Here is a 105,845-nt window from a genome sequence, read left to right on the forward strand (position 1 = left end):
GATCCACCATTCCAGAGTATTCCAGATCACCGGAAACTCATATCGCATGAAAGACTACAAGCTGGAACGCGAGCAGCGTTCCAAGAAAAAAACACCGGACGATCCTCCGTGATCGACCGGTGAAAAAAGACAGTCCCCCGTTGTTTTTCGGCAGAAGCCGGTGAAAAACAACATCGTCTTACCGCTGAAAAACGACATTTTTTAAACCGGTGAAAAACAACATTTTTGAACCGGTGTTGACACCAATTTTATTTTCAATAGCCATGACTACTTTATTATTCTCTGATACTAAAAAAATATCTATGTTTTTATGTTCTCTATAAATCATCAAATCATTGTAGTCATTCAGCACTAAATCAAAATAATCAAACGAATCATTCTGTCTATCATTTTCTTCGATTACTGTTTTAAGTAGAGATTTGAAAAACTTATCCTGCCATTTATGACTTTCATTAGGGGATAGCAAGTATGCTAAAAAACTGCTGTGTCTGATTTCCGATCTTGATAATTTAAGTATTTGAAATATGTTCGTTTCATCTAGCCATTCAGATAGCTTATCTTCAATCTCTTCCATATCATTTAGTAAATTTAGAAGCTTTTTTTCTTTAGAAAGTTCTTCCAATATAGATCCTCCTTATATTTATGATATAAAACTAAAATTTAAATGTACCACCTCTGCAATAAGTTTTACCAGACTCGTTAAAGAAATGTATCACTAAATGCGAAGTAGCTTACCGCAAATACCACTTGTATAATTATAGTAATTCTTATAAATTTATTTCCACATGATTTTTAATTATAAACTTCATTAAAATACTTGTGAGCTCAATGATAACCTCAGCTTCTATTTCATTAGTCACTACTTCCCTAGTATGTTTGATATATTGATTTTGGAACTTAGTGTAGTAATCAATCAACGTCGTAATAGTATTTCTGAGTTCAGGAGTAATTCCGCTACTTTTTAGCAATCTCCCTAACTCATTAAGTTGGTTCTCCAGGCTCTTATTATTGCCTAATACTTCTTTTAACAAGGTTTCAAAGGCTAATCTCATTTCATCTAATGAGTTTCTATATTCAAAACCATTTTCATACTTTAGTAATGCTGCATTATAGAAATTTAGTGAGGTTGGATAGTCTTCTAGCCAATGTCTGGTATTTATGATTAGCTCTGAGTCTTCCAGCTTACTAGTAGAAAGATATCCATACCTTTCTACCAATTTCATTTTCAACTCATGGGCATTTTCATTTTCTCTGAATGTGGGTAAGGAAGCTAGATCAATTATTATTTTGTATTGCTGTTCTTCAGAGAAGCATAAAAGGTTACTTTTAAAAGCTTGTCTTTTTGAAACCATTTTACTGGAATGGAAGGGATAATTGTCGTAAGTTAATGACTTATTAAAATCGACTGCATATCCAGTAAAATAAGAAATAATCTTAGAGCCTGTTAAACCACTATCTGTTTCAGCCAGAATGTCACTTGCATATGTTAAAAATGAAATATCCATTGTACTTATTATCCTTTCTTATTCTTATAATTGCTGACAAGCTCTTTTTTTGATTCGATAAACTATACCTCTTGTCATTCCTTTGGCATTTGCAACCTTCTTGATTGGCTCATCTTGCTGCAATTTATTCATGATTATATTGTAAATCATAGGGATTCAATTTACCGATCCTGATTTGGATACGGGATTTACATGTGCGCATACCCGATTTTCATCTACCTTTACTCATTTTGTCACAGTATTTATTATACACTTATAATCGGTACGATTAATGCAATAAAATCAATGTTTGGCATGTGTCTAATTTGGGTACACCTTAAATAGACATTAGAATATAAAGTATTCTCTCTCTAATAAATTACTGAGGTGTTACTTTTTTCATTTATCTAGATTCATAAAACGGAAAATTTGATATTTCAGGCAAATTATCGGAGAATCACACCACTCTGTTCGCGAACTTCTGACACCCTACTTGATTGTCTGAGAAAGTAGGGCATTCGATCGCATCCTACTTATTTCTGCGGTTGGAGACAAAATGCTTGTCGGTCCAGCAACTACGATCAATGACGCGTTGTCTCAAATCATTAAGGGCTTGGCGATCGTGAACTGAGGAACATAAGTCGGAATATTGATTGAACGCACAGAAAAGCTCAAAAGGCGCTCAATCAAGAGCGCCTTTTGGGCTTTTTCAGCATATATTCTTATCCTTTAACCGATCCGGAAGTCACACCTTCCACATAGAAGCGTTGCATGAAGATGAACAGAATCGTGATCGGGATGGCAATCAGCACACAGCCTGCGGTGAAGGCCATGAACAGCGAGTTCGCGGTTGTGCGGGTCATCATCGTGAACAGCCCAATCGCGATCGTGTAGTTCGGGATGTTGTCGCCCATGATGATTTTTGCGAAGATAAAATCCATCCATGGTCCCATGAAAGCCAGCAAGGACGTGTACACGATGATCGGTTTGGACAACGGCAGTGTGATTTTTGTGAAGATCTCCCACTTGTTGGCACCGTCGATCATGGCCGATTCATCCAATGCCATCGGGATCGTATCGAAGAATCCTTTGGCGATGTAGAAGCCTAGCGCCGAGCCGGCGGAATAGACCAGAATCAAAGCAAGCAGGCTTTCCGTCAGATTCAGGGCTTTCAGGATGTAGTACACGGCGATCATGCTCATGAATCCGGGGAACATGTTCAGGACCAACGCGACTTTCAGGAACGGTTTCCGCATCTTGAAGCGCAGGCGCGACAGTGCGTACGCCATTGCGATTGTGATGAAAGTCGACAGAATGCAACTGATGACGGAAACAAACAACGTGTTCAGGAACCAGCGCACAAACGGATAATTTCCGGTTGTGTTCTGCAAAAGAATTCTGTAGTTATCCAACGTGAATGATTTTGGAATAATGTACGGAACGAACGCGCCGCCTTCTGCTCGGAAGCTGGTCAAAACGATCCATACGATAGGGAATAGCCAAATGACCGACAGAACAGCCAGGATGGCATAGACTGTAGCCAGCGAAGACCGCCGTTGCGCTTTGTATCCTGTTGTTTTCTTTGCTTTTGCCATTTTTTTAGCCCTCCTTGAATGAATTCGTTCTTGTGTAAGCCAGCAGACTGAACACTGCGGACAGGATGAAGATCAGGATACCGATGACGGATGCCAAATTGTAGTCCATCGTATTGACCGTCAAGTTGTACAGCCACGTAACCAACAAGTCCGTCGAACCCGCGCCGTAAAAGTCGGAGTTCGAAGGTCCGCCTCCGGTCAACAGGAAAATGACGTTGAAGTTGTTGATGTTGCCGATGAACTGTTGGATCAACGCAGGCATCATCACGAACAGAATTTGCGGGAAAGTGATGTTCCTGAAAATCTGCAGTTTGTTAGCGCCATCGATCCGGGCCGCTTCGATCTGATCCGTCGGCAGGTTTTGGATGATCCCCGTCGAAACCAGCATCGTTGCCGGAATCCCGATCCACATGTTGACGACAATGACGGTAATTTTTGCCCAAATCGGATCTGTCAAAAATGGAATGGCTGAATCGATCAGGCCCAAGTTCAACAATGTCGCGTTGATGGGACCCGCGCCATTCAAGAGATTACGCATCACCAACAGTGAAATAAACTGCGGAACGGCCATCGTGGTGACGAAAATTGTGCGCCAAACGCCTTTGAATTTCAGGCCTTTAGTATTGATCAAAAGTGCCAGCAGGATGCCGAAGAAAAAGCAAGTGACTGTTGCCAACGTCGCCCAAATCAGCGTCCAGCCCAAGACCGGGAAGAAGGTGTCTGCCATATTTCCGGAAATGACGTTACCGAAGTTTACAAAGCCGACCCAGGTAAAAAGGTTTTTCGGCGGCAGATGCGTGTGGTCATAGTTCGTGAAGGCGATCGAAATCATGTAGAGCAGCGGCAGGACCGTGAACAAAAGTACGCCCAACAACGGAATCGTCATCAAGGTGGCATGGAATCGTTCATTCAACAAACTCGCCAAATCATCCATCGTGCTCGGGATTTTTTTTCCTGCTTTCTTCAGTTCATGGATATTCCTTGCGCTTTTCAGATTGATGACGTACAAACCAACAAGGAGCAAACAAATCACAATGGCAGCAATCCCGAATAATAGCAGTAACATCGAGTTGTCGCCCTCTTGCAGCACTTCAATCCCTAAGCGTTCGTCAAAAACGAGCCCTTGCCCCTGAGTACCCAACGTCGCCAACATAGATAGCGCCCGCAGTCCATTGCGGATCAGCCAATAGAAGAAGGCAATCTGCGAAAACAGGAAAATCAAACCCTTTAAATATTGTTTATTGGCAAGATTGGCAGCTCCCATGACAACAAAGGAAAGTTTTGTTGCGACGTCCCCTTCTTTGAACAATTCCCGAAAGGTCATCTGCTGGCCGTAACTTTTTTTCTTGAACATGGCTTCCCCACTCACTTTCATGATTTAAATAAGAGGGACGAAAGATGCGTGATCTTTCGCCCTCTCTGCGTGATATATATTGTTGGCTAGCTTCACGGGTTAGCCCTTCGGAAATTAGATAAATCGTACCTATTGCGCTCTTCGATGCTCAGTCGGCACGATTTCCTAAATTTCTTTCAGGGCTGAACGAACCCGTTCCGCTTTTCTTGCTTTATTCTTTTTCTTCTTCAGGTTCTGTTACTTTGGAAGTGTCGCTGACCAATTTGTCCAGTTTTTCCATGTACTCGGATTCTGTGATGTTGCCTTTGTATGCATCATTGATGATGGCATCCATTGCTGGCCAGAATGAAACGATTTCCGGAACTTTAGGCATTACGACTGAATGAGTGGATTGGGACATTTCCATGACCGCTTTCGCCACAACATCTTCTTGCACTTCCGCTGTTTCTTGAACGACTTTGTTAGATGGGATGACGCCCATTTCCTGGAATTCAGTCAATTGGGAAGTTTCATTGGAAAGGTAGTTAGCCAAAGCCATGGATGCCAAAGGCGCATCTGTCTGTTGGTTTACGGCAAACAATTTGACGCCCAAGAAAGCTTTCATCTGAACTTCGCCGCTGCCGAAATCGACTGTCGGGTAAGCCGCAACGCCCATGTTCTCGCCCAAGGCTTTGATGACATCATTTTTCGACCAAGGACCGGAAAGGAATGCGTCCGAAACGCCTGCTTCCAAGTTAGCCAAAGCTTCAGCACCAGATTGGATCACGCCTGGATTGTTCTTTTGAGCTGCAATCCAGGCAAGTACTTCAGCACCTTTTTCGCTATTGAAATTGGTTCCGCTTGGATCTTCACCGTTTTCACCGTACAAGTAAAGACCGTTACTCATGAACAGCGGCCCAAAGATATAGTTGGCTCCGGCTTCAGCAAAGTTTGTGCCGATTTTGCCTTTTTCAGACAATGTCGTCCAGCTCTTCACATCGTCTTCAGTAAGTTTCGCTTTGTTATAGTAGAGAACTTGCGATTCAACGCCGTATGGGTAGCCGTAAAGCTCATCGTTCCACGTTACGCCTTCAACAGCCGATTCCACGTTGTTTGCTTTTACTTCATCTGCGTATTTTGTGTTCGGGTACAACAGACCCGCTTCAGCCATTTGACCGACCTGGTCATGCGGCATCATGAAAACATCGGCAGCTGCTTTTGGATCTTTCGAGACATCTTTTTTCGCATCCGCTGAGCTTCCTGCTGCCACTTCAACCGTAACTTCTGGGAATTCTTTTTCGAAGTCTGCTACGATTCCTTTGAAGACTTCCACGTGATCCGTGTCCACCCACAATTTAACATCGCCTTCTACGACGACTTCCCCGGATGTGTTCTCAGCCGAACCTGTGTCGCTTGTATCAGCTGTGCCGCCGCATGCGCCCAAGATTAAAGCAGATGCCCCCAATATTAAACCGCTTCCAAAATATTTTTTCCAATTCGTCTTCACTTACTTGTCCCCCTTGAAATGAATTTCCTTTACAAGTCTGATTATGCAACCGATTGCTTAAATAGTCAAGCGTTATTTCTCATAAAAAGAAAACGGTTTATTTTTTTGATGAGTCAGATCGATTGTGAAAAGTTTAATTACATATGTATACCAAGGTTTTTTAATAGTCCGCGAGCCAATGCACATAATTCTCAACCAAAAAAATAAAATGCAACCGATTGCTAAAAGTTCTTGCAACCGATTATGCAATGTGCCACAATGTGGGAAAACAAAGAGTGAAAAGGAGCCGATACTACTATGAACACTTCAGCACTTTACCATCGTCCCGAAAGCGAGTTTGCCTATCTATATGACCCAGAAACGATGCATGTCCGTTTGCGTACCGCTCGCGGAGACGTTAGAGAGATGGGGTTGCTTTACGGGGACCCTTATTTTTTGGACAAAGAGGAGTGGTTCCGCAAACCGCTTCAGATGATCAAAACACTTTCCACCGATCTTTACGATTACTGGTTTGTGCAAGTGAACGCACCTTTAAAACGCTTATCCTATGCGTTCGCCTTAACCGGCCATGACGGAATCTCCGTCTTCTATGGCGATCACGGTGTTTACCCATTAGAAGAGGAGTATTTGCGGATGCCGAATAATTACTTCCGGATGCCCTTCTTCCATGAAGTCGATCGCTACAAAACACCTGAATGGGTCAAAGAAACCATTTGGTATCAGATTTTCCCGGAGCGTTTCGCCAACGGGGATCCTAACAACGATCCGGAAGGCACGCTGGCTTGGGGCTCGGAAGACCCGAACAGACAGAACTTCTTCGGCGGCGACCTGCAGGGGGTCATCGACAAGCTTGATTATTTGGAGGACCTGGGAATCAACGGGATATATTTCTGCCCGATTTTTGAAGCTTCTTCCAACCACAAGTACGACACGATCGATTACCTGAAAATCGATCCGGCCTTCGGCGATGCCGAAACGTTCAAAAAACTCGTGGACGAATGCCACAGGCGCGGCATAAAAGTCATGTTGGATGCCGTCTTTAACCATATCGGCGATTCTTCTCCGCAATGGCAGGACGTGCTTAAAAATGGGGAAGATTCGAAATATGTCGATTGGTTCCACATCAATGAGTTCCCGGCTTCGTACAAACGAGGCGAAAACTTTGAGGATGCTTATGACATCACCTACGATGTCTTTGCCGCTAACCCGCATATGCCGAAATTGAATACGGCCAACCCGGAAGTGCAGGACTATCTGCTGAACATCGCTCGCTATTGGATCGAGGCTTTCGATATCGACGCCTGGCGTTTGGATGTCGCGAACGAAGTCGACCACGCTTTCTGGAAAAAATTCCGGATCATCTGCGATGAAGCCAAAAAAGATTTCTACATTCTCGGCGAGATTTGGCACTCTTCCCAAAACTGGCTGCAGGGCGACGAATTCCATGCCGTCATGAACTACGCCTTCACCGACGCAATCATGGGCTATTTCGTGAAGAATGAACTATCATTAAGTAAAATGGTGTCGGAAATGAACAACCAACTGATGCTCTACCGTGATCAGACGAACCAGATGCAGTTCAATATTCTGGATTCCCATGACACGCCGCGCCTGTTGACGGAAGCCAACGAGGACAAAGACATCATGAAGCAAGCGATGGCCTTTACTTATATCCAGCCCGGCGTGCCTTGCATCTACTATGGAGATGAAATCGGCTTGACCGGCGGAATGGACCCGGATTGCCGCAAGTGCATGGTCTGGGAAGAGGAAAAGCAGGACCGCAATCTGCATCGATTCGTGAAACAACTGAATGGCATCCGCAAAGAGCAGCAAAGGATCCTTTCGGAAGGCACCGTTTATTGGCGCCAAGTGTCCGAAGAATCGGGCGTGATCATTTTGGAGCGCATGCTGGGCGGCGAGGTCATCCGCGGTGCCTTCAATACCGGCGAACATACAGCACGGGTCGAGCTGATCGGGGAGGCTTTGTTCTCGAACCTTGCGGATGTGTCGGATGGATCGGTCGAATTGGAACGCAAAGGTTTTGTGTTGATGAAAGAATAATCCCTGCCCGTTGCGGCGGATAGATGCGAAAATAAATTTTCTGAAATGAATAAGGGATGAGGTTGCAGCATGGAAAAACATTGGTGGCAAGAGGTTGTCGTTTATCAAATCTATCCGCGGAGCTTCAAAGACAGCAACGGCGATGGTATCGGCGATATCGCTGGTATGACCGAAAAATTGGACTACCTGGAAAAATTGGGGATCGGGGCGATTTGGCTTTCGCCTGTCTACCAGTCGCCGAACGACGACAACGGGTACGACATTTCCGATTACGAAGCCATTCTTGATGAATTCGGCACGATGGCAGAGATGGAGCATTTTATCGCGGAAGCCGACAAGCGCAACATCAAAGTGGTGATGGATCTGGTGGTCAATCATACTTCGGACGAACACGCTTGGTTTGTCGAAGCCAAAAAAGGCAAAGATAATCCGTACCGCGACTATTATGTCTGGGCAGATCCTGCCGCAGATGGCGGCGTGCCGAATGGATTGGGCTCAGCCTTCTCCGGCCCGGCCTGGGAATGGGATGCGGCGAGCGGTCAATATTACTTGCATCTTTTCAGCAAAAAACAGCCGGACCTGAACTGGCAGAACCAAAAGATGCGCCAGGAAATCTACGCGATGATGAACAGCTGGATCGACAAAGGCATCGGCGGCTTCCGCATGGATGTCATCGACCTGATCGGGAAAATCCCCGAAAAGGGAATCACCGGAAACGGCCCACAGCTGCATGAATTCCTGCAGGAAATGCAGCAAGCGACTTTCGGCAACCACGATCTGCTGACCGTCGGCGAAACTTGGGGAGCGACCCCCGAAATCGCCAAATTGTATTCCGCTCCTGAACGCAAGGAGCTGTCCATGGTTTTCCAATTCGAACACATCGGCTTGGACCAAAAACCGGACGGCGAAAAATGGGATCTGCAGCCTATGCGGGTGGCCGAACTGAAACGGATTCTGACGAAATGGCAAACGGAACTCGGGCACGACGGCTGGAACTCCTTGTTCTGGAACAACCATGATTTGCCACGGATGCTTTCGCGCTGGGGCAATGACCAGACGTACCGTTCGGAATGCGCCAAAATGCTGGCGATCCTGCTGCACATGATGAAAGGCACGCCCTACATCTATCAAGGCGAAGAAATCGGCATGACCAACACGCCGATCACATCCATTACGGAAGCAAGGGACATCGAAACGATCAATATGTACCGCGAGCGCTTGGCGAAAGGCTATTCCGAGGCGGAGATCCTGGCTTCGATCAACGCGAAAGGCCGCGACAATGCCCGCCGCCCGATGCAATGGGACGCTTCCTCGAACGGCGGCTTCACGGCAGGCACGCCTTGGATCGGCGTGAATGAGAATTATCCGGTCATCAATGCGGAAGCTGTATTGGCGGACCCGGATTCGATCTTTTATACCTACCAAAAACTGATCCGCTTGCGCAAAGAGCAGCCGATCATCGTTTGGGGCGATTTCGAGCTGGTTGATACGGTCGACGAAGTCATCAGCTATTACCGGGAATATGAGGGGGAACGTTGGCTGATCGTGACCAATTTCTCCGATGCCGCGCAACCGTTCTCGGTTGAGGACGAGATAGTCGAAGTCATCATCCAGAATGACGGGGATGAGATTACCGGTTTGAAGGAGCTGCAACTGAAACCTTGGCAAGCTTTTGTTGTGAAGGTGAAGACATGAACAGATGGTGGAAAAATGCGGTAGGCTATCAGATCTACCCCCGGAGTTTCCGGGATGCCAACCACGACGGCATCGGCGACCTGCAGGGGATCATCGAAAAACTGCCCTATCTGAAGTCATTGGGCGTGGATTTCATTTGGCTGAATCCAGTCTACGCTTCGCCGAATGTCGATAACGGCTATGACATTTCCGATTACCAGGACATCCATCCCGATTTCGGGACGATGGCTGACTTCGAGGAATTATTGGTCACGGCCCATGCGGCAGGCATCAAAATCATCATGGATCTGGTCGTGAACCATACAAGCGATCAGCATCCTTGGTTCTTGGAAGCGAAAAAAGGCAAAAGCAACCCGTACCGCGATTATTATCTGTGGGCGGATGCCACGGAAAATAAAATGCCGAACGCTTGGAAAAGTTTCTTCGGTGGATCGACCTGGACTTACGACGGTTCGGGCCAGGCCTACTTCCATGTCTTCGCACCCGAACAGCCCGACCTGAATTGGAGAAACCAGCAAGTGCGGGAAGAAATCTACCGGATGATCCGTTGGTGGCTGGATTTGGGCATCGACGGCTTCCGTCTGGATGCGATCAGCCATATCCAGAAAGAACCGTGGGATTTCAAAATCACCGACAATCCCTGGGCACCCTTCATGAATGTCTCGGGGATCGAAGTCTATATGCAGGAACTGAAGGAGATTTTTGATGCCTACCCCATCATGACGGTCGGCGAAGCAAGCGGCGTCTCCAGCAAAAAAGCGGTAAATTGGACCAAAGAGGACGGCTATTTGAACATGATCTTCGAGTTGGAGCATAACGTGCGCGAAGGCCAGCCGGGTGCGGAACGGCTCAATCTGTTGGGGTTCAAAAAGGTGCTTTCCCGTTGGCAAAAGGACTTGGGGTCGAATGGATGGAACGCCCTGTACGTGGAGAATCATGATAATCCGAGGATCGCTTCGATTCTGGGGGATGAATCGCCCAAATCAGCCAAAGCGATTGCGACGATGTATATGTTGCTGAAAGGGACGCCCTTCATCTATCAAGGCCAGGAAATCGGCATGACCAACTTCGCTTTCGAGTCGATGGAACAAGTCGACGCCCAGGATTCGCACAATCTTTACCGCATTCTCTTGGATAGCGGCTCGTCCCCGGAAGAAGCGCTAAGGAACGTCACCCATTGGACGCGGGACCATTCGCGCACGCCCCTGCAATGGGAAGGCGGGATGTTCGGCGGATTTTCCGAGTTGCTGCCCTGGATGGCAGTGAACAGTAACGCTGAACATTTGAATATCGCCGAGCAGGAAAAAGATGAACAATCCGTTTTGAGCCATTACAAGCAATTGATCCGATTGAGAAAGAATCAGTCCGTATTTTCCGATAGTACCTTCGAACTGATTCTGAAAAATCATCCGCAGGTCTTCGCTTATTTGCGAAAATCGGATACAAAACAGGTCCTCGTTCTCACGAACCTTAGCCGGAACCCTTGCCAAATCGACCTTCCGACACGGGTGTCCCACAAACAATGGCAGCTGCTGTCGACGAATACAGTGGATGTGCCTGCGGTTGCAAAGCGGCTGCGGATGCAGCCTTACGATGCTTGGGTGTTTGAAGAAGTAGTTGGGGGCTCCCGCTGGAGTGAGGCGGGAACAGATCGGATAAATCCGCTGAGTGGAGACATCATCGGACCTACGCACAATATTCCGAATCGAAGCTGAATCATTTGAATCGAATTTCCGCCCCCCTCATACAACAAACTGATCACGTATAAGGCATTTTATTTTATATCACAATATGTGTGCATCTTTACTCTTGAAAAAAAGCTTCTTGACATAGGCATCGGTTGGTTCAATTTCCCCTTGGAGTCTAAATCATAAATTTTCAAAAGAGACAGGTTCAGTCCATTTACAAAATGAATTTTCCCCTTTATACTCTCATCTTTGACAGTAAAAACCACAATAATACCTATAAAACGGGCAAAATTGTGGTTTTTTGCATCCGAAAATGAGTACTATTTCTTCTTTTTGGTTTGTTGTAAAATATTTTTCATCTTATTTTGCGTGACTATTTCGGTATCCGTACGGAACCCAAATTCCTCGTGTAAGTGGGAATGTAGCCTTCGGCTGGCACTTGTAATACTGTCATACTGCTTATTGTCTCAATGATTTCACAGCACGTATGGCTTTCGTCAATTTTTTCCAAAATGCGAACTCGTCTCGTGTACTTACAGAAGGACGAAAGAATCCAGAATGCTCTTATCAGCGCGCAATGCCGTCCGTTGGACAAAGGTTATTGAGAGGTCTTCGATAACGATGATTTCTTGAGAATCAATTATCTGCTTGGAAAAAAATGGCCCCATCAATTTGTGCCGCTAGAGACCCTTCGGAAGTACGGGAAGTAGCGTGTGTGTACAACAATTTTAAAAAGCGAAAAAGCAGCTAAAAACCTTAATATAACGGTTTTTAGCTGCTTTTTCTTTTATAAACTGTCAAATTCGGGAATTACATATTAGCTGCAGAACTCTCAAATTCAGTGGTATTGAGTCCTTTTTCTTCTTCAATAGCTTCTTTTTCTGCAATCTTAAACCATGGATACCATAAAAATATCGGTAAAATCTGAGTTACAATTTGTAAAATTAAAATTCTCACCCCACCTTGCAAAAACGCACCAAACCCAATAGGCAATCCAAACACATGCGCCGATCCATTAAAATGCGGAACTAAACCAATTTTTATAACAAAATACGATAAACTCAACATTAGTAAGCTATTGGTTAAGAATGGGAAAAGAAATTTAAAATTTAAAACCAATGGTAGCCCGAAATTCATTGGTTCTCCAATACCAAATATTGATGGACCTAATGTTAATTTCCCAACCTCTCTGAATCTTTTACTCCGCGATCTCATTAGTAAGAAAATCAACGCCAATTGATAACCACCAAAGTTGACTAAACTGTAAAAAGCAAATCCTGCAATATTCGGAGGTGTATGCCCCGCCGCTAGAGCTTCTAGGTTTTGAATATCAAGAGCCATCCATAAGGGTTGAACAAATGGCATAATAACATTTTGTCCATGTATTCCAAAAAACCATAAGATATTGGCTAATAGGGACACAATTAACACTGCGCCTAGACTACCACCCAGCTGTTGCATTGGAGCTTGTAGTAAAGAATACACAGCTTGATGTAAGCTACCAAATGAAGTTAAAGAAAATACATATCCAACTAACATAAAGAGTACACCTATAGTTAAAGTAGGGATAATACCTGCAAATACATTTGCTACCATAGGAGGAACGCCTTCAGGCATTTTTATTGTGAATCCTCTTTGCTTAAATTCAATAAATATTTTGGAAGAAATCATTGCAACAATTAACGCAGAGAATGCTCCAGAAGCGCCTAACCATTGAACTGGGACAGCTCCTCCACCATTTTTTTCTAAGATACCACCGGGTGTTAAAATTAAAAACCCGAACAATGCTGCCACTGCAGCTGCAACTCCATCATCATCTCTTAATGTTAAATGTACAATGTTTTTTGTTATGAATATTACCATGTACACTGCTAATAGACCCAAAGTATAAGTGGTTGTATTACTTAATATAGGGAGCATACCAGAATTACTTACAAAATCAGTTAATGGTTTGAACGGGATAACATAGGCTAATAATGAAAAGGATCCTAAAACGGTTAGTGGTAAAGTTGCCATCATTCCAGAAGACAGCCCTTGAACCCATGTATGATTTGATATTTTCTCTAGCGTAGGTGATAGTTTTTCGAAAAATTTAATAAATAGTTCTTCCATGATTACTTCCTCCTATTATGTTTCAATTCACATTAACTATGTGCAAAAAGAATTTCATTTATTTATATAAGTTGAACCGAATTATTTCACCTCCTACTACCTTGTAGAGGAAGAACAGTATGATGCCGCTGCTTTTCTGCATTTTTTGGTTCATTTTGGGCAACTTAATCATCCACCACCATAATGCGTTTCACTTTGACCGCGCTAGTCCATTGTGTCACGACGATTCCGTGAACGAGTCGTTCACCAATTCGAGCTAATACTAATCTCATTTTTTATTTCTTCTTTTCAATTTTCGAATATTTCTGCTATATCGTGTTCGAGGGGTACACCTTCTTTGCAAAATACCGGAATGGTGTCTAATATGACGACAATATTGTACGTCCGGCCGCCAGTGTAAACTTCTTTCGTGAAAACATGGATCCAGTTACAGCCTTTCGGCAAGTAAACCGGCATGTGGGTTATGCCCTCCGTCACCACCGGGGCAACCAATAAATCGCTGCCAAATAAATAATGAGTGGTTTCTTCCCAAGCTTTGGGATCGTCCGGGAATTCAATGAACAGACTGCGCATGATAGGTAAGCCCGTTTTGGCGCTCTCATCATATACCTCCGCCATGTAATTCTTGAGTCGTGTCCTGATGTGCGTGAAACACGTCAAGATACCTTCTACTTCTTCGCCAAAAGACCAGATTTCATTGGGTCCGCCACTTGTCCGAACTCCGCCTCCCGAAGTCCCGATTTTTTGGGTGTGGGGTTGGCGATCGCCGTGCATGCGCAGAATCGGACTGAAAACAGCGAACTGGAACCAGCGGATCATCAGCTCCTTGAATCGCGGGGACTGACTGTTCCCGCTATGGAAACCGCCGATGTCACTCGTCCACCAGGCGATGCCACTGATGCCCATGCTAAGACCGATTTGGATTTGCCTTCTTAATGAAGCGAATGAACTTTCGATATCCCCCGACCAAGCTAACGCCCCATATTTCTGGGAGTTAAACCATGCAGAGCGGATCAAGGTTGGTGCCGTATTCGCTCTTTCTGGATCTGCTTGGATTGCCTGCAAGTAATGAAAAGGGTATTTATTGGCATATTTTTCCAAACTTCCGTCGTACACTAGGTATTCCTTGTGTTGGTACGTATCTATTTCCGGCTCGGCTTGGTCAGCCCAGAACAAGGAAACTCCCTTGCGCCGGTAATTTTCGTCTAAGACCTGACGCAGGTGCTCTTTTGTCTCTGGATGGAAGAAATCTAACAAGGCTTTGCCAGAAAAGGGGATATCTTTCTTCGTGACCGATCGAATCAAGAGTTGATTGTTCCGGTAGCCCAGATAGTACCGGCTTTGCTCAGTTACCGTCGGCCATAGCGACACCATCAGTTGGGTGCCGGTGGCTTTAATTTCTTCCGCAAATGCCTCGATGCCGTCCCAATAGTGGGAATCAAAAGAGAAATCGCCATCTGTCGTCCAATGATAATAGTCGATGACTAATACGGAAGGTGCAATGCCCCGTTTAATATAGCCTTGATAAACTGCTCTTAATTCATCCAAGGTCTGGTAACGCAGCTTGCTCTGCCATAACCCTAACAGTTCAGACGATGCCTGAGGAGTGCGGCCAGTCATTTGCGTATAGTTTTCGATGACCTGCTTCGGATTTTCACCGACAGTCACTAGGTAATCGATAACGGTCGTGTTGTTACTCTTCCAAATTTTCTGGTTGCGTCCAAACGTAACTTCTCCGATTGCCGCATTATTCCAGATGAATCCGTATTGCTTATCAGAAAGATAGAACGGAATTGTCGTCTGGGAGTTCCGTTGTAACAATTCATAGGTGTCACCATTTTTATCCAGGTTCTCTTCTTGGTATCCACCCATCCCGTACAGTTTCTCATCCAGGTCTCCTTCAAATCGTAGCGTCGCCTGGTAGGTATGTTCACCTAGGTGGGTAAATTCCCGCGGTGAAATATTCAACGATGAAGTCGGCTCATCCGGAATCGGAATATGATCGTCAATGCCTACCGTACGTCGGAATTGGCTTTGCTGCCGGGTGTATTCCTCCAGGATTTTTATCCCGTTGTTGTAAAATGTCAACTTTTCCCCATCGTATACACCGGTCAATCGGTTGTTGGTAATGGTCAATCGGTCCGATGTCGCCGTGATAGATGCTGTCGTCGGGCCGTTCTTTTCCAATTCTTCCATTCCGTGCAATGGGTCGAAACCCTTGTGATCGGGATAACAGGTGACGCGCACGGTATCTCGCCCCCATTCCTCGACTTTCAGACATTGATCGCGATCTTTCACAATGAAGGCCTGTTCGGAAACTGTCACTTCTTTTGATTTAAAGAGCATGGCTTCTTTCCTCCAATCGGTTTGCCCCTTATTCCCCGTTCTTTTTGGCATATTCGCCCAACGCTTCAAAACGTTTAGAGGCGGATGCTTTGATAAAGACTGGAATTTGTTCAAGCGGTGCTGTGACAGAATAAGTCGCTCCGCCGGCGTACTCTTCACCTGTGAAGAGGTGTCTCCAGTTTTCGCCTCCTGGCAAGTAAACATCCCGACCTCTTTCTTTGTAGTTCATGATCGGTGCAACTAGGATGTCGGAACCGAGCATATAGGTATTGTCGACTTCCCAGGCTTTTTCGTCCTCTGGGAATTCGTAGAACAAGGTCCGCATAATCGGATAGCCGTGTTCATGTGCTTCCGTCATCGTTTCCGCCAAGTAGTCTTTCAATCCTTCCCTTATTTCAACGTAATCTGTCATGATGGTTTCGACTTCACTGCCGTAGGACCAAATTTCATTCGGTGCGCCTGTCGGCATCGAGCCACCGCCGGAATTGGAGAGCGGTTTGCTGTGCGGCAGACGGTCTCCATGCATGCGCAATATCGGAGAGAACGTGCTATATTGGAACCAGCGGACCATCAATTCGCGGAATTCCGGGTCTTCCGGATTACCGCCATGGAAGCCGCCGATGTCAGTCGTCCACCACGGGATGCCGGCCATCCCCATGTTCAAGCCGGAGTTGACTTGATTATGGAAGGCTTCGAAGCTGGAATCAATATCCCCAGACCAAGCCAAAGCACCGTATTTCTGAGCGCCTGCCCAGGCACCGCGGACCAAAGTCACAACTGCTTCATTTGAGTCTTTATTGCCGTCGTAGACCATCTTCAGGTAGCCGTTTGGATACAGGTTACCACTTTCCACGGCCGTTCCGGCATGGTAGCGGTAATTTTCGAAATCATAAACAGCGTAGCCCGGTTCAGCCACGTCCACCCAGTAGTAATCGATCCCAATGTCTTTGTAGTTTTTCTTGATCAGGTTCCAGACATAGTCACGGGCATCTGGATTGGTCGTATCCATGAAGACGGTGTTTCCTTGAATCTGCATCGTCATGCGTACACCGCGGTTCACTTTGATCAAATACCCACCTTGGAGATACTGCTCATAGTTGTAGGCATCGGATTGGACGGTTGGCCAAATCGAGATCAACGGTTCGACATGGTACTCTTCCTTGAGCGTTTTGACCAATTTTTCCGGTTCCGGCCAAAACTCGGGATCAAAACGGTACTCCCCTTGCTTCGGCCAGTGAAAATAGTCAATAGCAATGCTAGAAAGCTTAATACCACGTTGTTTGTAGCCTTCCACCACTTCCAAAACCTCTCCCGGAGTGCGGTAGCGCAATTTACTTTGCCATAAGCCGAGCAGGTTTTTTGGCATTTTCGGAACACGCCCCGTTACGCTCGTGTATTGCTCCATGATGGCTTTGGGCGAATTACCGGCTGTGATCCAATAATCGATATAATCAGTGCCGTACATTTCCCATTCGGTCATATTCTTGGCAAAGGTCACTTTCCCTATACCAGGATGATTCCACAAGAAACCATAATTCCGGCTCGAAACGTAGAATGGAACTGACATTTGTGAATTACGTTGCGCCAATTCAAGCATAGTATTCTTGAGATCTAGGTAATTTTGTTGGTATTGACCCATCCCATAGATTTTTTCCTGTACATTTGGTTCAAAGCGGACTTTCGTCCGGAAGTTCGCCCCGTCGTTGTTGGCCCGGTATTCACGAGATTTCAATTTCAAAGTTGAGTTGAAGTCCTTGGTGAATTCGACCGTCCCAACATCCTCGCTGCCATCGTCATGCTTAACGGCTCTCAAACGGATGAATTCTTTTAAGAGGACTTCACCCTTTTCATTGTAAAACGTCAAACGATCCCGGTGATCAAGGACAGCTTTTATTTTACCGTTCACGATGGTAGCTTGGTTGTCTTTGTAATACGTCTTAACCAGCTGCTCGTCGTAGTCATGCGGTTCGGTCAAGGCATTTTCCCGACCAACAAAGTGTTGATCCAAAAACGAACGCACCCGAAGTGCATTTTGGCCCCATGGTTCGATAATCAATAATTCATCATCGTATTTTTTGACGATTCGATTTGCTTCAATTGTAATCATGTTTTCCTCCTGTTAGAATGTATCACAAAGTACTTAGTGCATGGGACAAATCTTTTGTCGCTCCATACACCTGTGTGTATAAGTCGTAAACGGTTGTGTATTTTTCCACGTTTTCCGGAATAGGCCGGACGACATCTTTGTAGGCAACAAACACATCTGCGCAAGCAGTCACTGTCGGGAACCAGCCAAGTCCGACCGCTGCCAGCATTGCAGCACCCAAACCAGGTCCCTGTTCGACTTCCAGACAGGTGATTTCGGCATCAAACACATCTGCTTGGATCTGCAGCCAATCCGGATTTTTGGCTCCTCCGCCAACGGAAACGATCCGTTTGAAGGCTTTGCCTGCGACTTGCTCCATCAATACTTGCGAATCCTTCAAGGAGAAGGTGATGCCTTCCAGAACCGCTCGTCCAAAATGTTTGATCGTGTGATTCGTGTCCATCCCGATGAAGCTGCCGCGGATTCGGCTATCGACATGCGGTGTGCGTTCGCCAACGATATACGGTGTGAACAACAAGCCATCCGAACCCGGTTTGATGGCATCCATGCCTTCAAGCAGTTCTTCGAACGTACTGTCCGGCGCGAACGTATCCTTGAACCAGTTGAGGCTGTGCCCTGCCGCCAAAGTGACACCCATCGAGTAGTATCCATCCTCAATCGTGTGGTTAAACAGGTGCAGTTTACCTTGGTAATCCTGCTCAGCCGAATCCTCGAATGCGAGGAACACACCGGATGTTCCGATGCTGGCCATGCCTGTCTCAGCATTCACGATACCGGCGCCGATCGCAGCGCAGGCGTTGTCCGCCCCACCCGCAAAGATTTTTACTTCCTTCTCAAAGCCGAAGCGGTTCGCCAGTTCCGGCCGCAGGTTTCCGGTCGTGCCCGAAGATCCGATCAATTCAGGAAGATATGCAGCAGGAATTCGGAATTTTTCAAGAATCGGTTTGGACCATTCTTTCTTTTCCGCATCCAGAAGCAGCGTGCCGGCTGCATCCGAGTAATCCATATGCATGGTGCCGGTCATCCAATATCCCAGATAATCCTTTGGCAACAGCATATGCCGCACCTTGTCCCAGATTTCCGGCTCATTTTCCTGGATCCATAGAATTTTCGGTAAAGTGAATCCTTCCAACGCGATGTTTTTCGTGATCGCAAGCAGTTCTTCTCCGAAGGTATCCATGATTTCTGCACACTGTTTGGTTGTCCTGACATCGTTCCAAAGGATCGCATTGCGGAGGACATTATTCCCTTCATCCAGCACAACCAAACTATGCATCTGTCCGGAGAAGCTGATTCCCTCCAAATTTTCGGTGAAGTCCGCTACTTCATCCTTCAACCTGTCCAGCACGTACTCGCAGGCCAGGATCCATTGTCCCGGATCCTGCTCGCTGTAGCCGGATTTCGGATGGATCAGCGGATACTCTTTTTGGGCGGAAGCTACTGCCTTGCCTTGCTCATCCAACAGCAACCCCTTCAATGAACTTGTTCCCAAGTCTATTCCTAACACATACGCCATAATTTCTGCTCCTCTTCTGTTGCATCCATCAGCCGAACGACTTCTGTATGGATTATACTAAGTAGTCATTCAAACGTGATTTGACGAATTCAAGATGGCTAGATTCCAGTTTGATGTCTCCGTTTTGCAGGGAATACTCTGTCAATGATTCCAAAGTTTCTTCATCAGACAAGATTCTTGCGCCGACACCTTCGTTGTAGCTGGCATAGCGTTTGTCTTTCAGATCATCGAAGAAACGTTCCTCTTTCAACTTGGCAGCAGCTTTCAATCCGCGGGCAAAAGTGTCCATCCCGGCAATGTGTGCCAATAACAGATCTTCCATCTCGAATGAAGAGCGGCGTACTTTGGAATCGAAGTTGATTCCGCCCGGTGCAATCCCACCGTTTTCAAGGATTTCATACATAGCCAATGTCGTATCGTAGATGTTAGTCGGGAATTCGTCTGTATCCCAGCCCAACAGCATGTCGCCTTGGTTGGCATCGATCGATCCAAGCGCATCGTAGCAACGGGCCACATTCATTTCATGTTCAAATGTATGTCCAGCCAATGTCGCATGGTTCGCTTCCAGGTTAAGTTTGAAGTCGCCTTCCAAACCATATTTTTGGATAAAGGCCATTGTTGTTGCCGCATCGAAGTCATATTGGTGTTTCGACGGCTCCATCGGTTTTGGTTCAATCAGGAACTGTGGTTTGTGGCCGATCTTCTCGCCGTAAGCAACTGCCATTTTGAACAAGCGGGCAATGTTGTCCTGCTCGAATTTCATATCCGTATTCAACAAGGACTCATAGCCTTCACGGCCGCCCCAGAAGACGTAGTTTGCGCCGCCCAATTTCTTGCTGATGTCCAAGCCTTTTTTGACTTGTGCTGCCGCATAGGCAAAAACTTCAGCGCTATTGGAGGAAGCTGCCCCGTTCACATAACGTGGGTGGGAGAACATGTTTGCTGTGTTCCACAACAGTTTGATGCCGGTTTGATCCATCTTCTCTTTGATCAGGTCCGTGATTTCATCGATGTTATTGAAGAATTCTTCCAGTGAATTTCCTTCCGGTGCGATATCGACATCGTGGAAGCAGAAGAATTCAACATCCAGTTTTTCCAAAATTTCAAAGAAAGCTTCCACGCGGTTCTTTGCGGTTTCAATTGGAGTGGAACCTTCCCATGTGCGGATGTTCGTAGGACTTCCGAAAGGATCGGAGCCGTCTTGCGTCATTGTGTGCCAGTATGCGACACCGAAACGCAAATGTTCCTTCATCGTTTTGCCCATCACCACTTCTGACGGATTGTAATGGCGGAACGCCATTGGATTTTCTGTGGTAACGCCTTCATATTTGATTTTATCTACTGTTGAAAAATAACTCATTTCTTTTCCTCCTAAAAAATGTTATCTTGTCTTTGGGTTAGTTCGCTCAACTAACTCATGAACATAATATAAACGATTATTTTTTTGTTGTCAAGCGCTTTCAGAAGATATATGATAGATAACGAAGGAAGAAGGAGTGGTTTTATTGATTCATAGCAAATATACGATCCGTGAAAACAATGAGGCAATTATTTTGAATGCCATCATCAGCCAGAAAGAAATTTCCCGCGCTGAATTGTCCGTCCTTGCCGGTTTGAATAAGGCTTCCGTGTCCGCAATCACCAAAAAACTGTTGGAAGACGAGTTAATTCATGAAGACCGTATCGGCGATGCAGCCAGAATCGGCGGTCGGAAGCCCATCATGCTCACTTTTAATGGAAAAGCTGCACTGACCCTTTCCTTGGATGTCGCCCCCAACTACATCGAAGGGCTCATCGCCTATATCGATGGAAGGGTCCTTTATGAATCCGAAATCAGAGGCATCAAAGTTTCTTCAAACAATGTCCTCGCCTATATCACGGAAATGGTTGAAAAATTGAGTGAACATGCTGTGGAAACCCCGCATGGCATCACCGGAGTCTGCGTTGCAATCCATGGACTCGTCAATCAGGATGAGGTCATCTTTACGCCCAACTATGCTTTGCAAAGCGATCTGAAGGCTCAATTAGAAGAAATTTTCCCCTTTTATGTATATTTGGAAAATGAAGCGAATCTGGCGGCACTCGGTGAATATACTTTTGGATCCATTTCGGACAGCGTCGTCAGCCTTAGCATCCATACGGGCATCGGAGCCGGAATTGTTGAAAATGGGAAACTGAGGACCGGAAAAAAAGGCAAAGCCGGTGAAATCGGCCACAGTATCCTCTACCCCGATGGCAGAAAATGCCCTTGCGGCAATGAAGGTTGCCTCGAACAATATGCTTCCCACCAGGCCATCTACAGCGAATTGGAACAGATGCTTGCGTTGCCGGACCTCAATTCGTCCGTAGTGATTGAACGCTACAAAAATGGTGATCCTGTTGTCCAAAAAGCACTCCGGACCAATGCGCATTATTTGAGCATCGCCGTCAATAATCTGGCGGTGATCTACGAACCAGATCTGGTTGTGATCAACAGTTCCATTTATTCGCAAATCCCTGAGTTGATCCAGATCCTCAAGAACGATCTCAAAGGGAAATTTTCGCACGAGACTCCTGTCGTCAACAGTTCGCTCAAGCGGAAAGCAACCTTATTCGGGGGTGTGGCCAAGTCCACACAGAATTTCCTGAACATTCAGAACCTAAAAATGAATACAGACAACTAAAATCAAAACCACCCGTATATTGCTAACGGGTGGTTTTGTCTAGCTCATTTAATTCAGATTCAGCTTCACTTTGTGTCTTTGTAACACTGTACCATTTTACCATCCTAACATTTTACCACTTTAACATTATGGGGGAGGCGCTCGGGTGGATATGCTTGTTCTATAGCATTTTGGGGGAGAAATGTTTGTACATTGAGATATCATTTCGGTATGATAGTGATGAAAAATATAGAGAGGATGATGGGATTTATGAGCGGATTTTTAAATAAAATGCCACGAAACTATTTAGATGATACGCTTGTGCGTCTTGCCCATCACTCAGCGGGGATAGAAGGAAATAGGATTTCGTTGTCAGCGACAGTCTCGATTATTTTAAATGGCATCCTACCAATCAGCAGCGGAGTGACCGTGCGCGAATTTTATGAAATTGAAAACCATAAACAAGCCTTTTCTAACATGCTGGATCATTTGGAGAGTAACGATACGCTCTCAGTATCCATAATCAAAGAGGTTCATGCCGATTTAACCGATCGGCTTCAATACGATAAAGGCCAGTTCAAAAAGAACGAAAACTTGATTATAGGGGCAGAATTCCAGACGGCTTCACCATCAGAAACGCCATTTCTGGTCCAACAGTTAGTGGACAACTTGGAATACCGGTTGGAGAACGCAGCTACTGATGAAGAAAAATTAGAGAGCATTTTAGATGCACACATCCAATTTGAACGGATCCACCCTTTTCCCGATGGTAACGGACGCACAGGGCGTGTCATTATGAATTACTCATTGCTTCAAGAGGGATTCCCACCGCTGATTATCGAAAAAGAAACAAAGGCAACTTATATCGAATTGCTAGCTAAGCAAGATTTAGATGGTTTTATGTCTTTTGCCAAGGAAATATTAGTAAAAGAGAGGAAGCGAATGGGAGCATTCCAAAACATGGATCAAGAGCAGATCAAACATATTGAGTGACACAACAAAAGAGAAGAAGGACGCCCGATTGAATCAGGCATCCTTCTTCTCTTTTTTCTGATCAGAACGTCCTCCTCCGGCGAACGGAGGCTACGCCAGAGGACGGCTCACATATCAAATCTGTGCTCCGATGAGGACAGACTCGCAGGAGGAGAGCGCGGGAAAAACCGACGTTCTCCGGTGACGGAATCCTTGTCGGAGTTGAGCACCCGATCCGGCTGCTCAGCTCCGGTCAGCGGCGTACGTTTTAAACAAGTACTTCCTCTTTTTTGACTGCATTCATAACGCTGGCGGCTACGATGTCCGCTACGCCCGGAGTGAAGACATCCGGCATGATGTAGTCGACGTTCAGTTCTTCATCGCTGACGATGCTAGCGATGCCGCGCGCTGCAGCAAGCTGCATTTCGATCGTGATGTCTTTGGCACGGGCATCCAAGGCTCCGCGGAAGATTCCCGGGAATGCGAGCACATTGTTGATCTGGTTCGGGAAGTCGCTGCGGCCTGTGCCGACGATATAGGCGCCGCCTGCTTTTGCTTCATCCGGGAAGATTTCCGGTGTCGGGTTCGCCATCGCGAAGATGACCGGTTTTTCGTTCATGGTTGCGATCCATTCCTTCTTCAGGACACCTGGCGCGGATACGCCGACGAATACGTCCATTCCGACAACTGCATCCTCCAAAGTTCCGGTTCTGAAACTGCGGTTCGTAACTTTTGAGATTTCCACATGGCGTTCGGCCAATTCAGGATCGGTTTCGGAAATGATGCCGGTGCGGTCCACGACCATCAGGTTCTTGATGCCAGCGGAAAGGAACATTTGGCTGATGGCGATCCCTGCGGCACCGCCGCCATTGACGACCACTTGAATCTCATCGATTTTTTTGCCTGTCAGGCGCAATGCATTGTAAAGGGCAGCCAGCACGATGATCGCGGTCCCGTGTTGGTCATCATGGAAGACCGGGATGTCCAGCATCTCTTTCAAGCGGCGTTCGATTTCGAAGCAACGAGGCGCGCTGATGTCTTCCAGGTTGATACCGCCGAAGGAAGGTGCGATGGCAGCGACATGCGAGATGATCTCTTCAACATCCTGCGTATTCAAGGAAATCGGCACAGCATCCACATTCCCGAAGCGTTTGAACAGAGCCGCTTTGCCTTCCATAACCGGAATGGCTGCTTCCGGTCCGATGTTTCCCAATCCCAGGACAGCCGATCCGTCGGTTATGACGGCAACCAAGTTTTTCTTGGTTGTATAAGTATAGACGGATTCTTTGTTGTTCGCGATTTCCATGCAGACGGCTGCGACGCCCGGTGTATAGGCGATGCTCAGATCTTCCATTGTTTCGATCGGCACTTTTGAGATGATCTCCAATTTACCGCCGAATTTTTTGCTGATAGCCAATGCTTTTTCATTTACATTTGTCATAGTGAACACACTCTCTTTCTTTTCGTTTTAGTTTTTGGTTTTTATGTCGTTAGAACAGGAAACGCAATAAGGATGTCATGGAAATGACGGTGATGGCTCCACCCAAACGTGTCGCTACTTGGGCAAATGGCATCAGATTCATACGGTTGGAAGCAGATAGGATGGCGACATCCCCGGTTCCGCCCATGCCGCTTTGGCAAGCCGTTACGATTGCTGCTTCGATCGGATTCATGTTCATTTTCCCACCTACGAAGAATCCGGTCAGTACAACGGTCAACACGACTGAGATCACGACCACGAAATACTGCCAAGAAAGCATGCCGACGACGTCTTTAAGTGGGATGTACAACAAGCCCAAGCCGACCATCAACGGGAATGTGAAGTTGCCGGAAACGAATTTGTAAAGCTGTTTCGAACCTTTTTCAACATCTTTAGGCAACAGGCTCAAATATTTGATGGTTGCCGCGATCAGGATCATCAGGACCGGTCCCGGGAAACCCGTAAGTCTTTCCAAAAGTCCGCCTGCGATGAAGAGTGTGCAGGCCGTCAACACGCCGGCGCCCATCAATTTGATGTCCAGCGGGCTCTTGTCTTCCTGCATGGCGTCAGCCATATCGTCGTCGCCGCCGAATTTGATCAATTGGCCCTTGCCGCTTTTCTCAGGATATTTTTCGCCTAGGCGATTCAAAATACCGGAACAGATGATCGCGAAGAAGTTACCGATGATGGTCGCTGGAATCAATTGTCCAACCAATTCTCCACTCGGGATGCCGGTGATGGCGCTGTAGCCTAGCGATAATGGCAAGATGCCTTCGCCGATTCCACCGGCGATGATCGGTGTCACGATGTAGAAGAGCGTATGCTCAAAACCCAGTCCCAACAAAGTTCCGATTGAAGTTCCGACAATCAAAGCAGCGATCATCGCCACAGCCATCGGGATGATCATCCGGATCAAGCCTTGCACCAGAATCTTGCGGTGCATCCCCAGAATACTACCGCAGACAAGACAAGCGATGTAGAAATACAGGAAGTTCGCTTCCCTCATCAGCATGTTCGCTGCATCCAACGTGTTTTGGTTGAATACATTCATGAATACCATAATCGATGGCACCATCAGCGACAGGATGGCCGATCCTCCGAAATTCTTCAATCCCGGAATGCTTGCGCCGATCCCTCCCAAAAGCCAACCCAAACTCAAGATGACTGCGAAACCGCCCAGCATGTTGACGGGCAATTCGCCCAGATACGCAGAAGCTATTATAATGGCTGACATCACGAGATAAGTCGGCAACGGAATCGCGCCTACCTTCGCGTTTTTGAATCTGTCGAAAACCGTCAACTCGGAAATGCCCGGGAGCTGTTCAAGCTCCAATTCTTTTGTCGTGTCTCTCACTTTCCTTCTCCTCCTTTTGATTAACCGCAATCTTGAAGCGCTTTCTTTAACCTGGTTTCATTATGCTACCGCTTACAGATTTAAAATAGATTATTTAATTAATTTAAGTGTTATTCAATTAATTAAATTGAGAACGCCTACTTTTCATTTGGTATAATGGCTGTGTAATAGGAAGGGAACATGGATGAATGATCAAACTGAAGCAAAAATGGAAAAACCAGCGCTTATGGGTGAAGCTCACCCTGATGGTATTGGTCACGGTGGCTCTGACGGTCAGCGTCCTGTACTTGTTGCTGACGAACCGCATCTATGAAGCGACACAGATGCAGGAAGAGGACCAGCTCCTTTCCATCGCCGAAATCGTGGCTGCGCAGCCGTTGGTGATCCAAACGCTGAGCGATGGAGCCACCAACCCAGAAGTGCAAGACTACGCTAATCAAATAACCGAAACCTACCAGTTGGACTTCGTCGTGGTCATGACGATGGACCGCATCCGCCTGACCCATCCCGATCAGGAAAAGATCAACGCCCCTTTCCAAGGCGGCGATGAAGAAGCCGCACTTTCGGGACAGGAGACGACTTCAATCGCGCAAGGCACGCTGGGCCAATCACTGCGCGCCTTCGTCCCTGTCTTCAATGATGACAACGTGGAAATCGGCGTCGTCGCGATCGGCATCAAGACGACCACGCTCGCTTCGATCGCCAAGAAAACGATGCAGCCCTTCTCCGTCAGTTTCGCGGTCAGCCTGCTGTTCGGCGCTGCCGCCGCGATTTTCACGGCTTTCCAGCTCAAAAACCAAATGTACAATCTGGAACCCATCGAAATAGCCAGACTGTTGGAAGAACGCAATGCGATGCTGGAGAACACAAAGGACGCCATCATCGTCACCGACAAGGACAATCGGGTCGTCCTTTCCAATCTGGAGGCGAAAAAATTGTTTCAACGGGACGAGTTGGATGAGGCCATCATCGGCCTGCCGATCCAATCGCTGTTGCCTGTTGCGCAGGATCTGCAGCTGTTGGCCGGACAAAACAAAACGACTGACCGGATCTATCATCAGGACGGCGTGGACTACTTGCTTTCGACAGCCCCGATCACCGTCGCCAAGAAAGTCATCGGCCAGATCATCCTGATGCGCGATGCCACGGAGCTCTATCTGCTGACCGATCAGCTGTTCAACGCGGCCACCTACACCACCACCCTGCAGACGCAATCGCATGACTTCCTGAACAAGCTGCATGTCATCTACGGCTTGGCGGACTTGGAGGAATACGAGGAATTGAACGACTATTTAGGCAAAATACTCGAACCGGAGCAGGAATTTTCACACCGCATGATTTTCCTGGTCAAAAACCCGGTCATCGCAGGCTTTCTGATCGGCGAGCGCAGCAAATTCACGGAGCAGAACTATCCGTTCATGATCGAAGTCTATCCGGATGTGCCGCCGACCACTGATCACACGGCTGTCCAGTGCTGGATCAACATCATCCGGTTCCTGGACCAATTCATTTTGGAAAACCGGTTGGCCGATGACCTGCAGATCCATTTCGGCTTCTGGAACGACCGGTTGGAGACTGTTTACGAATTGCAGCTGGAGCCTGCCATGAAAGAGCGGCTGACGGAAGAACTACATACGCCGGTCATTTCCCAACTGCTGAAAAGAGTGGACGGGCAACTGGAGATCGAAAGCAATGAGCGCCGGATCAAGATTTCTTTGAAGACGGCGTACCGAAAGGATGGTAACTGATGGTCTATCACGTATTGATTGTGGAGGACGATCCGATGGTATTGTCCATCAATCGTCGTTATCTGGAAAAAATACCCGGCTTTATCGTATCCGGGACTTGCGGCAGCTTTGACGAGGCCATCCGTTTGACCAGCAAGCATACTTACGATTTGCTTCTGGTCGATGTCAACATCCAGGGCAAGAGCGGTTTGGATCTGATCCGGGCGCTGCGGAAACGGGATTACCCGGCCGATTTGATCATGATCACGGCAGCCGGCGAACAGGAAGCAATCCGGATCGGCCTGCAATGCGGCATCGTCGACTATATCCTCAAGCCGTTCCAGTTCAAACGCTTCGAGAAGAGCATCGAAGCCTTCGTGCAGCGCCAAGAACTGCTCAATTCCCGTAAGCCAATCACGCAAAAACAGCTGGACCAGTTCCGATCGCTGGATAAACAGCCGGAGGAGAAGGATGACGACGCCATCGACAAGGGGCTGACCCCTTCGACGTTGAACATGATCATGTCCTGCATCGACCAACAGAAAGGCGATTTTACCGTGAACGATATCACCAGTCTGGCGAATCTTTCCCACGTTTCGGTCCGGAAGTATCTGCGCTATCTGGAGGACAGACAGGTCATCGAAATGCGTCTGGAATACGGGACGGTCGGGAGGCCGACCGCTTTTTACCGGAAAAAATAAACGGAACAGCCTCATCGGAGCTAAATGGTCGGTTTCAGTCGTCAACTCCGGGGAGCGGATTCTCGCAGGATATGGTGATCAGATTCCGTCCGGCTCCTCCGGTGAACAGGCCCTGGCCGGAGAAGCCAACCCCAACAGTGGGCACACCACAAAAAAGAGCAACAGCGAGGCATTTTTGCCTCACTGTTGCTCTTTTTTTCTTTATACTATTTCCGCTTGCGTCAGCAAGCGAACTAATTGTCCCTTAGACGGACAAGTCTTCCCCGTTGCTGGCGATGACTTGTTTGTACCAGTCGAAAGATTTTTTCTTCGTGCGTTTCAGCGTGCCGTTGCCTTCGTTGTCGCGGTCGACGTAGATGAAACCGTAACGTTTCTTCATTTCGCCTGTTCCTGCGCTGACAAGGTCGATACAGCCCCAGCTAGTGTAACCCAGCAGATCGATACCATCCAAGTTTACGGCATCTTTCATAGCTTCGATATGCGCCGCCATGTAGGCGATGCGGTAATCGTCTTCGACATATCCGTTTTCGTCCGGCACATCGACAGCTCCCAAACCATTTTCAACGATGAACAATGGTTTTTGGTAGCGATCGTACATCGCATTCATCGTGATGCGCAGTCCCAATGGATCGATCTGCCAGCCCCATTCGCTCGCATCCAAATAAGGATTTTTGACGGATTCAAAAATGTTGCCGCCTGTTTTTGCGTTCACTTCAGGATCAGCTGAAGCTACGCGTGAAGAATAGTAAGAGAAGGAAATGAAATCAACTGTGTTTGCTTTCAGGATTTCTTTGTCGCCTTCCTCCATTTCGATTTTGATGCCCTCGCGCTCCAATTTTTTCAGTGCGTAAGCAGGGTATTCGCCGCGTGATTGCACATCGATGAAGAAGTAGTTTTCGCGGTCTTCTTGTTGCGCTTTGAAGACGTCTTTAGGATCGCAAGTATATGGATAGTAGTTACCAGCCGCCAACATGCAGCCCACTTGGTTTTCAGGATCCACTTCATGCGCGATGCGGGTAGCGATTGCGCTAGCCATCAACTCATGATGCGCAGATTGGAATTTGACTTGTTCTTCGTTTTCGCCTTCTTCGAAGTATAGACCGGCACCCATGAATGGTGCGTGCAAAATCATGTTGATTTCATTGAAAGTCAACCAATATTTAACCAGACCTTTGTAGCGGTTGAAAATGGCATGACACAGATTTTCATAGAATCCGACCATTTTGCGGTTGCGCCAGCCGCCGTACTCTGTGATCAAGTGCATTGGGCAATCGAAATGCGTAATTGTCACTAATGGCTCGATTCCGTATTTATGGCACTCTTTGAATAAGTCTTCGTAGAATTTCAGACCTTCTTCATTCGGCTCTTGCTCGTCGCCTTTAGGGAAGATGCGTGTCCACGCGATTGATAAACGGTATGTTTTGAAGCCCATTTCGCCAAATAATGCGATGTCTTCTTTATAGCGGTGATACATGTCGATAGCTTCCAATGCAGGATAGAAATGCTCATCGTCAAAATCGAACATTTTCATTTTGCCTGTGATGACGGCCCCTCTGTCCTTGCCGACGGGAACAACGTCAACGTTCGCTAAACCACGTCCACCTGCGTTGTATCCACCTTCACATTGATTGGCAGCAGTAGCGCCGCCCCATAAAAAGTCTTCTCTTAAAGCCATTTGCCATCCTCCTCGATCTTTTATACTAAAATGTTACATACAGTTTCATTGCTTTCGTTTATGCAAAAGCTTTCAGCAACCGCTGCCATTCATTTGAACGTTCCCGGCATCGGTTACATTAATAATACTAACACTTTTGGATGGACAATGTAAATATTGTTAGACAAGGAATCAAATTATTGTGGACTCATAGTCAAAATAGATGCGAGGTCGTCTGTATCAGGAAAACATAGAGTGGTTTCCTCCGGTGAGCGCTCCTTCAGCCGGAGGAGGAGTTCCAAAAAGATCATCACCTCCGACCACGGCGGCTTCGCCGGAGGACAGACCCCCGCAACACATCCAACTCCGGCCAGCATCCGCTCACCGGAGTTGAGCTAGCGGAGTAAGGCGATATTCACTCTTATCCGAAGCGCAACCACATCCCCAAACAAAAAGACGCCCCTGTTAAGAGCACCTTACCCGTCTTATCAGTCCGGCGGGCCGATAAGATTGGCAATCATAAACCCCACGATGGCGATAAAAAAGAACAGGCCGGGCAGTATCAACAGGAACACCAAAAGCGAGCGCTCATGATCCTTCTTTACGGCCAGGAATCCGATTATCGAAGCAAGTATCGCAGCCGTAAAAGCAAGATAGATCACGCTCCCCAACAAGGGGCTGTTGATCGGATTGGGATATTCGATAGTATTTACTGTCGCGTTGGAGATCCGGTTCCCTGCAATCCCCAGCACCAGGAAGGCAGCAAACAAACCCACTGCCCATTTGCCTTTGGACGTTTGCGGAAGAAATCGATTCTTCATACTGTTTTCCCTCTTTTCTGTACCACAACAGACGCACTTTACAATTGTGTTATCAGATAGTTTCCTCAACTCGATTATACGCCCATCCGAGCGGCTGTACAATTTTTCCAAACGTACAAAAACCATATCGGATGGCATGTCGCGCCACCCGATATGGTTTTCCTGATTATTTTGTTGCGGTCTGCAATTCAGTGTACAGGCTGGCGCCGTTCGTTTCGATGACATCCTTGTACCAATGGAAGGATTTCTTTTTGAAGCGGTCGTAAGTGCCGTTGCCGAGATCGTCGGCATCCACATAGATGAAACCGTAGCGTTTTGTCATCTGGGAAGTCGAGGCGCTGACGATATCGATGCAGCCCCATGAAGTGTAGCCCATCAGCTCGACGCCGTCCTTGATGGCCAAGTTCATCTGTTCGAAATGATCGCGGAAATAAGCGATCCGGTAATCATCAATTACCGTACCGTCTTCGGTCAGCACATCGGTCGAGCCGATGCCGTTTTCGACGATGAACAGTGGGATGCGGTACGTGTCATAAAGATCTATCAGGGAAATGCGCAGCCCGACCGGATCGACTTGCCAGCCCCACTCGGAGGTGTTCAGATAAGGGTTCTTCACGCCGGTCATCAGGTTGCCGCCAACTTTTTCACGTTGGGACGCATTTTTCGACACGACCATCGACATGTAGTAGCTGAAGGAAAGGAAATTAACCGTATAATCTTTCAATAACTGTAGGTCTTCTTCTGTCCTATCGATCTTGAAGCCGTTCTCTTCGAAATAGTTCAATACATGCTTCGGATATTCCCCGAAAATCTGCACATCCGCATAGAAATGGTTGTCGCGGTTGGCTTTTTGCGCCATCAGCACCTCATCAGGATCGCAAGTTTCGGCATAGGTCATCGTCTTCGTCAACATCGCGCCCATCTGCGCACCCGGGATGATTTCGCGCAATAGCTTGGTCGCTTCCGCACTGGCCACGAACTGGTGGTGCAGCGCTTGGTAGATGGCTTCTTCGGAGGCTTTTTTGTCGGCGTATTTTTCCTCGACCACACCGACAGTCGTGAACGGGTGGCGGAAGACGCTGTCTATTTCGTTGAAGGTGAGCCAGTATGTCACCAAGTCCTTGTACTCGCGGAAGACCGTTTCGCTGAATTTGGTGAAGAAACCGACGACATCACGCGAAACCCAGCCATCGTAGTTTTCCACCAGATATAACGGCATTTCATAGTGCGACAGCGTCACCAATGGCTCGATGTTGTGCGCGCGCAGCGTCTCCAGCAGATCGCGGTAATAGTCCAAGCCCTTTTGGTTCGGCTCCGCTTCGTTTCCGTTCGGGAAAATCCGGGTCCAGGCGATCGAAACGCGCAGCACCTTGAAGCCCATTTCGCCGAACAAAGCAATATCTTCTTTGTAGCGGTGGAAGAAGTCGATGCCTCTTCTTTTCGGATAATAAACGACATCATCGGTCTCCTTCGCGGTGGCGATGTCCTCCAATGAAACGTGCCATTGCGATTTGTAGTCTTCGACCGAGATGCTCGGTTTGAAACGGGCGACATCGGCTACCGACATGCCCTTCCCGTCCACGTTCCAGGCACCTTCCGCCTGGTTGGCGGCGATGGCGCCGCCCCAGAGAAAATCTTTCGGATAGTAACTTTTCATTATTCTGTCCCCTTTTCTGTTTTGGTTATGCTGTGCTTAGATTTTTTCTGTGGCAATTTGGCTTGCAGTTTCCGATTCGGTTTCCTCGATTGCAACCGTCGCTTTATTTGCAGCCAAGACGAACGGCATATACATAACAACCCCCAAGGCCATGATCAGCATCTGTACGATGACGCCGTTGATGCCGTAGCCCAGGAAGGCGCCTACGCCAAGTGGAAGGCCGAATGGCACATCCACTGTATTCGGCTGCAGGAAGCCGATCTGGTTAAAGAATAGCGCAATCGCCGTGCCAATACTGGAGGCGAAGACGAAAGGAATAGCAAACACCGGGTTCAATACTAACGGCAGACCGAAAACGACAGGTTCGCTGATCCCGAACAAACCAGGCATGAAGGACACTTTAGCGACAGCCTTATGGTCATCACGCTTGGAAGCGATCAGGATGGCGATCAACAGCGACAACGTCAACCCGGCTCCCCCAGGAACGATGAATGACATCCAGAATCCCATTGTGACGGGATTCGTTGCGGGCTCACCGGCTTGGACAGCTGCGATGTTGTTGGCCAAAGCTGCGATCAATAACGGATTGCGGATCGGTGAAATGATCAAGCCGCCGTGGATGCCCACCAACCAGAAGATTTGGCTGACGATGACCAAAAGCATGATGCCGCCTGGGCTTTGGACCAAGCTTTCCAGCGGTGCTTGCACGATTTTGTAGATGAATTCATTCATGTACATGCCCGTGAAGTTCAGGAACAATTGAGCTGTAAGAGCCACGATGATAAGAGTCACAAATATCGGCAGCAGCACATTAAAGGATGCGACGATTCCGCCCGGTACACTCGGCGGCATTTTGATGCGCAACACGTTTACATTGGATAATTTTGTGAACAGTTCGACGACCAGGATCGTCAAAATCATGCCGATGAACAAGCCAGAAGCGTTTGTGCTGGTAGCCGGCAACCCTTTGACAACCTGTTGCACGCCATCGACTGTCGTAGTGAAGAATTGCGGAACCACAATGACGTAAGCGATCAATGCGACCGCGCTTGTGATCAACGGATTCGTATTATTGCTTTTTGCAAGATTTGTAGCTAAAAATAAAGGAATGAGCAGGGACATGATGTCCATCGTTGCGAAATTGATCGTGCTGAATGCCGGGGCCAACGCGGTCAGGAAGCTGAACGGCGCAAACTGGGCAAGTCCGGTAGTCGGGCTGGTCAGCAGCACGTTGAACAGTAATGCGAACGAGCCGATAATGATGAAAGGCATATAGGCGGTGAATGCATCCTTGATGGCGCGGAGATATTTGTTCCCCTCGACCTTTTCGGCAACGACATCGATCCCTGAGCTAAGTTTGTCCATGAAACCCATTTAAAATTCCTCCTTCAACTGTTTCAAACTGTCTTGCTTATGATCAACCTGTCCTATTCGAACAGGCTTTCTCCGTTTGTTGCGATGACTTCCTGGTACCAATAGAAACTATCCTTCTTGAGGCGCTTCAGCGACCCGTTGCCTTCGTTGTCCTTGTCGACGTAAACGAAGCCATAGCGTTTCTTCATTTCACCGGTGCCTGCGCTGACGATGTCGATCGGCCCCCAGTAGGTGTAGCCCATGACCGGAACCCCGTCCTTCAATGCCTCGGCCATTTCGACCAGATGTTTCTTGGTGTAATCGATGCGGTAGTCGTCATGGATCTTGTTGTCTTCCGTCACCTCGTCGTTGCTGCCCATGCCGTTTTCCACGATGAACAGCGGTTTTTGATAACGGTCGTACAACTCATTGCAGACGTAACGCAAGCCAAGTGGATCGATCTGCCAGCCCCAAGGCGTTTCATCCAGGTACGGATTCTTCTCGCCGATGATGCCGCCTGTGTTGCCCAGGATTTTCATGCCATCCTTGTAGGTCGTGCTGCGGTAATAACTGAATCCAAGGTACTCGCTCGGATAAGCGGCGATTTCCGCCAGATCATTTTCGCCCATCTCAAGCTGGATGCCGTACTCCTCGAAAATGCGGTCTGCATAAGATGGGTATTTCCCTCTCAGCATCACATCGCCGAAGAATAAGGATCGTCTTCGCAATGACATCGCTCCGAAGATATCTTCAGGCTTGCAAGTGTTCGGATAGACTGCGCTCAAGGAAAGCATGCAGCCGATTTGCGCTTCCGGCATGATTTCGTGGCAGAGCTTGTTGACTCGGGCGCTGGCGACGAACATGTTGTGGGAAGCCTGATAGATGACGCGCAGTTTCTCGTTCTCATCCGCCTCATCCAAAATCACGGCGCCTGCCGCAAACGGAATCGTGTGCATATTGTTTATTTCGTTGAAGGTCATCCAATAGCTGACTTTGTCCTTGTAGCGTTCGAACACGGTGCTGCAATATTTCTCGAACAGCCCGATCAGCTCGCGGCTTTCCCAGCCGTTGTATTTCTGCACCAAGGCATAAGGTGTTTCATAATGCGACAAAGTGACGACCGGCTCCATGCCGCGCTTGAGCATTTCCGCAAACAGGTCATCATAGAACTGCAGGCCTTTTTCGTTTGGCTCCTCTTCTTCGCCTGTCGGAAAGATGCGCGCCCAGGAAATCGATGTCCGGAAAGCCTTGAAGCCCATTTCTTCCATATATTGAAGGTCTTCTCCGTATCGGTGGTAAAAATCGATCGCTTCATGGCTCGGATAGAATTTATCCGGATCTATCGCTTTATCCGGCTCGGTCAGGAACCCGTTCGTCAACACATCGGAGATGGCCAAGCCTTTGCCGTCATCCAGATAGGCGCCTTCCGCTTGATTCGCGGCGATTGCCCCGCCCCATAAAAATCCTTTTGGAAATCTACTCATTTTTTTCCTCCTCTAAAGCCGTTATTAGTGCTATCATAACCATTAAGAGGACCCGCGTATATACTTCCAAAAGCATTAGGAAAGCGGTTACATAATTTGTTTTTATCGAGCCGTTTACTTGTAACGGCATTACAAGAGTAAAAATTTCGAATGAGGTGATCAGAAGGATGGACTTGCAGACGAAGCTTGCTTCGGAGTCCTTTTCCGGAACGGAGAAGGCAGTAGTGGAATATTTCATCAATCATTTTGACAGGGTCGTCGATATGACGACTTTACAAGTGGCCAAGCACACCTTCACGTCCAACGCCACCGTCGTCCGTGTCTGCCAAAAGCTCGGTTACAAAGGCTTCAATGATTTCAAACTGAAGTACTTGACGGAACAGAAGCCGGACTTCCAAATGGCCGAAAAATTGGATGCCAACTTCCCGATCCAAAGCGGCGACAAAGTGCAGACTATCGCAACCCATATCGCAGCCCTGAAGGAAGCCGCTATCGAAGAAACCAAAAGCCTGTTGGATTACACCAAGTTGCAGGAGGCCATCGCGCTCCTGGAGGCGGCCGAAACGATCAATGTCTACTGCTCCCATTCGACGATAGCACATGCCAAGGAATTCCAATACCACTGCATGCGCATCGGCAAACGCGTGATCGTCGCAAGCGGTCCGGGCGAACAGGACTACTACGCCAGCCGTTCCTCTGAGGAAAATGTGGCGATTTTGCTCTCATATACCGGCGAAACCCATGAAACGATCGGCGACGCCAAACTGTGCCGCTACGGCGGAACGAAGACGATCTCCATCACGTCATTCGGCCAGAACAGCCTCAGCGAAGCTTGCGATTACAATTTCTTCATCCCGCCCTGGGAAAAGTATTATTCGAAAATCGGCCAATTCGCTTCTTCCGCTGGCTTCAGCTATATCCTTGACCTTTTTTACAGCGGCATCTTCGAAAAGGACTACTTGGCCAACTACGAATACTTGTTGGAACATACCGGCCGGTTGCGCATGGTTCAGATCAACAAGAAGATGAACGACATTTAGACGAAGCTTGGTGGTTATCGTTTTGCTTAATTTTTGGTGTGTTATATACTGATGGCAGAAGGAAATGTTGGTACTGCACACATTCAGATAGGTTTTTGGTCAACACTCGTTTGTTTTGATGTCCGATGGCAGCGTTCGCGTTGCCGCATGAAAAAGGAGGTACCAAAAATGGGAAAATTTTCTAGTTTCGTCAGAGGGCTTGTGATCGGCGGAGGAATCGCCCTGCTATTGTCACCTAAGCCCGGAAAAGAAATTCGCAAAGATTTGGCCGACAAAGCCGATGAGACGTTGGACAAAGTGATGGACTACACCGATAAAGCCAAGGAAACTGCAAAAGATGCCGTCGATCAAGCCAAAGAAATGGCCCAAGAAACGACAGACACGGTGAAGCAACAATTCGCCTCGAAGGCTGCTGAAGTTGAGGAAAAATTCGATGCCGAAACGGAAGCGCCCGTGACCGAAGTGGACGAACTTGATCCGATCGAAGAGGCATTGAAGACCTTGTGAGTGTAAACAAATAGAGTGGAAAAAGCATCCTTTCCGGATGGCTTTTCCACTCTATTTTTCAGCTTATTTCCGCTCTATTAAACCTGTTCTGCCACTGCAGTTTGCACTAAGCGCTCTTGCCATTGCGACTGTCTGCCGTTCAGTACGTCATCGATTCCGACGGCTGCGTGGTAGCCCATCAGATCCAGCGCTTCATGCGTGATGATGGCGTTGTGCGGTGTCATGATCAGGTTATCCAATTCGAAGAAAGGATGATCCTGCGCAATCGGCTCCTCCTGAAAGACATCCAGGGCAGCACCGTTGATGACGCCGCTCTTCAAGGCTTCATGAAGCGCCTCCTCATTGATGAGTTCTCCGCGGGCGCAATTGATCAAGTAGGCGTTCGGTTTCATCAAGCGCAGTGTTTCCTGATCGATCATTCCTATTGTTTCCGCTGTGACAGGGACATGCAAGGAAACGAAATCGGATTTTGCCAAAACTTCCTCCATCGAACTAGCGCAAGTCACGAAGCCTGCGTATTCATTTTTCACAAGAAATTCATCATAAGCAATCACCTTCATATCGAATCCGTTTGTCGCTTTGCGGGCAACCAGCGAGCCTATGCGTCCAAGGCCAATCAGACCGAGTGTCTTGCCTTTCAGCTCCGTCCCTTTGTGTTCGTAGCGCGCACCCCAATTGTCATGGCGCACTTGTTGGTCCATGAAAGGGATCTGATGCGCGAGGCTCATGATGAACCCCAACGTCCGTTCTGCGACCGCATTGCAAGTCGCTGCAGGCGTCGTTATGATCGGGATTCTCCGTTTGACGCAATAATCGCTATCGATATTGCCGTAATCTACGCCATGGACACCGATGACCTTAAGTTTTTTCGCAGCTGACAGGACTTCTTCCGGGTATGGCGCATTTGGCCTGACCAGAATGGCGTCAGCATCGACTACCAATTCCTTCAGATAATCGACGCTGATGTTTCCGTTTCCGACGACGATTTCGTACCCTTTGTCTTGCAGAAAGTCTTTTCCTAATGCACTGATATCTTCTGGGATGACAACTTTGTAGGCCATGATGATTCCTTCTTTCTCATTATGATGGACCAGCAAAGAACATGCTTAGCTGTTGGCTGCCAGGTCGTTCCAAACGCTCCGGAATGTGACAGTGCCACAGTTGCCGGTTGCGAATTGATGTCATTAGTATAGGCCAACCAAATCCGCAAAGCTATGTTCCGGAAAATAAGAATACACCGCTTACACAGACCTTTTGTTGTTCCGCAAAACAAAAATCCTATCGAGGAAGATTCGCATTTGCTTCAATCGTTTCATAATACCTAGAATATGGTTGCTTCTATATATTATGAATTCTCATATTTTTCAAATTATCGTCAATCAGACATAGGCCTGCATATCACAAAGCCCTAACAATTGGGACAATGGGCAATACTGAAATGGCTGCCGCAGGTTATTTTCTCATCATTTTTTAATTTTTGTTTGACTAAAGCCGCTCTTCTTACTCAGATTGTTCATCGTGACTACCTATATAAAATTAATCAATTTATTTGCTTATACTTTTTTACTCCATTCTCTGAAAACAACTGTTCCGAACATTCATATTTGTTGGGATTTCAGCTTTAATTCATGAGAACAAACGTTATTCTCCAGCAGAAACATGTGTTTTTAATCACAAAAATTTAATCCTATCTTCGCCTGGGGACTTTATTTCTAATGAACGTTTCATAATTACATTGACACAGCCGTGTGATATCGTTAGAATATCAAAGATACATAATAAAATGGTGTGAATTCACTTATTGGAGGATTTGGTATTATATGGATGTTATATATAATTTTTTGGCCGACTATGTGAATGTTCTCTTATGGGACTACTTTTTGACATATGGCCTACTGTTCGCCGGATTGTACTTCTCGATCCGCTTCGGTTTCCCGCAAATCACGCGCATGTGGGAAGCTTTCAAACAAGTTTTCGGTAAATTGTTCAAAAAAGACGCTTCCCAGGAAGGTTCGATGTCTTCCTTCCAAGCCCTTGCGACGGCCATAGCCGCCCAAGTCGGGACTGGAAACGTGGCGGGTGTGGCGACAGCCATCCTCGGCGGCGGACCGGGAGCCATTTTCTGGATGTGGGTATCCGCTTTCCTCGGTATGGGCACAATCTTCAATGAAGCGATCCTGGCGCAAGTCTACCGGATGCGCGACCGCAACAAAGGAGACCTCGTCGGTGGGCCGGCGTTCTACCTTTCCAAAGGTGTTGGTTCCAATGCATTGGCTAAATTCTTCTCCGTCTCCCTTATCGTAGCGTTGGGATTCATCGGTAACATGGTGCAATCAAACTCGATCGCTTCGGCTGTGACTACCGCCTTTGCCATTCCGGAATGGGTGACCGGGCTCTTGGTTGCTTTGGCAGCCATCCTGATCTTCGCAGGCGGAATGAAACGCATCGCTACCTTCGCGGAATTCGTCGTCCCGATCATGGCACTTGTTTACATCGTTTCCAGTGTCGTTATTCTCTTCCTCTTCCGCGATAATGTTGTCCCTGCCCTCAAAATGATTTTTGTCGGAGCCTTTTCACCTCAAGCCGCAATCGGCGGTATCGCCGGAGCATCCGTAAGAGCGGCAGTCCAAAAAGGCGTGGCCCGTGGTTTGTTCTCGAACGAAGCCGGAATGGGTTCTACGCCGCACGCGCATGCCGTCGCGCACGTGGATCACCCGGTACAGCAAGGAATGGCAGCAATGGTCGGCGTCTTCATCGATACCGTCGTCGTCTGTTCCGCTACTGCACTAATCATTTTGGTGACCGAATCCTATATGGATCCTGCGTTGAAGGGTGCGCAAGTGACCCAGGCCGCGTTCTCGATTGCCTTCGGTGGCGGCGGATCCGTCCTGTTGGCCATCTGCCTAACCTTCTTCGCCTTTACGACGATCGTCGGCTGGTACTACTTCGGCGAATCGAACATCAAATATCTGTTCGGAACGAAAGGTGTCCTTCCTTATCAGATTCTGGTCGCGATTTTCATCTTCCTGGGCGCCTTGCAGGAAGTCGATATCGTCTGGATGCTTGCCGATACGTTCAATGCCTTGATGGTCATCCCCAACTTGTTCGGTCTCTTCTACCTGTCCAATCAAGTCAAGGGCATTCTGGAGGATTACGACCGTTGCAAATTGGAAGGCCGCATCTTCTACGATTACGACGTAAAATGATTTCGAATACTTGATGCTGGTCAAGTTCTTTCCGGCGTACTCCACTTATACTATAGTCATACCAGACAAATAGGAGGAATGAATCATGAGCCAAGCCGTTATCCAATTAGGGCCCGTCACTTGCCCATCCTGCGTCAAGAAAATCGAATCCGCCGTCAGCAAAATCGAGGGTGTCGAAACCGTCAAAGTGTTGTTCAACTCAAGCAAAGTCAAAGCTGAGTTCGATGATAACAAAACTTCAGGGAATGACATCAGCGAAACGATCCAAAAACTGGGCTACGAAGTCCAATCGGTCAAAGAATCCTAAATCATTTCAGGGGTCGCCTCAATTTCGAGGCAACTCCTGTTTTTTGTTTTCGATAGTTTCCTGAAACATGGATTCCGCAGAGTTATTCATCTTTTCCGCGCCCATCACTCCCGCAAATTCAATTATTCCTGAACCGAGGGATATCAGTTGCTTTCGAAAAATAAGCGTGCTATCATGAAAATACAAATGAAAATAAGTTGTGCGATGAAGAGAAGAAGTAACTTTCAGGGTCATCAAAGAGAGCCTCAGTCGGTGAGAAGAGGCATGGTCAGGAAAGCGAAAATGCGTCTCGGAGCAAGATGATGCGTTAGTGTCATTTCGGTTTGTACCCGATAGCGTACAGAAGTATGGCTGATTTTGCGTACTTCATAAGGCACAATCCGCGAGGGTCGTGCGAAAAAGGGTGGATCACGAAGAGCTTTCGTCCCTGTATTCCAAGCATTTGGAGTATAGGGACGAGGGCTTTTTTACGTTCTCGGGATAGATAAATTAAAGGAGGAATTCAAATGGACATCATTTCCATTGTCATTATTTTAGCCGTATTTGTGGCACTGCTTTTCGCACTTTATCGTTTAGGCACCAAACATGTCAAGTTCTCTAAACGCGTTTTCATCGCGCTGGCTTTAGGGGTTATCTTCGGGGCCGCCATCCAGTTGCTTTTTGCACCGGACAGCACAATCACACTGACTTCCATCGATTGGATCAACATCGTCGGTAACGGTTATGTCCGCTTCCTGCAGATGCTGATCATGCCGTTGATTTTTGTGTCGATCGTGGGCGCTTTTACCCGCATCGAAGAAACCAAGAATCTGGGCAAAATCAGCGGATCCGTACTCGGCACTTTACTTGGCACAACCGCCATCGCTGCCCTTATCGGATGGGCATCGGTCATTCTCTTCAATCTTGATGGCGCACAATTCACGCAAGGTTCCGCTGAAACCGCAAGGATAGAAGCCTTGACTACCCAACAGTCGCAAGTCGCTGATTTGACGATCCCTGGCCAAGTGCTCAGCTTCATCCCGACCAACATCTTCCAGGATCTGGCCGGTCTGCGCAGCACAAGTACGATTGCCGTCGTAGTCTTTTCCGCTTTTGTCGGGATTGCGTATATGGGCATCAAGAAAAAACAACCCGAAAATGCCGCCCTGTTCAATAAAGGACTGCAAGTCATCCAATCTATCGTTATGCGTATCGTTACCTTGGTTCTGCGCCTGACTCCTTACGGAATCTTGGCCTTGATGACCAAAATGATGGCAACATCCAGCTACCAAGCCATCGTCAACTTGGGGCTGTTCGTGGTTGCTTCTTATGCCGCTCTGCTTGTTGTCTTGCTGGTGCACAGCTTGATTCTGGCAGCAGTCGGCGTCAATCCGATCACCTATTTCAAGAAAGCTTTCCCTGTTTTGAGCTTCGCCTTCACTGCCCGTTCCAGCGCCGGCGCACTGCCTTTGAACGTTGAGACGCAAACGAAAGCATTGGGTGTCGATGATGCCTCCGCCAACTTCGCTGCCAGTTTCGGCCTTTCCATCGGTCAGAACGGTTGCGCGGGCGTCTACCCTGCCATGTTGGCGACCATCGTCGCTCCAACTTTGGGTATCGACGTCACCAGCATCGGCTTTGTCTTGACGCTCATACTGGTTGTGACGATCAGTTCCTTCGGGGTTGCCGGTGTCGGCGGCGGCGCGACTTTCGCCGCTTTGATCGTTCTCGGCGCGCTGAACTTGCCTGTCACAATCGCCGGACTGGTCATCTCAGTTGAACCGGTCATCGACATGATGCGTACTTTGACCAACGTCAATGACAGCATGCTGGCCGGCGTCGTTTCTTCCCGAAATATCGGGGAATTCGACTCTTCCATCCTGAACGACGACGCTGCTGTTGTTGATGGGGATGCCATCTAGTCTTCTATATATATCTGTCCTGCCCAAGGGCTCGGCTGTCTGCAATTTGCAGGCAGCTTTTTTGTGTTCGGATACCATTGAGCGGTGGCGTGCATCCGGGCAAGCGCTGCGTTCCTCCGGCGAGGCTCCCCACCCCGGAGTACAGCGGTAATTTGCGGGCTCTTCTCCTGCGAGCAGGTTCTCGTCGGAGCACAAGTCTTAAATGTGGGCTGTACTCCGGCATAGCCTCCGTTCGCCGGAGGAGAACGATTGCGTGCCGCTCATCGGAGTTGAGCGGCGAAGTCGGTGCGTTCCTCCGGTGAGGCTTCCCACCCCGGAGTACAGCGGTAATGTGCGGGCCCTTCTCCTGCGAGCAGCTTCTCGTAGGAGCACAAGGCTTAAATGTGGGCTGTACTCCGGCGTAGCCTCCGTTCGCCGGAGGAAAACGGCTGAGGTTCTGCTGATCGTATTTCCGCATCCAAAGCTTGACCATGATCAAGTCGCTTTCCTGCCTGATGTCGTATGATTAGGCTATAGGAAATACAAGAGGAGGTCATTCAAATGATCAAATGGATCAATAAATACAAAAACCGCATCACCGCTCTGTCAGGTCTCCTGATTGCGCTTGGCTTCATCCTGAATACCCTCGGAAATGCTGCGGCTGCTGACTACGCGCTTATCCTCGCGACGCTCATCGCGGTGGTGCCGATCATGTACAAAGCCTACTTGGCGTTGCGGATGAAGGCTTTCAGCATCGAGTTGCTGGTGACGATCGCGGTCATCGGCGCGCTGTTCATCCGCGAATATACGGAGTCTTCCGTTGTGACTTTTCTGTTTCTGTTCGGCGATTTCTTGGAGGCGCGCACCTTGGAAAAAACCCGTTCTTCTCTACGCGCCTTGATCGACATGGCGCCTCAGGAAGCCATAGTAATGCATGGTACTGACCAAGTCGTCGTGCCGGTCGAGGAAGTCGCTGTCGGGGATCGGCTGTTCATCAAGCCCGGCGGCAAAATTCCGGTTGACGGCATCATCGTGAAGGGGCAGGCAGCCATCAACGAAGCCGCTGTGACTGGGGAAGCGATCCCGGCCAATAAATCCTTGGATGACAAAGTCTTTTCGGGGACATTGGTGGACGACGGCTTCATCGAAATGATCGCGGAAAAGGTCGGAGATGACACAACTTTCGCCAAAATCATCGAATTGGTCGAAGAGGCCCAGGAATCCAAATCCAAGGCCGAACGTTTCCTCGATGCCTTCGCCAACTTCTACACGCCTGCCATCGTGGCGCTCTCCGTCATCGTTTACGTTTGGACACGCGACCTGCATCTTGCCATCACTTTCCTTGTGATTGCCTGCCCGGGTGCGCTCGTGATCGGCGCTCCGGTATCGAACGTCGCCGGCATCGGCAACGGCGCCAAATACGGTGTGCTGGTGAAAGGCGGCGAAGTCATGGATCGCTTCTCCAAAGTCGATACGCTTGTTTTCGACAAGACCGGCACGTTGACGAAAGGCAAACCGGAAGTTACCGACATCCATATCGTTGGCAACATCGACCGCAGGGAATTGCTGCAGCTGACGGCTTCGGCGGAGCGCATTTCCGAACACCATCTCGGACAAACAATTGTGAAATACGCACATCAACAAGGCCTGGAAATGGCCGCTGCGCCGAAAGATGCGGAAGTCATCAAAGGAAACGGATTGAAAGCGACAGTTGACAACCGCCATCTCGTCGCCGGCAACCGCAAACTGATGGAACAGGCCGGAATCCTTATAAATGAAGCGGCGGAAAACTACGCGATTGCCCGCGAAAAAACCGGCAATACTGTCGTTTTCGCAGCCGTTGACGGCACGCTCGCCGGGCTCTTATCCATTGCCGATCAGATCCGCGAGGACGCACCGCAGGCTTTGGCCGAAATGCGCCGAAACGGCATCAAACAGATCATCATGCTCACGGGAGACAACCGCCATACCGCCCAAGCGGTCGCGGAACAATTGAAATTGGACGCCTTCCATGCCGAGCTGTTGCCGGAGGATAAAGTGCGTTTCGTCAAACAACTGCAGGCAGATGGAGCCGTTGTGGCAATGGCCGGGGATGGCATCAACGATGCGCCTGCCATCGCGACCGCCGACATCGGCTTGGCCATGGGTGAAGGCGGGACCGACATCTCGATGGAGACGGCCGATGTTGTGCTGATGGCCGACAAGCTGATGCAGTTTTCTCATGCTTATTCGCTCTCAAAGGCGACCATGCGCAACATGAAACAGAACATCGCCATCGCGGTAGGGGTCGTCCTCTTCCTTTTGGCGGGCGTGCTGATGGGATCCGTCCATCTCGCCAGTGGCATGTTTATCCATGAAGCCAGCATCCTGGCCGTCATCCTGAACGCCATGCGCCTGATCGGTTTCGGCCGGAAATCGAACGCTGAACCAAGATAAAATTCGCATGCAGCCGGTGGATTGCGGTACAATTTAAGCAACCAAGGCCCCATGTCCCATTCCGAAAAGGAGGATTAGCTCAATGAACGAAACCCACAAACCGGCGCACAATTGCAGCGCAGGGTGCACCTGTAACGCGCAAAGTTCCTGCATCTCGCTTGTGCCGATCTTCAATCACCTGGAGCCGGATCAGATGGACGAAATCATGTCCGTCACCCATCCGGCGACCTACAAAAAAGGCGAACTGCTCTACCGCCCCGGCGATGCGTCGGATACGCTCTACATCCTCCATTCCGGCCTGATTCGCATCTACCGGTTAGCCGAATCCGGGAAGGAACAGCTCGTGCGCTTCCTCTACCCGGGCGATTTCACCGGCGAGTTGGCCCTCTTCAGCGAATCGAAGCACGAAGCCTATGCCGAAGCCGTGAAAGAGACCCAAGTCTGCCGGATGCAAAGGAGCGATTTGCAGCACTTTTTGTTGAAATACCCGGCCATCTCCCTGAAGTTGCTGCAGGAATTCTCCAACCGTCTGGAAAAGTCGGAACGGCAGACGACCTACGTGGCGACCGAAAAAGTCGAATCCCGCTTGGCCCTTTACCTTGCCGAACTGGCCACGAAGGACGGCGACACAATCACCCTTCCGATGTCGAAGAAGGATCTGGCTTCCTACCTCGGAACGACACCGGAAACGATCAGCCGGAAGATGGGTTCCTTGGAGGACCAACATCTCATCAAACAACTGAACCACCGGGAAATCGTCATCCTTGATCTCGATGGTTTGTTGTTTCTCTAAAACCGCTACCGACCGTCTTGTCATGAGACGGTTTTTTGATTTGCAAGCGCACGAATCGTCAGATGTCGGCTGTTTGTGATACGAATCAAGCAGTTCAACCGACAAATAGAGGCTCTCTCGACTGTTTGCGTTACCACACGAACAGTTCAACCGACAAACCGGGCAGCTCTCGGCTGTTTGCGTTGCGACATGAACAGTTCAACCGACAAATAGGCGTTCTGATCTTTTTTGTCGGATCACAACCATATTCCGCAAGAGCGCTTTGTGGTAGAATAGGCTTACGAAAAAGGGGGAAATTTTGATGACAGAAAAAATGAAGCAAAGGCTTTTGTTGACCTTTGCAACGGTTGTCGGCTTCGTGGTCGGCTACCTGAATCCGGCGACTTCCCAAGCACTCTTATCAGCCATCGGTTGGATTGCGGGGATCGGCATGTTCTTCCTCTTCCGACGTTCCAATAAAAACCCGTCACGGGACTATACAGCAAGCTGGGCCTACCAGTTGATCCGCATGCTGCTGTTCTTCATCATCGGCGCGGCTTTGGGCAGCATGATCCCTTACTATCAACAGATCATGGCCTTGCAGCAGCAATAGGCCATCTATTCATTTTTCACTAAATAACCAAAAGGAGTATGTATGCACATGGATTACGTCGCCATTGACTTTGAAACTGCAAACAGCCGTGGTGACAGCGTCTGTTCCATCGGCTTGAGCCGCTTTTCCAACGGGAAGGAAATCGACCGCTACTACGCGCTCATCAATCCGCGCCAATATTTCAGCCGCGGGAATATCCAAATCCACGGCATCACCGAGGCCATGGTCGCCCGCGAACCTTCCTTCGACGAACTTTATCCGGACATCCGTTCCTTCATCGGGGAAGATCCGCTGGTCGCCCACTTTGCCCAATTCGACATGAGCTGCCTGCAGCAGACGATTGAAACCTACAAACTGCCTAAGATGCAGAACGAATTTTTCTGTTCCTGCAAGATGGCCCAACGCATGCTGGATTTGCACAATAACCGCTTGCCGACAGTCCTGGACTACTTCGGCATGACGATCGATAACCACCATAATGCCGTGGAGGATGCGGTCGCCTGCGGGCTGATCACCAGCAAAATGCTGGCGCAATACGACTACGACATCCAAGGCTTTCTGGACGAATACCAATACCGGATGGGGAAATTGTTCTCGCATGCTTTCGGAGTGGCGAAAGGCGGCAAAAGTACCCCTTCCAAACGGGCAAAAACTGCCGCACCGCTGAAGCCGAAGAGCCTGCTGTTCGATATGGAACACGTCTTTTACGACAAGCACGTCTGCTTTACCGGCCGTTTCCAGAAATTGAAGCGCAATGATTTGGCGCAGCTCGTCGTCGATGTCGGTGGCCATTTCGACGCCAATCTGAGCTACGAGACGCTCTACCTGGTCGTAGCCGACAATGATTGGCGCAAAATCGGCACACCGAGCGAGAGCCGCAAAATCCAATCCGTCCGCGAACTGCAAGGCAGCGGCCACAATCTGACCCTGCTTTCCGAATCGGATTTCCTGCGCATTTTTTTGAAGAAATAACCAAGAGCCAGTTTATTTCAAAATAGGTATCCAACAAAAGAACGGCCATCTTGATCCAATAGGGAATCCGGATGACCGTTCTTATAATCTAACACACGATGAAAATGTAAGCTGTTCCAAAAACAGGAACTAGGCTATAATAGCAATGAGGTGACGACAGATGAATATCTTCAGCAAAATGGACAATTTAGTGAGCCTGACCGAGAATGAGAAAATTTTGGTTTCATACATAAAAGCAAATCCCGAAGCATTCGTGAAGATGACCTCCTCGGAAATCAGCGAAGCCAGCTTCATTTCGAACGCAACGATTTACCGGTTGTGCAAAAAATTGGATCTAGCCGGCCTTTCCGAACTGAAAATACTGGTCTCGTCTTCTGTCGGCGACTATCTTAAGGAACGGACGACCCTGGATTTCAACTATCCGATCCACTCCAACGAAACCCAGTACCAGATCACGCGGACGATGCAGGAACTCTATGAGCAGACCGTGGTGTCCTCGCTCAACAACTTGGATCTGGAACAGCTGCGGCAAGCGGCTTCCTTGATGAAAAAGGTGCCGGCCATCGACCTTTATACCTCCGCCGGAAATCTGTTTTTCGCCGAGAACTTCAAGTTCCAGATGCAGGAAATCGGCAGATTCGTCAATGTCCCGATTGAGGAGTATCATCAACGTCTGACGGCGGCCGCCAGCGATTCTTCGCATCTTTCCATCGTTGTTTCCTACGGAGGACGGGGCACGGTCATTCCCGAAATCGTGAATATCCTGAAGAATAACCGATCGCCCATCCTGTTGATCACATCCACTGATGAGATCCCTTTCGCGGATGCGGCTACGCACCATCTCTACATGAGCTCGAACGAAAGTCATTATAATAAGATTTCTTCGTTTTCGACCAGGCTTTCTTTGCTGTTCTTGCTGGACTGCCTCTATACCAGCTATTTCAAGCTCGACTATGAGCACAATGTCGCACTTAAGATGGATTACTACAAAAAAATCAGCCGAATTATCTGGTGATGATCATCGGAACAGCTGCTCCGTCTGAAAAGATTCTCTCACTGTTCAAAGCGTAAGGACACAAGTTGTGAGGGATTTCTTTCATTCGGGGCTCGGCATCTTTTCTCGCAAATAGTTATGGCGTATACTGAGTGCATCCATAAAAGAGGAACCTTCATTTCTTAATGAAATCCTCCCGGCGTGAGATCGCTCAGTCAGTAAGCGTCGGAAAAATGACTCCATTCTTGAGAAGAAATTGTCTTACCCGCGTACTGCCATACGCAACGAGGCATTCTGCTCTACGAAAACCGGACAAATCTGTCCGGTTTTTTGTGTTTTTTACGACAAAAAGCGGAAACGAGGCTGCCTCATTTCTGCTTTTTCTACTCTTTGCTGGTCGCTATTTGTTTCTCTCTGTTGCCCAGAAATTCGTTCAGGAAGGCCGCAGCCAGTATCAGCACGCCTCCCGCCAATTGCACGGGTGACAAGTCCTCTTTCAGGAATACAGCCGAAACCACAATCGCCGTCACCGGATCGACATAGCTAAGCACAGCGAATGTCTGGCTCTCGACAGCTTGGGCGCCTGCAAACATCAGCACATAGGCTATCCCCGTGTGGATGATCCCCAAAACCAGCAGACTGGTGATGGAGCCTCCAGTCAATTGTCCCAATCCGAACCCGGAAGTCAGTGCAACATAGGGGGTCAGGATTCCGGTTGCGATGACGAGCGTCAAAGCAGTCAATGGAATCCCGCCAAGACCCGCGATTTTTTTGTTGGACATGATGGCCACCGCATAGAAAAACGCTGCAGCCAATCCGAGCCCGATCCCGACCGGATGATTATAAGTACCCGAGTTGGGGCTCACGCCGATGATCAGGAACATCCCCAGCATCGCCAACAGGACGCAAGCAATCTTCTTCGCGGTCAAGGATTCCTTGAAGACGAACGGCGCCAACAGCGTCATGAAAATCGGCTGGAAATAATAGCTCAACGTCGCATTCGATACCGTTGTGTAGCGGAAAGCTTCAAACAGCAGAATCCAGTTCATGCCGACCGCAAAACCCGAAAGCAACAGGAACTTGGCATTTTTCCTCACCAATGCCAAAGGGATTTTTTCCTTGCGCACCACCAATGTTCCCCAGAGGAACAGACTCCCTAAAGCGCCCCTGAAGAAGGCAACCTGATTGGAGGCCAAATCGATATTTTTGACGAAGATGCTGATCGTCCCGAATATCAGCATCGACAGCATCACTTTCCCTTTTCCTTTCGACACAACCCCACACCTTCCCTTGATTGATGAAAATAGTACACCCATCATATCACAGAGTTTACCGGCCGGGACAGGTCTGGTGCAAAAAAAATACGGAACGCATAACCAACTGCGGTCCGTCATATATTCCTACTTTTTATCATAAATGCTGTACAACGCTTCCCCAAGACGGTTGAGTGTGTCTTCAATCACTTTGGTCGGCGCGGCCAAATTGATGCGCTCATAACCTTCACCCTCTTCGCCGAAGATATACCCTTCATCGGTAAAAAACTGCGCTTCCTCACGCATGAACCGTTCCAGTTCTTCCGGCGAAAATCCCAGCGCCTTGAAATTCACCCATTGCAGATAAGTCCCTTCAACCAAAGGCGCGGTTATTTTAGGGAAATTTGAGGCGAAGAAATCGCGCACCAGATGCTGGTTCCTGTCGATGACCGGAATTAGATGATCGAGCCACTGTTCCGCTTCATTGTATGCGACCCGACACCCTTCCAACCCCAGCGTCCCGACCATGCCGCAGGCGACACTTGCGAGCGCATCGGACATTTTCTTCCGCAAAGCCTCATTTTGAATGATGATGTTGGAAGTGCACAGCCCAGCCAGATTGAATGTTTTGGAGGGTGCAGTGCAGGTAATCGTCCTTGCCGCCACCGCGTGGGAAAGTGTCTGGAAAACTTTATGTTCGTAACCGGGCATGATCAGATCGTGATGGATTTCATCCGCAACAATGATCATGTCATAGCGAAGCACGATATCCGCTAAGCGCGCCAGCTCTTCTTCCGTCCACACTCTTCCGACCGGATTATGCGGGCTGCAGAAAATGATCAGCTTGTTCTCTTTCTTGCGGCAGAGATGCTCCAGCCCTTTGAAGTCGATCGTATAGTCGTCAGCGCGATTCAAGAGCGGATTCCTGGCGACTTTCCGACCCGCGTTTTCGATGGCCCCAAAGAAAGGATAATAGACCGGCGTCATGACGATGACACCCTCACCGGGCTGCGTATAAGCCCTGACCGCCGCATAGAAGGCGGAGACGACGCCAGGACTGGTCAAGATCCATTCCTTCTCCACTTCAAAATTGTGCCGGCGCCGTTGCCAATCGATGACTGCTTGATAGTAGCCTTCGGTTGGCACACTGTAGCCCAATATGTTGTCCTCCAAATATTCCTGTAGGCCTTTGGTGATTTCCGGTGCGGTCCTGAATTCCATGTCCGCCACCGTCAGCGGCACCACATCAGCGGCTACATCCGGCATCCATTGGTACATCTGTTGCCATTTCACGGAGCCTTTGTCTTTTCTGCTGAGGACCGACTCGAAATCATATATTTTTTTGTTTCCTTCAATCTCCATCCCGTACACCATACTATCTCTCCCTTCCTCCTCGTGTAAGCTTTAATCACACAAAGGTCGGTTCAGCCCCTTATTTTTGGGTGCAATTCAATCATAAAACTAACTATAAGGGGATTTCGGGCTCATGTCGAATTTTTCATAACAAATTTGGTCACAAAACCTCACATAGCGTTAAACCCCGCCCTCGATTCCCTATCCAACCGCTGTTTCCCCGCGTCACTATTCCTCACATGCCCGTTGATGAAAAAAAGCACAAAAGAAGCCCCGGACACGCTACATTCGCGCATCCGAGGCTATGAAAGTACGCTGACTGGCCTCTTGTTTATTTGAATTCAATAAAGAGGTAGAGATCTCCACCTATGAAATTCGGTGTGCGTTCCAAGGAATTGACCAAAATATTCATTCTGATGCGGTCATTTTCGGTGATAATCGTCGCATCCTCGATTGTCAGATTCCCTTTATCGAAGCCTGACGTTACAGACTGCTCGAAAATGGTATCGTACACTTCGCGGGTATTATAGGCAATCAGTTCCTGTCCTGCCGCATCCTTCAAAGTCAGAATATAGTACTCGTCATCCAATCTTTTTTCCAATTTATATTGTTGGCCATTCGCTTCAAAATCGGTAGTTTCAACTGGGCTTGTTTCGACTTCGGAGTAGTAAAGATACTGGTGAAGCATAATATCAAAGCCTGCGATTCCGACGACGGGATCGGCATCCCAATTCAGGTAGACGAACTCGCCTTCGCCTTGCGGGTAATCCGTTTCGGAATAGGTCATGTCAAATCCGTAGGTATCGCTGAAATCACTGTAGACATTGAAATCGCTCGGCAAGTAGGATACCTCTTTATTGTAGCCCATGTTGTCGATGTAGGAAGCGACCTTGGTGATGACGATCTTATCGCCGATGGAAACGTCACTTTTTGGAACGATTGCATTATCCACCAGCATATCATTTTCAATCAGTTTCCGTTCCAAAAAGCCAATCTGGTTATTCTTGCTGACAGTAAAGGCATCGATCGGCGGAATGATGGAAATGGCCGACAACACAAGCAAGGCGATGGCAATCAAACCGTTATGCTTCGGTTTCATGAAACTGAAGATCACCCCGGCTATCGTCGCGAAGATTCCGAATAGGATAACATAGTAACGGCCGTGCGTGACGCCCATCTCCCTGATTTTCAGAAACGAAGCGATGGTTTGGAAGACGACGATCGGAATCAAGACCTTTGGAAAAATCTTGCGGAAAAGGTCAGCAAATTTATTCTGGAGATTGCAAGCAAGGATATAGACGATGATGACGATGATCGCATAGGAAACAAGCAGTGGCTCCAGAAGATTGGTTGTCCAGAACTCCCCTCCGATGTTCATGACAACATAGATCACGAGAATCAACGTATAGATGGCCGTCAACGGGATGATGATGTAGGAAATCAGGATTTCCAGGAAACGCGGCACCATAAATTGACGATCGAGCGTTTCCCCGCGTTTCGCCCACGCCTCATCCGGAATCATTTCTTCGCGTTTGCCCGGATAGAGCGGCGTCATCGACAAGAAATAGATCGGCGCAAACAAGGAAGCGACGATATTCATAAGATGCGAGAGAATCTTGAAATCGATGTTGAAGAGCAGGTAATCAGTGGCATAGAAAATGGCGCTGATTCCGCCTGTCAACACTGCTGAAAAAAGTACGGTAGTAAAGAAAGCTTTCATAGCCGACAAAAAACTCCGGTGGAAAGGCACCTTCACACTTTTGATCGATGGTATCCAAATAAAAGCAATCATGAGAGCGAACAGTGCCACACCCGTTTTTACACTTATGGCGATATTGTACTGCGTCTGCGGTCCGACCGCGAAGTAATAGCCGGTCGTAAGTAATACAGCCCCGCCCATCAGCAGATAGCGGGCATTCAGTTGCGTAAAGAAACGTTCATAAACCATTTGGCCGACGATGCTCAGCATGGCTCCCACCAAAAAAGTGAACAGATAGCGGGCATAATCCTCGCGCGGATTTTCGATCATGAAGCTGTTCAACACTGCGACCGCGATCAAAAATAGCACGGTCAGTGGATAACGACTGATGGAACGCCCCATTCCTTTGTAGGCTTTCCAAAACGCGTCTTTGAATTTCATTTTTGCCACTCCTTTCAGGCATTCGGATGATCGGATAGCATTCTTTTTTTTGAAACCATCCCCCTTTCTGCACCTATCCTTTGCACCCGTGTTACTTCTATTTGTTCCCGATGAAATCGTACAGTTTGCTTATCTTAATTATGGATATTCAAGCGCACCTTTGTCAAATTTTGCGATGCCTTTATGGTCGTCGCTCCAAAAAATATGCCATCAAAAAAAGAGCATAGCTTTCGACTATGCCCTCCTTCTTAACTTTTGAACGGACCTGTTTTCGCATCCTTCATCGCCAATTGGATATAGTCGATGGAAGCATTTAATTTGGTGGTTTCCCACTCATCCAAAGCGACCCCGAATTGTTTTTCTACGCCGTTGCGGCCGATCAGGCAAGGCATGCTCAAAGCCACATCGCCGTCATGTCCGTACTGTCCGCGCAGAATCGTGCAGACGGGGTGGACGCTCTTTTCATCCAACAGGACCGCTTGCGCCAGGGTGATGGCGGATTGCGCAACCCCGGCATTCGTCCAACCTTTCCCGTTCAGCACATCATAGGCCGACTTCACGACCGCTGCCCCGATCGCTTCAGGATCCAATGTCTCCACTTCCGGGAAATAAGTTCCGAACTCATCATAGCGGATGCCGTTTATGGCCAAACGGCTCACCACCGGGAAGGCGGTAAATCCGTGCTCGCCCATCATATAGCCGGTCACGCTCTTGGGATCGACACCATACTGTTGCGCAATCACTTTCCTCAGCCGGGCCGAGTCCAGCATCGTGCCTGTCCCGAAGATCCGTCCTTCCGGATAATCGAATTCGCTGGCTGCGATATAGGTTACCGTGTCCAATGGATTCGTGATCAGGATGACGATGGCTTCTTTTGTATATTTTACGATTTCGGCCATGACTTCCCGGATGACCGCCGCATTTTTCCCAGTCAAGGAGGCGCGATCCGGGATGGCATTCGGATTCTTATCATCCTTCAGGACACTCGGTCCGGCCGCGATGATGATGACGTCCGCATCCGCGCAATCGACGTAATCCCCGGCATGTACATCCACATTGGACATATAGGTCAACGCGGTCGCATGCGCCTGATCCAAGGCTTCCCCATGGGCAACATCCTTCAGAATATCGATCGTCGCGATTTCCGCAAATAACCGCAATTTCATCGCGTCGGCCAACACATAGGAACCTACGTGACCCACACCCACCACAACAAGTTTATTTTTGTGCATCTTTTCCCCTCCAGTTCTCATCATACTTTCATCTTAGCACCTTTTCGGCGATTTATCACATGTATTTCGCGAAAGTGGACAAGCCTTGATGCCGGCTTGCAATAATCCGCCGGTCCGAGTACTATGGAAGCAACATCACCAAGAGGAGCATACGTTAAATGGAAAAGTTTGTGGAAGCTTTAAAACAAAAAATTCGCAGTAAAGAGGGCTTGTCCCCCAAGATGCAGGATATTCTGGATGCTTGCGTCGTGCTGTTCTCGACGAAAGGATTCTCCAACACCAGCACAAAGGACATCGCAAAAGCAGCCAATGTTGCTGAAGGGACCATCTACAAGCACTTCGGGACGAAGGAAAATTTACTTTACGCTACGATTTTCCCGATTCTGCGCGATATCATTTCAACGGAAGCGCTCACCCAAGTGCAGCAGTTCCGCAACTCTGCAGAGAATGCGCCATTTGAGCGGTTCGTGGAATTCATCGTGCGCAAGGATGTTATGATGCCCGAAGAGCATTTCCAGTCAGGAAAGATTTTTCTCACTGAAATGATGTACGATAAACAGCGTTGCCAAGAGTTCATCACCATGATCCCCAAGGACTTGATAGAAGGCATTTATGCGATCCTCGACGGCTACAAAGAGAAAAATGAAATCGTCGATTGGCCGAACCCCGTCATTTGGCAATTCATCATGAGCATCCTGTTCGGTAATCACCTGACCCATTACGTCCTTTTCACGGATACAAAGCGCGACAAAGAAGCCGAAATCGCTTATTTGACCCAACAGATCGTCAAAGGCCTCAGACCCGATGAGCAATAGCATTGACAGCCCTTTGCCGAATCGCTATACTTGACTAATCGCATAGTGAGTAAATGCTCACTCATCGTCGTTTCTTTTAAAATAACAAGGAGGCATCCGATAACTATGGCTTTTGTCGAACTAAAAAATCTGAATAAATATTACCCGATCAGCGGCTCGGAAGATTTCCAGGCACTGAAGGACGTCAACCTTTCCTTGGACAAGGGCGAATTGGTCTCAATCGTCGGGGAGTCCGGCAGCGGGAAGTCGACCTTGATGAACCTATTGGGCGGTCTGGACAGCCAGTTCACAGGCGAAATAACCATTGACGGCCAAAACATGAGCACGTTCAAGGAAAAAGATTTCGTGAATTACCACAAAGAAAAAATCGGCTTCGTTTTCCAGAGTTTCAACCTTGTTTCCCACCTGAGTGTGCTGGATAACGTCACATTGGCGATGACGCTTTCGAACGTCGACAAAAAAACGCGGGTCGCAAGGGCAAGAGAAGTCCTGAAGCAACTTGGCCTTGACGACCAATACAAAAAGAAACCTAGCCAGTTATCCGGCGGGCAAAAGCAGCGTGTGGCCATCGCCCGTGCGTTAGTCAATGATCCTGATATCATCATTGCGGATGAACCTACCGGAGCCTTGGACTCACAGACGACGGATCAGGTGCTGGACATCATCCAGGACATCGCCAAAACCGGCAAGTTGGTCATCATGGTCACCCACTCGGAGAAAGTAGCGGCCCGTTCCACGCGCGTCGTCACGATCGATGACGGAAAAATCATCGGCGATATCCGTCAAGGCGAAATCGCCTTGCACGACAACGCGTTTGAACTGCAGCAGAAAAGTAAGAGCAAAAATCTCACTTTTTTTGCAGCAATCCGCTTAGCCCTTCTTAATATGAAGGAAAAATTGGCCCGGAACATCCTGATAGCTCTCGGCGGCAGCATCGGTATCATGAGCATTATCGTAATGCTGTCCCTTGGCGAAGGGGTCAATGACTACCTGACCGAAACGATGAACGCCAACGTCAATCCGCTCGTCAGCGAAGTGCGGATGCCCATCGTGATGGAAACCAACAACAGCGAGAACACTGATTCATCCATGATGATCATGACCCCGGCCGGTGCGGAGATACCTGCCGGTTCTGCGCCATCGGGTCCTCCAGCCGGCGTGACACAATCCGATCCGTTCGGAGAAGAGAACCTGGAGGAATTGCGGAACATCCCGCATGTCGCCGAAGTCAATCAGGCCTACACTTCGCTTACGATCGGCAGCGACAACGTCATCTTTGAAGAGAATAAATATTCCTTCATGACTTTCGGGACGACCTCTGGCATGACCGATTCCAATATCCTGTACGGCGCGTTCCCTGAAGAAGGCGAAATCCTGATCACAGAAGGCATCGCCAACCAGATGGGCGCTACTGCGGAAGCAGCCATCGGAAAAGAAGTGACCCTCGACGTAACCATAGACGGTGATTCCTTGGAAAAAAATTACATCATCAGCGGTATTTACACGGCCGGCCAAGCCATCGGCGCATTCGAGTCTGTATACATGTCGGCTGATTCCTTTGAAACATTGACCGCAGAGAACAATATGGAAGTGAAGCCCAATGTTGTCTACTTGGTATCCGACGATCCTGACAATACCCAAGCCATCAAAGATGAAGTAGCTGCCCTAGGTTACCGCGGTTCTTCAGCGGATGCCCTGGCTTCCACTTTCACCCAGATGCTGGATATCTTCACCTATATCCTTTCCGGGGTTGCCGGCATCTCCTTGTTCGTGTCCGCCATCATGATTTTGACGGTGCTCTACATCAGCGTTGTGGAACGCACACAAGAAATCGGCGTCATCAAAGCAATCGGCGGCCGGAAGAAAGATATCCGCCGCATCTTCGTTTCCGAGTCCTTCCTGATCGGTCTGTTCAGCGGAATTCTGGGCGTAGGCATCGCCTACCTCATCACCGTTGTCGGAAACATTGTTGTGGAGAATCTGTTTGACACGGCCATCCTGAATATGACACCGGCCTTTGCGGTATTCGGAATCGTCACCAGCGTGATCATCAGCATGGTAGCCGGCCTGATGCCTGCCCAAAAAGCAGCCCGCCTCGACCCAGTAGAAGCCCTCCGCCACGATTAAGATCAGAACTCAACTATAAGGATACGATGAATCGCGGAACCCTCTGCAATTCAGAGTTCAACTACGAGAACCCAAAAGAAGCAGCCGGACATTTTGTCGCAATGTCATTAACTTAAGGGTATTGACAAATTAGAGACAGGTGGAAATGGGAGAGAAATTCTCTCATTTCCACCTGTCTCTTTCGTTTCTGACAATCGAAGGCACAACGAAGCAAGGCAGCTCCATGAAAAAAGTTGCCCTAATACCTTCATTCCCGGATAATTATGACATGGTACTGTAAAAGCCCATACCTATGGTCTTTTTATCAACCAGGTAATAATTTTATCGGGAATCCAGGCTAATATGTGTAACGATAAGAACGTTTGGATTTGTTCACAGGGGTCTTCCTTTTGACCGACCTGTGTGGGCGGACGGGGACAAGGTGTTTGGTAAGCAGTTCGCTCATTTGTTCGAAACTTTCTCTCCGTTGTTCGCGTGTTTCGCCCATGAACGATCGGATAAAATAGGTTTTCACGATTCCGATAGCGATGCTGAGATTTTGCTTCATTTCATATTTATAACGTTCTTGGGGTATTGCTCTTGTTTCGCTCACTTCGATCAGGTGAAGCATCGTCAGGTTGTACAACCAGACACTACAATAAATGTCCTGAAGGATCAGTCGTTCCCGGTTGCCACTAAACTCCTCTAACTTCATCCGGTTTTTCAGGACGTTGTAGGCAGTTTCGATTCCCCACCTCAAACGGTACACTTCATTCAAGTCGTCAAATGGAAATTCCTCGGGTGTTAAATTCGTCAAAAGGACTTCGTCCTCTATCTTCTCGCTATCTTGCTTGCGAAGCGGGATTTTTACAAACCGCAAGGGATAAACCGTACTCATCAAGGTCGCCCGGAAAGTCCTGTCATTCCGGTAGTCGTTTGTCTGGGAACGATTAAAGGTGACTTCAAAGGTTTGGTCTTGCCCGACAGAAAGCTGGCTGGAATAGCGCTTTAAGTTCTGGTGATCCATCCGCATCACAAATTTCTGCCCGTCCTGGATCAGTTGGTTGACCAAGCGCATCGAAAAATAGCCGCGATCAAACACGGTGAGGGTAGGCTGCCGGAGCGTTTCTTTCAATATGTAGAGGTGTTGCGAAGCAGAGGCACGCTCGCTGCTCTTGTACGGACCGACAAACGTGTCAATCGCCAATTTGTTGATACAATCATAAAGCAGTGAGACGGATGCCATCACCGGATTGGCGGATACCTTGGGGTTACGAGCCACACCGTATTTTCTGGCGTTTTCCTCTGTGGAGGGCAGGATGATGTCAGAGCCGTCTATCGCGGTCACGATGTAGCCGTTCAGCTTGACCAACTGGTCATCGTTCTCTTCATAAACCATGGACATGTAGTCAGTCATCATCAACCGGATGGCTTTGGGGTTGTAGTTCATTCGGGCCTTATAAAAAGCGACGGTCGAAATATCCAGGGGTTTCCCCTGGTCCTCGTAAAAATTTAAGAGTTCGCAAAATTGTGAGTTCCCCTTTTGCGCAAACATTTGAAGCATCAAGGCGATGGGAGTTGTTTTCCTTTTTCGGGTAAAGGCTTGTGGGTTCCCTTCACGGATATCTTCCAGATAAATAGTTTGGGCTTCCTCAATATATTCCTGAAATGCCATCAGTTGGACCGTCATTTTGAACACTCCTTTTAAATTACAGACTATTCTCCCTACATTAAGTATAACGGGAAATCTGGAGAGGAGGGAAAAATTCCTCCTCTCATCAATAAAAAAAGGCGAGAATGCATAATGAATGCATCCTCGCCTTTTTTTCAGTTGTCAAGCTGCTTAAGTTAATGACATTGCATTTTGTCGGCTGCTTCTTTTTATTTACTCCGCAAGTCGGATCTGCGCATAGAAGGCGTTCATCTGGTCGGCCAATTCATCCTCCTGCATTTCATGGAAGATGTTCATCACATTATACAAGTATCGCAACAACCAATCAAACGCATCCTTCTTCAGGGTAACCCCTACCTTCATTTCTTCCTCAATCTCTTTATGCAACGCATCGACCCAATGGTCCCCCAGAACAATACGCACCCGTTGAAACTGCTCCCGGAAAAGCTGCTCAGTGGAAACTTCGCCCTCCCCCGACATCCATTTGTTGCGATTTGCACTGCGGTAATAACGAGGGATGAATTGCTTGAAATAAGGATCGGATTGTTGCAGCAGGAAAAAGGCTGCTTCATATTTCCGGTCGGTTATGTAACTATCCAACAAATAGGAAACCAAAATATCCCGAAAATCGATCGACAGTTTACGGACAACCAAATCCTTGTAAGTATCATTTATGGGCACAATGTCCAACTTAGTGTACAGCGGTTGCCTACTTGCCCCCACCACCAATTCTTCGCGTTCCAACAGCTTGTGCGCCTCTTCTTTCGCTTTGGTATGCATACCCCGGGATCGAAAAACGACGAAACGGACCCATTTCAGCAACGCGCCTTCTTCAGCCGTCAGCTGAATGTCCGGATTACCATCCAAAACCGCGGCAAAATTTTCCAATTTCCGGACGGTATCTGCATAATCATGATGCTCCCACTGGATATAGCTCGTCTCATCCTTTTCGTAACGGAAGCTGATGAAAATCATCTGAAGCCACAGTTTTTTTATGTCAGAATAACTGACGCGGTAATGTAACTGTTGCAGCAACACTTCTTCCATCTGCGCCTTGATTCTGTTGCGCTCCCAACCTGATCCGATTGCTTCAGCTTCAAAAAGCTGAACGAGTTCAATCGACTTCCTAACATTATATTTGTTTTCTGTCATTAATTTGTTTACAATAGGCCTGAGAATGAGGTGTGATAACTTCGCTTGATTCTTGAAATAAGGGAAAATAAAATAATCTTCATTCATCCTTTTACGCAAAATCCCCGTATGCAAGGGCTGGTGCCCAAGAGGACCGATTATCGGCGAAAAGTCCTTTAACTCATATTCTCCTTCCATGAATTCCAAGTTCGCATGATTGAAAGGATATCCCGCAGGAAAGTTTTGTTTGTAGTAGAAAAGATACCACTCATGCGCTTCCTGTTCGTTCAGCAGCAGTCGATCCACAGCGATTTCCTCATCAGCAAATCGCTTCGCAAAACGTTGCACTTCATGGGACAATCGATAATATTGTTGCGTATGCAGGAAATCATGCAACGTGTGCTCTGTCACCGCGACTTTGTCAGCCAGTACATAGTCATGAATCGCGTAATAATACTCAAAAAACAGGTCGTAATCGCCTTTCATCTCTTGCACCTCCGGACCGTAATCCCTTACAATTCTAAGTCCATTTTACCATATTGCTCACAAAACAAAGCAAGAAAGCCTACGCACCTGATAAAATCGGCTGCCAAATACTGAAAATTGTGCAATTAACTGAAAGCTGAAACAAACATCCTACATAGAATTCATTGAAATTTATACAAATTCCAATCAGTTGATATAAAAATGTTCAGTTATTAGATGACGTTTTCACGCGATGGTGCTATACTATACATGAAATGACGTTTGTTGCATTCGCGTACAAATATGGCACAGCGCCTGAGGAATCCCAACCTATAAGGATTTCCCGAAAAGCATCCCTTCCTATTCTCTCCTGTCCCTCACTTTTTGATGAGCAGAAATACTAGCATCCAAAAAAACAAATATTTTTACATCAGGTATGTTGCATTTTTCGAACAACTTCCCAAACTGAAAACGCCCATTAACAAGCCTTTAATCGCAAACGACTATAGCTATTTTGTTTTTCATAAGACTTTTAATAAACAAAAACAGAGTTTCTGTCTATTATGATCCGAAAGTCTTTTCGCTATCTTGGGACCGATAATCCATGTTAAAGGGGCTGTTAAATTGCACGCTTAAAATAGATAGCGATCACTTCAGCCTGAAACTTTTATTGCAATCGGCCGCGATTGGGAGGAGCGGCACCGATTCCTCAAAGCACGTACATTAATGGAAAAATATTTGTCCCCTCTGCCGCATCAATAAATTGGTTTCGTTAACGGCAACATACTTTCCGCAATAAGTTTATTATTTCTAACTTCTCTCTTGTACATGTCAGATTTAATTACAGACATATTACAAACAAGCCTTTTTATGACAAGGATTAAATTTTGATATTTTTATAAAATATACTAGACAAACCAAAAAAATAGTATATTATTATTGTTATTGGCTCGTTCGGATGATATGGAATTTGAGTCAATTAATTTTCAAATTGTCGAACCGTTGCTATCAGATAGATTACGTTAGGAGGATAAATATGTATACCATGTCCAACATAAAAAACCTCTCCTTGAAGATTGTACTCGCTGAAAAGAATACAATCACAGCCGCCCAACCTACTAACTACCAAAAATTCCCTTATGTTAAACTTTTCTACGTTACATCTGGGGATGTTTCTTTAATAATGAAAGAAACGACGGAAAAGCTTTCAAAAGATCAGTTGATCTTATTGAATCCAAATGTAGAGTACTATTGGGACCTGACAGGAGATAAAGCAGCAGAGATCATCGAAGTCGGTATCCACGGACTTGAGTTTTCAAAAATCGGGGATGCAGAAAGCGATTTCTCTTATTACCGCCACAACGATGGTGAAAAAGAAACCGCAACTTTCCTGAATTTATTGCTGGATGAAATGAGTACACGCAACCAAGGCTACGAAGAGGTCAGCAAACGCTTCGTCGAGATCATCCTGATCCACTTGTTGCGTCTGGAAGAATTCTCGATCCGGAACTCGCTGAACAAAAAGAACCACAAAGAAATCCAAACTGTTAAGAATTACATGAAAGTGAACTACCACAAGAACATCACTTTGGATGACTTGGTGGATCTGGTCCACATCAACAAATTCTATTTGATCCGTATCTTCAAGCAGGAAGTCGGCATGTCCCCGATCGACTACTTGATTCATATCCGTATCGATGAAGCGCAAAAAATGTTGCGCAACACCAATATCGCAATCGCCGATATTGCACACTTGGTCGGCTTCCAGTCACCGTCCCACTTCTCGAAAACATTCCGGGAATTGTCGAACTGCACGCCTTCACAGTACCGTCGTCAAGGAAACCAATAATACAACAAAAAGAAGAAGCCGCCGTTTTAAGCGACTTCTTCTTTTTGTTCCTCCAACGCCCGCAAATAGTCTGCCGCCTCGCGCGGTCTGCGGAAATGATGGATCGCTATGCCTGAAGGCGCCTGATCCAGTAAAGCAATCAAGCCCGGCCGGTTGTTTTTGTTGAAGTTCCAGATGAATTTCATGAATTCCCAATCGAAGCGTTCCGGGCAGCCTTCCCCCATATCGGGACGGGTGCGCTTGCGGTTCAAAACAATCCGCTTCAACGCGCGATAGAGACACAAACTCCTTGGAAAGTCGAAAAAGAAAACCGTATCCGCACGCCCCAGCCTGATCGGCAGGCTCCGTTGGTAATTGCCGTCGATTATCCAGCTGTCCTCTTTGATCCGTTCTTTTTGGACCCGGTCCTGTTCCACATCAGAGCGCAATTCCCAATCAGGCAGCCAATATAGTTTATCGAGATGATGCAGCGGATTGCCCGTCAATTGCTGCAGCTTGCGCGAAAAGGTGGACTTCCCCGATCCGCTGCACCCGATGACGACGATCCGCTTCATTGCCTTCCCACTCCCGCTGGCCTTCATCTTTGCCAAACCGATCCCTCCATTCGAACGAGAAATTTTCTTCTATCAACCAGTTTACCACAGCGCAAAAGCTACGGATAGTAACTGATACACCCCCGCAACTAATGGTATACTGGAATTAAAAACAACGGAAGGAACGATGCATGATGATACGAAAAGCCCGAAAAGAGGATTGCCCGGAACTCTACGATCTGATCCACGAAATCTTTGTGGATATGGAATTACCGCTGCTCGATCTGTTGGATCCGGATGTCCTGAAAGCCGCGATGGTTCGAGCCATGCACGAGGACGTCTACCGATTCAGTTACCGGAATGGTCTTGTCTATGAAGAAAACGGTGAAATCCTTGGCTGTTGTTTCGGCTATCCGGGAGCATCCGAACCCATCATCGATGCCGCACTCCGGAAAGCTTTTAAGGAAATGCACGTCACAGCGCCCAACCTTTTCCCCGACAGCGAAACGTTTGCCGGAGAATGGTATCTGGATTCCATCGTGACGAAGCAGTCAGCGCGTGGAAAAGGTGTCGCCCACCAATTGCTGCAGGCCTTGCCGACACTCGCCTCAGTTGCGGGTGAAACCGTCATCGGCCTGAATTGCGAAAAAGACAATCTGCAGGCAAAAAAACTCTATGAAAAGGTAGGTTTCCGGACCGTTTCCGAACGGACCTTGAGCGGTCATGTCTATGACCATATGCAGTGGAAAATCCAGAAGACAGCCCCTGACGAATGAAAAATATGTTGATGCCTGTAAAATTAGCATTTCCATAGGGCATTGAGTCAGCTCGTTCTTACTTTTATGTAATGCTTTTATTTAAAAAAGTGTTTTTTCTTTGTAATATTGTGTAGAAAGTTCCTGCAAAACACAGAGATTCAAATTTAAGCCCTATTTTATTACCACATATCTTTGTAAAAAGTCGTAGTTCTAACGAGTTTGGTTCTGTTAGAATCTGAATAATAATAAGTAACGTATTTATATCTAGAATATCCATCAATATAGTAGTGATCCGTTTTTGTATACATTACTGTTTTTCCTAGACTTCTAAATGCTTCAACGACACCTGCAATAGTACCAATCCACCCTACATAAGGAACAAAAGAAAATATTCCCAAAGCAATGCTTTGTAAATTTGCATCTATACTGCTGTTAGAGTAAGTCGTTTGAAAATAATGATATTGACCACTGTTTAATGCTGTAGCATTCGAAATGTTCAAGTCAGCAATTTTTGAAGTGGAAATAGAGTTTACTATTTCATTGTCTACATAAATATTTCCGGTATTGTCTCTCGTTAATGTTGAAGCTGTTCCGTTATCATCAGTAACTATCGCCTTATTATCATTTAACAGCTCCATAGTGATGGTCTCATTAGTCTCTTTATCACGTATAAAAATTTCGTCTTTTTTTGTTCAATATAATAATATTTACCATCAAACACTTTGTTTCCTTCATTAATAGTACTTGCGCTAACAATACTTGGAATTAAAACGCTGCTTAAATTTAAATTATAAAAGTAGACACTATTTTTCTCATTTTTACCCCACCTTTACTTTTTTTTGGCTATCCTAACAAACATATACCAATTAAATGCTATTCCCAACATTAATAATATTCCTCCAAAAATATAAGTATTCTTACTTACGTTCTCAGTGTAACCTGAGAAAAAAATAAAAACTAAAGAAATGAACACTATTCCAAATATCAAATTAACAACTGTATAAAGTGACTTTTTCATACGCCATACCTCCAAATATTCATATAGGTTAAACTCATATTATACTCCTCATTACAAAATCAAGAACGTGTTTATCGTACTTATTTCATATTTTTGTATAATTTTTTAATAAACTCGATAACATGTAAATCCATATTCACCTCCGTCATATGTTGTATTGCGTTCAGCTTATTAATACTTATGACTCAAATACTCGACTATTGTACGACTGAAATGTAAAATAATTATAAGATTAGGAAAATTAAAAATCCCCACATAGCAATGCCTCCTAAATAATATTGTTATAAGGAGTATATTTTTATGTGGGTGATTAACGGAAAAATGACACGAACAAGAAACTTTTGTTGCAAAGATGAGACGTTTTACAGTGCTGATAAAAGGAGTTCTTATGGAAATTTATGAAGCAGTCGCAACTCTTAGAAAAGATAAGAATATAAAAATTGAAGAAGCGATTGGCAACAGTATGTCCAGAGCCAGCTTTAATCGTTATATTAACGGGAAAACTGATCTGTATACCTCGCATTTTTTGGAACTATTGGAAAAATTACATGTAAGCTTGGAAGAAATTGAATTTATGTGTAATGGGTATACGGATAACGTTGAAAAACAATTAATGAAAGAATTGAAGCATGCGTTTGAAGATCAGAATATTCATGAACTTACTTTTATACTGCAGCATTGCCGGAACGAGTATGCCATCGACAAAAATGTATTACATAATCATTTGGCTTCACTGACAGAAGTCCTGCTGGCAAGAGTTGAACACAAAAATGTAGATCTTAAAGAGAATGAATTATATAAATACCTAGTCAAAACGGAAACATGGACACGTTACGAACTTGTCATGTTCAATAATTCTATGTTCTATTTTGATGCCGAAGCTTTAAAACAAATATTGCCAAAAGCAATCAACAAACTAGCTTACTATAAAGAAATAAACCCTTATGCAAACGAAGGGTTCAGACTACTGATAAACGCCATCATTGCATTCATCAGGCGCTAATATATATTCGTATATTGGAAAAATATCCATTGAACGAAGATCAAGCTTATGAAGCTCTCTTACAAAAATTTTTGATTGGAGTCAAACTCATTTTGATTGATGACTCTAAGGGTGATGAAGTAGTTAAGGATTGTATTCAGGCCATGCAATTCTTAAATATGGAAAAGATGGCAACTATGTCTACTGGACTCATAGAACATATATTAGAAAACAAACAAAAAATCAGCCGCAGTGATTAAACGCTGGAGCTGATTTTTTTATTGGTTCAGATCAAAAAGGAAGGTGGAGCCAACGCCCGATGCGCTTTCGACCGACAAAACGATGCCGTGGCGATCGGCTATCTGCTTGGCGACGGCCAAACCCAGACCGGTGCCTTTCTTGTTGCTTTCTTCGTTTGATTTGAAGAACTTTTCAAAGATGTACGGTTGATCCTTTTCGGGGATTCCCGGCCCGTTGTCGGTGACAGCCAATCGGCAGCCTTCACCCAAGGAAGTCAACGTGACCCGGATTTCGCTCTTTTCGGCTGAAAATTTGACGGCATTTTCCATCACGGCAAGCAGCATCTGCCGCAGTCGGGTATAGTCCCCCATCAGCATGAACGAAAGCGGCTCTTTCGAGAAAGTCAGCGTAATCCCCTTTTCCCTTGCGATATAGCGCACGGAACGGATGGCATTCTCCACGACATCCACAAAATTCAAGGAACTCATTTCCATTTGATAGTCCGGGTTCTGCAGCCGTGACAGTTCCAGCAGATCATTGATCATCCGCTCCAGATGGATGCTTTCGGTCAACATTTGTTGGTGGTATTCATCGATTTTGGCGGGATCCTCGATCACATGATCGTTCAAGGCCTCCAATGAACCACGGATGACCGTGACCGGCGTGCGCAATTCATGGGAAATGCTCGTGATGAAATCCTTCCGCATCTTGTCCAGTTTGGCGCTTTCTTGTGCGGCTTCCGCCAACTTGTCCGCCAGAATATCGATGTTGGCAGCAAGTGAACCCATTTCATCATTTTGGATGATCCCCGTGTGGGCTTCGTAATGGTTATCCGCCAACTGCTGGGTCGTTTCTTCCATCCTTTTCAGCGGCTGGATGAACCGTTTCGCCAACAGGACCGCTATCCCGACGGCCGCGATCAAAGCCAAAGCCAAGCTGATCCCCAAAGTCGAAAATCCCGACCGCACGGCAGCCCGCATGTTTGCGATATAGTCGTGCAAAAGGACCGCAGCAATGACCTCCCCTTCTGAGGAGAGCACCGGTGCCCCGACCGTGATGGAGGTATCCTCCAATAACGGGCTGAAGCCTTCGCTGAAGGCGACTTTCCCTTCAAATACCTCATCGACAAGCGCCAGCGCGGCGCTTGGTAGTTCGGCATAGGTGATTTCTTTTTTTCCGGTCCCGACACTGATCGTCTCTGCGGATTGGTCGACGATCCACACCTCGCCCATCGCGATATCCTGAATGGCTGTGATATAGGCGTTGTATCCGTTCACATTGTTGCGCCCGGTCGTACCCGTGGCACCACCTTGCGCGAACAGAGCATTATTTCCTGTTTGCTTTCCGATGGCATTGCCGTTCATAGTGCCATTCGCAGTGAGCGCAACCTCATCTAAAGCGGGACTCCCGTCTTCCAGATAATCGGCTACGCCGGCCGCGATCGCCTCAGCCCGTTCCTGCATATCCGCCCGATAAATCTCTTCGGTATGCCGGGTGAACAGCAACAGGAAGGCCCCTCCGACAACCAAGGAAAACAGCAGGATGACGGATGTGAAATAGAGGACTAGTTTGCGGGTGATCTTATACTTCATCCGGATTCACCTCAAACTTGTAGCCGATGCCCCAAACGGTTTTGATATCCCACGACGGATGGGGAATTTGATCGACTTTTGCCCGCAGCCGTTTGATGTGCGAGTCTACCGTCCGATTATCGCCGAAATAATCGTAGCCCCAAACGCTGTCCAATAAATTGTCGCGGCTGAACACCTTATTCTTGTTCGTTGCCAAAATCCAAAGCAACTCGATCTCTTTTTTCGTGAGATGGACCTGATGCCCAGCGACCTTCACGATGAACTCATCCAGGCGGATTTCCAGGTTTTCATGGACGTAGAGTTTATGGTGATCCTTATTGTCCGGTGTCTGATCCAACCGCCGTAGGATTGCCCGAATGCGCGCCATCACTTCACCCGGCGAAAAAGGCTTGACGATGTAGTCGTCCGCTCCGATATCCAAGCCCATGATCCGTTCAAAATCTTCCCCTCTGGCGGTCACCATGATGATGGGGACCGAGGAAACTTTCCGGATTTCCCTACACACTTCGAAGCCATCCTTTTTCGGCATCATCACATCCAACAGAATCAAATCGAATTTGCCTTTCCCGAATTCCTGCAGCGCCTGTTCGCCATCATAGGCGACGACCGCCTCGTAGCCATCCTTTTCTGAATACTCCTTTAGGATGGCTGTTATTTGTTTGTTGTCATCCGCAATCAATAGCTTTACCATCGGAATCCCTCCTCGGGGAAATCATACTTTAAAAATATGGCAAGATTATGTTGTCACCCCGATAATACCATACAAATGTGCCGTAAAAAACACGCTTCTGCCATACTTTTTGATTATTCTTAGGTCAGTAAGAAATAACAAAAAAACATTCCAGGGGGAAACAAAAATGAACAAGACAAGAATCATGACTATCCTATCCGTTGCAGGCTTATTTGTTGGAGGTGCCGCACCGGTACTGGCAGCGAGCGATACGGCAGCTCAGAACGGCACTATGACCCAAGAGCAAATCAAGTCAGGCGAATGCACAAATGAAGGCGCAAAAAAACAAGGCAATGAAGAGGCAACCATGAAACGTGCCCGCGAGAAAAGCGGAACGTGCGACGGAACTGGTACGCAAGCCCATCAGGATGGTAACCAAAATGGCACTGGCGGAACAGACAGCAACGGTAACCAATACGCCACGGGCGAGACAGACGGTGACGGCAACCAATACGGTACGGATAAAACAGACAACGACGGCAAAAACGGCGTCCGCGATCAATCTTGCCAAACTGAATAACAGTCAACCAGCCAAGTAAATCGCATTGCACTTCGATATGAAGGCACCGCAACAAAAAGGGACGGTCTCGTAATGAGACTGCCCCTTTTTTGTGCATATTCCACTTTTGCAGCTGAAAGCCTACAGATCGAGAGTACAAAGCTGCAAAAACATACCCACCAGCTCCGGCGAGGGTCTCGTTCGCCGGAGGAGCCGGTAAATAACTGGGCTCTTCTCCGATGTAGCTTCAGCTGGTCGGAAGACGGCATCTGAATGTGGGGTCAACCCCGGCGAAGCCTCCTTAGCCGGAGCTGGGCACCCCCACTATTTCTCCATGCAAAACTCCTCAACCTATCCAATGCTTCGCCCCATAACTCATGCCCGCAAGCAGCGCCATGTACGCGAGGAAAACGAAATCGTTGCCGGAAAATCCGATCTCATAGTAATAGGTTCGCTTCACATTGCCGGAAAACCTTTTCGCTTCCATCGCCACGGCGATGCGGTGTGCACGCCGGATGCTGCCTGACAGCAACGGGATGGTGTAGACTTTCATCTTGAAAAGGATCCCCTGTATGCCTTTCACCTTTTCGCTTCCGCGCACCTTGCGGGCATTGCGGATCGTTTCAAACTCCTCCGTCATGATCGGGATCAACCGCAGCGCAGCCATGAAGCTGTAGGCATATTTAGGATCCAGCCGAAGCTGCTGCATCAACGAATAAAATAAATTTACCGGTCGCGTCGTCAATGCGAAGGTCAAGCCCAAAACAGCGAAGACCAATGCACGCAGGCCGATCAGCATCCCCCGCAAAAAGCTCTCCTCGGTGATGCGGATCAGCCCCCATTCGAACCAAAGCGTGTCGCCTTTTCCGAACATGATCATGGCGGAAGCAGTGGACACGAAAATGGCGCAGAAAGGGATCAACAGCAACAAGATCCGCTTCAACGGCTGCCCCGTAAACAGCAGGAACAGGACAAAAAGCCCGATGCCAATCGCCGCCATGCCCTCGAGGTTGCGGACAAACATAGCCGCTATACAGAGCAACAGCGACATGCCCAGTTTCAGGCTTGGATTGACACGGTGAAGCCAGGTTTCTTTGACTAATTCCCGTTCCTTCATCCGCACAGTCCCCCTTCCAAGCGCAAATCAGCGGAGAATGCAGTCCGCATGTCCGTAGCCGATGACGTGGTATCCTTGATTTCGCCATCAGCAACAGTCCAAAACGTTGTCCCGTAGTTCCGGGAGAGTGTTTCATCGTGGGTCACCATCAGGATGACGGCGCCCTTTTTCCGGTAGCTCTCCAAAAATTCCAGCAAAGCAAAAGTGTTTTTGGAATCCAAACCGAAAGTCGGTTCATCCAAAAGGATCAGCCGCTGTCCTTGGATGATCGTTGCCGCTACACTCAGGCGGCGCTTTTGCCCCATCGAAAGTTGGAAAGGATTTTTCTCCCGCTGCCCGCTCAATTGGAAAAGCTCCAGATATTCCTCCACAAGCTTCTCGATTTCCGAATTCCCCTTGCCGTCCATCCGGAGCGAATAGGCCATCTCTTCATGGACCGTGTTCGCCACGAACTGGTACTCCGGATTCTGGAAAACGAAAGCCACCCGGTCAGCCAGCTTTTTCACTCTTTTGATAGGCTTCCCCTCCAGCTCGTAGTCCCCGCTCGTTTTGATGAACTGCATGATGGCGTGGAGGAAGGTGCTCTTTCCGGCTCCGTTCTGGCCGCGGATGATGATCCATTCACCCGGATAGGCCGCCAGCCTTTCTCCGCGGATTTTTGCAGCTCCGTTGCGCAAGCCTTTAAAATCGCGCAATTCCAGCAGCGGACTTTTCAATCTAAAGGACTTCTGCTCCCGTTTCAGCGGTGATTCCGCCAGATGCTGTTCCCATACCCCCGGAAACCAGATGCCCTGCTCCTTCATCTCATCCTTGTATTCCGAGAAGATTTCTTCGTTCGGCCCATCGGCGATGATGCGGCCGGATGCATCGAACAATACAAGCCGTTCGGCGAATGCCAGGACATGATCGATTTTATGTTCCACAATGATGACCGTTTTGTCCTTGCAGACTTTCTTCAGGACCTCCCAGATCGTTTCCGTCCCTTCCGGATCAAGCATCGCAGAAGGCTCGTCCAAAAAGAGCACCTCCGGATCCAACGCCAATACCGAGGCGATCGCTAGCCGCTGCTTCATCCCGCCGGAAAGGCTTGCGATGGGGATATGGCTGTCCGCCAATTCCAAGCCCACTTGCCGAAGCGCAAAGTCTATTTTGGCAGCCATCTCCTCACGCGGAACCGACAGATTTTCGAGCACAAAAGCGAGTTCTTCATCGACGTACGGCATGCAGAACTGACTGTCCGGATCCTGGAAAACATAGCCCCAGGAAGCCGGTGTCACGAGCTTGTCGGCTTTCATCGGCACTTCGATCGATTGCGGAATCAGCCCGCTCAGCACCTGCAGTAGCGTGGATTTGCCGCAGCCTGACGGGCCCAAAAGCAGCACTTTTTCACCGGCTGCGACCGAAAAGCACAGGTCCCTGAACAACAAATCGGCGTCGCCGGGAAATTTCAACTTCAGCTTTTCCACATAAGCTCGCTGCTCCATCTCCGACATCCTCCTTAATCCATATCTGTAAAATCTTCACTCGTCAGCGGGCGGACAAGGTTCGTCACGCCAGTATCCTCCAGGACTTCCGCCAAGTAATAGGCCAGCACGCCGGCAAAGAAAATCGAGCCCGCGAATCGGGCAAGCAAGTAAAGCGCCAAGTTCCAAGGAGCCAGCTCAGCGATCTGCCCGTTCAAAGCATCCACCAAAAGCGAACCCACACAAGATGCCGAAGCTGCCAAAGCGGCAACCTTTAGGTCAAAACGTTTGTAGCGGAAAGCCATGAACACCAATTCCGCAAACAACCCTTGCACCACGCCGGAAAGCAAGACGGTCAGACCCCAAGGCGAACCCAAAAGGAATTCGCCTGAAGCTGCAGCGATTTCCGCCAATAGCGCCACACCCGGCTTGCGGATGATGAAATAGGCGACTGTGCCGGCGATGAACCACATGCCGTACAACAGCTGATCAAGATGCAGACCCAACGGCTGCACCGCGTAATAGACCGTTCCCCACAGGATGTAGACAATCCCGAAAGCGATGGCGATGACGATTGTCACCAAAATATCTGTAAGCTTCAATTCTTTTTTCATTTCGTTCTATCTCCTCTTTGTCTTTTATTTTGTGTTTGATGCTGTCTCTTATTGCTCCAACGGTACCGGCCACGTTTCCATGCGATAGGCCATTTCCCAAAATGCGTATTCGTACTGGCTGCTGATGATGAAATGCTCTTTCATCCTTTCGCGGTCGGCTTCGCTCACGGCTGCGGCAATCTTATCCAAATGCGCAATCTGTTCATCCACCCGGTCCTGAAAATCCTTCCCGCCATAAGTAGCGATCCATTCCTGATAGATCGGTTCTTCAGGTGCCGCACCAAGGAAGGCGTCCCCGATCTCGGCATAGAGCCAATAGCAAGGCAGAACAGCGGCGATGACATCGCCCAGATGACCGGCATGGCCGGCGCGGTAAAGATGGGAAGTGTAGGCATAGGTAGTGGGCGCGGGCTTGAAAAGCTCTTTTTCCTCCGCGGTGATGCCCAGCCTTTTCGAAAACTGTTCATGCAGGCCGATTTCGGCGCTGTACGTATGCTTCGCGAAATCGGCGAACTGGTTGGTCGTTTCGATGTCCGGTGCTTTGGCCGCGCCGAGAGCCAAAATTTTGGCGAAACGCGTCAGGTAATAGGAATCCTGCTGGATGTAAAAACGGAAATTCTCCAACGGCAAGCTGCCGTCCCCGATCCCTTTCACAAACGGATGCTCCATGCTGGCCGCCCAGATCGGTTCGACCGCTTGGCGGATTTGTGTTGAAAATGTCATTGCTTTCCCTCCATATGCTGTGAGCGCTCCGCCAGGATCCCGACTCGTCCGGACGGCCGCTCTTGATTTTTGCAAACAAAAAAACCACTCTCTTCCCAACGGAAAAAAGTGGTTGTATGTTCCTTATGCAATAGGGACTTACTTAGCCAAAAGAGGCTGCCACTTCCCTACGCTGGTACAAACCAGATCAGGTTCTAAGGGTCTCGAAGTCCTACTTCGATCTCAGCTTTTTGGCGGACAGTCATCCGCCGGTAAAGCACCCCTAGTGGTAAAAAGAATATTCAGTTCATTTGTTGTTGTTCCTATCGTATCATAATTTCCTCTGAAGTCAACTCGCCCTTAGACCAAATCGCCTTTTCTGTTTGGTTTGGTTTGGCGGGCAATCTTGTGTCGCCCTTGAACATTTCCCCCCGCCAAATAGGTTTTGGCGGGGAATCTCTGAGCATAAATTCGATTCCCATACAAAAGAGGCTGCATCAAATCCAGAAAATCCTTTTTCTGGTTCTGATACAGCCCCTTTTCTGTAAGTGAAATCCACACGATCAAGTTCGGTGGGTTACGCTCCGTATTTTCCGAACAGCGCTTGCCCATCCGCTTCAAAAACCTGCAGTGCCTGCAATGCCAAATCTTTGTTCAGCATACTATTCAGGACATCCGGAGGGATTGTGGCAGTGTGGGCGCCCGACTCCAAAGAATCGATGACTTGTTGGGAATTTTTGAAGCTCGCTGCCATAATTTTGGTTTTGTAGCCTCTGGCATCGATGAACGTCCGCATGGAACGGATCGCTTTGAATGGATCGATTGCATTGTTCAGCATCCTGTTCACATACGGTGCCAGATAATCGCATCCGGCTGCGGCGGCCAGGATCCCCTGGTCCGCAGAGTAGATCAGCGTACCGAGGATTGCTCTCTCCGGATCGTCCTCTTTCACTTTCTTGATTGTTTCCAATCCTGCTTGTGTAACGGGAATCTTTATCGAAAGTCGGTGATTTGCATCAAATGTCTTTATTGCTTCATAATCGGCAAACATTTCTTCAGAAGTCGTACCCAGCAATTGTACAAAAAGTTCCGTCGGCTCCAAAGCCAATAAATCTTGTAATTGTTTGAAGCGACTGCCGGAACCGCTCGACAAAATCGTCGGGTTGGTGGTGACTCCTTTCAGAAATCCGCTTTTCAAAAAACTTCCGATTGCTTTGATGTCGTTCGAATCTATGTACATAAGCGACTACCCCACAGTTTCAGTGATTTTGATGATGGTGCCTTCCGCGATTTCGTTCACTGTTTTGTTTTCAACATACAGCGAGCCTGCCAATTCAGCGACTGTTTCTCCGCTGAAGTTGATGGTGATGTGCCCCAAATCTCTGAGGTTTTTGTTGACCACATTACCTACGGCTGTGACGCGATAACTATCATCGCCGATAACCAACGCGTGTCCTAGTTGAATATCTTGCTCCAGTGCATTTTGTTCGATCAGGAAGCAATAAGGTCGCAATGCTTCCGGAGCATCGTCTCCGAACAATACCATCATATCCTCAGCTAAAAACTCCTTAGCGTTAGGTCCGATTTCTGTGACTACCGTTGAATAAATTGACATTTTTCTTCACCTTTTCCGATTTTTAGTTTTTTTAATACAATCCGAAGCTTGCTAACCAAGCAACGAATACGCGGGGCACACCGTTCAGGAATCGAGAATAAAGAACGGATGGTACGCCGACTTCTACTGTTTTAGCTTCTGCTTCCTGCAAGCCTAACCCGACTGGAATGAAATCGCAAGCATTTTGTGTGTTGATGGCGAATAAAGCCGGTAAAGCTAAGCTTGGTTCGATATTGCCTTTACCGATTTCAACACCGATCAATGTTCCGATAACTTGCGCGATTACAGCGCCAGGTCCCAATAGCGGAGAAAGGATTGGCAAGGAGCAGATGAAGCCGATGACCATCAATCCCCAGACATTGCCTGCCAATGGAATCATCAGTTTCGCAAACATATTGCCGATTCCGCTGCCTTGGATGATACCGATGAGCATCGCTACAAAGGCCATGAACGGGATGATTGTCTGCAAGACTGTCTGCACCGCTTCACGGGCTGATTGCAGCATGATAGCGATCCCTTTACCTGCAGCCAAACCGATTTTTGCTACTATGCTGCCTTTTTCTGCGTTTTGTTGCGTCAGTTTTTTGTCTGTAGTGTAAGCGACTTTCTCTTCTACTACTGGTTCTGCAACTGCTGCGCTTATTGTCTCAACAGTTGCTGTCTCGCCAGTGACTTGGATCTGATTCAAGCCAACATTTGAAACGTAAATGTCTTCGTTGATGTATTTAGCCAAAGGACCTGATTTGCCGGTGGCAACGACGTTGATTGTCGGGATGCCTTTTTGAGGATAAATGCCGCATCTCAATGTTCCGCCGCAGTCGATGATAGCCAATGCTGTTTCATCATCCGGAATGGATGTTTTGAATCCATTTACGGCTTCCATCCCTGTAAGTTCAGCGATTCTGTCGACGATGGCAGGTTTTTCTCCGCCGCCTACGATGTAGATGAATTTATGTTTTTGCTCTGTTGGTGTGATGATCAGTGGTCCGCCCCAGCCGCCGGAACCTTTTTCGACTTTGATGCTGTTATATTTTGTCATAATGAATACCCCTCTCGTTCATACGCATTCTATTTGTTTTATGCAACATCTTCTTGATCGTTATTATTGAACTTTCGCTGTTTTGCTCAATTGAATGCCCGTCTTTTTGCAGACATAAGCAGTTGTGAAGTCGGTTACATATGCGCCTACAGCATTCATCACAAGCCCGACAAGCAGATAACGGATAGCCAGCGGTGTGGTGCTCAAGCCTAACGTTTCAACACCTGAAGCGATTCCCAGGAATACGAACAATTCACCTGCATTGATATGCGGGAAAAGGCCGTTACTCGTGTGGTTGTATTGTGCAAGTGCCGCATAGAAACTTGGCTTGTAGAATTCTGGCAAAAATCTTCCTAAGGTGAATGATGCGGGATTCCCCAACATGAAGGCTGCCAAGAAAGGTAAGATACAGTTTCTGACCAAGGAATATTTAGAGAAGCGTTGTGCGAGGCCATTGATTTTTTCCTCACCGATCAGCTTGATTACTACGTTCATGAATACCATCAGCATCAATACGATTGGGACGATGCCGGTCATCCAGCTCATAAATGTATTTGCACCTAATTGAAATAATCCGATAAAGCTTTCTGCACCTTTAACTAGAAAGTCCATATTTAACACTCCTTATTTTATGTATTATTTCTGACACGATTTACCCGAACTTAATGTTTGTAATTTTTTTGGTCAATTCCTTAAATGGGGATTCCTTCTCCGGAATGATTTCTCCGTTTATGAACATCCGGTAATTAGTGACCGCATTCATGATGGTTTTGCGGGTGATCTTGATTTCAGCCAGCACATCCGGATCTTCTGCCTTGATGGCTTCGATCAGTCTGCCGTTGAAATTGTTGTATGGTTTGAACCTGGCCAAGATTGTGGTCCCCTGAAGCTTTTTGCCTCTGACGATGACGCCTTCCTCATCCAGTTGGAACATGATGATCGTTCCGGAAGTCAGCTTCCCTGCCCGTTTGCCTATCGCAACTCTGCCGTCCGCCTTCAATTCGTTGTATTCATTGCCGAAATGTCTGATCTGAAAAAACCCCAGTGCGCTTTGGATCAAAAAAGCGCCGACAACCAGAATACCCAATGCAAGCATATTATTCATCTATTTCGTACCTCTTTTCTCCAGCATCTCAATAAGTCCTTGTGCATCATCCACTTTTTTCAGATCATTGATCAGAGTGGGATCATTGATGACCTTAAAGACAAAATCATATACCTGCATCAAAATTCTTTCTTGCTGCTCAGAAATTTTCTCGGGTGTCACTAGAAATAACATCAAGGAAAACGCATCGTTGCGGTTGGCCATCGTGATGTTCCCCAGGACAAACACCAACTTGTTGATGTTAGGGTCGGTCAAATGGGGGAAAGCTACCTTGTTTTCATAAATCATTGTGTGTCTTTCTTCTTTTTCCACGAACCGGTCCAGAATATCCTCGGACAAGCGATATCTTCTGGAAAGGTAGGACATGATCTCTTCCACGTAATCAAAGTAACCCATTTGACCTTTTAGATTGACGAGGTGATAACTGATGTCCTCGTTTGTCAGGTATTTGATGTTGTATTGATCTTTTTCCACGGCATAGATCTTTTGGGCCAAATCGTCCGGGCTGACCAATCTGTCGATCTTGATGACAGGGACTTCGGTGTCCACGGAAATCTCTTCGGTTGTGAAAAGCAGCCGGAACCGCTTCAATTTTTCTTTCGGCAGGCTGTCGGTATTGATGTGGACGATATTCATCTCACTTCCGACGATCTCTTTGATCTGCCTGCAGATCAGCTCAAAACTCCCTCTTCCAAGGTTGGTGATGATGCCGACATCCCTTGTGCTTTTGCCTTTGGAATCGTTCGCTTGCCTTTCATCCAGCATCAGTGCGTAATAGACAGCCAGATAGCTGATATCGTCCGCGCTGGCGCTCAATTGGTACAAGCGGTTCAGTTCCGACAGCGAAATCTTCGCCAGCTCGAAGGCCAAAGGATATTTGAGTTTGATCTGTTCCAGATACAGGTCCGTATTCGGAATCCGGAAGACGAGCCTGTTTATCAAGAAAAGCAGATGGTATTTGACTTTGTCGAAGAAGGCTTCTTCATCGATCTCGATCATGACCTGATCGCGTACCGTCTTCAGCATGCTGGAAACGACTTGTCTCAATACCTCTTCGTTTTCGGCGTTTTCTGTTCCTTTTACGTAGGCCGAATTCCTCGTGTTGATCGGGAAGGCTAGAAAAGCAATTTCATGGTCATTCAACACAACCGCAAATTTCTTCTGCAGCAGTTGGGTATAGGCGATGATGTTCGCTGAATCCGCCTCGAAGTTTTTGTACATCGGAATTTCGGAATCTATCGTATGCTCATGCGACACCCGGTGAACGCTTACAGCCAGCGCCTTATAAAGCAGTTCTTTCGCCTGCTCATCCAGCTTGTAGGCTTGGCTGAGTCCGTCAAGCGCAGCCTGGATTTCTTGGTCCGGCAGAAAGGTCATCTGCAGCAACTCGAAGACTTCATAGATCAGGACCAAGCGGGTGCCGAATTCACTGCACTGGAAGGTGATGCCTTTGTTCGGGATTCCGACGACTTTCGCGTTGTATTTCTCCAAAAGCTGCTTCAGCTTTTTGAGGTCGTTGTTCACCGTGCTCCTGCTTACGCTCATTTCTTCGGAGAGGTCTCCGATATTCAGGTACTCCTCTGTGCATATCAAGCGGTACAACAGATACGCGATCCTGCATTCTACCTTATTGAAGTCCTGATGGATATTGTAATGAAGTGTGTTGAATATGTTCGCCCCCTCCTTTCTGACGATGGCTAATTGCGATTCATCCGTGTGCCGGATTGTTAAGAACCCCTTGTAGACATCGTTCAATTCCGAAATGATCGTTTTGATCTGGTATTTGTTTTTTCCCGACGCTTCCTCGAGACTTTGAAGATCCGTTTCTTTATTTGAAAGTAAACTTCTCAGCAAAACTTCTCTATCACTTGCCGTTGACATGTTAATGCCCCCATACTATCCTCTAGATTTCCCGCCTGTAATGTTGATTGTTGTACCAGTGATATAAGCGGATTTATTGGAAGATAAGAATGCCACCAAGTAGCCGATTTCATCCAATTTTCCGACGCGTCCCAATGGAATGCTCTTTTCATACCCTGTATCCAACTGATCAACCGGTATGTTTCTTGTGTAAGCCAAAGCTTCATTGTAGGCAGGAGTTGTCAATCCTGTTTTTTCGTTGATCCCCGGTGCGACACCGACGACTTTGATGCCAAATTTACCCAGTTCTTTTGCCCATGAACGCGTATAAGAATTCGTAGCGCCTTTTGTTGCTGAATAGATGCTTTGACCGACCGAACCTTCCATGCCGGACTCGGAAGAGATGTTGATGATCGTGCCTTCCACTTTGTTCTTCAGCATGTTTCTGACGACGGCTTGTGTAGTGAATACCATTCCTTTTTGATTGACTGCTGTCATTTTGTCGAATGAGGCTTCATCGATTTCGTAGTTTCTTTCATCACTGTAGACATCCACCAATAGACGCGGCAAGTTCATACCTGCATTATTGACCAAAACATCGATTTTGCCAAATTTCTCAACAGCTTTTTCGACCATTGCCTCGATGCTCTCGATGGAAGTCACATCTGTCTTCACATTCAGTTTACCATAAACATTTGTTCCCGTTTCAACACTCAAATCCGCCACAACGACGTTTGCGCCTTGTTGTTTCAAGTGATCCGCGATGTGTAAGCCGATGCCTGAATTGCCTCCTGTAACGATAACCGTTTTTCCGTCTAATTCCAACCAGTTGTTTGCCATAATGTTTTGTATCCCCTTTCAATCTCTATAGTCCAGAGTATAGACCAAATAAAAAATAAATTAATACAGACCTCGGACCGGAAAAGGTGTCCAATTTTTGAACTAATTCAATTGCTGGAATTTAGAGGGATGGGATAAAAATCATATTTGATGGTCTGATTCCTGGAAAAGCGCGCCACGAATGGGAAAAACTGATTTTTTACGCCTGCAGTTTCCAGAGCAGCAAAACTTTTTCAAGTGAAAAAAGCGAATTAGTGCAATCATTGCTTCACTGCAGTGCTATTATCTTTGAACTAATCGGACCTATTCAAACGCAAAAAAACATCCTTTCACTTATTAAATAATAAGCGAAAGGATGTTATAAGTATGCATTTAATTAAAATTACTCAACCGTAACGGATTTAGCCAAGTTTCTTGGCTTGTCGACGTCATAGCCACGGTGAAGCGTTGCGTAGTAAGCCATCAATTGTGTCGGAACGACTGTCATCAGTGGCGCTAGCGCTGGGTGAACAGCCGGCAAGATGATTTGGTCGTTTTCGTTGGCCAAACCTTTCATTGCAAATACACAAGTGTTTGCGCCGCGTGAACGCACCTCTTCAATGTTTCCGCGGGTATGGCTTGCCATGTCTGCTTGGGTAATGATAGCCAATACCGGTGTTCCTTCTTCGATCAAGGCGATTGTGCCGTGCTTCAATTCTCCGGCAGCAAAACCTTCTGTTTGGATATAAGAAATTTCTTTCAGTTTCAATGCAGCTTCCATCGATACGAAGTAATCCAAACCGCGGCCGATGTAGAAAGCATTGCGGGTGTTCGGCAAGTAGATGTCAGCCAACTCAGCGATGCGCTCTTTGTCATCGATGATTGATTCCATCGCATTTGCGACGATCCCTAATTCATGGACCATGTCGATTCCCATATCATGACCCGTTCTCGCGCCTAACGCATCCGACAAGACAGCCAAGACAGCGATTTGCGCCGTGTAAGCTTTCGTTGAAGCGACTGCGATTTCAGGACCTGCATGCAACAGCAACGTGTAGTCCGCTTCACGCGACAAGGTCGAACCAGCCACGTTTGTGATCGTCAAAGCTGGGTATCCCCATTCTTTTACTTTCACCAATACTTGGCGGCTATCCGCAGTCTCCCCACTTTGGGTAAGGAAGATAAAGAACGGATTGCCTTTCAATAGTGGTGGGTTGTAGGAAAATTCGCTGGCGACATGCACTTCTGTCGGTATCTGTGCAATTTTTTCCAGATAATGTTTTCCTACCCAACCGGAATGGTAGCTCGTTCCGCAAGCCACGATATGGATGCGGTCAGCTTCCAACATAGCAGTAGTCAATTCTTCAGGAACAGTCAGGCGACCTTCTGCATTTTGGTATTTTTGGATGATGTTACGCATAACAGCAGGTTGCTCATCGATTTCTTTCAACATGTAGTAAGGGTATGTCCCTTTTTCCAGGTCGCTGGCATCGATTTCGGCCGTATAGGGATTACGTGTTACGGTTTTTCCGTCCAATTTTTCGATTGTGACGCCATCAGCCGTCAATGTGATCATTTCGCCGTCGTGGATTTCCACATATTGGTTCGTGATCTGAACAGTAGCCATCGCATCGCTGGCAACGACGTTGAAGTCATCACCCAAACCGATCAACATTGGGCTTTTGTTTTTGGCTGCGTAAAAGACATCCGGTGCTTGTGCATCCACTAAAGCGAAAGCGTAAGAGCCTCTTACGATCGACAAAGCGCGGCGCAAAGCCTCTTTTCCGTTCAGGTTTTCTTCGGCAGCGATTTTCCCGATTAGCTGCACAACGATTTCTGTGTCTGTTTGGCTGACGAAAGTGACATCCTGCAAATACTCATCTTTGATTTCTTTGAAGTTTTCAATGACCCCATTATGGACCAATGTGAAACGTCCATCCGCAGATTGGTGCGGGTGTGCATTCTCTGCGCTCGGCACGCCATGCGTTGCCCATCTTGTGTGTCCGATGCCTACATGCGCCTCGACCTGTCTGTCGACGATTGCACGCAAATCCGCGATGCGGCCTTTTTCCTTGAATACATGACCTTGGTTTTCAGCGTCTACGACAAAAATACCGGCTGAATCATAACCACGGTATTCCAATTTTTCTAATCCATGCAACAATACCTCTTGTACATTGCCTTTTCCTACATATCCAACTATTCCACACATAAGCGTAAAAATCCCCTTTATTATCTCGATTTTTTCTGGGTGTGGGGATTGATCTCTGTAAGACCGTTTCGGGCTCTGCAGCCGCATAAGGGTCTTTTTTGCCTCAATCCTGTAGACTACACTTGCCTTGGGTCATCCGCCGAATCCTTCGATAAACCCAATCCTCGTCACTTCAGGGCCAATGTTCCTGTGCTCCCTGAAGTCTGGCGCTATCCATTTGCTTCTTCCTCTATCCTCCTAGCTTTATATTTTCCAGAATATATGCATTTTATCCTACAAACAGTGACCTTGTCAAAGCGTTTTTGGTCCGGTTTCACTTGTAACGCTGGTTTGGAGAGCTATTTAAGAAAAACTTATACTCGTTGTGCCGTTTGATTTCATCAAGATGCATCAAATGGTCACTTGACCGGCACAACGGGCATAGTTGAAAGTTGCTGATAGAACTGCGGTGATCAAGCCACCTTATACGCGTACTTCTCGACGTTCTGTTTGATGCTGCCCAAGATTTTTTGATTGTCTATCCCGGTTACTTCCGAAATGATTTTATCCAAGCCTTTTTGCAGGATCATTTCCTTCAGTTCTTGGCATTGTTCATCTTCCGGGTCGAAATAATTGAAGACCATGCCGATCGTTTCCAGCAAGTGGAAAGGCATCTCATCGATTTGGGTCAATTCAACCATCGGACGGATGAAGCGCTCATGATTGCCCAATTTTCTTAAAGGCGTACGCGCCACACGGGAGATAGCATCGGAAATATATTTGTTTTGGAAGCGACCGATGATTTTCTCAATATATTTCTCGTGTTCCGCCGCATCGAATCCCCATTTAGCGATCAGCAATTTGCCGGTTTCATGCAAGACGGAGCGCAATTGGATGACGACCAGATGATCTTGCATCGCTTCATCGATGGTTTCATAGCCCTGCAGAGCGCCTGTATAGGCTACCGTAGCGTGCCCTGTATTGACGCTGAACAGTTTGCGTTCGATATAAGGCTCCAGATCGTTCACATAGGTAACGCCTTCCAGACGGATCGAGCTTTTGCAGGCAGTCCCTTGTACGACCCACTCGCTGAATGGCTCCACTTGTACAAAGAGCGGATCCGCATGTTGCTGCATCGGCACGATCCGGTCCACCGCCGCATCGGGAAATCCTACGTATTGGTCAAGGTATGCCGTATCCGTGCAATGTTTCTTGACTTCCTCAGCCAGGAAAGTCGAGCCGCCAATCATGTTTTCGCAGGCGATGATGTCGATGGGCTGCTGGATGTTCCGGGCTGCACGCGCCTCGATCCCTTCTGCGATCAATTGCGCGATTCTAGGCAAAATATTCGGACCGATGGCAGTCGTGAGGAGATCCGCTTCTACGATCGCTTCAACGACTTTGTCTGCTTCCTTGGCATTGTTCAGGCCTGTGACGTTCTGGATTTGGATCTGTTCGCGTGACTCGTCCGCCAATTCGATCGTATAGTTGCCTCGCGATTTCAAGGCTTCGATGATTGTATCGTTCACATCCACAAAAGTGATTGCGTACCCGTTGTGATTCAAAATTTCCCCGATAAAGCCGCGGCCGATATTTCCGGCACCAAAATGTACTGCTTTCATTTTCATCTCTCCCTATGCAATGGCTAAGCTGCCAGTGATTTCATCTTTTGTCAAAGCGTCTGCCAAAGTCACGACGTTATCCACGTCGCTGCAATACAGCGCAATTTTTTGGATCAACTGCAGGTGGTCGTCGCCGACCCCTGCGATGCCGAACAGCACGGTCGCCAATTTTTCTTCCTGCTCGTCGCCGAAATCAACGCCGTCAGGCACTTGTACAACGCAGATGCCTGATTTTTTCACGTGGTCCTTGGCAGCATCGGTGCCATGGGGAATCGCGATGAAATTCCCCATATACACTGACAACATCCGATCCCGTTGCACCATGGCCTCCACATAATCCGTATCCACACAGCCTGCTTCCACTAATTTTTGGCCGCAAAAACGGATGGCTTCTTCTTTTGAAGCAAAAGCTTTATTCAAAACGATCATTTCTGTATCTAAATTATTCATTTTAATCTTCCTCTCCTTAAGCGATTTGCTTCAAGTTGGCTACGACGCTCTCATATTTAGGCGTAGTGATCAGACTGTCGACTGACAGATGGACGGCTGCAGGAACTTTTTGCTTTGCCGCTTGCGTCAGACTGTTTTTGCTGATGACCAACGTTTGCGGTGTTGCTTCAAGCTCGTTGATATGCACTTTTCTTAAAGGTATATCCAGCGCTTCCCTCTCCAAAATCCGTTCCACTACTTTTTGTCCCATCGTGGCGGAGCCTTTGCGGTCATCATGGACCAAGACGATTTCGTTGATGTTCGCCAAGTCAAAGTCCAGGACCGGCGCTGGTTTTGCAACGACTGTTTCTTTCAGGTCGGTGCCGGACAATGTGGCCACGATTTCATCGTATTTTGGCGAATTCAGGAAATTCTCAATCGCCACAAAAGTTGCATTCGGTGCTTTCTGTTGGGCCCGATTCTTCAGTTCTTCCTGGGTTACGATCAACGTGTTGGCTGCATCCGTCAGATTATTGATGGCGCGGTTGGTGACGTCTTGCGTTAACCCGGCTGCATTGATTTTTTTGCGTAGGATGGAAGCACCCATTGCGCTCGATCCCATCCCTGCGTCGCAAGCAAAAATGATGTGTTGGATCCCAGTCAGGCTTGTTTGTCCTGCTAAGCCTTTTGCGCTTAATTTTGCCACTTGGGTCGCTTTGACGCTTTCTTCAAACGTGTCGACTGCTTCTTTGGAGTCTGCCTTCAAAATGACTGCTGCTACCGCAAAAGATGCTGCTGCACCGGCGACAACCCCCAAAATGACTGGCAAGTAAGAGCCCATCGGCGTCATAGCCAAAATCGCGATGATCGAACCTGGTGAAGCAGGAGCCCGCAAACCAGCGCCTAAAAGTTGGAAAACAAAGCTTCCGGAAACACCGCCCGAGATGACTGCCAGGAATAATAACGGTTTCATCATGACGTAAGGGAAATAGATTTCATGGATACCACCCAAGAAGTGGATGATCATCGCGCCCGGCGCTGTCGATTTCGCTGAGCCTTTTCCGAATAGGGTGAAAGCCAACAGCACGCCCAAACCAGGACCAGGATTTGCTTCAAGCAAGAAGAGGATCGAACGGCCAGTCTCGCTGACTTGTTCCGTTCCTAACGGTGTCAAAATCCCGTGATTGATTGCATTGTTCAGGAAAAGAATTTTTGCTGGTTCGATGAAGATATTCGTTAAAGGAATCAATTGTGCGTTCAGGATCGTTTCAACCCCAGCTGCCATTGCTTGTGTCAAACGGTCAACCACTGGGCCGATTGCCTGAAACCCTACAAGTGCCAAAGCGAACCCGATCAAGCCTGCCGAGAAATTGTTGACGAGCATTTCAAAACCTGTCTTGATTTTGCTCTGGAAAATCGCATCAAATTTCTTGATCGTGAAACCGCCCAACGGTCCCATGATCATGGCGCCCATGATCATCGGAATTTCTGTCCCTACGATCACACCCATTGTGGCGATGGCGCCGACTACCGCACCGCGTTCGCCTGCGATCACTTTACCTCCTGTATAACCGACCAACAGAGGGATTAAATACGTTAGCATCGGGCCGACCATCGAAGCGAAGGATTCATTCGGCAAATACCCATCCGGGATAAATAATGCCGTTAAAACTCCCCAGGCGATCAGCGCCCCTATATTCGGCATCACCATGCTTGAGAGCGTACTGCCTAACTTTTGAACCTTTGCCTTCAGCGAGGCTTGTTGTGTCTGTTCCATCTTTTGTTTCTCCCTTCAAACTGTTTCTTTTGATGTCTTTATTGTATGCGCTTCCCTTTCTGGTTTATAGTCGTGCTTTGGCACGTTTATTTGTGCCAGGTCTTGATTCGCGTATTGGGAGCGCCGGCACCGAAATCTGTTTCACTCTTCTCCGGGGAACGGAGGCTTCGCCGGAGTTCGGCCCACATTCTGCTTGTGATCTCCGATAAGCATAGCTTCATCGAAGTTAAGTAGGGTTATTACCGGCAATCTCCGGTTAACGTACTCTTTACCGGAGCTGTGCCCTCATTCCTTCGCGCTCCTCCGGTTAGCAGGCGCAAAAAAAGCAAGCAACATTCCACCGGGTGGGATGCTGCTTGCTTTTTGCACTTATTTTGACTTGTACCTGCTAGCTGTTTTGGAGAATGGTTTGGACCGCCCGCAGATCTTTGGCATCGCTCAACGCCATCACGTTTTCGATATCCGAGCAGAAAAAAGCGATGTCCTGCAAAGCTTCCAATTGTTTTTCCTTGAGGGCCACCACAAAAAGAATGGTTGCGATTTGCGGTTCCTTGTCACTGCCGAAGTTGACGCCGTCAGGCACCTGAATCAAGCAGATGCCTTCTTCTTCAATATAGGGCTTTGCCTCGCTGTCCCCGTGAGGCAAAGCGACAAAATTACCGACATAGACACTCACTTTACGGTGGCGCGCCAGCATCGATTGGATGTATGGCTGGGACACCAAACCTTGCACCACCAGAAATTCCCCGGCGGCGATGATCGCCGCTTCGGCTGTGCTGTAGGTTTTATCCAACAGAATATGCTCATCTTTGATCGTAATCATACGGACTCCTCACTTCTTTTTTACTTTTTGACTTCCTCGATCAGGAGCGCCGACAAAAGTTGGTAGATGATCGCTTCGTTGCCGGAATTGAAAATCTCCATCCCCAGATCGTTCATGATGATCGCTCCACTGATTTTCCCAAGCATCTTAGCGACATTCTCTTCGATCGGGTCAGGGGCCAGCATGACCAGCATCCGCGTCAAGGTCATCGTCTCTTTGTCCATACCGACTATTTCCAAGGGCGTCTGCAGATCAAAGACACAAAAACAAGGCTGCAGGACAGCGGCGTGGGAGGCATGGAACAAAGCAAAATGGGTATTTGGGATCCCAATCGGCGCTTGCTGATAGCGGTTCATCAATTTATCCCGGACTTTTGCCGGGTCCGCAACGATTTCCGAGGAAATGTGTTTCACGGCCAAAGCGACGGTTTCGGAAATGCTGGCGCTGTTTTCCAACGTCTTGACGAAGAAGTGCTTCAGCAACTGGTTGATTTCATCGATGAACGTCATGACTTCCTGATAGTCATCATTTTCGGGCAGGCTCGGTTTCGCCGCGGGTTGAACATGCCGCTTCGTATGATCGATTGCACGGAACGCTTCTTTGAGTTGCTTGATTTCGTCCTCCAAAAGCAACGGGGAAATCAGTAAGTATTTCCCGCTGTACCCCGGCAACAATGAAGTGGAGATGGTCAAATCAAACTTCTCTTCCAGATTCAGTTTTCCGAGGTCGGCTATGCGGAAAAAGACGATCTCATTGATGAACGGAAAATGTTTCCGCAAGCGCATTTCCAGCATCCGCGTCGAGGCCAAGCCGCTCGGGGAAATGCCGGCGATATCCACCGCGATGACTTTCGGGCTGCGTTCGAGGGAATTGGCAAAATGCAGCACCATATAGGCGATCTCCTCTTCGGAGAATTCCTGCTGCGGGAACACCTTCGGCAAGGCCTTGCTGATCGCACCCGCAACTTCCGAATATTGGCCCATGATCCGCTCCAGAATGGGATTGTTGAGGTTCCCTTGATTCAGGATGGCGCGGCTCAACGCCGCGGAAAGGTGCGTCAAGAGCATTTTGTAGAGATTGCTGTCCTCAAAGAAATTGACTTCGGCATCCTGGCTGACGTTTTCAATCAATTGCTTCACTTGATAAGCCAAGCGCGTATCGAAGCTTTCGTTAAAAAAATCGTTGTCCAAGTCACTGAAGAAATCGCCCAACAGGTTAGCGAAGAAAACGACTTCGCTGACCGCGTACAATTGCTTCGTGTGTGCTGCGATTTTGGCAAAAATTTGCTTCGCCAAATCCAAAAGCTCCTTATTGATTTGTCCCGCATAGGAATCTTCCACCAGTTGGCGGCCTCGCGGAACGCGATCCATGGAAATCGTCAGCATCAAAATCAAAAACTCCAGTTTCCGATCACTCAAGTCGGAAAAGCGGGGCTCGACGATTTCCCGCACCAATTTTTGAGCAAAAAGCAGCTGCTCCTGGTTGACAAACTGCATAAAGAAACTTTCTTTATCCTCCAATTCCGAAAAGTGGAAGAAGTGGTACTCGTTGATTTCGATTCCCAGAATATTGGCCAGCAGGAGCCGGCGATACTTTTCGCTGCCGGCAAGTTCATAGCCGCGGTTTCTCGTGATCGTCAAGGGCAGCCGCGCCAAGCGCAGCTCCAGCTGTTTGATGTCGGCAAAAAATGTTGTGTTGCTGATCAAGTATTCATCCAGGAATGTCTGCATGCTGATCGGCTCGTCGCTGTTCAACAGCTGCAGCAAAATGGCATGTTGGCGTTCCGTGGCGGATAATTCGGAAGGCTCATCCTCAGACACAATGGATAGGATTTTTACTTTTGCGGCATCCTCCGCAATCAAGCGGAAACGGCCCCGGCTCTCTTTCTCCAGCTTTGCGCCGATGGATTCCAAAGAAAGCTCGAGATTTGCCAACTCGCGGTAAACCGTACGCTTGCTGACTTTCAGCAGGCTCATCAAGCGTTCCACGGTAACCGGCGAGGCGGAATGCAGCAATTCTTTTAAAATGATGGTCTCTCTAGGAGTTAGAAACATCTGACAAATCTCCCCTTAATAGTTTCTCGTATTTGTTCGTTGCGATAAGATGCCCGACGACCAGCAGCGGACACTCCGGCAGGACATTCTCAGCTGCAAAAGCTTCAGTGACGATATACAGATTCCTTTGATCCGCAATCAGCTGTTCCAATGGCTGCTTTTCGATGTCGACCCTGATATTATGCTTTTCCGCTAAGTTCCGGAACGCTTGCACCGCCATCGTCTGCGAACCCCGCACACCATCCGCATACAAAAAGACGACTTTTTGATAAGGAAGTGTCTCTCCTAGTGCTTCCGGGATCCCTTTTATTTCTTGTTCATCGGTCAGCAGGGCCACAACTCTCGCATACTCTTCCTGGTCCAAAAAATTTCCGATTGTGACAAGTTGTGCGTGAGGGGCTTGGATTTCGGCCAAATGCTTCAACTCATTCTGGGTGATAAGCAAAAGGTGGGGATCATCGTTCACGTGGTAAATGGAAGTGTAGTCCACCGGTATCGAAATTCCGCTCTCCTTCAATTGCTGCCGCATCAGGCTGGCTCCCATGGCACTTGAACCCATACCCGCATCGCATGCGAATAAAATTTTCCGAATTTCCGTCACTTTCGTCACCTTTTCTGAAATTTCTTTTTTTGTCTGGTCTTTCCTGATCACGAAGGCAGCGATCAAAAAACTTACCAGTGTGCTTCCTGCAATGCCGCCAACAACTCCCAGCAGCATCTCTTGCGGCGTATTCGCCAAAATCATCACGATCGATCCAGGGGAAGCCGGAACTTTCAGCCCCACTTGAAACATTTCGAAAATCAAAGTGCCGCTCATACCGCCCAAAATGACGGCTGCAAACAACAGCGGATTCAATAAAACAAATGGAAAATAGATCTCATGGATTCCGCCAAACAGATGGATCATAAAAGCACCACTTGCTGTGGCCCTCAAATCCTTTCGGCTGAACAAGATGAAGGCCAACAGAACCCCCAACCCCGGCCCGGGGTTGGTTTCGATCAAAAACAAAATTGATGTTCCCGCATCCCCCGCCTGTTCAATCCCCAGCGGCGTCAAGATACCGTGGTTGAGTGTATTATTCAAGAACAAAACCTTCAACGGCTCTATAAAAAGGTTGGTGAACAACAGCAGATTCCGCTGGATCAGCCATCCGACAAACAGACCCACTTGCTGCGTGACGCTCGCAATGAAAGGACCGATGAGAACAAGACTCAAATAGCCGAACAGCATACCGATGATTCCCGCCGAAAAATTACGGACCAACATCTCGTAACCCGCTTTGACTTTAGGCAAAAGATATTTATCGAACAGAAAAACGGTCCAGCCAATCAACGGTCCGATTACCATGGCACCCAGAATTTGCGGGTCTTCTGAGTCCACGAGCATACCGATCACCGCAATGGCCGCCACTACCCCGGCACGTTTCTCAATCAATCGTCCCCCGGTATAAGCGATCAGCACTGGGAGGAGAAATTGAATCATAAGGTGATCCATTTCAAGAAAAGAATCTTGGAGCGGCCCCTGAAGATATTGAATAAGCGTCGTAATGATCCCCCATGTGATGAAGACACCCACGTTCGGCATGATCATTCCGCTAAGGTAATGGCCAATTCTCCTTATTTTAGGCAATTCCAAAAGATCTTCCTGTGCATAGGATCGTTTTGATTTTATCATGATCGCACCTCCCTATCATTAACCTGCCAACCTCGCATCACATTGGTTTCGCTTACATTATAACCATAAACTTAAGATTGTGTATATTTGCAATTATTGTTCTAAATGACCGCTCCAAACGACTCATTGAGTCTACTGTCCATCGCCAACCGCTAAATAAAAAAACGCCGTGGAACACTACCCTAGCAGTGTTCCACGACCTAAAATGTTTTACAGTCTCTCTATCTTAGATGCCGATTTCGGCTTTTACGACATTTACGATGCGCATAACGTAGTCATGGCATTTTTCATCCGTTTCAGCTTCAGCCATCACGCGCAACAAAGGTTCTGTTCCGCTTGGGCGCACCAAAATGCGGCCTTTGCCTGCCATTTCAGCTTCCACTTCTTCGATGATTGCTTTCACAGCCGGAATCTCCATTACGCCTTCTTTTTCGGAAACGCGCACGTTCACCAATTCTTGCGGGTAAAGCGTCACTTCATCGGCCAGTTCGGAAAGTTTTTTGCCGGTCTGTTTCATGACATTCAGCAATTGGATACCCGTCAAAAGGCCATCCCCGGTCGTGTTCATTTCCAGGAAGACAACGTGTCCGGATTGCTCGCCGCCCAAATTGTAGCCATTTTTGCGCATTTCTTCAACAACATAACGGTCGCCGACTTGCGTCTTCAAGGCAGTCATTCCTTCAGCTTCCACCGCTAAATGGAAACCCAGGTTGCTCATGACAGTGGAGACGATCGTATTGTGGTTCAGTTTGTTGCGGTCCTTCAGGTATTTTCCACAGATGAACATGATCCGGTCGCCATCGATAATGCGTCCATTTTCATCCACAGCGATACAGCGGTCGCCGTCGCCATCGAATGCCAAGCCGACATCGGCTTTTTTCTCAACGACAAATTTACCTAGGACATCCGGATGCGTAGAACCGACGCCTTTGTTTATGTTGATGCCGTCAGGATTTGCGCCCATCGTAAAGAAATCCGTTTCCAAATCCGCAAAAAGGCGATTGATGATCGGAGAAGTTGCCCCGTTTGCCGCATCCAGGCAGACTGTGATGCCGGAAAGATCATCCGGGATGGTCGTCTGCAAATATTGTGCATATTTCAGGACGCCTTCAGGATATTCATCCACCGTACCCAAGCCGTCTGCGGAAGGTCTCGGCAAATCGTCCCCTTCTTGATCCAAATAGGCCTCGATTTCGTATTCCTGTTCGTCCGACAGTTTAAAACCGTCAGCTCCGAAGAATTTGATGCCGTTGTCGCCTGCGGGATTGTGCGATGCAGAGATCATGACCCCAGCAACGGCACCTTGGATGCGTGTCAGATAAGCGACGCCGGGTGTCGGGATGACTCCCAATTGCAATACTTCGATACCGACCGACAATAAGCCGGAAACCAATGCGTATTCCAACAATTGACCGGAGATCCTCGTATCACGCGCAACCAAAACAAGCGGATGTGCGATATCTTTAGCATGCTGTCTTAGGACATATCCTCCAAAACGGCCTAATTTGAAAGCTAATTCCGGCGTCAATTCGCTGTTCGCAACGCCTCTGACACCGTCTGTTCCAAAATATTTACCCATTACCTGTAATCTCCTTTAGATCTTTCATTTATTTTCTTTGCATGGATTTGTTTGATTTTTGATTTTATGAGCTGCTCTCCGATTGACTCGCTTCGCTGTCCTGATTGTCTGAAGCCGAAGATGCGATGGCGCTGCTTTCGTCGGCGGAAGAGGAGGATTCCCCTTCATCAGTGGTGGCCTCCGAATCGGCTGCGGCCTCGGCAGCATCCGACACGCGGATGTTTACCTTGATTGTGGTCGGCGTAGCCGTCAAAGTGTCATTCGGGACCGGAATCGTGAGTGTTTGGGTGGTGTTGCTCTCCACACCCGTGACACTGACCGGCAGAATCACTTCATCGATATCGGCAAGCACAGACTTATCGCCTGTCAAGGTCACACTGGATTCCCCATCCACTTCAATCGTATAGATTTTGCCTTCAAGCGGCACCCCGATCTGTTGGATGACCAACGGCACTTCTTTCCCGTATAGGGAGATCGGAATCCGGACGGAAATTTCTTGCGGATCGACGGAAACATTCAACTTATTCCCGCTTGCGTCCACTACTTGTATTACAGTATTCATATTCACAGTATTTGTCAAGCCATTTTCAGCCGCAACCGTCACGTAAACACTATCCACACGGCTTATGGTCGAGGCTGGTCCGGTTAACGTCACGGTATCCGCACTCAGTTCCGGAACGCCCGCCAGATACAGCGGATTGACCAATGATTCATCGAAGCGGACTTCCACTGTGCTCTCGATGGCAACCCGCTCTTCAATGACGACATTTACACGCGATGGCGTGATCGCATAGTCGATTTCATTCGAGAGATTTTCGGCGGTCAATTGGATCGTATGGTTGCCTGGCCCCAGTTCATCCAGGTCTTCTGTGACGATGCGGTAATCCGCAGCGGAAATCGTCTGCACGAGTACGCTCTCCGGACCGGTCAGGGCCAACACCACCGTTTCCGGCAATCCTGAAATGAAATACTCGTCCGTGTCGATGTTCACTTGGATTGGGACATTCGAAATGGTCTCACGCTTGCTTGTGCTGATGGAACTGTTGCTGGTGCTCGTGGACCAGCCATAGTTTTCTGAGTAGACATAGGCGAACAACAATAAGGAAATCACGAAAGAGAGGCCTCTGACGACCCACTTGTTTTCCAAAAACTTATCGTCTTGCTGCTTTCTCATTCAGAACCACCCCACTTCGTATTGTCAAAGAAATCCTGAATGAAATTGGTAGTCTTTTCTTCCTCTTCCTCCACGACCAATTGATCCGTCAGGTAGGCGACAAAATCATCGCGGTTCATTTCGCGCAACAGACTCGTCTTATGGGCAATGCTGACGCCCCCGGTCTCTTCCGAAACGATGATCGTGATGGCATCGCTGACTTCACCCAGTCCGATTGCGGCACGGTGCCGCGTTCCCAGCTCCTTCGGGATGAAGGAACTTTCTGATAGCGGCAGATAACTGGCTGCGGTCGCGATTTTGTAATCCTGGATGATGACCGCTCCGTCATGCAAAGGCGTGTTGGGGATGAAAATGTTGATCAGCAGCTGGTTGGTTACCTCTCCGCCGATTCTTATCCCCGTTGCAGCGTACTCATCCAGCAAACCTTGCTGCTCGATGGATATCAACGCTCCGATTTTCCGCTTTGCCATATATTGGACAGCCTTGTCCAACTCCGTCACCAAGCGTTCGCTCATATTGACCGAGCGTTTGGCTTTCTTTCTGAATCCTGTTTTGCCCAGATGCTCCAAACCTCTTCTGATTTCCGGCTGGAACACGATAATGACCGCCACGACACCCCATTGGATGACGCGGTTCATGATCCAATCTATGGTCTGCAACTGAAGCGTGACAGCAGCCAGTTTGATCAGCACGATGATCCCGATACCTTTCAGCAATTGAATGGAACGCGTACCTTTTAAAATCATGATCAACTTGTAGACCAGATACCATACCAATAGGATATCCACTATATCAAAGGCATTGCTCCAGGTGATCACTTCTCCCCAATCGATTGACACATGCGCACCTCCACGTTCAAAGTTATATCGTCAATTATATCACAAATAATCCGACCGAATGGAAGTGATTCCTTGAGAAAGCGCTTCAGGAGCGTTACAATGGAAGCAGATGGGCAATCGATCACAGCTGAAGAATATCGTTTGCAAATCCAGCTCACATTGCTATACTTAGTTTATAATGATTACAATAAGATAATTAATTTAAATTAGGAGGAATTCAAATGAGTATCGATTTTAAGGACCACGGCAAAAAACCTTACGTAGTGAATATCGAGGACGCAACCCTGCAGAACGAAAACTACCGCACCACAATCTGGACCGGCGAAAAATTACAGGTGACGGTGATGACGATCCAACCGAACGATGACATCGGATTGGAAGTCCACCATGGCATCGACCAATTCATCCGCATCGAAGAAGGCGACGGTGTTTGCGTGATGGGCGATTCAGAGGATGATCTATATTTCAAACAGAAAGTATCCGACGATGATGCTGTCTTTGTCCCTGCCGACAAATGGCACAACATCACCAACACAGGGGACAAACCACTCAAGCTGTATACGATTTACGCAGGCCCTGACCACGTGCCCGGAACCGTCCACCCGACCCACGAAGACGCAAAAAACGATCCAAACGAACATTAAATACGAAAAGCAAAACGAGCCCAGGAAATTAATCCCGGGCTCGTTTTTTTCGTGATGATAAAAATCAATCAACCAGTTTCGCCAATTCTTCTTCAGGCAAGTAGAACGATACTTTGCCGCATTGCGGGCAAACAGCCGCTTCCAAAGCCGCTTTTGTGTGTCCGTTCAATGTTTTTTCCTTCGCCAACTCAACAAGATAAACCCCTTGCGAATACAGACCCAGTCCTTCAATCAAACCAACGTTGCAATCTGTGCATTTAGCCATTGTATTTCCCCTGCTTTCTCTTCGATAATTGTCTATTTTTTTGAAACATACGCCTCATCCATCATATCACGTTTTTTTGTTTAAACTTTTTACTAAATTATGAACTTTTCTATCATGACAAGCAGGAATCAATGCCGCAGAATGCAAAAAGACGCCCCAAAATCATCAAAAATGATTTCAGGAACGCCTTTTTAGACAAACTATTCGTTTCCAATGAGCTTCATAAGCTCGTTTGACTGGGCTAGCTGGATTCGAACCAACGAATGACAGAGTCAAAGTCTGTTGCCTTACCGCTTGGCGATAGCCCAATGGTGGAGGGAGGCAGATTCGAACTGCCGAACCCGAAAGAGCGGATTTACAGTCCGCCGCGTTTAGCCACTTCGCTATCCCTCCGTTAGCTTTCCTTAAAAAGCTGACCAATATATGATATAACAGCGGCAATCGATTTTCAAGAGGTTCTTTTCAATTTTTAACAGTTTTTAATGCGGAGGTAACTCTGAAAAAAGCACAAACTTCTGCACTCATAGGTTCCCCGAACGAAAAATCGAAATCAGCAACCAGATGCTGAACAAGCCGGCGATCACAAAGCCCGCTTGCCCCAGGAACTGCCCTCCTGGCGTGCCCGACATGATGGCGGATGACAAAAGCAACCCGGCAACAACCAAAGAAATGACGACGCGGTTGGACATTTTTTTGACGTCCTTCCACTTGTCATCCAGCTGGTCGACGTCGATCCGCAGCATGGTCCTGCCGCTTGCCGTCTGCTTCAGCAGAGCCAACAGGCTGCTTGGGATCTCGCTGCTGTCTTTGATGAAGGCATAGCCCCGCAAAGCCAATTTTTCCGCAGAAAATTTCTGCATCAGCGTCGTAAGCGTAAAACTTTCCTTCAGATAATCCTTCGCGATCGAAATCAGGTTCAACTCAGGGGAAATTTCCAGAAAAACGCCTTCCAGTATCGACAAAGACTTCGCGAGGATTGTCAGATCGCTCGGGATGGCGATGTTATGCCGTTTGAACATCCGGATGAAATCGGTGATGAAAGTGCCCAGGTTCACGTTCAGCATATTGTTCGAAAGGTACATATCGAACAGCAACTCGACATCAGCGTACAGACTGCGTTTGTCAACCCGTCCTTTTGGCGTCCCCAATTCCAGACAGACTTTCACCATCCGATCAAGATCTTTCGAGGCCAAGCCCTGGAGAATATCGTTCAGCGATTTTTTCGTAGGCTCCGACAGATCTCCCATAATGCCAAAATCGATGAAATAGATTTTGCCTTCTTTGACGATCAGGTTGCCGGGATGGGGATCCCCATGGAAAAAGCCGTCGTGGAAAACTTGTTTCAGATAGGCCAGCATCAATTTGCGGCTGATGTCGTCCAAATCATAGCCAAGCAAATCCAACTGTTCGCGGTTGGTGATTTTGGTGCCTTCGATGTACTCTTCCACCAGTACCCTGCGCGTCGTAAGCCCGGAATAGATCTTCGGGACGCCGATGCAGGCGATGTTGGCGTTAAGGTCCCGGAAACGCTGCAGAAGCTGGGATTCATTGCGGAAATCCAGTTCGATCAAGGTGTTCGCCTTCACTTGCTCCAACGCTTCTTTGGGATCGACTACCTCAACCAGTTCCTTCGGGATTTTTCTGCTGAGGCGGATCAGGATATCCAAATCCCGGATCAACAGATCATCGATGATCGGGCGCTGCACTTTCACGACCACTTCCTCCCCGGTACGGAGAACCGCCCGATGGACCTGGGCAATCGATGCGCTGGCGAGCGGTTTTTCATCGATGGACAGGAAGGCTTCGCCTAATGACAGTTTGGTTTCTTCCATAAAGATGCGTTCGACTTCCGCAAACGGGAATTCCGGGGCCTTGTCCTGCAGATGCGCCAATTCTTCGACGAATGCCTGCGGGAGAATGTCGATCCGCGTGGAAAGGATCTGGCCGATCTTGATGAAGCTTGGCCCGAGTTTCTCGAAAGCAAGACGAAGGTTCTCCGGATCTTGATCTTTTCGGCTCGGCTTCACCTGGTTATGGTAAAGGAATTGCAGCCCGTAAGAGGACAGGATCCGGACTATTTCATGCAACCGTTCGTCTCTTGCCATCCTGACCCCTCCTTCAACTTTTACGGTTGCTTATTTGCTCAACAATTGATCCAGTTTGGCGTTGATCGCGTCCATCTTGGCTTCTAGCGCCTCCACATCCTCTTTTTTAGCGAACGGCAGATTATCGAGTTCCGCTTTCGTCGCCGGCACGATGCCCGAGGCTTTTCGGGTCAACTCCGTCTGCAGCTCTTTTCCTTCCTGGACCGTAACGCGCCCTTTTTCGACCATCTCATTGATCAGCTTTTCAGCCTTCTCGATCGAAGTGGAAGTGATGCCGACACCTGCTAAGAAAATCTTCTTTAATTCATCCATTTTAATCTCTCCTTTGATTGTTGAAATGGGAAAATCCGAAAAATCTTAGTGCTCATGGAAATGTTCATGCTCCGGGTGGCTGTGTTCGTCTTCTTTGTTGCGGCGGATGCTGAATTGTTCCGGAACCGGATCGTAGCCGCCTTTGACGAAAGGATGACATCTGAGAATGCGTGCGATGCCCATTAGGCTGCCCTTGATTGCGCCATGTTTTTGGATGGCTTGGACCGAATAGTTCGAGCAGGTCGGGTAATACCGGCAGCTCGGTGGGAACAGTGGCGATATAAATTTCTGGTAACCACTTATCAAACCTATAAAAATTTTTTTCATGGCGGCTTCCTTTCTGGCTCTATACTGCTATTTTACCCTTTTTCTCCCTAAAATAAAATAATTGCGTATCATAATAAAAGGACTTCCGCTTCCGCTATTTTTTTTCGGAACTATTTGGTAGAATACCTATATATCGGCGCTTGCCGAAATGCAAATACAAAAGAGGTTGAGCACTAATGAATCCACAAAAAAATAAAACGTACCGCATCGCCATTCTTGGCATTCTGTCTGCGTTCATCATCATCCAGACATTCGTTCCCTTCCTGGGCAACATTCCCATTCCACCGCTGAATCCGACCATCATCCACATCACGGTCATCGTAGCCGCTTTCGTCCTGAGCACGAAGGATGGCATGCTGATCGGACTTGTCTGGGGCTTGGCGCGCATGGTCAAAGCCTACACCCTGCCGGCATCCCCGTTGGATCTGCTGCTCTGGACCAATCCGATCATCGCAGTCGTGCCGCGCGTCATGGTAGGGCTTGTGGCAGGACTTGTTTTCCATGCTTTCCTGAAACGCAAACAGGAAAAACGCGGGATGGTCATCGCAGCCGTTTTGGGCTCGCTGACCAACACAGTGCTTGTGTTGGGATTCATAGCCCTCTTCTACGGCAATGAATACGCCACAGCCCTGAATGTCGATCCGTCCAACTTGTTGAAGGTACTGGCCGGCATCGTCGCAACCAACGGACTCGGCGAAGCCGTCGCAGCCGGGTTTATTGCGCCGTTCATCGCAACTGCCTTGATGAAGGTCAGAAGAAAATAAGCGTAAAAAAACGATGCGCCCCCGTGGCTCATCGTTTTTGTTTTGGATTTTATTGCAATACCGGCTGAATGGCTAACCAGCCTTTGATGAGCGTCGGCATGTTCAGAAACACCCAAGTCACAATCGATGCTCCACCGATGCCATAGAAGTACAGGGTAATCGGCTTGAACAGGAGGAAAATGACTAGGAAACGCTTCATGGACATTTTCGTCAGACCGGCGACCATGCAGAGAAAATCATCCGGGAAGCCGGGAAGCGCAAAGGCTGAGGCCATCAGCCATTCGAAACGATTTCCTTTTATCAACCAACCATAATATTTTCTGTAGGTTTCTTCCGAAACGAATGCTCTTACGAATGTTTTCCCATATTTGCGAGCCAAGATGAAATTGATGATCGAACCGATCAACACACCGATGAAACTGTATGTGAATCCCCAAAGCGGACCGAAAACAAGTGGAGCCACTACGATTGTTACTCCGCCCGGAATGATGGGATAGACGACCTGAATGATTTGGATCAGCAAGAAAATGATGGGTGCATAAATGCCCATTCCATCCAACATCGCTTTCAAACTGCCTTCAGCTTCAAAGAAGCCTGTCCGATAGATCCAAATGCCTAAGAGAAGTGTCGCAACGGTTCCCGCTACCGTCAAAATCTGGACGATCTTGCGGTTGAATGCAATCCCTTGATGGGTGGTGTTCTCCAATTCCACTTCTTCACCTCTTATCACTTTTTGGTGTTGCCCTACTTCCGATTATACCCGACAAACATAAATTTCCTGTGAATTTACCTTATCGATTCCGTGAACCGCACACGCTGACAACGCTTCCTTTTTTCGTGTCTTCAGTATAATGCAACTAATGTGTGCCCGCCTCTGACTAAAGTCGGATTTTCTTCCCCGATTATAAACACTTCCCGACATTTTGTCCATAAAAAGAAAATTAAGATTTTCTTAGCAGGAAAAAGTAAAGCTGCCTTGCGCTTACAGGCGGCTCCGGCTGGAAAAATCCCGGCAGCTATGATACTTTCAATGTATAGAAACTTTTATAAGATAGGTGATTTATGGCAACAACATTCTCAAAGAACATCCGATCGACTTTGGCCAGTTCTTTCATAAACAGTTTGATCTATTCCTGCACGATCCCATTCCTAGTAATCTATCTGGCCGGCATCTTCAATGCGCAGCTGACCGGCCTGCTCGTCATGACAAACGTGATCGTCAGCTTCTTGGCCGGCATCGTCGGCGGTTATCTGGCGGATAATTTTCAAAGAAAGAAAATCCTGTATCTTTTCCAGAGTCTGTATGGAGGCTCTTTGCTTTTGATTGCCCTCAGATTTTTAGGCCTGCTTTCGGCAGATGGGTGGTTGATTCTCGGTTATCTCGTCTGCGGCATTTCCTTCAATCTCTATTCACCTGCATACGATGCCGTACTGATGGACTGCACCACCGTCGAAAATCGGAAACAGGCCTACCAATGGCAATATTGGACCTTCAATTTGTCGATGGCGCTAGGCTTTTCGCTTGGCGGGTTCCTTTTTCAGCACTTCCTGTTCCAACTGTTTCTGGTGGCCGGTATAGCGCAACTGGCGATGGCCCTGTTGTTTCGGAGCCAGTTGGACTACACCAATGCCACCGCTCAGAAACAGCATAACAACAGACTGAAGGACCTATTTTCGAACTACAGCATCGCCGCTAAAGATACCCGTTGGCTCTTTTTGATCCTTGGCATGGCGCTTTTCAACACGGCCGAATTTTCGCTGAAGACCTACACCGCCGTCCGGCTTTCGAAGGAGTTCGAAACGCTGACGCTCTTCACGGTTCCGATCGATGGCGTCAGGATGCTCAGTCTGCTGCAGGTCCTCAACACGCTGCTTGTCGTCGGCTTCACTTTCTTGGTCTCGCGCTTCACTGAAAAGAGATCCGAAAAGGCGACGATCCTTTACGGACTTGTGGTCTGTGTTGTCAGCTATGGTTTGATTGCCATCATGAACAATATCTATATCCTGATTCCATTAATGATCTTGGCGACCATCGGCGAGTTGGCTTCCTCCCCGAACATCAATGCCCGCAAAGTCGACCTTGTCCCTGAAGATAAGCAAGCTTCTTATCTGGCCTTCAGCTCGCTCTCTTACCAAGGCGCTGACCTGTTGGCCGCTTTTGCATTGACGCTCAGCGGGTACATCTCGGCCGGTTTCATCGCCGGCTACATCATCATTTTGGGCTTGGTCGGCACCTCGCTCACCGTCAGCAGTCTGTACGGGCGCAAAAATAAAGTAATATAAAGTAATATGGAGAAATTTATCCTTCCGCTGAAGCGCTTATTGTTCCTGTCGGTACTCCGACAAAGGAGGCAATCATGATGGAAATCGTAAAATGGCTCAACGACACGATCATCTGGGGCATCCCCATGCTGGTCCTGATGCTGGGGACCGGGCTGTATCTGACTGTCAAGACCAAAGCCGTCATCTTCACCCGCTTCGGGACAGTGATGGCCAACACGCTGAAGACGGTTTTCCGGAAGCCGAAGGAAATCGAAGCCGGCACAATCACACCTTTCCAAGCGGTCTGCACGGCTCTGGCCGGAACGGTCGGGACCGGCAATATCGTCGGGGTGGCCGTTGCCATCAGCGTCGGCGGACCAGGCGCCATCTTTTGGATGTGGACATCCGCTATCCTCGGCATGGTCACGAAATATGCGGAAACCACCCTAGCGCTCGCCTACCGCGAGAAAAACGCAAAAGGTGAATATGTGGGCGGCCCGATGTATTACATCAGCAAAGGCCTGGGTTTTCCCAAGCTGGCCTATCTGTTTTGCTTGTTTACGGCCTTTACCTCGATCGGCGGCGGCAACATCGTCCAAGCGAACGCCGTAGCCGGCAGCTTGAGGGATGCTGTGTCAATCCCTGCTTGGGTAAGCGGACTGCTCTTGGGTCTTTTTGTGGCCTTGGTCGTAGTGGGGGGCATCAAGCGGATCGCAAGCGTCGCGGAGAAATTGATTCCCTTCATGTCGCTGATTTACACAGGCGCGGCCATCTTTATCCTGATTGTGCAGCGTAATCAGATCCCCTCCGCTCTCGCCACGATTTTCACGGATGCCTTCACCGGCACGGCGGCTGTCGGTGGCTTTACGGGAGCTTCCTTGATGTATGCCGCCCGGATTGGTGTAGCACGCGGAGTGTTCACGAATGAAGCCGGCCTCGGCAGCGCACCGATTGCCCACTCCACAGCCAACACCGACCATCCGGCGCGTCAAGGCTGTTGGGGGGCTTTCGAAGTCTTCTTCGATACGATCATCATGTGCACCATCACTGCCCTAGTGATCATCATCAGCGGAACCTGGAAAGACGCCTCGATCGATGGCACGGAGATGTCCAACCGCGCATTCAGCGCCGTCATCCCAGGCGGGGAATACATCATTTCCATCGGCATCGTCCTTTTCGCCTTCGCGACCATCATCGCTTGGTACTACTATTCAGAAAAAGCGATCGAATTCATCGCCGGCCAAAAAACGATCTTTGTCTATCGGATCCTTTTCATCGGGTCCATCGTCTACGGAGCCACAGCGACCGTGGATGTCGTCTGGGAGATTTCCGATTTGTCGAACGGGCTGATGGCGATCCCGAATCTGATCGCTTTGATCGGCCTGGTCGGACCTATCGTCGCATTGACGAACGATTTCTTCGCTGATCCCGGAACGATCCGGCCGAAAGATCAATCCTATGAATCTCTCCTTCAAATCAAGCCCGACATCCTATCCGGCAAGAATAAGAAATGAATGCCTGAGACTACCGTTCAGTGAAGCCGTATAGCGTAAAGAAGAGGAACTCGAGCACGCTCGAATTCCTCTTCTTTATTTTTCTTCGTCGCGGGCGATTCCCAGAATGCGCTGCTGCCGTTCCTCGATGTTTTGCCGGTCCAATCTTTCCGTGAAATTCGGCCCCGTCAGATTGGACAAATAATTGCTGTAATCCTTTATGTAGCTCAATTTCTTCGGATGCGCGGCATAAGCAACCGTCAGCAACGAATCAAACAGGGCAACTACTCCGGAAATATCCGTCTTCATGTAATGGATCAACTGCCAATAGCTTTCATATAAGTCTTTGGAGAAATTATTGAAATCATAGAACACACAGCCGCTATATCGCAATGTTTCCTCATCGAAGTCCTTCTTTTCCTCTCCCATCAAAACAAATCTTCCGGGTAGACGGGCAAACTTGGCATCCAACAAGGCCTTGTAATGCAGGATGTGAATCGCAGTGTTCGGATCGTTGATTCCCGGCGAAACTGCCCGCAGCGCAATCTCAATCATTTTTTTACGGGCAAAATTCGGATCGAACATCGTGGAGGGCTCCGTTTCGTAGGTCAAGCTGTGGTTCAGCACTTCCTGCAGCCGCGGCTCGGCCTCCAATTTCCGGTTCGTGTGAAAAATGGCCAACGGTTCATTGACAGAAAGAAATTCCCCAATCCTGAAGCGCAATACCGTGATCCCCTCAAATTCTGTGCTCAGCTCCACCAAACGATCGAAGTTGATGTATTCCACATAACCATTCCTATCAGCATGGACCGTGTACTGATGCAAAGTCTCTAATTGGGGCAGATGGTCAAACACCGGTTTCTCCTGAAAGTATGCGATCGTCTCATCGACTATCGTATCCGCCTCTTTGTAGATTTTATTCACCAGTTTTTCCAATTGCACGGATGTTGCGACATTATAGACAAACTTTATGAAGTAGACGACACAGGCTAGGGCATAGACGAGGGCGACCGTCGCGGAAATGACCAACTGTTCATTTTCCGAACTGCGCATAAAGAATAAGGATGAAAGACAGTAGATGAAGCCCCCCAGAAAAATTCCCAACGTCTGCATGGAGGTCTGGTGCAAAAGAAAATTTTCCACCGTCCGCGGACTGAAGTTGGAGGAGTAGAAGGAAATGACTGACAGCATCGTAGCAAACGTGAAGGTGGCCACCGAGAAGAGGGATCCTGCCAACAGGCTCAGTATGGATTTGGCCAAGTTGACGCTCGTCAGCAAAAAGGCCGGAAAATAATCAAGCGCCGTGATCAACCGCGTGTCGAGCAGAATGACACCAATCGCCAGCACGAACGCAAAGAGGACACTGCCTCCCAAAGTAATCCACATCCGTTTTTCTTCAAACGTCAATCGGAATGCCTGCAGCACATCCCTCACCCCTTTCAGGAAAAGTCCTACTTGTTGTTTCCTTCATCATACCATAGGCCCCTTCCATTGAAAAAAATATGGTATGCAAAGAAGGATACCATTCCGGAAAAGTACAAAAAACATTTCAAGCGCTTCCATTGAATGCTATGATGTACCTATCAAAAAAATGGAGGAAACCCTATGATCCATATCCTGTTATGCTGCGGCGGCGGATTTTCATCCAGCGCGCTGGCGGCAAAAGTAAAAAAAGACATCCAGCAATACCAGTTGGAAGACCAATTTGAAATCGAATTCTCCCCGTTCATGATCGCCGAGGAAAAAATGGATCGGTTCGATATTGTTGTTTGCTGTCCGCACCTGACTTATGACGTCAAAAAGATGGTCAAAAACACCAATCCCGACAAACCCATCTACATCTTGCCACCGCGCATGTACGGCTTGATCGATATCCGCGAATTGTCGACCGATGTTCTGGATGTACTCGAAATGTACAACCAGCAGCCTATAAACCCTGTCCATTTTCCTGGTGAAGAAAACATCATGCGCGTGAAGCGTTCTGTAGCCTACCGCCGCAGCAACGTCTCCTGAAAAAACCTAAGAACAACCGACTGAGGATGCGTTGCAGCCATCCCTGTGATCGTGCTGTCCCCTGCCCAAGTCAGTCGGGCCGGTTCCTTGATTTTTTTCTTGTCCATGTTAACCAGGAAGTGCTGCTGATCGTTTTTTTCCAAATTTGCTGCCTTCTTCATGAATGCCGTTCACTCAATAGATACGTATTCTGGAGGCAATTTCTTTTTCAACAAATATGAAATTTTTTTCGGCTAAAAATTTCAAAAAAAAACAGATATATCAAGCATCCCGAAAGACTTGATATATCTTAAAAAATGATTATGCCGGCTGCAGGATTTGAACCTGTGACCTCCGCGTTACGAGTGCGATGCTCTACCAACTGAGCTAAGCCGGCCTTGCGATGGATTCACTCAACAAGTGAACCACAACACAACAAATTATAAATAAATTTTGTCGATTTGTAAAGAGGACAATTTCGTCAAATTGAAATTGTCCTCTTTGCATACCTAGAAAAATCCCTTTACAGAGGTCAGCACGACAACAACAGCTTCCGTAAAAACTTTTAATCTTTAGCAGCCTTATTCCTTAATTCATGGATACGCTGCAAATCATATGGCGTTTCCTGATAAACGAAGTAATTCAGCCAATTCACGAAGAGGATATTGGCATGACCGCGCCATCGTACCACCGGACGCTTGCTCGGATCGTCATCAGGGTAATAATTGATTGGGATATTGATGGGCCGATCCAAAGCGACGTCACGCTTGTACTCCTTATCGAGCGTATCAAAATCATATTCGGCATGACCCGTCACAAACACAAAACGGTTGTCCCTGCTGCGGACAACGCTGACCCCTGCCTCTTCGGATATCGCAAGGATTTCAAGCTCACTGCAGGCCTCTATATCCGCTTTGCGGACATCAGTATGGCGGGAATGCGGCATGAAAAATTCATCATCAAAACCTCGGAGCAGCATCGTTCTGCTGTCGGTGATCTTGTGCTTGAACACACCGAACAGTTTCTCCTTCAGAGGGTACTTCCCGATATTGTAGTGATGGTACAGACCCGCTTGGGCTCCCCAACAGATATGCATCGTTGAGAAAACATGGCTGGCTGACCACTCCATGATGGACACCAATTCCGGCCAATATTCCACCTCTTCAAAGGCAAGATTCTCCACAGGCGCACCAGTGATGATCATGCCATCAAAGTATTGATCCTTGATGTCCGAAAAGGTCTTGTAGAAATAGTCCAAGTATTGCTCGGAAACATGCTTAGAATCATAGCTTTCCATCCGCAATAAGGATACTTCCACCTGCAGGGAAGTGTTCGAAAGCAAACGGATGAACTGGGTTTCCGTGGCTTGTTTTGTGGGCATCAGATTCACGATGATGATTTTTAACGGACGAATATCCTGGGTGACGGCCCTAAGTTCGTCCATGACGAAGATATTCTCTTTGGCCAACTCTTTGATGGCGGGCAAATCCTTCGATACTTTGATCGGCATATTTTCCACTCCTTTATAATTAAACAGTTCCTCTTGGCTCTTCAACAGCTCGCTTATGCACAAAAAAGCTCCCCTCACCACAGTCTTGCGACCATGGGACGAAAGCTTCGCGTTACCACCCATTTTTATAAGGATCTCACAATCCCTACCTCAAAAAGTACATAAAGTGATTGCGTGATCGCATATCCCTTTTATACTCTGCAGAATATCGCCTGCTTACGTAATCGAGCTGATTATTCACCCGATTAAAGGCTCCAAGACCATCTTCACTCTGTTCCGGTACGCTCCCTTTCACCAAATCAGGAGCTCTCTTTACGTACTTCCCAAAGTTACTCTTCTCATCGCTGCCCATGCTATTGTCAGATAAGACTTGTATTAATATAGTTAAAATTATCATCATTTCTTAATCTTGTCAATAGGTAAAACCGATCACAGTTGAACTCTTCGGAAACAGGCTCACTAACTTTAGCGGATTTCTCCGCAACAAAAAATAGCGAGCCGGAACTACTTCCCCTAATTCCGACCCGCTACTCTCATCTATATTAAAATAAGAGAGAACAGTTTTATATTTCTGCCTTGATATCGGCATACTTTTCGCGTTTGCGATCGAACATCGCCACAACATATGAGCAGCGCGGAACAATTTTTTTGCCTTCAGCCCGCATTTCTTCAACAAGGCGGTCCAGTAACATCTCAGCGACACCTTGTCCTCTCAATGAGGAATCAACATAAGTATGGTTGGCTATGACTTTATCTTCGCCATAAGGTGCATAAGTAATTTCAGCTATCATACATTCATTTTCATCATTCAAAGCGAAGCCATTTTTGGTCTTAACAAGATCTTCCATGCTTTATTCCCCCTCACCTTCTGACAACTATCCTTAAACATAGTTTAGCACGGTTCCCAGATTTTATATAATAAATCGACTCAAACCGGGTAAGCCCAGAGGCAAACAAAAAAGGCAATCGACATTTGCATCGACAGCCTTCTGATTATTTATATAAAAACATGCGCGGCAATGTCCTACTCTCACAAAGGGAAACCCTTCACTACAATCGGCGCTAAGAAGCTTAACTTCTGTGTTCGAGATGGGAACAGGTGTGACCTTCTTGCCATCATCACCGCACATGGTGATTCTGATATATATGTTTTATTTCAAAAAAAAAAGCGCGGCAACGTCCTACTCTCACAAAGGGAAACCCTTCACTACAATCGGCGCTAAGAAGCTTAACTTCTGTGTTCGAGATGGGAACAGGTGTGACCTTCTTGCCATCGTCACCGCACATTTT

General features: G+C 47.8%; 87 protein-coding genes, 3 tRNA genes, 2 rRNA genes, 2 pseudogenes and 1 riboswitch. Of the genes and pseudogenes, 29 read left to right on the forward strand and 65 right to left on the reverse strand.

The genetic code is table 11. The features are described 5' to 3' along the window. Nucleotides 1-178: 178 nt before the first annotated feature. The 5 genes from PH235_RS12185 to PH235_RS12205 all read right to left on the reverse strand — a co-directional run bounded on the left by PH235_RS12185 (nucleotide 179) and on the right by PH235_RS12205 (nucleotide 5,919). Nucleotides 179-622: a PD-(D/E)XK nuclease family protein gene (locus PH235_RS12185; protein WP_272162608.1), complete on the reverse strand. Its 444-nt coding sequence runs from the start codon at nucleotides 620-622 to the stop codon at nucleotides 179-181. Nucleotides 623-767: 145 nt separating this feature from the next. Next, nucleotides 768-1,505, reverse strand: a complete 738-nt coding sequence (locus PH235_RS12190) for a hypothetical protein (RefSeq protein ID WP_272162609.1) — start codon at nucleotides 1,503-1,505, stop codon at nucleotides 768-770. A gap of 701 nt (nucleotides 1,506-2,206) precedes the next feature. Then, nucleotides 2,207-3,079 (reverse strand): sugar ABC transporter permease, encoded by an 873-nt coding sequence (locus PH235_RS12195; protein WP_086989989.1) that lies wholly within the window; start codon nucleotides 3,077-3,079, stop codon nucleotides 2,207-2,209. Nucleotides 3,080-3,083: 4 nt separating this feature from the next. Beyond that, the gene (locus PH235_RS12200) at nucleotides 3,084-4,433 is read right to left on the reverse strand and encodes a carbohydrate ABC transporter permease (RefSeq protein ID WP_272162610.1); all 1,350 of its coding nucleotides are present in this window, start codon (nucleotides 4,431-4,433) and stop codon (nucleotides 3,084-3,086) included. A 211-nt stretch (nucleotides 4,434-4,644) separates the two neighbouring features. Then, nucleotides 4,645-5,919, reverse strand: coding sequence for an extracellular solute-binding protein (locus tag PH235_RS12205; protein WP_272162611.1), 1,275 nt, complete (start codon nucleotides 5,917-5,919; stop codon nucleotides 4,645-4,647). Nucleotides 5,920-6,216: 297 nt separating this feature from the next. On the opposite strand from PH235_RS12205, the gene PH235_RS12210 reads away from it, so the two are divergent. The 3 genes and pseudogenes from PH235_RS12210 to PH235_RS12220 form a co-directional block, all read left to right on the forward strand. Next, nucleotides 6,217-7,980, forward strand: coding sequence for a glycoside hydrolase family 13 protein (locus PH235_RS12210; protein WP_272162612.1), 1,764 nt, complete (start codon nucleotides 6,217-6,219; stop codon nucleotides 7,978-7,980). Between the two features lie 69 nt (nucleotides 7,981-8,049). Continuing rightward, complete coding sequence (locus PH235_RS12215) at nucleotides 8,050-9,675, forward strand: glycoside hydrolase family 13 protein (RefSeq protein WP_272162613.1); 1,626 nt, start codon at nucleotides 8,050-8,052, stop codon at nucleotides 9,673-9,675. Beyond that, a pseudogene (locus PH235_RS12220) lies at nucleotides 9,672-11,285 on the forward strand (glycoside hydrolase family 13 protein); the annotation flags it as partial. The gene PH235_RS12215 and the pseudogene PH235_RS12220, both read left to right, overlap by 4 nt. Nucleotides 11,286-12,173: 888 nt before the next feature. On the opposite strand, the gene PH235_RS12225 reads toward PH235_RS12220, so the two are convergent. The 6 genes and pseudogenes from PH235_RS12225 to xylA form a co-directional block, all read right to left on the reverse strand. Continuing rightward, entirely contained in the window at nucleotides 12,174-13,475 is a 1,302-nt protein-coding gene (locus PH235_RS12225; RefSeq protein ID WP_272162615.1) for a PTS sugar transporter subunit IIC, read from the reverse strand. Between the two features lie 167 nt (nucleotides 13,476-13,642). After that, nucleotides 13,643-13,747, reverse strand: a pseudogene (locus PH235_RS12230) (PTS sugar transporter subunit IIB); the annotation flags it as partial. Between the two features lie 16 nt (nucleotides 13,748-13,763). Further along, entirely contained in the window at nucleotides 13,764-15,821 is a 2,058-nt protein-coding gene (locus PH235_RS12235) for a glycoside hydrolase family 31 protein (RefSeq protein WP_272162617.1), read from the reverse strand. 28 nt (nucleotides 15,822-15,849) lie between these two features. Further along, complete coding sequence (locus PH235_RS12240) at nucleotides 15,850-17,928, reverse strand: glycoside hydrolase family 31 protein (protein ID WP_272162618.1); 2,079 nt, start codon at nucleotides 17,926-17,928, stop codon at nucleotides 15,850-15,852. Nucleotides 17,929-17,950: 22 nt separating this feature from the next. After that, nucleotides 17,951-19,444 carry a xylulokinase gene (gene xylB, locus PH235_RS12245; protein WP_272162619.1) on the reverse strand — a complete coding sequence of 498 codons (1,494 nt, stop codon included), beginning with the start codon at nucleotides 19,442-19,444 and terminating at the stop codon, nucleotides 17,951-17,953. A gap of 52 nt (nucleotides 19,445-19,496) precedes the next feature. Further along, a complete protein-coding gene (xylA, locus tag PH235_RS12250; protein WP_272162620.1) occupies nucleotides 19,497-20,804 on the reverse strand; it encodes a xylose isomerase in 1,308 nt (435 codons plus the stop codon). Nucleotides 20,805-20,949: 145 nt separating this feature from the next. Between xylA and PH235_RS12255 the strand changes: the two genes are divergently transcribed. After that, entirely contained in the window at nucleotides 20,950-22,107 is a 1,158-nt protein-coding gene (locus PH235_RS12255) for an ROK family transcriptional regulator (protein ID WP_272162621.1), read from the forward strand. Between the two features lie 249 nt (nucleotides 22,108-22,356). Next, nucleotides 22,357-23,079: a Fic family protein gene (locus tag PH235_RS12260; RefSeq protein ID WP_272162622.1), complete on the forward strand. Its 723-nt coding sequence runs from the start codon at nucleotides 22,357-22,359 to the stop codon at nucleotides 23,077-23,079. A 247-nt stretch (nucleotides 23,080-23,326) separates the two neighbouring features. On the opposite strand, the gene PH235_RS12265 is transcribed toward PH235_RS12260, so the two are convergent. Together PH235_RS12265 and PH235_RS12270 are read right to left on the reverse strand one after the other, a co-directional pair. Continuing rightward, nucleotides 23,327-24,499, reverse strand: coding sequence for an NAD(P)-dependent malic enzyme (locus PH235_RS12265; protein WP_272162623.1), 1,173 nt, complete (start codon nucleotides 24,497-24,499; stop codon nucleotides 23,327-23,329). A 49-nt stretch (nucleotides 24,500-24,548) separates the two neighbouring features. Further along, a complete protein-coding gene (locus tag PH235_RS12270; protein WP_272162687.1) occupies nucleotides 24,549-25,847 on the reverse strand; it encodes a 2-hydroxycarboxylate transporter family protein in 1,299 nt (432 codons plus the stop codon). Between the two features lie 233 nt (nucleotides 25,848-26,080). On the opposite strand from PH235_RS12270, the gene PH235_RS12275 reads away from it, so the two are divergent. Both PH235_RS12275 and PH235_RS12280 read left to right on the forward strand, forming a co-directional pair. Further along, entirely contained in the window at nucleotides 26,081-27,640 is a 1,560-nt protein-coding gene (locus tag PH235_RS12275; protein WP_272162624.1) for a Spo0B domain-containing protein, read from the forward strand. Then, on the forward strand, nucleotides 27,640-28,320 hold the full coding sequence (locus PH235_RS12280; protein WP_272162625.1) for a response regulator: 681 nt from the start codon (nucleotides 27,640-27,642) through the stop codon (nucleotides 28,318-28,320). The genes PH235_RS12275 and PH235_RS12280 overlap by 1 nt, the downstream gene beginning before the upstream one ends. Before the next feature lie 244 nt (nucleotides 28,321-28,564). Here the strand turns inward: PH235_RS12280 and PH235_RS12285 are convergent, their stop codons facing one another. From PH235_RS12285 to PH235_RS12305, 5 genes are all read right to left on the reverse strand, one after another. Beyond that, the gene (locus tag PH235_RS12285) at nucleotides 28,565-29,995 is read right to left on the reverse strand and encodes a 6-phospho-beta-glucosidase (RefSeq protein ID WP_272162626.1); all 1,431 of its coding nucleotides are present in this window, start codon (nucleotides 29,993-29,995) and stop codon (nucleotides 28,565-28,567) included. Nucleotides 29,996-30,462: 467 nt separating this feature from the next. Next, nucleotides 30,463-30,795 (reverse strand): hypothetical protein, encoded by a 333-nt coding sequence (locus PH235_RS12290; protein ID WP_272162627.1) that lies wholly within the window; start codon nucleotides 30,793-30,795, stop codon nucleotides 30,463-30,465. Nucleotides 30,796-30,961: 166 nt separating this feature from the next. Then, nucleotides 30,962-32,455 carry a glycoside hydrolase family 1 protein gene (locus tag PH235_RS12295; protein ID WP_272162688.1) on the reverse strand — a complete coding sequence of 498 codons (1,494 nt, stop codon included), beginning with the start codon at nucleotides 32,453-32,455 and terminating at the stop codon, nucleotides 30,962-30,964. 33 nt (nucleotides 32,456-32,488) lie between these two features. Beyond that, nucleotides 32,489-33,826 carry a PTS sugar transporter subunit IIC gene (locus PH235_RS12300; RefSeq protein WP_272162628.1) on the reverse strand — a complete coding sequence of 446 codons (1,338 nt, stop codon included), beginning with the start codon at nucleotides 33,824-33,826 and terminating at the stop codon, nucleotides 32,489-32,491. A 53-nt stretch (nucleotides 33,827-33,879) separates the two neighbouring features. Then, the gene (locus tag PH235_RS12305; RefSeq protein WP_272162629.1) at nucleotides 33,880-35,289 is read right to left on the reverse strand and encodes a glycoside hydrolase family 1 protein; all 1,410 of its coding nucleotides are present in this window, start codon (nucleotides 35,287-35,289) and stop codon (nucleotides 33,880-33,882) included. A 167-nt stretch (nucleotides 35,290-35,456) separates the two neighbouring features. Between PH235_RS12305 and PH235_RS12310 the strand changes: the two genes are divergently transcribed. Continuing rightward, entirely contained in the window at nucleotides 35,457-36,329 is an 873-nt protein-coding gene (locus PH235_RS12310; RefSeq protein WP_272162630.1) for a MurR/RpiR family transcriptional regulator, read from the forward strand. Between the two features lie 168 nt (nucleotides 36,330-36,497). Next, nucleotides 36,498-36,836, forward strand: a complete 339-nt coding sequence (locus PH235_RS12315) for a YtxH domain-containing protein (protein ID WP_272162631.1) — start codon at nucleotides 36,498-36,500, stop codon at nucleotides 36,834-36,836. A gap of 77 nt (nucleotides 36,837-36,913) precedes the next feature. Here PH235_RS12315 and PH235_RS12320 read toward each other — a convergent pair whose 3' ends face one another. Next, entirely contained in the window at nucleotides 36,914-37,897 is a 984-nt protein-coding gene (locus PH235_RS12320; protein WP_272162632.1) for a hydroxyacid dehydrogenase, read from the reverse strand. Nucleotides 37,898-38,656: 759 nt separating this feature from the next. Between PH235_RS12320 and PH235_RS12325 the strand changes: the two genes are divergently transcribed. Both PH235_RS12325 and PH235_RS12330 read left to right on the forward strand, forming a co-directional pair. Then, the gene (locus tag PH235_RS12325; RefSeq protein WP_272162633.1) at nucleotides 38,657-40,042 is read left to right on the forward strand and encodes an alanine/glycine:cation symporter family protein; all 1,386 of its coding nucleotides are present in this window, start codon (nucleotides 38,657-38,659) and stop codon (nucleotides 40,040-40,042) included. An 85-nt stretch (nucleotides 40,043-40,127) separates the two neighbouring features. Then, the gene (locus PH235_RS12330) at nucleotides 40,128-40,349 is read left to right on the forward strand and encodes a heavy-metal-associated domain-containing protein (RefSeq protein WP_272162634.1); all 222 of its coding nucleotides are present in this window, start codon (nucleotides 40,128-40,130) and stop codon (nucleotides 40,347-40,349) included. A gap of 18 nt (nucleotides 40,350-40,367) precedes the next feature. On the opposite strand, the gene PH235_RS12335 is transcribed toward PH235_RS12330, so the two are convergent. Further along, nucleotides 40,368-40,583, reverse strand: coding sequence for a hypothetical protein (locus PH235_RS12335; protein WP_272162635.1), 216 nt, complete (start codon nucleotides 40,581-40,583; stop codon nucleotides 40,368-40,370). Between the two features lie 272 nt (nucleotides 40,584-40,855). Between PH235_RS12335 and PH235_RS12340 the strand changes: the two genes are divergently transcribed. The 6 genes from PH235_RS12340 (at nucleotide 40,856) to PH235_RS12365 (ending at nucleotide 48,037) form a co-directional block, all read left to right on the forward strand. After that, nucleotides 40,856-42,250 carry an L-cystine transporter gene (locus PH235_RS12340; protein ID WP_272162636.1) on the forward strand — a complete coding sequence of 465 codons (1,395 nt, stop codon included), beginning with the start codon at nucleotides 40,856-40,858 and terminating at the stop codon, nucleotides 42,248-42,250. A gap of 540 nt (nucleotides 42,251-42,790) precedes the next feature. Further along, nucleotides 42,791-44,665, forward strand: a complete 1,875-nt coding sequence (locus tag PH235_RS12345; protein ID WP_272162637.1) for a heavy metal translocating P-type ATPase — start codon at nucleotides 42,791-42,793, stop codon at nucleotides 44,663-44,665. A gap of 82 nt (nucleotides 44,666-44,747) precedes the next feature. Continuing rightward, the gene (locus PH235_RS12350) at nucleotides 44,748-45,458 is read left to right on the forward strand and encodes a Crp/Fnr family transcriptional regulator (protein WP_272162638.1); all 711 of its coding nucleotides are present in this window, start codon (nucleotides 44,748-44,750) and stop codon (nucleotides 45,456-45,458) included. A gap of 301 nt (nucleotides 45,459-45,759) precedes the next feature. Continuing rightward, nucleotides 45,760-46,050: a hypothetical protein gene (locus PH235_RS12355; RefSeq protein WP_272162639.1), complete on the forward strand. Its 291-nt coding sequence runs from the start codon at nucleotides 45,760-45,762 to the stop codon at nucleotides 46,048-46,050. A 48-nt stretch (nucleotides 46,051-46,098) separates the two neighbouring features. Then, nucleotides 46,099-47,022 (forward strand): exonuclease domain-containing protein, encoded by a 924-nt coding sequence (locus PH235_RS12360; RefSeq protein ID WP_272162640.1) that lies wholly within the window; start codon nucleotides 46,099-46,101, stop codon nucleotides 47,020-47,022. Between the two features lie 160 nt (nucleotides 47,023-47,182). Beyond that, the gene (locus tag PH235_RS12365; protein WP_272162641.1) at nucleotides 47,183-48,037 is read left to right on the forward strand and encodes a MurR/RpiR family transcriptional regulator; all 855 of its coding nucleotides are present in this window, start codon (nucleotides 47,183-47,185) and stop codon (nucleotides 48,035-48,037) included. 362 nt (nucleotides 48,038-48,399) lie between these two features. Here PH235_RS12365 and PH235_RS12370 read toward each other — a convergent pair whose 3' ends face one another. The 4 genes from PH235_RS12370 to PH235_RS12385 form a co-directional block, all read right to left on the reverse strand. Continuing rightward, on the reverse strand, nucleotides 48,400-49,290 hold the full coding sequence (locus PH235_RS12370) for a DMT family transporter (protein WP_272162642.1): 891 nt from the start codon (nucleotides 49,288-49,290) through the stop codon (nucleotides 48,400-48,402). 126 nt (nucleotides 49,291-49,416) lie between these two features. After that, nucleotides 49,417-50,643, reverse strand: a complete 1,227-nt coding sequence (locus tag PH235_RS12375) for a MalY/PatB family protein (RefSeq protein WP_272162643.1) — start codon at nucleotides 50,641-50,643, stop codon at nucleotides 49,417-49,419. A gap of 310 nt (nucleotides 50,644-50,953) precedes the next feature. After that, nucleotides 50,954-52,762: a DUF4153 domain-containing protein gene (locus PH235_RS12380; protein ID WP_272162644.1), complete on the reverse strand. Its 1,809-nt coding sequence runs from the start codon at nucleotides 52,760-52,762 to the stop codon at nucleotides 50,954-50,956. Nucleotides 52,763-53,010: 248 nt separating this feature from the next. Further along, nucleotides 53,011-53,994: a lactate/malate family dehydrogenase gene (locus PH235_RS12385; RefSeq protein ID WP_272162645.1), complete on the reverse strand. Its 984-nt coding sequence runs from the start codon at nucleotides 53,992-53,994 to the stop codon at nucleotides 53,011-53,013. Nucleotides 53,995-54,152: 158 nt separating this feature from the next. Between PH235_RS12385 and PH235_RS12390 the strand changes: the two genes are divergently transcribed. Together PH235_RS12390 and PH235_RS12395 are read left to right on the forward strand one after the other, a co-directional pair. Then, nucleotides 54,153-54,809, forward strand: a complete 657-nt coding sequence (locus tag PH235_RS12390; RefSeq protein WP_272162646.1) for a TetR/AcrR family transcriptional regulator — start codon at nucleotides 54,153-54,155, stop codon at nucleotides 54,807-54,809. Nucleotides 54,810-54,914: 105 nt separating this feature from the next. Next, nucleotides 54,915-56,936, forward strand: coding sequence for an ABC transporter ATP-binding protein/permease (locus tag PH235_RS12395; protein WP_272162647.1), 2,022 nt, complete (start codon nucleotides 54,915-54,917; stop codon nucleotides 56,934-56,936). Nucleotides 56,937-57,273: 337 nt separating this feature from the next. Here PH235_RS12395 and PH235_RS12400 read toward each other — a convergent pair whose 3' ends face one another. After that, nucleotides 57,274-58,605 (reverse strand): IS4 family transposase, encoded by a 1,332-nt coding sequence (locus PH235_RS12400; RefSeq protein ID WP_272162648.1) that lies wholly within the window; start codon nucleotides 58,603-58,605, stop codon nucleotides 57,274-57,276. A 195-nt stretch (nucleotides 58,606-58,800) separates the two neighbouring features. Continuing rightward, nucleotides 58,801-60,204 (reverse strand): hypothetical protein, encoded by a 1,404-nt coding sequence (locus tag PH235_RS12405; RefSeq protein ID WP_272162649.1) that lies wholly within the window; start codon nucleotides 60,202-60,204, stop codon nucleotides 58,801-58,803. Between the two features lie 1,015 nt (nucleotides 60,205-61,219). Here PH235_RS12405 and PH235_RS12410 point away from each other — a divergent pair. Beyond that, the gene (locus PH235_RS12410; protein WP_159072203.1) at nucleotides 61,220-62,032 is read left to right on the forward strand and encodes an AraC family transcriptional regulator; all 813 of its coding nucleotides are present in this window, start codon (nucleotides 61,220-61,222) and stop codon (nucleotides 62,030-62,032) included. Between the two features lie 26 nt (nucleotides 62,033-62,058). Here the strand turns inward: PH235_RS12410 and PH235_RS12415 are convergent, their stop codons facing one another. Further along, nucleotides 62,059-62,622 (reverse strand): hypothetical protein, encoded by a 564-nt coding sequence (locus tag PH235_RS12415; RefSeq protein WP_272162650.1) that lies wholly within the window; start codon nucleotides 62,620-62,622, stop codon nucleotides 62,059-62,061. Between the two features lie 134 nt (nucleotides 62,623-62,756). On the opposite strand from PH235_RS12415, the gene PH235_RS12420 reads away from it, so the two are divergent. Beyond that, nucleotides 62,757-63,341: a GNAT family N-acetyltransferase gene (locus PH235_RS12420; RefSeq protein WP_272162651.1), complete on the forward strand. Its 585-nt coding sequence runs from the start codon at nucleotides 62,757-62,759 to the stop codon at nucleotides 63,339-63,341. 161 nt (nucleotides 63,342-63,502) lie between these two features. Here the strand turns inward: PH235_RS12420 and PH235_RS12425 are convergent, their stop codons facing one another. Further along, the gene (locus PH235_RS12425; protein ID WP_272162652.1) at nucleotides 63,503-63,961 is read right to left on the reverse strand and encodes a hypothetical protein; all 459 of its coding nucleotides are present in this window, start codon (nucleotides 63,959-63,961) and stop codon (nucleotides 63,503-63,505) included. A gap of 768 nt (nucleotides 63,962-64,729) precedes the next feature. Between PH235_RS12425 and PH235_RS12430 the strand changes: the two genes are divergently transcribed. Beyond that, nucleotides 64,730-65,344 (forward strand): Rgg/GadR/MutR family transcriptional regulator, encoded by a 615-nt coding sequence (locus PH235_RS12430; RefSeq protein WP_272162653.1) that lies wholly within the window; start codon nucleotides 64,730-64,732, stop codon nucleotides 65,342-65,344. Between the two features lie 29 nt (nucleotides 65,345-65,373). Beyond that, on the forward strand, nucleotides 65,374-65,583 hold the full coding sequence (locus PH235_RS12435) for a hypothetical protein (RefSeq protein WP_272162654.1): 210 nt from the start codon (nucleotides 65,374-65,376) through the stop codon (nucleotides 65,581-65,583). Nucleotides 65,584-65,601: 18 nt separating this feature from the next. Here PH235_RS12435 and PH235_RS12440 read toward each other — a convergent pair whose 3' ends face one another. Both PH235_RS12440 and PH235_RS12445 read right to left on the reverse strand, forming a co-directional pair. Further along, a complete protein-coding gene (locus tag PH235_RS12440) occupies nucleotides 65,602-67,155 on the reverse strand; it encodes a sensor histidine kinase (RefSeq protein ID WP_272162655.1) in 1,554 nt (517 codons plus the stop codon). Further along, on the reverse strand, nucleotides 67,145-67,846 hold the full coding sequence (locus tag PH235_RS12445) for a response regulator transcription factor (RefSeq protein WP_272162656.1): 702 nt from the start codon (nucleotides 67,844-67,846) through the stop codon (nucleotides 67,145-67,147). Before PH235_RS12445 ends, PH235_RS12440 begins: the two co-directional genes overlap by 11 nt. Before the next feature lie 166 nt (nucleotides 67,847-68,012). Between PH235_RS12445 and PH235_RS12450 the strand changes: the two genes are divergently transcribed. Then, complete coding sequence (locus tag PH235_RS12450; protein WP_272162657.1) at nucleotides 68,013-68,405, forward strand: hypothetical protein; 393 nt, start codon at nucleotides 68,013-68,015, stop codon at nucleotides 68,403-68,405. 325 nt (nucleotides 68,406-68,730) lie between these two features. On the opposite strand, the gene PH235_RS12455 is transcribed toward PH235_RS12450, so the two are convergent. The 21 genes from PH235_RS12455 to cdaA all read right to left on the reverse strand — a co-directional run bounded on the left by PH235_RS12455 (nucleotide 68,731) and on the right by cdaA (nucleotide 92,881). Continuing rightward, the gene (locus PH235_RS12455; RefSeq protein ID WP_272162658.1) at nucleotides 68,731-69,501 is read right to left on the reverse strand and encodes an energy-coupling factor transporter transmembrane component T family protein; all 771 of its coding nucleotides are present in this window, start codon (nucleotides 69,499-69,501) and stop codon (nucleotides 68,731-68,733) included. Further along, a complete protein-coding gene (locus PH235_RS12460; protein ID WP_272162659.1) occupies nucleotides 69,498-70,985 on the reverse strand; it encodes an ABC transporter ATP-binding protein in 1,488 nt (495 codons plus the stop codon). The genes PH235_RS12455 and PH235_RS12460 overlap by 4 nt, the downstream gene beginning before the upstream one ends. A gap of 14 nt (nucleotides 70,986-70,999) precedes the next feature. Continuing rightward, complete coding sequence (locus tag PH235_RS12465) at nucleotides 71,000-71,578, reverse strand: ECF transporter S component (RefSeq protein WP_086630042.1); 579 nt, start codon at nucleotides 71,576-71,578, stop codon at nucleotides 71,000-71,002. Nucleotides 71,579-71,626: 48 nt separating this feature from the next. Beyond that, entirely contained in the window at nucleotides 71,627-72,301 is a 675-nt protein-coding gene (gene tenA, locus PH235_RS12470) for a thiaminase II (RefSeq protein ID WP_272162660.1), read from the reverse strand. A gap of 147 nt (nucleotides 72,302-72,448) precedes the next feature. Next, nucleotides 72,449-72,575, reverse strand: a riboswitch (TPP riboswitch). A 282-nt stretch (nucleotides 72,576-72,857) separates the two neighbouring features. After that, nucleotides 72,858-73,520: a transaldolase family protein gene (locus PH235_RS12475; RefSeq protein ID WP_272162661.1), complete on the reverse strand. Its 663-nt coding sequence runs from the start codon at nucleotides 73,518-73,520 to the stop codon at nucleotides 72,858-72,860. A 6-nt stretch (nucleotides 73,521-73,526) separates the two neighbouring features. Then, nucleotides 73,527-73,895 carry a PTS glucitol/sorbitol transporter subunit IIA gene (locus tag PH235_RS12480; RefSeq protein WP_086630045.1) on the reverse strand — a complete coding sequence of 123 codons (369 nt, stop codon included), beginning with the start codon at nucleotides 73,893-73,895 and terminating at the stop codon, nucleotides 73,527-73,529. A gap of 31 nt (nucleotides 73,896-73,926) precedes the next feature. Next, the gene (gene srlE, locus PH235_RS12485; RefSeq protein WP_272162662.1) at nucleotides 73,927-74,934 is read right to left on the reverse strand and encodes a PTS glucitol/sorbitol transporter subunit IIB; all 1,008 of its coding nucleotides are present in this window, start codon (nucleotides 74,932-74,934) and stop codon (nucleotides 73,927-73,929) included. Between the two features lie 63 nt (nucleotides 74,935-74,997). Then, nucleotides 74,998-75,546: a PTS glucitol/sorbitol transporter subunit IIC gene (gene srlA, locus PH235_RS12490; RefSeq protein ID WP_086986274.1), complete on the reverse strand. Its 549-nt coding sequence runs from the start codon at nucleotides 75,544-75,546 to the stop codon at nucleotides 74,998-75,000. Nucleotides 75,547-75,586: 40 nt separating this feature from the next. Next, complete coding sequence (locus PH235_RS12495) at nucleotides 75,587-76,039, reverse strand: transcriptional regulator GutM (RefSeq protein ID WP_272162663.1); 453 nt, start codon at nucleotides 76,037-76,039, stop codon at nucleotides 75,587-75,589. Then, a complete protein-coding gene (locus tag PH235_RS12500; protein WP_272162664.1) occupies nucleotides 76,040-77,920 on the reverse strand; it encodes a BglG family transcription antiterminator in 1,881 nt (626 codons plus the stop codon). Between the two features lie 15 nt (nucleotides 77,921-77,935). Continuing rightward, on the reverse strand, nucleotides 77,936-78,739 hold the full coding sequence (locus PH235_RS12505) for a sorbitol-6-phosphate dehydrogenase subunit (protein ID WP_272162665.1): 804 nt from the start codon (nucleotides 78,737-78,739) through the stop codon (nucleotides 77,936-77,938). Between the two features lie 382 nt (nucleotides 78,740-79,121). Next, nucleotides 79,122-80,930 carry a glutamine--fructose-6-phosphate transaminase (isomerizing) gene (gene glmS / locus PH235_RS12510; protein WP_272162666.1) on the reverse strand — a complete coding sequence of 603 codons (1,809 nt, stop codon included), beginning with the start codon at nucleotides 80,928-80,930 and terminating at the stop codon, nucleotides 79,122-79,124. A 452-nt stretch (nucleotides 80,931-81,382) separates the two neighbouring features. Further along, entirely contained in the window at nucleotides 81,383-82,531 is a 1,149-nt protein-coding gene (locus PH235_RS12515) for a mannitol-1-phosphate 5-dehydrogenase (RefSeq protein ID WP_272162667.1), read from the reverse strand. A 12-nt stretch (nucleotides 82,532-82,543) separates the two neighbouring features. After that, nucleotides 82,544-82,981, reverse strand: a complete 438-nt coding sequence (locus PH235_RS12520) for a PTS sugar transporter subunit IIA (protein WP_086630053.1) — start codon at nucleotides 82,979-82,981, stop codon at nucleotides 82,544-82,546. Nucleotides 82,982-82,997: 16 nt separating this feature from the next. Next, the gene (locus tag PH235_RS12525) at nucleotides 82,998-84,737 is read right to left on the reverse strand and encodes a PTS mannitol transporter subunit IICBA (protein WP_272162668.1); all 1,740 of its coding nucleotides are present in this window, start codon (nucleotides 84,735-84,737) and stop codon (nucleotides 82,998-83,000) included. Nucleotides 84,738-85,125: 388 nt separating this feature from the next. Continuing rightward, nucleotides 85,126-85,560 (reverse strand): PTS sugar transporter subunit IIA, encoded by a 435-nt coding sequence (locus PH235_RS12530; RefSeq protein ID WP_272162669.1) that lies wholly within the window; start codon nucleotides 85,558-85,560, stop codon nucleotides 85,126-85,128. A 20-nt stretch (nucleotides 85,561-85,580) separates the two neighbouring features. Continuing rightward, entirely contained in the window at nucleotides 85,581-87,614 is a 2,034-nt protein-coding gene (locus tag PH235_RS12535) for a BglG family transcription antiterminator (protein WP_272162670.1), read from the reverse strand. Beyond that, on the reverse strand, nucleotides 87,598-89,289 hold the full coding sequence (locus tag PH235_RS12540) for a PTS transporter subunit EIIC (RefSeq protein ID WP_272162671.1): 1,692 nt from the start codon (nucleotides 89,287-89,289) through the stop codon (nucleotides 87,598-87,600). Before PH235_RS12540 ends, PH235_RS12535 begins: the two co-directional genes overlap by 17 nt. A gap of 226 nt (nucleotides 89,290-89,515) precedes the next feature. Beyond that, nucleotides 89,516-90,868 (reverse strand): phosphoglucosamine mutase, encoded by a 1,353-nt coding sequence (glmM, locus tag PH235_RS12545; RefSeq protein WP_272162672.1) that lies wholly within the window; start codon nucleotides 90,866-90,868, stop codon nucleotides 89,516-89,518. A 64-nt stretch (nucleotides 90,869-90,932) separates the two neighbouring features. Further along, on the reverse strand, nucleotides 90,933-92,042 hold the full coding sequence (locus PH235_RS12550; protein WP_272162673.1) for a CdaR family protein: 1,110 nt from the start codon (nucleotides 92,040-92,042) through the stop codon (nucleotides 90,933-90,935). Continuing rightward, entirely contained in the window at nucleotides 92,039-92,881 is an 843-nt protein-coding gene (gene cdaA / locus PH235_RS12555; protein WP_272162674.1) for a diadenylate cyclase CdaA, read from the reverse strand. The genes PH235_RS12550 and cdaA overlap by 4 nt, the downstream gene beginning before the upstream one ends. A gap of 221 nt (nucleotides 92,882-93,102) precedes the next feature. Between cdaA and PH235_RS12560 the strand changes: the two genes are divergently transcribed. Next, nucleotides 93,103-93,525, forward strand: a complete 423-nt coding sequence (locus PH235_RS12560) for a cupin domain-containing protein (protein WP_086989505.1) — start codon at nucleotides 93,103-93,105, stop codon at nucleotides 93,523-93,525. A 64-nt stretch (nucleotides 93,526-93,589) separates the two neighbouring features. Here the strand turns inward: PH235_RS12560 and PH235_RS12565 are convergent, their stop codons facing one another. From PH235_RS12565 to yidD, 6 genes are all read right to left on the reverse strand, one after another. Further along, nucleotides 93,590-93,790 carry a hypothetical protein gene (locus PH235_RS12565; protein WP_272162675.1) on the reverse strand — a complete coding sequence of 67 codons (201 nt, stop codon included), beginning with the start codon at nucleotides 93,788-93,790 and terminating at the stop codon, nucleotides 93,590-93,592. 236 nt (nucleotides 93,791-94,026) lie between these two features. Then, a tRNA-Gln gene (locus tag PH235_RS12570) sits at nucleotides 94,027-94,098 on the reverse strand. A gap of 1 nt (nucleotide 94,099) precedes the next feature. Then, nucleotides 94,100-94,183: transfer RNA gene (locus PH235_RS12575), tRNA-Tyr, on the reverse strand. A gap of 128 nt (nucleotides 94,184-94,311) precedes the next feature. After that, nucleotides 94,312-95,895: an ABC1 kinase family protein gene (locus PH235_RS12580; protein WP_272162676.1), complete on the reverse strand. Its 1,584-nt coding sequence runs from the start codon at nucleotides 95,893-95,895 to the stop codon at nucleotides 94,312-94,314. Between the two features lie 30 nt (nucleotides 95,896-95,925). Next, complete coding sequence (locus PH235_RS12585) at nucleotides 95,926-96,207, reverse strand: phasin family protein (RefSeq protein ID WP_106450588.1); 282 nt, start codon at nucleotides 96,205-96,207, stop codon at nucleotides 95,926-95,928. Nucleotides 96,208-96,252: 45 nt separating this feature from the next. Continuing rightward, complete coding sequence (gene yidD / locus PH235_RS12590; RefSeq protein WP_272162677.1) at nucleotides 96,253-96,534, reverse strand: membrane protein insertion efficiency factor YidD; 282 nt, start codon at nucleotides 96,532-96,534, stop codon at nucleotides 96,253-96,255. A gap of 176 nt (nucleotides 96,535-96,710) precedes the next feature. On the opposite strand from yidD, the gene PH235_RS12595 reads away from it, so the two are divergent. After that, the gene (locus tag PH235_RS12595) at nucleotides 96,711-97,298 is read left to right on the forward strand and encodes an ECF transporter S component (protein WP_272162678.1); all 588 of its coding nucleotides are present in this window, start codon (nucleotides 96,711-96,713) and stop codon (nucleotides 97,296-97,298) included. Between the two features lie 49 nt (nucleotides 97,299-97,347). On the opposite strand, the gene PH235_RS12600 is transcribed toward PH235_RS12595, so the two are convergent. Then, entirely contained in the window at nucleotides 97,348-98,010 is a 663-nt protein-coding gene (locus PH235_RS12600; protein WP_272162679.1) for a TVP38/TMEM64 family protein, read from the reverse strand. Nucleotides 98,011-98,360: 350 nt separating this feature from the next. On the opposite strand from PH235_RS12600, the gene PH235_RS12605 reads away from it, so the two are divergent. Together PH235_RS12605 and PH235_RS12610 are read left to right on the forward strand one after the other, a co-directional pair. Beyond that, nucleotides 98,361-99,581 (forward strand): MFS transporter, encoded by a 1,221-nt coding sequence (locus PH235_RS12605; protein WP_272162680.1) that lies wholly within the window; start codon nucleotides 98,361-98,363, stop codon nucleotides 99,579-99,581. 74 nt (nucleotides 99,582-99,655) lie between these two features. Further along, nucleotides 99,656-101,074 carry an alanine/glycine:cation symporter family protein gene (locus PH235_RS12610; RefSeq protein WP_272162681.1) on the forward strand — a complete coding sequence of 473 codons (1,419 nt, stop codon included), beginning with the start codon at nucleotides 99,656-99,658 and terminating at the stop codon, nucleotides 101,072-101,074. 75 nt (nucleotides 101,075-101,149) lie between these two features. On the opposite strand, the gene PH235_RS12615 is transcribed toward PH235_RS12610, so the two are convergent. Next, on the reverse strand, nucleotides 101,150-102,478 hold the full coding sequence (locus tag PH235_RS12615) for a DUF2254 domain-containing protein (RefSeq protein ID WP_272162682.1): 1,329 nt from the start codon (nucleotides 102,476-102,478) through the stop codon (nucleotides 101,150-101,152). Nucleotides 102,479-102,658: 180 nt separating this feature from the next. Between PH235_RS12615 and PH235_RS12620 the strand changes: the two genes are divergently transcribed. Beyond that, complete coding sequence (locus tag PH235_RS12620; protein WP_272162683.1) at nucleotides 102,659-103,066, forward strand: hypothetical protein; 408 nt, start codon at nucleotides 102,659-102,661, stop codon at nucleotides 103,064-103,066. Here PH235_RS12620 and PH235_RS12625 read toward each other — a convergent pair. From PH235_RS12625 to rrf (PH235_RS12650), 6 genes are all read right to left on the reverse strand, one after another. Then, nucleotides 103,042-103,209, reverse strand: a complete 168-nt coding sequence (locus PH235_RS12625) for a hypothetical protein (RefSeq protein WP_272162684.1) — start codon at nucleotides 103,207-103,209, stop codon at nucleotides 103,042-103,044. The genes PH235_RS12620 and PH235_RS12625 overlap by 25 nt on opposite strands. A gap of 160 nt (nucleotides 103,210-103,369) precedes the next feature. Then, nucleotides 103,370-103,442 (reverse strand) — tRNA-Thr (locus tag PH235_RS12630). Between the two features lie 168 nt (nucleotides 103,443-103,610). Beyond that, a complete protein-coding gene (gene metA / locus PH235_RS12635) occupies nucleotides 103,611-104,555 on the reverse strand; it encodes a homoserine O-acetyltransferase MetA (protein WP_272162685.1) in 945 nt (314 codons plus the stop codon). 563 nt (nucleotides 104,556-105,118) lie between these two features. Continuing rightward, complete coding sequence (locus PH235_RS12640) at nucleotides 105,119-105,403, reverse strand: GNAT family N-acetyltransferase (RefSeq protein ID WP_272162686.1); 285 nt, start codon at nucleotides 105,401-105,403, stop codon at nucleotides 105,119-105,121. A 163-nt stretch (nucleotides 105,404-105,566) separates the two neighbouring features. Then, nucleotides 105,567-105,682: ribosomal RNA gene (gene rrf, locus PH235_RS12645) — 5S ribosomal RNA — on the reverse strand. Nucleotides 105,683-105,723: 41 nt separating this feature from the next. Then, a 5S ribosomal RNA gene (gene rrf / locus PH235_RS12650) occupies nucleotides 105,724-105,839 on the reverse strand. Nucleotides 105,840-105,845 lie beyond the last annotated feature (6 nt).

Origin of the sequence: Trichococcus sp. K1Tr (genome assembly GCF_028309625.1) — a bacterium.
GTDB lineage: Bacteria > Bacillota > Bacilli > Lactobacillales > Aerococcaceae > Trichococcus.

What these genes read in the sequence shown, in the direction of transcription:
- PH235_RS12190 (WP_272162609.1), bottom strand. Translation starts at nt 1,505, where the DNA reads ATGGATATTTCATTTTTAACATATGCAAGTGACATTCTGGCTGAAACA.
- PH235_RS12195 (WP_086989989.1), bottom strand. Translation starts at nt 3,079, where the DNA reads ATGGCAAAAGCAAAGAAAACAACAGGATACAAAGCGCAACGGCGGTCT.
- PH235_RS12200 (WP_272162610.1), bottom strand. Translation starts at nt 4,433, where the DNA reads ATGTTCAAGAAAAAAAGTTACGGCCAGCAGATGACCTTTCGGGAATTG.
- PH235_RS12210 (WP_272162612.1), top strand. Translation starts at nt 6,217, where the DNA reads ATGAACACTTCAGCACTTTACCATCGTCCCGAAAGCGAGTTTGCCTAT.
- PH235_RS12215 (WP_272162613.1), top strand. Translation starts at nt 8,050, where the DNA reads ATGGAAAAACATTGGTGGCAAGAGGTTGTCGTTTATCAAATCTATCCG.
- PH235_RS12225 (WP_272162615.1), bottom strand. Translation starts at nt 13,475, where the DNA reads ATGGAAGAACTATTTATTAAATTTTTCGAAAAACTATCACCTACGCTA.
- PH235_RS12235 (WP_272162617.1), bottom strand. Translation starts at nt 15,821, where the DNA reads ATGCTCTTTAAATCAAAAGAAGTGACAGTTTCCGAACAGGCCTTCATT.
- PH235_RS12240 (WP_272162618.1), bottom strand. Translation starts at nt 17,928, where the DNA reads ATGATTACAATTGAAGCAAATCGAATCGTCAAAAAATACGATGATGAA.
- xylB (WP_272162619.1), bottom strand. Translation starts at nt 19,444, where the DNA reads ATGGCGTATGTGTTAGGAATAGACTTGGGAACAAGTTCATTGAAGGGG.
- xylA (WP_272162620.1), bottom strand. Translation starts at nt 20,804, where the DNA reads ATGAGTTATTTTTCAACAGTAGATAAAATCAAATATGAAGGCGTTACC.
- PH235_RS12260 (WP_272162622.1), top strand. Translation starts at nt 22,357, where the DNA reads ATGAGCGGATTTTTAAATAAAATGCCACGAAACTATTTAGATGATACG.
- PH235_RS12265 (WP_272162623.1), bottom strand. Translation starts at nt 24,499, where the DNA reads ATGACAAATGTAAATGAAAAAGCATTGGCTATCAGCAAAAAATTCGGC.
- PH235_RS12275 (WP_272162624.1), top strand. Translation starts at nt 26,081, where the DNA reads ATGATCAAACTGAAGCAAAAATGGAAAAACCAGCGCTTATGGGTGAAG.
- PH235_RS12280 (WP_272162625.1), top strand. Translation starts at nt 27,640, where the DNA reads ATGGTCTATCACGTATTGATTGTGGAGGACGATCCGATGGTATTGTCC.
- PH235_RS12285 (WP_272162626.1), bottom strand. Translation starts at nt 29,995, where the DNA reads ATGGCTTTAAGAGAAGACTTTTTATGGGGCGGCGCTACTGCTGCCAAT.
- PH235_RS12290 (WP_272162627.1), bottom strand. Translation starts at nt 30,795, where the DNA reads ATGAAGAATCGATTTCTTCCGCAAACGTCCAAAGGCAAATGGGCAGTG.
- PH235_RS12300 (WP_272162628.1), bottom strand. Translation starts at nt 33,826, where the DNA reads ATGGGTTTCATGGACAAACTTAGCTCAGGGATCGATGTCGTTGCCGAA.
- PH235_RS12305 (WP_272162629.1), bottom strand. Translation starts at nt 35,289, where the DNA reads ATGAGTAGATTTCCAAAAGGATTTTTATGGGGCGGGGCAATCGCCGCG.
- PH235_RS12310 (WP_272162630.1), top strand. Translation starts at nt 35,457, where the DNA reads ATGGACTTGCAGACGAAGCTTGCTTCGGAGTCCTTTTCCGGAACGGAG.
- PH235_RS12315 (WP_272162631.1), top strand. Translation starts at nt 36,498, where the DNA reads ATGGGAAAATTTTCTAGTTTCGTCAGAGGGCTTGTGATCGGCGGAGGA.
- PH235_RS12320 (WP_272162632.1), bottom strand. Translation starts at nt 37,897, where the DNA reads ATGGCCTACAAAGTTGTCATCCCAGAAGATATCAGTGCATTAGGAAAA.
- PH235_RS12325 (WP_272162633.1), top strand. Translation starts at nt 38,657, where the DNA reads ATGGATGTTATATATAATTTTTTGGCCGACTATGTGAATGTTCTCTTA.
- PH235_RS12330 (WP_272162634.1), top strand. Translation starts at nt 40,128, where the DNA reads ATGAGCCAAGCCGTTATCCAATTAGGGCCCGTCACTTGCCCATCCTGC.
- PH235_RS12335 (WP_272162635.1), bottom strand. Translation starts at nt 40,583, where the DNA reads ATGACCCTGAAAGTTACTTCTTCTCTTCATCGCACAACTTATTTTCAT.
- PH235_RS12340 (WP_272162636.1), top strand. Translation starts at nt 40,856, where the DNA reads ATGGACATCATTTCCATTGTCATTATTTTAGCCGTATTTGTGGCACTG.
- PH235_RS12345 (WP_272162637.1), top strand. Translation starts at nt 42,791, where the DNA reads ATGATCAAATGGATCAATAAATACAAAAACCGCATCACCGCTCTGTCA.
- PH235_RS12350 (WP_272162638.1), top strand. Translation starts at nt 44,748, where the DNA reads ATGAACGAAACCCACAAACCGGCGCACAATTGCAGCGCAGGGTGCACC.
- PH235_RS12355 (WP_272162639.1), top strand. Translation starts at nt 45,760, where the DNA reads ATGACAGAAAAAATGAAGCAAAGGCTTTTGTTGACCTTTGCAACGGTT.
- PH235_RS12360 (WP_272162640.1), top strand. Translation starts at nt 46,099, where the DNA reads ATGGATTACGTCGCCATTGACTTTGAAACTGCAAACAGCCGTGGTGAC.
- PH235_RS12365 (WP_272162641.1), top strand. Translation starts at nt 47,183, where the DNA reads ATGAATATCTTCAGCAAAATGGACAATTTAGTGAGCCTGACCGAGAAT.
- PH235_RS12375 (WP_272162643.1), bottom strand. Translation starts at nt 50,643, where the DNA reads ATGGTGTACGGGATGGAGATTGAAGGAAACAAAAAAATATATGATTTC.
- PH235_RS12380 (WP_272162644.1), bottom strand. Translation starts at nt 52,762, where the DNA reads ATGAAATTCAAAGACGCGTTTTGGAAAGCCTACAAAGGAATGGGGCGT.
- PH235_RS12385 (WP_272162645.1), bottom strand. Translation starts at nt 53,994, where the DNA reads ATGCACAAAAATAAACTTGTTGTGGTGGGTGTGGGTCACGTAGGTTCC.
- PH235_RS12390 (WP_272162646.1), top strand. Translation starts at nt 54,153, where the DNA reads ATGGAAAAGTTTGTGGAAGCTTTAAAACAAAAAATTCGCAGTAAAGAG.
- PH235_RS12395 (WP_272162647.1), top strand. Translation starts at nt 54,915, where the DNA reads ATGGCTTTTGTCGAACTAAAAAATCTGAATAAATATTACCCGATCAGC.
- PH235_RS12400 (WP_272162648.1), bottom strand. Translation starts at nt 58,605, where the DNA reads ATGACGGTCCAACTGATGGCATTTCAGGAATATATTGAGGAAGCCCAA.
- PH235_RS12405 (WP_272162649.1), bottom strand. Translation starts at nt 60,204, where the DNA reads ATGAAAGGCGATTACGACCTGTTTTTTGAGTATTATTACGCGATTCAT.
- PH235_RS12410 (WP_159072203.1), top strand. Translation starts at nt 61,220, where the DNA reads ATGTATACCATGTCCAACATAAAAAACCTCTCCTTGAAGATTGTACTC.
- PH235_RS12420 (WP_272162651.1), top strand. Translation starts at nt 62,757, where the DNA reads ATGATGATACGAAAAGCCCGAAAAGAGGATTGCCCGGAACTCTACGAT.
- PH235_RS12425 (WP_272162652.1), bottom strand. Translation starts at nt 63,961, where the DNA reads ATGGAGCTGTTAAATGATAATAAGGCGATAGTTACTGATGATAACGGA.
- PH235_RS12430 (WP_272162653.1), top strand. Translation starts at nt 64,730, where the DNA reads ATGGAAATTTATGAAGCAGTCGCAACTCTTAGAAAAGATAAGAATATA.
- PH235_RS12440 (WP_272162655.1), bottom strand. Translation starts at nt 67,155, where the DNA reads ATGAAGTATAAGATCACCCGCAAACTAGTCCTCTATTTCACATCCGTC.
- PH235_RS12445 (WP_272162656.1), bottom strand. Translation starts at nt 67,846, where the DNA reads ATGGTAAAGCTATTGATTGCGGATGACAACAAACAAATAACAGCCATC.
- PH235_RS12450 (WP_272162657.1), top strand. Translation starts at nt 68,013, where the DNA reads ATGAACAAGACAAGAATCATGACTATCCTATCCGTTGCAGGCTTATTT.
- PH235_RS12455 (WP_272162658.1), bottom strand. Translation starts at nt 69,501, where the DNA reads ATGAAGGAACGGGAATTAGTCAAAGAAACCTGGCTTCACCGTGTCAAT.
- PH235_RS12460 (WP_272162659.1), bottom strand. Translation starts at nt 70,985, where the DNA reads ATGGAGCAGCGAGCTTATGTGGAAAAGCTGAAGTTGAAATTTCCCGGC.
- PH235_RS12465 (WP_086630042.1), bottom strand. Translation starts at nt 71,578, where the DNA reads ATGAAAAAAGAATTGAAGCTTACAGATATTTTGGTGACAATCGTCATC.
- tenA (WP_272162660.1), bottom strand. Translation starts at nt 72,301, where the DNA reads ATGACATTTTCAACACAAATCCGCCAAGCGGTCGAACCGATCTGGGCG.
- PH235_RS12475 (WP_272162661.1), bottom strand. Translation starts at nt 73,520, where the DNA reads ATGTACATAGATTCGAACGACATCAAAGCAATCGGAAGTTTTTTGAAA.
- PH235_RS12480 (WP_086630045.1), bottom strand. Translation starts at nt 73,895, where the DNA reads ATGTCAATTTATTCAACGGTAGTCACAGAAATCGGACCTAACGCTAAG.
- srlE (WP_272162662.1), bottom strand. Translation starts at nt 74,934, where the DNA reads ATGACAAAATATAACAGCATCAAAGTCGAAAAAGGTTCCGGCGGCTGG.
- srlA (WP_086986274.1), bottom strand. Translation starts at nt 75,546, where the DNA reads ATGGACTTTCTAGTTAAAGGTGCAGAAAGCTTTATCGGATTATTTCAA.
- PH235_RS12495 (WP_272162663.1), bottom strand. Translation starts at nt 76,039, where the DNA reads ATGAATAATATGCTTGCATTGGGTATTCTGGTTGTCGGCGCTTTTTTG.
- PH235_RS12500 (WP_272162664.1), bottom strand. Translation starts at nt 77,920, where the DNA reads ATGTCAACGGCAAGTGATAGAGAAGTTTTGCTGAGAAGTTTACTTTCA.
- PH235_RS12505 (WP_272162665.1), bottom strand. Translation starts at nt 78,739, where the DNA reads ATGGCAAACAACTGGTTGGAATTAGACGGAAAAACGGTTATCGTTACA.
- glmS (WP_272162666.1), bottom strand. Translation starts at nt 80,930, where the DNA reads ATGTGTGGAATAGTTGGATATGTAGGAAAAGGCAATGTACAAGAGGTA.
- PH235_RS12515 (WP_272162667.1), bottom strand. Translation starts at nt 82,531, where the DNA reads ATGAAAGCAGTACATTTTGGTGCCGGAAATATCGGCCGCGGCTTTATC.
- PH235_RS12520 (WP_086630053.1), bottom strand. Translation starts at nt 82,981, where the DNA reads ATGAATAATTTAGATACAGAAATGATCGTTTTGAATAAAGCTTTTGCT.
- PH235_RS12525 (WP_272162668.1), bottom strand. Translation starts at nt 84,737, where the DNA reads ATGGAACAGACACAACAAGCCTCGCTGAAGGCAAAGGTTCAAAAGTTA.
- PH235_RS12530 (WP_272162669.1), bottom strand. Translation starts at nt 85,560, where the DNA reads ATGATTACGATCAAAGATGAGCATATTCTGTTGGATAAAACCTACAGC.
- PH235_RS12535 (WP_272162670.1), bottom strand. Translation starts at nt 87,614, where the DNA reads ATGTTTCTAACTCCTAGAGAGACCATCATTTTAAAAGAATTGCTGCAT.
- PH235_RS12540 (WP_272162671.1), bottom strand. Translation starts at nt 89,289, where the DNA reads ATGATAAAATCAAAACGATCCTATGCACAGGAAGATCTTTTGGAATTG.
- glmM (WP_272162672.1), bottom strand. Translation starts at nt 90,868, where the DNA reads ATGGGTAAATATTTTGGAACAGACGGTGTCAGAGGCGTTGCGAACAGC.
- PH235_RS12550 (WP_272162673.1), bottom strand. Translation starts at nt 92,042, where the DNA reads ATGAGAAAGCAGCAAGACGATAAGTTTTTGGAAAACAAGTGGGTCGTC.
- PH235_RS12560 (WP_086989505.1), top strand. Translation starts at nt 93,103, where the DNA reads ATGAGTATCGATTTTAAGGACCACGGCAAAAAACCTTACGTAGTGAAT.
- PH235_RS12565 (WP_272162675.1), bottom strand. Translation starts at nt 93,790, where the DNA reads ATGGCTAAATGCACAGATTGCAACGTTGGTTTGATTGAAGGACTGGGT.
- PH235_RS12580 (WP_272162676.1), bottom strand. Translation starts at nt 95,895, where the DNA reads ATGGCAAGAGACGAACGGTTGCATGAAATAGTCCGGATCCTGTCCTCT.
- PH235_RS12585 (WP_106450588.1), bottom strand. Translation starts at nt 96,207, where the DNA reads ATGGATGAATTAAAGAAGATTTTCTTAGCAGGTGTCGGCATCACTTCC.
- yidD (WP_272162677.1), bottom strand. Translation starts at nt 96,534, where the DNA reads ATGAAAAAAATTTTTATAGGTTTGATAAGTGGTTACCAGAAATTTATA.
- PH235_RS12595 (WP_272162678.1), top strand. Translation starts at nt 96,711, where the DNA reads ATGAATCCACAAAAAAATAAAACGTACCGCATCGCCATTCTTGGCATT.
- PH235_RS12605 (WP_272162680.1), top strand. Translation starts at nt 98,361, where the DNA reads ATGGCAACAACATTCTCAAAGAACATCCGATCGACTTTGGCCAGTTCT.
- PH235_RS12610 (WP_272162681.1), top strand. Translation starts at nt 99,656, where the DNA reads ATGATGGAAATCGTAAAATGGCTCAACGACACGATCATCTGGGGCATC.
- PH235_RS12620 (WP_272162683.1), top strand. Translation starts at nt 102,659, where the DNA reads ATGATCCATATCCTGTTATGCTGCGGCGGCGGATTTTCATCCAGCGCG.
- metA (WP_272162685.1), bottom strand. Translation starts at nt 104,555, where the DNA reads ATGCCGATCAAAGTATCGAAGGATTTGCCCGCCATCAAAGAGTTGGCC.
- PH235_RS12640 (WP_272162686.1), bottom strand. Translation starts at nt 105,403, where the DNA reads ATGGAAGATCTTGTTAAGACCAAAAATGGCTTCGCTTTGAATGATGAA.